The 82,676-nt window shown below is 42.9% G+C and carries 68 protein-coding genes (1 of these 68 running past the window's edge); 29 read left to right on the top strand and 39 right to left on the bottom strand.

Annotated features, from left to right (window positions below; translation table 11 throughout):
* The first annotated feature begins 354 nt into the window (after positions 1–354).
* The 3 genes from JMX82_RS02535 to JMX82_RS02525 all read left to right on the top strand — a co-directional run bounded on the left by JMX82_RS02535 (position 355) and on the right by JMX82_RS02525 (position 4,328).
* On the top strand, positions 355–1,824 hold the full coding sequence (locus JMX82_RS02535; protein ID WP_201539338.1) for a cytochrome c: 1,470 nt from the start codon (positions 355–357) through the stop codon (positions 1,822–1,824).
* Between the two features lie 165 nt (positions 1,825–1,989).
* Positions 1,990–3,591, top strand: coding sequence for a flavin monoamine oxidase family protein (locus JMX82_RS02530; protein WP_060490921.1), 1,602 nt, complete (start codon positions 1,990–1,992; stop codon positions 3,589–3,591).
* 104 nt (positions 3,592–3,695) lie between these two features.
* Positions 3,696–4,328, top strand: a complete 633-nt coding sequence (locus JMX82_RS02525) for a c-type cytochrome (protein ID WP_201539357.1) — start codon at positions 3,696–3,698, stop codon at positions 4,326–4,328.
* 143 nt (positions 4,329–4,471) lie between these two features.
* On the opposite strand, the gene JMX82_RS02520 is transcribed toward JMX82_RS02525, so the two are convergent.
* The 4 genes from JMX82_RS02520 to tolQ form a co-directional block, all read right to left on the bottom strand.
* Positions 4,472–5,779 carry a PD40 domain-containing protein gene (locus tag JMX82_RS02520; RefSeq protein ID WP_201539336.1) on the bottom strand — a complete coding sequence of 436 codons (1,308 nt, stop codon included), beginning with the start codon at positions 5,777–5,779 and terminating at the stop codon, positions 4,472–4,474.
* Between the two features lie 61 nt (positions 5,780–5,840).
* Positions 5,841–6,842 carry a TonB C-terminal domain-containing protein gene (locus JMX82_RS02515; RefSeq protein ID WP_201539335.1) on the bottom strand — a complete coding sequence of 334 codons (1,002 nt, stop codon included), beginning with the start codon at positions 6,840–6,842 and terminating at the stop codon, positions 5,841–5,843.
* 75 nt (positions 6,843–6,917) lie between these two features.
* A complete protein-coding gene (gene tolR, locus JMX82_RS02510; protein ID WP_201539334.1) occupies positions 6,918–7,376 on the bottom strand; it encodes a protein TolR in 459 nt (152 codons plus the stop codon).
* 4 nt (positions 7,377–7,380) lie between these two features.
* Entirely contained in the window at positions 7,381–8,121 is a 741-nt protein-coding gene (gene tolQ / locus JMX82_RS02505) for a protein TolQ (protein ID WP_201539333.1), read from the bottom strand.
* A gap of 445 nt (positions 8,122–8,566) precedes the next feature.
* Between tolQ and JMX82_RS02500 the strand changes: the two genes are divergently transcribed.
* The 3 genes from JMX82_RS02500 (at position 8,567) to JMX82_RS02490 (ending at position 14,543) form a co-directional block, all read left to right on the top strand.
* A complete protein-coding gene (locus tag JMX82_RS02500; RefSeq protein ID WP_201539332.1) occupies positions 8,567–9,862 on the top strand; it encodes an NCS2 family permease in 1,296 nt (431 codons plus the stop codon).
* A 722-nt stretch (positions 9,863–10,584) separates the two neighbouring features.
* Positions 10,585–13,839 (top strand): bifunctional proline dehydrogenase/L-glutamate gamma-semialdehyde dehydrogenase PutA, encoded by a 3,255-nt coding sequence (gene putA, locus JMX82_RS02495; protein ID WP_201539331.1) that lies wholly within the window; start codon positions 10,585–10,587, stop codon positions 13,837–13,839.
* Positions 13,840–13,850: 11 nt separating this feature from the next.
* Positions 13,851–14,543 (top strand): 1-pyrroline-5-carboxylate dehydrogenase, encoded by a 693-nt coding sequence (locus JMX82_RS02490; RefSeq protein WP_201539330.1) that lies wholly within the window; start codon positions 13,851–13,853, stop codon positions 14,541–14,543.
* A 175-nt stretch (positions 14,544–14,718) separates the two neighbouring features.
* On the opposite strand, the gene JMX82_RS02485 is transcribed toward JMX82_RS02490, so the two are convergent.
* Positions 14,719–15,891, bottom strand: a complete 1,173-nt coding sequence (locus JMX82_RS02485; RefSeq protein ID WP_201539329.1) for a cupin domain-containing protein — start codon at positions 15,889–15,891, stop codon at positions 14,719–14,721.
* A gap of 156 nt (positions 15,892–16,047) precedes the next feature.
* Here JMX82_RS02485 and JMX82_RS02480 point away from each other — a divergent pair, with 156 nt between their 5' ends.
* The gene (locus JMX82_RS02480; RefSeq protein ID WP_109591335.1) at positions 16,048–16,242 is read left to right on the top strand and encodes an NF038104 family lipoprotein; all 195 of its coding nucleotides are present in this window, start codon (positions 16,048–16,050) and stop codon (positions 16,240–16,242) included.
* 125 nt (positions 16,243–16,367) lie between these two features.
* On the opposite strand, the gene purB is transcribed toward JMX82_RS02480, so the two are convergent.
* The 3 genes from purB to mnmA form a co-directional block, all read right to left on the bottom strand.
* Positions 16,368–17,759: an adenylosuccinate lyase gene (gene purB, locus JMX82_RS02475; protein WP_201539328.1), complete on the bottom strand. Its 1,392-nt coding sequence runs from the start codon at positions 17,757–17,759 to the stop codon at positions 16,368–16,370.
* A 149-nt stretch (positions 17,760–17,908) separates the two neighbouring features.
* On the bottom strand, positions 17,909–19,780 hold the full coding sequence (locus tag JMX82_RS02470) for a hypothetical protein (RefSeq protein ID WP_201539326.1): 1,872 nt from the start codon (positions 19,778–19,780) through the stop codon (positions 17,909–17,911).
* A gap of 53 nt (positions 19,781–19,833) precedes the next feature.
* Entirely contained in the window at positions 19,834–21,060 is a 1,227-nt protein-coding gene (gene mnmA, locus JMX82_RS02465; protein ID WP_201539324.1) for a tRNA 2-thiouridine(34) synthase MnmA, read from the bottom strand.
* A gap of 260 nt (positions 21,061–21,320) precedes the next feature.
* On the opposite strand from mnmA, the gene ispF reads away from it, so the two are divergent.
* The 6 genes from ispF to JMX82_RS02435 all read left to right on the top strand — a co-directional run bounded on the left by ispF (position 21,321) and on the right by JMX82_RS02435 (position 27,574).
* Positions 21,321–21,824 (top strand): 2-C-methyl-D-erythritol 2,4-cyclodiphosphate synthase, encoded by a 504-nt coding sequence (gene ispF / locus JMX82_RS02460; RefSeq protein ID WP_201539322.1) that lies wholly within the window; start codon positions 21,321–21,323, stop codon positions 21,822–21,824.
* Positions 21,825–22,038: 214 nt separating this feature from the next.
* Positions 22,039–22,389, top strand: a complete 351-nt coding sequence (gene grxD / locus JMX82_RS02455) for a Grx4 family monothiol glutaredoxin (RefSeq protein ID WP_045446215.1) — start codon at positions 22,039–22,041, stop codon at positions 22,387–22,389.
* Positions 22,390–22,560: 171 nt separating this feature from the next.
* The gene (locus JMX82_RS02450) at positions 22,561–23,091 is read left to right on the top strand and encodes a hypothetical protein (RefSeq protein WP_201539321.1); all 531 of its coding nucleotides are present in this window, start codon (positions 22,561–22,563) and stop codon (positions 23,089–23,091) included.
* Positions 23,092–23,355: 264 nt separating this feature from the next.
* Positions 23,356–25,251: a tRNA uridine-5-carboxymethylaminomethyl(34) synthesis enzyme MnmG gene (mnmG, locus tag JMX82_RS02445; protein ID WP_201539320.1), complete on the top strand. Its 1,896-nt coding sequence runs from the start codon at positions 23,356–23,358 to the stop codon at positions 25,249–25,251.
* Positions 25,252–25,521: 270 nt separating this feature from the next.
* Complete coding sequence (locus JMX82_RS02440) at positions 25,522–26,481, top strand: AEC family transporter (protein ID WP_201539319.1); 960 nt, start codon at positions 25,522–25,524, stop codon at positions 26,479–26,481.
* 61 nt (positions 26,482–26,542) lie between these two features.
* On the top strand, positions 26,543–27,574 hold the full coding sequence (locus tag JMX82_RS02435) for an ornithine cyclodeaminase family protein (protein ID WP_201539317.1): 1,032 nt from the start codon (positions 26,543–26,545) through the stop codon (positions 27,572–27,574).
* A gap of 148 nt (positions 27,575–27,722) precedes the next feature.
* Here the strand turns inward: JMX82_RS02435 and JMX82_RS02430 are convergent, their stop codons facing one another.
* The 4 genes from JMX82_RS02430 to katG all read right to left on the bottom strand — a co-directional run bounded on the left by JMX82_RS02430 (position 27,723) and on the right by katG (position 32,646).
* Positions 27,723–27,893 carry a hypothetical protein gene (locus JMX82_RS02430; protein WP_157292364.1) on the bottom strand — a complete coding sequence of 57 codons (171 nt, stop codon included), beginning with the start codon at positions 27,891–27,893 and terminating at the stop codon, positions 27,723–27,725.
* Positions 27,894–27,941: 48 nt separating this feature from the next.
* A complete protein-coding gene (locus JMX82_RS02425; RefSeq protein ID WP_201539315.1) occupies positions 27,942–28,943 on the bottom strand; it encodes an LLM class flavin-dependent oxidoreductase in 1,002 nt (333 codons plus the stop codon).
* Between the two features lie 346 nt (positions 28,944–29,289).
* Positions 29,290–30,219, bottom strand: a complete 930-nt coding sequence (locus tag JMX82_RS02420) for a LysR substrate-binding domain-containing protein (RefSeq protein ID WP_045446223.1) — start codon at positions 30,217–30,219, stop codon at positions 29,290–29,292.
* Positions 30,220–30,468: 249 nt separating this feature from the next.
* Positions 30,469–32,646, bottom strand: coding sequence for a catalase/peroxidase HPI (gene katG, locus JMX82_RS02415; RefSeq protein WP_201539356.1), 2,178 nt, complete (start codon positions 32,644–32,646; stop codon positions 30,469–30,471).
* A 739-nt stretch (positions 32,647–33,385) separates the two neighbouring features.
* On the opposite strand from katG, the gene JMX82_RS02410 reads away from it, so the two are divergent.
* The 5 genes from JMX82_RS02410 to JMX82_RS02390 all read left to right on the top strand — a co-directional run bounded on the left by JMX82_RS02410 (position 33,386) and on the right by JMX82_RS02390 (position 39,870).
* Positions 33,386–35,287 carry an AmpG family muropeptide MFS transporter gene (locus JMX82_RS02410; RefSeq protein WP_201539313.1) on the top strand — a complete coding sequence of 634 codons (1,902 nt, stop codon included), beginning with the start codon at positions 33,386–33,388 and terminating at the stop codon, positions 35,285–35,287.
* 51 nt (positions 35,288–35,338) lie between these two features.
* Positions 35,339–36,250, top strand: coding sequence for a peptide chain release factor N(5)-glutamine methyltransferase (gene prmC, locus JMX82_RS02405; protein WP_201539311.1), 912 nt, complete (start codon positions 35,339–35,341; stop codon positions 36,248–36,250).
* A gap of 35 nt (positions 36,251–36,285) precedes the next feature.
* Positions 36,286–37,080: a HesA/MoeB/ThiF family protein gene (locus JMX82_RS02400; RefSeq protein ID WP_201539309.1), complete on the top strand. Its 795-nt coding sequence runs from the start codon at positions 36,286–36,288 to the stop codon at positions 37,078–37,080.
* A gap of 86 nt (positions 37,081–37,166) precedes the next feature.
* The gene (locus tag JMX82_RS02395; protein ID WP_109591308.1) at positions 37,167–38,519 is read left to right on the top strand and encodes an ABC1 kinase family protein; all 1,353 of its coding nucleotides are present in this window, start codon (positions 37,167–37,169) and stop codon (positions 38,517–38,519) included.
* 94 nt (positions 38,520–38,613) lie between these two features.
* A complete protein-coding gene (locus JMX82_RS02390; protein ID WP_201539307.1) occupies positions 38,614–39,870 on the top strand; it encodes a YbfB/YjiJ family MFS transporter in 1,257 nt (418 codons plus the stop codon).
* Here the strand turns inward: JMX82_RS02390 and JMX82_RS02385 are convergent.
* Positions 39,867–40,355 (bottom strand): Lrp/AsnC family transcriptional regulator, encoded by a 489-nt coding sequence (locus JMX82_RS02385; protein ID WP_045447764.1) that lies wholly within the window; start codon positions 40,353–40,355, stop codon positions 39,867–39,869. The genes JMX82_RS02390 and JMX82_RS02385 overlap by 4 nt on opposite strands.
* Positions 40,356–40,573: 218 nt before the next feature.
* Here JMX82_RS02385 and leuA point away from each other — a divergent pair, with 218 nt between their 5' ends.
* Positions 40,574–42,358, top strand: a complete 1,785-nt coding sequence (gene leuA, locus JMX82_RS02380; protein ID WP_201539305.1) for a 2-isopropylmalate synthase — start codon at positions 40,574–40,576, stop codon at positions 42,356–42,358.
* Positions 42,359–42,617: 259 nt separating this feature from the next.
* Positions 42,618–43,238 carry a hypothetical protein gene (locus JMX82_RS02375; protein WP_201539303.1) on the top strand — a complete coding sequence of 207 codons (621 nt, stop codon included), beginning with the start codon at positions 42,618–42,620 and terminating at the stop codon, positions 43,236–43,238.
* A gap of 109 nt (positions 43,239–43,347) precedes the next feature.
* Here JMX82_RS02375 and accC read toward each other — a convergent pair whose 3' ends face one another.
* The 5 genes from accC to JMX82_RS02350 all read right to left on the bottom strand — a co-directional run bounded on the left by accC (position 43,348) and on the right by JMX82_RS02350 (position 49,055).
* Positions 43,348–44,709: an acetyl-CoA carboxylase biotin carboxylase subunit gene (gene accC / locus JMX82_RS02370; protein ID WP_060490945.1), complete on the bottom strand. Its 1,362-nt coding sequence runs from the start codon at positions 44,707–44,709 to the stop codon at positions 43,348–43,350.
* Positions 44,710–44,863: 154 nt separating this feature from the next.
* Positions 44,864–45,292, bottom strand: coding sequence for an acetyl-CoA carboxylase biotin carboxyl carrier protein (gene accB, locus JMX82_RS02365; RefSeq protein ID WP_201539301.1), 429 nt, complete (start codon positions 45,290–45,292; stop codon positions 44,864–44,866).
* Positions 45,293–45,542: 250 nt separating this feature from the next.
* Positions 45,543–46,910 carry an MATE family efflux transporter gene (locus JMX82_RS02360; protein ID WP_201539299.1) on the bottom strand — a complete coding sequence of 456 codons (1,368 nt, stop codon included), beginning with the start codon at positions 46,908–46,910 and terminating at the stop codon, positions 45,543–45,545.
* A gap of 461 nt (positions 46,911–47,371) precedes the next feature.
* A complete protein-coding gene (locus tag JMX82_RS02355; protein ID WP_201539297.1) occupies positions 47,372–48,412 on the bottom strand; it encodes a hypothetical protein in 1,041 nt (346 codons plus the stop codon).
* Between the two features lie 148 nt (positions 48,413–48,560).
* On the bottom strand, positions 48,561–49,055 hold the full coding sequence (locus tag JMX82_RS02350; RefSeq protein ID WP_201539295.1) for an EVE domain-containing protein: 495 nt from the start codon (positions 49,053–49,055) through the stop codon (positions 48,561–48,563).
* Positions 49,056–49,316: 261 nt separating this feature from the next.
* Here JMX82_RS02350 and hemW point away from each other — a divergent pair, with 261 nt between their 5' ends.
* Positions 49,317–50,615 carry a radical SAM family heme chaperone HemW gene (hemW, locus tag JMX82_RS02345; protein WP_201539293.1) on the top strand — a complete coding sequence of 433 codons (1,299 nt, stop codon included), beginning with the start codon at positions 49,317–49,319 and terminating at the stop codon, positions 50,613–50,615.
* A 114-nt stretch (positions 50,616–50,729) separates the two neighbouring features.
* On the opposite strand, the gene JMX82_RS02340 is transcribed toward hemW, so the two are convergent.
* On the bottom strand, positions 50,730–50,870 hold the full coding sequence (locus tag JMX82_RS02340) for an entericidin A/B family lipoprotein (RefSeq protein WP_045447789.1): 141 nt from the start codon (positions 50,868–50,870) through the stop codon (positions 50,730–50,732).
* A gap of 302 nt (positions 50,871–51,172) precedes the next feature.
* On the opposite strand from JMX82_RS02340, the gene JMX82_RS02335 reads away from it, so the two are divergent.
* Positions 51,173–51,745: a tRNA (cytidine(34)-2'-O)-methyltransferase gene (locus tag JMX82_RS02335; RefSeq protein WP_045454970.1), complete on the top strand. Its 573-nt coding sequence runs from the start codon at positions 51,173–51,175 to the stop codon at positions 51,743–51,745.
* Positions 51,746–51,828: 83 nt separating this feature from the next.
* Here JMX82_RS02335 and JMX82_RS02330 read toward each other — a convergent pair whose 3' ends face one another.
* From JMX82_RS02330 to tusD, 4 genes are all read right to left on the bottom strand, one after another.
* Positions 51,829–52,185, bottom strand: a complete 357-nt coding sequence (locus JMX82_RS02330; RefSeq protein ID WP_413786751.1) for a TusE/DsrC/DsvC family sulfur relay protein — start codon at positions 52,183–52,185, stop codon at positions 51,829–51,831.
* A complete protein-coding gene (locus JMX82_RS02325) occupies positions 52,182–52,556 on the bottom strand; it encodes a hypothetical protein (protein ID WP_227676262.1) in 375 nt (124 codons plus the stop codon). Before JMX82_RS02325 ends, JMX82_RS02330 begins: the two co-directional genes overlap by 4 nt.
* 114 nt (positions 52,557–52,670) lie before the next feature.
* Positions 52,671–52,994: a hypothetical protein gene (locus tag JMX82_RS02320; RefSeq protein WP_201539281.1), complete on the bottom strand. Its 324-nt coding sequence runs from the start codon at positions 52,992–52,994 to the stop codon at positions 52,671–52,673.
* A 71-nt stretch (positions 52,995–53,065) separates the two neighbouring features.
* The gene (gene tusD / locus JMX82_RS02315; RefSeq protein ID WP_201539279.1) at positions 53,066–53,497 is read right to left on the bottom strand and encodes a sulfurtransferase complex subunit TusD; all 432 of its coding nucleotides are present in this window, start codon (positions 53,495–53,497) and stop codon (positions 53,066–53,068) included.
* Positions 53,498–53,713: 216 nt separating this feature from the next.
* On the opposite strand from tusD, the gene glnE reads away from it, so the two are divergent.
* Together glnE and JMX82_RS02305 are read left to right on the top strand one after the other, a co-directional pair.
* A complete protein-coding gene (gene glnE / locus JMX82_RS02310; RefSeq protein WP_201539271.1) occupies positions 53,714–56,593 on the top strand; it encodes a bifunctional [glutamate--ammonia ligase]-adenylyl-L-tyrosine phosphorylase/[glutamate--ammonia-ligase] adenylyltransferase in 2,880 nt (959 codons plus the stop codon).
* Between the two features lie 283 nt (positions 56,594–56,876).
* On the top strand, positions 56,877–57,806 hold the full coding sequence (locus JMX82_RS02305; RefSeq protein ID WP_055124135.1) for a branched-chain amino acid transaminase: 930 nt from the start codon (positions 56,877–56,879) through the stop codon (positions 57,804–57,806).
* A gap of 130 nt (positions 57,807–57,936) precedes the next feature.
* Here JMX82_RS02305 and JMX82_RS02300 read toward each other — a convergent pair whose 3' ends face one another.
* The 11 genes from JMX82_RS02300 to aspS form a co-directional block, all read right to left on the bottom strand.
* On the bottom strand, positions 57,937–58,569 hold the full coding sequence (locus JMX82_RS02300; protein WP_201539269.1) for a YrbL family protein: 633 nt from the start codon (positions 58,567–58,569) through the stop codon (positions 57,937–57,939).
* Positions 58,570–58,673: 104 nt separating this feature from the next.
* Positions 58,674–59,699 carry a capsular polysaccharide synthesis protein gene (locus JMX82_RS02295; protein WP_201539266.1) on the bottom strand — a complete coding sequence of 342 codons (1,026 nt, stop codon included), beginning with the start codon at positions 59,697–59,699 and terminating at the stop codon, positions 58,674–58,676.
* Positions 59,635–60,489 carry a glycosyltransferase gene (locus JMX82_RS02290; protein WP_201539263.1) on the bottom strand — a complete coding sequence of 285 codons (855 nt, stop codon included), beginning with the start codon at positions 60,487–60,489 and terminating at the stop codon, positions 59,635–59,637. Before JMX82_RS02290 ends, JMX82_RS02295 begins: the two co-directional genes overlap by 65 nt.
* 54 nt (positions 60,490–60,543) lie before the next feature.
* Positions 60,544–61,311 (bottom strand): glycosyltransferase family 25 protein, encoded by a 768-nt coding sequence (locus JMX82_RS02285; protein WP_201539260.1) that lies wholly within the window; start codon positions 61,309–61,311, stop codon positions 60,544–60,546.
* 10 nt (positions 61,312–61,321) lie between these two features.
* Positions 61,322–62,086 carry a glycosyltransferase family 25 protein gene (locus JMX82_RS02280; protein ID WP_201539257.1) on the bottom strand — a complete coding sequence of 255 codons (765 nt, stop codon included), beginning with the start codon at positions 62,084–62,086 and terminating at the stop codon, positions 61,322–61,324.
* 45 nt (positions 62,087–62,131) lie between these two features.
* Positions 62,132–63,154, bottom strand: a complete 1,023-nt coding sequence (locus JMX82_RS02275) for an NAD-dependent epimerase (protein ID WP_201539249.1) — start codon at positions 63,152–63,154, stop codon at positions 62,132–62,134.
* Positions 63,154–64,320, bottom strand: coding sequence for a nucleotide sugar dehydrogenase (locus JMX82_RS02270; protein WP_201539246.1), 1,167 nt, complete (start codon positions 64,318–64,320; stop codon positions 63,154–63,156). The genes JMX82_RS02275 and JMX82_RS02270 overlap by 1 nt, the downstream gene beginning before the upstream one ends.
* A gap of 41 nt (positions 64,321–64,361) precedes the next feature.
* Positions 64,362–65,363 (bottom strand): Stealth CR1 domain-containing protein, encoded by a 1,002-nt coding sequence (locus tag JMX82_RS02265; protein WP_201539243.1) that lies wholly within the window; start codon positions 65,361–65,363, stop codon positions 64,362–64,364.
* A gap of 16 nt (positions 65,364–65,379) precedes the next feature.
* Positions 65,380–66,096, bottom strand: a complete 717-nt coding sequence (locus tag JMX82_RS02260) for a glycosyltransferase (RefSeq protein ID WP_413786753.1) — start codon at positions 66,094–66,096, stop codon at positions 65,380–65,382.
* Between the two features lie 383 nt (positions 66,097–66,479).
* Positions 66,480–67,436: a lysophospholipid acyltransferase family protein gene (locus JMX82_RS02255; protein WP_201539240.1), complete on the bottom strand. Its 957-nt coding sequence runs from the start codon at positions 67,434–67,436 to the stop codon at positions 66,480–66,482.
* A 67-nt stretch (positions 67,437–67,503) separates the two neighbouring features.
* Positions 67,504–69,330, bottom strand: a complete 1,827-nt coding sequence (gene aspS, locus JMX82_RS02250; RefSeq protein ID WP_109591409.1) for an aspartate--tRNA ligase — start codon at positions 69,328–69,330, stop codon at positions 67,504–67,506.
* A 368-nt stretch (positions 69,331–69,698) separates the two neighbouring features.
* Between aspS and sohB the strand changes: the two genes are divergently transcribed.
* The 5 genes from sohB (at position 69,699) to JMX82_RS02225 (ending at position 75,711) form a co-directional block, all read left to right on the top strand.
* Positions 69,699–70,679 (top strand): protease SohB, encoded by a 981-nt coding sequence (sohB, locus tag JMX82_RS02245; RefSeq protein WP_201539238.1) that lies wholly within the window; start codon positions 69,699–69,701, stop codon positions 70,677–70,679.
* 245 nt (positions 70,680–70,924) lie between these two features.
* Positions 70,925–72,175 carry an acyl-CoA dehydrogenase family protein gene (locus tag JMX82_RS02240; RefSeq protein ID WP_201539354.1) on the top strand — a complete coding sequence of 417 codons (1,251 nt, stop codon included), beginning with the start codon at positions 70,925–70,927 and terminating at the stop codon, positions 72,173–72,175.
* A gap of 153 nt (positions 72,176–72,328) precedes the next feature.
* Entirely contained in the window at positions 72,329–73,606 is a 1,278-nt protein-coding gene (locus tag JMX82_RS02235) for a phosphotransferase family protein (protein ID WP_201539235.1), read from the top strand.
* A gap of 239 nt (positions 73,607–73,845) precedes the next feature.
* Entirely contained in the window at positions 73,846–74,604 is a 759-nt protein-coding gene (locus JMX82_RS02230) for a histidine phosphatase family protein (protein WP_201539226.1), read from the top strand.
* A 237-nt stretch (positions 74,605–74,841) separates the two neighbouring features.
* A complete protein-coding gene (locus tag JMX82_RS02225; protein WP_227676261.1) occupies positions 74,842–75,711 on the top strand; it encodes an SDR family oxidoreductase in 870 nt (289 codons plus the stop codon).
* A gap of 126 nt (positions 75,712–75,837) precedes the next feature.
* Here the strand turns inward: JMX82_RS02225 and JMX82_RS02220 are convergent, their stop codons facing one another.
* From JMX82_RS02220 to JMX82_RS02200, 5 genes are all read right to left on the bottom strand, one after another.
* Positions 75,838–77,538, bottom strand: a complete 1,701-nt coding sequence (locus JMX82_RS02220) for an AMP-binding protein (RefSeq protein ID WP_201539223.1) — start codon at positions 77,536–77,538, stop codon at positions 75,838–75,840.
* A 629-nt stretch (positions 77,539–78,167) separates the two neighbouring features.
* Positions 78,168–79,865 (bottom strand): AMP-binding protein, encoded by a 1,698-nt coding sequence (locus JMX82_RS02215; RefSeq protein WP_201539221.1) that lies wholly within the window; start codon positions 79,863–79,865, stop codon positions 78,168–78,170.
* Between the two features lie 550 nt (positions 79,866–80,415).
* Positions 80,416–81,210 (bottom strand): ABC transporter permease, encoded by a 795-nt coding sequence (locus JMX82_RS02210; RefSeq protein WP_201539219.1) that lies wholly within the window; start codon positions 81,208–81,210, stop codon positions 80,416–80,418.
* A 100-nt stretch (positions 81,211–81,310) separates the two neighbouring features.
* Complete coding sequence (locus JMX82_RS02205) at positions 81,311–82,189, bottom strand: ATP-binding cassette domain-containing protein (protein ID WP_201539217.1); 879 nt, start codon at positions 82,187–82,189, stop codon at positions 81,311–81,313.
* Between the two features lie 102 nt (positions 82,190–82,291).
* On the bottom strand, positions 82,292–82,676 hold the 3' portion of the coding sequence (locus JMX82_RS02200) for a thioesterase family protein (protein ID WP_201539207.1). Its footprint extends 206 nt past the window's final position; only the last 385 of its 591 coding nucleotides appear in the window; its start codon lies beyond the right edge, outside the window; its stop codon occupies positions 82,292–82,294.

Raw genomic sequence — 82,676 nt, 5'->3', positions numbered from 1 at the left:
TTATTATAATATAAAAAAATATATTACGTTATCAAAAACTGATAATGATAATGCAGTTCTTTACGTTTTGTAAAAATTTGAGACCAATACGTTACTCATTAAGTAATAGTAGCGAAATAGTCTTACATTAGTAGAGTGAGTAGACATCATTTAGTAACTATGTTTATGAAATTACTTTTATCACGCTATTTTATTAAGCATTTACTGGATGATTTGCTACCTCATTTAATGGACTGTCAATTGAGTATAACAAGTCGTCACTCATTAAGGCTTGCTCAATACTAAATGTTTCATCTAAATCGTTCATACTAATAATAATTACAACACCCTAGGTGCCAGCTATATGAGGATATTATGAAGCCACTTTCTGTGATGTTATCGATGCTCGTCATCGGTATGACCTCCAGCGCTGCGATGGCTGAAGGCGCAAGCGTCGTCAATACCAGCCTAGCCAATGCTAGCTTGCCTAATGCCAGTTTACCTAATATTAGTCCAGCCAATAGCGAGCTTGTCAATCGCGGTGCTTACATTGCCCGTGCGGCCGATTGCATGGCATGTCATGGCGAAGATTATACTGGCGGTACAGCGATCGAAACGCCGATGGGAGATATCTACTCAACCAATATTACCCCGTCTAAACGTTATGGTATCGGCGATTATACCGAAGCGGATTTAAAGACTGCGTTGCAAAAAGGTCGTACGCCAAGCCATATGCTTTACCCTGCCATGCCATATCCTTCTTATAGTGGCATGAAAGAAGAAGATATCAGTGCGTTGTTTGCTTATCTGCAAACCGTACCTGCTATCGATGAAGCACCGAAATATAAAACTGACCTGCCATTTCCCTTTAACATTCGCAGCTTAATGATTGGCTGGAATTTTCTCAATGTCCCGTCTACTGAAAACCGTGATGGTCTCACCGAGATGCAGCAACGTGGTGAATATATTGTCAATAACTTAGAGCACTGTGGTACTTGCCATACCCCGCGTAATAGCACCATGGGCTTCGATAAAAAAATGTATCTGTCAGGTGCTCAGCTTGGTCATTGGCATGCACCAAATATCACGCCTGACGAGTCGAGCGGTATCGGTAGTTGGAGTGAGCAAGATATTGTCACTTATCTACGTACTGGTGAGCTTGACCAGCGTGCCTATGCGGGTGGTCCTATGGGCGAGGCGGTTGCACATAGTACGCGCTACTTAAAAAATGAAGATTTGAATGCCATTGCTTCTTATCTAAAAGCGGTGCCTGCTATCCAAACAGATGATAAGGTCGCAGCCGTTGATGTCTCGCGTTTGCCCACACCCACTAGCGAATCTATCACTCATGATTTACTGGCGCAAAAAGATTATTTAGCCCAAGCCAAAGCGCAGGTGAGTAATGGCAGCAATTCACCAGAATCGCTATATTTGGCAGCCTGTGGTAGCTGTCACGGCGTTGACGGTTATGGTCAGCCTGATGCGCGTTACGCTCCTATCGTTGGACTCAGCAGTATTCGCCGTGAGAAACCTGATGCGCTGGTCAATATGATCCTTCATGGGGTAGAAGGCGCGACTAACACGTCACCTATCATGCCAGGGTTCTCAGATGAGCTAAATAGCGAGCAAATCGCTGGTATTACCAATTATGTGCGTGTGAATTTTGGTGGTCTCAACAGTAGTGAGGTGAGTGCTAATGATGTTGATCGTATCGCAACGACAGGTACTGATAAGCCTTTTTTAATAAAATATGCGGGCTTACTGGCAGTAATCGGCATCATCGTGGCTATTATTATCATTGTGTTTATTATGCGAGCAATCTTGCGGTCTAGGCGCCGTCGTTAATTCACTGATTCTATAAAGACGATTTACATATTTATTATAGGATAAGATTTACAGGCAACATGGTAAGGCACAACAGCTCGAAAAACAGACGTAGAACTAAGTCGAGTTGATTAATAATATATATGCCTACCGTCTTGCAGGAACGTCTACTTTAAGGACATTATTATGAAAGACATGCTTCAATCACCAACGCGGCGCCAACTGCTCTCGATGATTGGTAAAACAGCGGGCGCGACCGCGATGTATCAGGCGATGACGACATTAGGATTTGCGTCAGAGTCGAGTTTTAAAGAGACCATGGATCTTAAAGGTGCACCTCCTGGCGCTAGTATCGTCATTCTTGGTGCGGGTCTTGGCGGGCTGACCGCGGCTTATGAGTTACGTAAAGCAGGCTACGATGTCAAAGTGCTCGAATATCAAAATCGTGGCGGCGGTCGTAGCTGGACATTGAACAGTGGGGACAAATATACCGAGCTTGGCGGCGAAGAAGTTACCTGTGATTTTGAAGAGGGCAATTACTTTAATGGTGGACCGTGGCGTCTGCCAAGCCATCATTATGCCGTCTTCCATTATTGCAAACAGTTTGGCGTTGAAATGCAGCCCTTTATTCAAACCAATGATCGCGCTTATTTGCATCGAAGTACTCATTTCGACGGCGTACCTCAGCGCTTGGGTGATGTGAAAAACGATATCCAAGGTCATGTCGCCGAGCTGCTATCGAAATCAGTTAACGTTGGTGGTCTTGATCGCTCGGTCAATACTGAGGACAAAGAAAAGCTATTAGAAGGTTTAAAAGGCTGGGGGGTGTTGGATAAAGATTATCGTTACCGTGCCAGTAATGAGACCAGTAAACATCGCGGCTTTAGCGTGTTTCCGGGTGGTGGCTTGATGCCTGATGCGACGCCATCAAAACCGTTGCCGATTAGTGAGATACTAGATTCAGGTATGTGGGCAGATATTTATGGCAACCATATGACTTATGGTCATCAACCGACGATGTTTCAGCCAGTAGGTGGTATGGGGAAAATTGGTGATGCTTTCACCCGTGAATGCCGCGATATGATTGAGTTTAATGCAAAGGTCACTAAAATTCATCAAGATGACAGTGGCGTCACTGTCGATTATGTAGACAGCAACAGCCCAGATGGTGCCACCAAGACCATTCGTGCAGACTGGTGCGTGTGCAATATTCCATTAACTGTATTGACGCAGATGGATATCAATGTCTCAAAACCAATGAAGCAGGCGATGGCCGCCGTGCCTTATGAGACCTCTTATAAAGTTGGTCTAGAGTTCAACCGCCGCTTTTGGGAAGAAGATGAATGGATATTTGGTGGTCTGACTTATACCGATATGCCCATTGCGCAGATTGCTTATCCTTCACAAAATATGTTTAAAGATGGTACGGGCGTGCTACTCGGTGCGTATGGTTATGGTCCGACTTCTTATAAGTTTAATAGCTTAACGCCGCAAGAACGTATTAATGTTGCGCTTGCTTATGGTAAATACATCCATCCTCAATATCCAAAAGAATTCCGTGCAGGGACATCAGTTGTCTGGCACCGCATCCCATGGACGCTCGGCTGTTACGGTATTTGGAATGAGTCGACCCGTCGTCAGCATTACGACACCTTGTGCAGTATTGATAATCGTATTGTGCTGGCGGGCGAGCATTGCTCACATATTCCGGCATGGCAAGAAGGCGCTATTTTATCTGGTATGGATGCCGCAAAGCGCCTACATAAAAAAGCAAAAATGCTGGTTTAATAACGCTTGGGTTATATAAATAACTATAAGATTCAGAGGCTATCATGGACAATGCAATCGTGAAGAAGGCAATCGCGGAGAAAGTAATCTTGAAGAAAAAAGTCATGAAAAACATGACACTCAAACTGCTGACGCTGATACTGCTGAGTGGGGTAAGCAGTGCAGCACTGTTGGGCTGTAGTCAACAGCCAGATGATGAAGTGACGGTTTCCAGTGTACAAGATCAGGACTCCCTAACAACCAATGACTATCAAGCAAGCCGAAATACGGGTGCGTGGGGCGGCGTTTATATGAGCCGTGAGGAGCTTACTGCACCTGCTATCAATATTGTCGATGACAGCTCATTGCCCAACATGGAAGACGACCCAAGTATTACTGAATGGGACGCAAAGTTTGAAGGCACAAATGGCTTTGTGACGACAGATGGCAAAAAGCTGTATCACGACTCTTGTGCGGCTTGTCACATGCACAAAGGCGAGGGTGCTTACGGTGCAGGCTATTATCCGCCATTGGCGAATAACAGTAAGATGCAATCAAAGTATTACATCATCGATATCTTGATTAATGGCTTTCGTGGCATGCCCTCATTCCATGGAATGATGAACGATGCGCAGATGGCGGCGGTTACTCAATATGTGGTCAGTGACCTAAATGGTTTTACCGATACCGTGACTGCTGAAGATGTGGCAAAACTGCGGCATCCCAATCCATCAGCGGGTGATCCGAGTGATGATTAATTGTATTTACTATTTTAGACAACAATAGTCCAGCATATCCTAGGAGCAAAATGATTTGACCGTGCTTCGCAATATAAAAAAGCGCCTAATTATTTATCAGGCGCTTTTTTATGAGCAAGACTTTATGAATTAAGAAAGAGGATTTATTTAGGACTCGATGACCAGACTGGTGACCGAATCGTGCCTTGACCAGACTTACCAAACGACTCACCACCATTCAATGATTTGATGGTTAATACACCTTTGCCATCTTGCTTTGAGGCGTAAACGACACGCTTACCATTAGGCGAAAAGCTTGGCGCTTCATCGATACCCGTATTGCCCAAGTTAGCAGTAACAGCGCCGCCGCTATTCATGATCGCCGCTGAGCGACCACTTAAAAAGGCAATTTGTGAGCCATCGTTACTAAATTGCGGGCTAGTGGCATAACCGCTACTTGATACCTTAGTAGTACGTCCTGAACCAAACTCATAACGATAAATCTGTGGTTTATTAAATCCAGTTTTGTCTGATACAAAAACAAAGGATTTGCCATCAGGCGCATAACTTGGTTGCACTTCGCTGCTTGGCCAATTGATAAGCCTTCTAGGTTGACCACCACTGGCACTCATCTCATAAATATCTGCGCTACCTTCAAAGCTGCTAGAAAATAATATCTTGCTGCCATCAGGTGAAAATGATGGACTGAGGTTGCTGCCAGGGAAGGGCGTTAACGGGGTTGCACCGCCACCGCTCACACTTTGTACATAAATAACGGGATAAGATTTATCACGTTGTACAGAATAAGCAATACGATTGCCATCTGGCGACCATGTTGGTGAAAAGATAGAACCGGTTACTTCAGTAATGGTTTTGGCATTTTCGCCATCGGCATCCATCACTTTTAAACGTGAGACTTTTTCTTTACCAGTACCAGTCTCTTCAATATAAGCAATACGCCCTGAAAAGTCACCTGGCGTACCAGTAATTAGCTCATATACTTTATCAGCGATGACGTGACCAGCATAGCGCATGCTTTCTCTATTATTGTCAGCCGTTAAGCTTTGTTTGCCTTCGATTACTCTACCAGATTTAACGTCAATCACTTCGTAATCGGTTACTATTTTACCGCGATTGCTGCGGGTGCTGCCGACCACTAGATAAGGAATCCCCATGCTTTGCCATACTGGTAATGTGCCTGCCAGCTCGCTGCTACTGCGCGGCTGCTGTGGTAGATCTTTGCTAGTCACTTTTAGCTCTGTTTTGCTTAAATCATTTAGAATAATCGGCGATAATACAGAATCACCAGCAAATGGCACAAAGGCGACTTGGTTTTGTTGTCTTGGAGCCACAACTGTTACATCTATCTCCATTGGTTCAGCATTAGCAGTGTAAAAAGGTGACAAAAATAAAGGAGAAAGTAAGAGCGCAATTGGTGTCATACGTAAAACAGAAGCGGTCGATAATGTCATAAGTCAATACCCTAATTTAATGATGTATTAATAATGAATCAATTTTACTATTTTTTAAAAATTATTTAATGGTAACGTTAATCACTAAGTTTGCAAAGCTTGCGGGATTATTAAGATCAATTGGCAATGGGCTTGAATCATAAGCTGCTTTTTCCGCGGCTTCATTCACCTCTCTATTCAAATCTCCATTTGAGCCACTAGCTTTGGCAGATAGTACGTTACCTCTTGTATCTAATTTAAGAGATATTTTAGCGGTTTTACCCTGTGTCTCATTTGGTGCATTAAGGTTGCGTTCAATCTTATCAGCGATAGCATTTTTGAACTCACCGGTAGAGCGAGAAGAGCTATTTGAGCTACCTTTCGCGGTACTAGAGGTGGCAGAATCACCAGATATGGTTGACTCACCATCTTCTGACAAGCTAAAGCTTTTATCTGCGCTACCAGAATCACCTGTATTAATCTTTAAATTTTTATCAGTCGCCGTCGGGCGTGTAATCTTTGGCGGGTTATTTTGTTTATTACGGAAATCGCCCAGCTGTTTTTGTTCTTCTATTAGCTGTTCTTTTTTGTTTTGCTCCACCTGACCATGCTCTTCTGTCACCGACTCATCTAATTGTGCTGCCCACTCCGCCATTCGACGTTCGTAGTCTTGGTTTTGCTCAAGTAAGCGTTGATGCTGCTCTTCACTCATCAGCATTGGTTGACTGGCAGGATCGTTAGAGCGCGTAAAGACAGGCACACGCTGCGAGTTTGGCTGACTGGCGCTATCGCTAAAACTTTCTGATGATGAGGTGCTCGATGCACTGCTTGTGCTAGTTTCAGCTTGCATCGCGCTAGCTGCGGCTGCACGATTGGCAAGGATTTGACCTTGCATTTCAGCCAATTGCTCAGGGGAGACCATGACCGTCTCAATACTTTCCACAGTGTCGGTTTTAGTATGTTGATAAGTATAAACGAGTATCCCAATCACGAGACCATGTGCCAGCACGCTAAGTAGCGTAGGCAATGTTAGCCCATTGCCTTCAGGTTGGGTCGGTACATAAACGACAGGAGCATTATGCATGGTAAAGATACTCAAGGACGAGGTTCATCAAATTATCTACTTTATTATAGCAAGCTGAGCGAGGAATAGGATTTATTACAATGATGGTGTGGGCAAGGGTGCGCCTGTTAATAATCCCACCTTTTGAATGCCTGCTTGTTGTAAGGTGGCCATGAGTGTCATGATAGCGCCATATTGATTGTTTCGATCGGCATTAATCATCACTTGTACGGGCTGAGCGCCTACATTGCTGCTTTGGCTTTGCAGATTGGCGAGCGTATCAATCAATTCTGGCTCACTGATAGGCAAGTCAACATTATTCTCATAGCTGATAAAAATATCGCCACTATCGGTCAAGGACACAATGACGGGTAGTTGGCTTTGGCTCATGGTATTGGTTTGCTCTTTTGGCAAGTCAACATCGACGCCCGTAATCAGCATGGGCGCTGTGACCATAAATATGACGAGCAGCACCAACATCACATCGATATAAGGAACGACATTCATCTCCGCATTTAGCGCTTTTTTTTCACGGCGATAGGGACTCTGTTTCATGATTTCATAGTCCTTGTGCCTGATTGGCAGTAGATGTCGTTTCTCTCGTAGCGATATTTTCTCTACCAACAGTGCTTTCTGCACTGGTCTCGCGCTGGAGCATGCCCGTCATTTCATCACAAAATAAAGCACGTGAATCGTACAAGCGACTAGATTTGGCGGTAAAGTGGTTATACGCCAGTACGGCAGGAATCGCTGCAAACAAGCCCATAGCGGTTGCTATTAGTGCTTCGGCAATACCAGGTGCGACAGAGGCGAGGGTCGCTTGTTCCGTTTGTGACAACCCTAAAAAGGCGTTCATGATGCCCCAAACTGTACCGAACAATCCAACATAAGGCGCGACTGAGCCAATGCTCGCTAGCGTGGTTAGTCCGGATTCTAATAGTTGCTGCTGACGTCCTAAACCGACTCGTAGCTTGCGCTCAACACCATCGATGATGTCATCCTTGGGTTGGCGCTTTTTATGCATTCTTAAGTATTCAGAAAATCCCACATAAAATATTTGCTCAAGTCCTTGGCGTTCAGGCGAGCCTTGTACGCCTTGATAAAGCTTGGCTAAGTCTTCACCTGACCAAAACCAAGTTTCAAACTGTTGATCGAAATTTTTGGCCGTACCAAGCCGCGCGCTCATACGAAAGATAATTACCCAGCTAAGTAAAGACGCCAATAACAATAATGCCATCACAATCTGCACCAAGAGACTGGCTTGGGTAATAAGGTCGATAATATTTAATGATTCAGGCATGTATGGGACTCATGGGTAATTAATAATAGCTGGCATGGCGCGACACGCAGACCAGATAGGATCTTTAATAACGAAAATATAATATGACAGTCATGATGCATATTGCTATCAGCCGCCTAGTGTACTGCTAAATGTTGAAAAGGTCATTTGTTAAAGTGTTAAATACCAAATAATTAACAGCTGTTTGTACAATTCATAGTATAAGATTAATTTATATGCGGATGTCTGAAATATTGTCTGGCTGTTATGTCTCAATTGACTGAAAAGGTGGGTTTGTACCCATAAGGCACTGGTAATGATTGAATTTGTACCGCAACTTCTCTAAAATGTTGCACCTTGTTACCGCTGTCTTTTGATAATGACGTCGCCATCCATTGGCTGACGTCATATTTATTTTAGGCATCAATAAATTTGTTCTTTCACTAGCAAGCTGGGCGCGACACTTATGAATGCAATTGAACGCTATTTTGGTATTAATGGTGAAAACACCACAGTCAAAACGGAAATCCTTGCCGGTATAACTACCTTTTTAACCATGGCTTATATCATCTTTGTCAACCCCAACGTATTGGCGGAAGCTGGTATGGATAAAGGGGCGGTATTTGTTGCTACCTGTTTAGCAGCGGCAATAGGCTGCTTTATTATGGGTATCTATGCCAGACTCCCGGTGGCACTCGCACCAGGTATGGGTTTGAACGCCTTTTTTACTTACGGTGTTGTATTGGGTATGGGCTACGCTTGGCAAACTGCGCTAGGTGCTGTTTTCTTATCGGGTTGCTTGTTTATCATTTTGAGTTTGTTTAAGATTCGCGAATGGGTTATCAATGCCATTCCAAACAGCCTTAAGCAAGGTATTGTGGCAGGTATTGGTGCTTTCTTAGCATTTATTGCGCTACAGAGCTCAGGTATCATTGTCGGTCGTGATGCGACATTGGTAATGCTAGGTGACATGACCTCATTTGCGCCTATGATGGCTGCTTTGGGTTTCTTTATTATTATTGGTTTGGTCTATAAAAAAGTCCCAGGTGCCGTGACGATTGGTATCTTGGTTATCACCGTGATTAGCTTGTTGACAGGCCATACACAGTTTGCTGGCATCATGTCTGCGCCGCCATCTATCACACCAACATTGATGGAGCTTGATATTGCCGGTGCCTTTGACGTTGGTATGATCAGCGTTATTTTTGCCTTCTTATTCGTCGATTTATTTGATACGACAGGTAGTTTGGTTGGTATTGCCAATAAAGCAGGTTTAATTGATAAAGACGGCAATATTCCTAATATGGACAAAGCGTTACTGGCGGATTCTGCTGCTACGGTCGCTGGTGCAATGTTGGGTACGTCATCGACTACCAGTTATATTGAGAGTGCTTCTGGAGTAGCATCAGGTGGTCGTACAGGTCTGATGGCAGTGACGGTTGGCGTATTGTTTGTGCTGAGTATTTTCTTTGCACCATTGGCTGGTATGATTCCTGCTTACGCCACAGCTGGCGCGATTTTCTATGTGTCGGTACTGATGTTATTTACCCTAAAAGAAATCAACTGGGAAGATTTGACAGAAGCGGCTCCTGTAGCGGTTGTTCTGTTATTGACCCCGCTGACGTACTCTATCGCTGATGGTATTGCGCTTGGTTTTATCACTTTTACCGCGGTAAAACTGATGACCGGTAAATTCTCTGAAATTACGATCCCAGTTTGGGTATTGACGGTTATTTTGCTGACCAAGTTGGTGGTTTTATAAGTTTTACTAGGATGCGGTGAGCGTTCGATATTACTTTACTGCTTTTGAGTTTTGTTACGTTAAATTCCTCTTTATTCGGAAACGATAAAGGGGTTTTTTTTGATTTAAAATGGCTCAAATTTCCCTAAATATATTCAAGTGTTTGATTTAATAAAATAATTAATCGCCAATAGTAAATAGAAAAGTATAACCAGTGCGTCATAAGGGATAAAGTGCTGTTAACTGATTGTTTTTTAGAAATATATTAATTTGTGAAAATAAGCAATATCGTTAGTTTGAAAATTTTTTTCATGATATTATAGCCGAGTTAAGCGCATCACCTCAATCAACGCCGTAGAGGTTTTTCTTACAGTGAATTAGCAGCACCCAAGATGGCAGATTTTTTTGCTAAAGCGATTTTTTCGTTTTAATAGCGATATCTGATCATCACACTCCTTTCACTACAAACAAGAAGAAGGCACTAATGCCGCTTAGCTGTTCGTTGTTGCCTTTGTATTGTTAACGTAGCCCGTTTAACAGTCGAACGACCTACTTAACCGCTTCCAGCCTATGCTGGATTTTCTCGTTTTGTGATGGCGCCGTTTGGACTTTTGATTATTGTTATAAGTATCTATCGATAGCCGTCATCTAAATGAATGATGGTGATGGCTAGTTATACCAGACGATCAGACTTCCTAAAGCACTATTTATGATGGTTTTTAAACGATAGTTATGGAGTTGTTATGAACCCAGTAGACCAGTTTACCCCGCAAGAGCCGATTTTGTTTAATCCTGTCGATTTGCTATCGCCAGATTATATTGCCCAGTCGGCAGAAACTCTGCACGCCCGTATTTCGCCGTTGTATAGCGTTGATGAAGAGCGCTGGTTGTCCAAATTATTGCCACTTGCTGAACCCAGCACAGAAGAACGTGACGCCGCTGCTGAGCAAACGCGCCAGCTGGTTGAGCATGTACGTAATGATGGCAAAGCGGTCAAGATGGTCGACTCATTACTGCTTGAGTATAGTCTTGATACCCAAGAAGGTATCTTGCTGATGAGCTTGGCAGAAGCCTTGATTCGAGTGCCAGACAATTATACTGCTGATGCGTTGATTCATGACAAAATGAGTGTGGCTGATTGGAAAAAGCACATCAAAAATGACAACGGTTTTATGGTCAATGCCTCAACATGGGGCATGATGATGACTGGTCGTGTCGTCAGTATTGATAGTAGCACCACAGCATCAGGCTTTTTGGATCGCATGACTAAAAAGATGGGTGAACCTGTCATTCGTAGTGCCATGCAAAAAGCCATGCGTATCATGGGTCATCAGTTTGTATTGGGCGAGACCATCGAAGACGCCAATAAAAATAGCCAACCTTATCGTAATAAAGGCTATACCTATTCGTTTGATATGCTCGGTGAAGCGGCTATTGCGCATAAAGACGCTGAAAAATACTTCAATGACTACCTGCATGCGATCAGAGCCACTGCCAGTATCAAAGTCAAAGAAGGCATGCCTAAGCCATCAGTGTCTATCAAGCTGTCAGCATTGCACCCTCGCTATGAAGCCACGCAAGAAGCCCAAGTCATGGGTTTATTGCGTCAACGCTGCTTGCTGCTTATCGAAGCGGCACGTGAAGTCAACGTTGACCTTAGTATCGATGCCGAAGAAGCCGACCGCCTTGAAATTTCTTTAAAACTGTTTGAGTCTTTGTACCGTGACAATTTGACGGCTGACTGGGATGGTCTTGGCTTGGTCGTGCAAGGTTACTCTAAGCGCGCCATCGCTATTTTGGTGTGGCTGGCTCGTCTATCGACTGAGGTGGGAGATCGTATTCCAGTACGTCTGGTAAAGGGTGCCTATTGGGATACTGAGATCAAGCTTGCCCAGCAAAAAGGTCTGTCAGGCTATCCTGTCTGGACACGCAAAGAAGGCACGGATACTGCTTACCTTGCCTGTGCGCGTTTCTTATTGTCAGATCATCTGCGAGGCTTGATTTGGCCACAGTTTGCGACACACAATGCGCACACCCTAGCGTCAATTATGACCATGAGTAAGCATAGAGACTTTGAGTTTCAGCGTTTGCACGGTATGGGCGATGCTCTTTATGATCATATCTTACAAGCGTATAAAATTCCGGTACGTATTTATGCCCCAGTTGGCGCGCATAAAGACTTACTGCCGTACTTGGTACGTCGCTTGCTCGAAAACGGTGCCAACAGCTCGTTTGTCCATCAGCTGCTAGACAAGTCTTATCCGATTGAAAAGCTGACAGTACATCCTTATGACAAGCTACTGGCCAATGCGACATTGCACAATCCAGAGATTCCGTTGCCGTTAGAGATTTATGGTGCGCGCCGTGCCAGTTTTGGCCCTAATATATTCGTAGAGTCACAATGGCTGCCCTTTAAATCTGCTATCGATAGCCATTTGCATAAAACTTGGTCAGCGACGTCCGTCGTCAAGGGCAAAGCAGTTGATGAATATGAAGTAAATGGCGTAACACATAAGCTTGAGACTCAAACCGTACGTGCACCTTGGAACCACGAAGTAAGTGCTGGTGAAGTCACTTATGCCAATGCTGAAATAGCTGGTCAAGCAATCGATGCGGCAGTGGCAGGGCAAAGTGTCTGGCAAGCAGTATCAGCTGCTAAGCGTGCTGAAATATTGCGTAAGATAGCGGATCTCTATGAAGAAAACTACGCTGAGCTAATGGCGCTATGCCAAATCGAAGCGGGAAAAACCCTTCAAGACGGTATTGATGAAATCAAAGAAGCGGTTGATTTCTGCCGTTTTTATGCCGATGAAACAGAGCGTCTAGACGACGTCGTGCATGAATTCACCGATTTGGCTGGCAAGCAATCTCGTCAAGTTTATAAAGCACGTGGTACCTTTGTCTGTATTAGTCCATGGAACTTTCCATTGGCTATCTATACGGGTCAAATCGTAGCGGCGCTAGCAGCAGGTAATACGGTGGTGGCGAAACCTGCCGAACAAACCAGCTTGATTGCCCATTTTGGTGCTCAGCTAATGTACCAAGCAGGCGTACCAACACAAGCCTTACAGTTAGTGATCGGTGCTGGCGATGTTGGTGGTGCATTGACAGCGGCTGACAATATAGCAGGTGTGATATTTACGGGTTCAACCCAAACGGCTCAACGTATTAACCAAAGCCTAAATGATCATGCACAAGCCAGTGGTGAGTTACCTGTCTTTATCGCTGAAACTGGTGGTCAGAATGCTATGATCGTTGATTCAACGGCATTGCCAGAACAAGTGGTTAGAGACGCTGTTTTATCTGCATTTGGTTCAGCAGGTCAGCGTTGCTCAGCTTGTCGTATATTGTGCGTGCAAGAAGAAATGGCTGATAATTTAATTGAGCTATTACAAGGTAATATGGCTGAGCTATCGGTCGGCAATCCTTTATATGCTGCTACAGATGTGGGCCCAGTGATTGATGCGGATGCCAAACGTAGTCTTGAAGCGCATATCGAGCGTATGGACGCTGAGCCAACGGCGACTATCTTGGCACAGACGCCAATGAGCTCAAGCTCAGTTGTCAGTCAAGAACAGTCTACCTTTGTATTGCCAACAGCGATCGAAGTGAAAACCATAGATGTCATCGGTGGTGAGCACTTTGGTCCGATTCTACACGTACTGCGTTATCAAGCACGTGATCTGAATAAGTTGATTGATGCCATCAACGCGACAGGCTTTGGCTTGACCTTGGGTATTCATAGTCGTATCGAAAATACCGTTGAGCACATCGAGCGCCGTGCGTTTGTAGGTAATACTTACATCAACCGCAACCAAATCGGTGCCGTCGTAAACGTACAACCATTCGGTGGTTGTGGTCTGTCTGGCACGGGTCCTAAAGCTGGTGGCCCGCATTATGTCGCACGTTTGATGCAGCTTAGCTTAGAGTCAAATAGCGGCAACCAGACAACTGCTAATACTACTACCCAAACCACCACTCAAACAGAACTCGCATAAGGGGAAGCAACATGGCGACTGAATTCAAAAAAAATCATGCCCAGGTTTGTGAATCTTGGCGATTACTTGGCGCAGTGAATCGCGCAACATATCTGCAAGCGGCTATTCCAAAATTGGCGCTGCTGACTGGTGACGCCAATAAAGCAAAGCGTTTGTTCAATCATCTATTGAGCGCCGCGCCTAGCTTGGATGAGGTGCATCGCATGACTGGTGCAACTGGTGAGTCCAACGATCTATATGTCACTGGTCGTGGTAAGACCATGGTTATTGGTGGTGAATCTGCTAGAGCCATGGCAGTATTGGGACAGCTGGTAGCAGCACTATTGACAGGTAATGAAGTCATCCTGCATTGCCCAAGCCAAGATGAGATGTGCAATGAAGCTGCCAAGATACTATATGATACAGGTATCAGCGAAGATGTATTGAGTGTGGCGAATGACTCGCAAACCGTTACGCTTTTATATATCGATCGTCTGGCACAGGTTGCAGTCTCTGGTAATCGAAGCGAAGTGCAGGCTATCAGCCAAGAGCTTGCCAATACAGACGGTATCTTAACGCAAGTCATTAGTGTCACCGATATGGAAGGCTTGTTAGAGATGCTAACGCCTGATTATTTGCATCGTTTTGTCACTGAGCGTGTAAAAACAATCAATACCACAGCGATCGGTGGTAATGCTAGCTTGCTTGAACTTGGTACAGAATAACCGTATTAATTACAAACCCGCTTGGCTTTTATATCCGTTTTGATAAGTGCTAAGCAGTGATTGGTATAGCTATAAATACCAAATACGATTTATAAGAAAAAACCGCTATCTGAATAATTGTCAGATAGCGGTTTTTTTTATTTGCGTTATTTGATTAATGTCTGATTAATAGATATTATTCAGCAATATCAATCCACACCCAGCCGTTCTCTAGCCATTCGCTCAAATCATCTGCATCGACATCGGTGACATCTTGACTATTTAGGTGTTCGCCATTAGCCAAACGCACCAATACCGCTACTGTTGTATCATCAAGCCCGTCAATGCGCTGACCATTGGCATATAGCACAATGCCATCATTAGTCTGGCTATAGAGCAAACGATTGCTATAATCCGCTTGCAAGGTGGCACCTTCTGCTAGAGCTTGCATGAGCTCATCCGTATCTAGTGTATCCTCTGGCATCAGCGCATCATACTGGCGTTTGCTGACGACTTCAGAAACTGCTTGACGAATGATATCATCACCACGCTCAGACTGTAGCATTTGTAATAGCTGATCTTTGATCGCATTGATGCTGCTCGCTTGCAATTCACCTGACGCTTGCAGCGCTTGTGGCAACAGCATTGGGATAAATAAATCGCTATCGTTGGTGGCGATATCAGCTAAGTTGTCGATGATTTGCATCAAGTTAGGACGACGGCAGCCAAATGAAAAGGTTAAGCAATCGTCTTGTGCCACACCAAAATGCGACAGCTTCGGCGGTACGTAAAGTACGTCACCGGCTTCTAATATTTCATCAAAAATAATCTCACCCATGTCATCAAAGAGGCGAATCGGCTCATCGGCGACAAACTCGGTATTTTTATCACAGAATTTGCCCAGTTGCCAACGTCTAGACCCAAACCCTTGCGCTAAAAACACATCATAATCATCATAGTGTTTGCCGACTGAACCACCTTTTGGCGCATAAGAAACCATGATGTCATCACGTTGCCATTGTGGAATAAAGTCAAAGGCTTGCCACAATTGACCAAGCTCAGGCGACCACTGTTCCATATTCTGCACCAATACCGTCCATTGCTCAGGTAAGTTATCGAAATCAGTTTCAGTCAATGGGCTTTTTTTAAGTTGCCACTGCGCCTGACCTTCTTTTTTACTTGCTGCTTGAGTTAGTAAGCGCGCCGAGGCGTCTTCTTCTAGGGCTAGACCAAGCATGTCGTCAGGCTCAAACATGCCAATTAGCTGTGGTAAGCCTTGTTTAATTAAGAGTGGCTTTTTTTGCCAGTATTCGCTTAAAAATTGCTCAGGCGTGATAGAGTCGGGTAAACAAAGCGGTATAGAAGTCATGGGTAGATCCGTGTGTTTAAGTAGAAAGGATATCAAAGTAGACAGAATATAAAACTAGAACAGTGCTTTATAGCTGACATATATTGGTTTATGATTAACGTCTAGCTGATGGTCAAAATATAGCCATCAGTGCCTCTCATTATCCGTAGGAAATTTATGAAAAAATTACAGTTTATCGTTATTATCGCCAGTATGTTTATGCTGCAAGCTTGTGTGCATAAAATCGTCACCGTACCTGTAAAAGTCGCCTACAAAACCACTAAAGGTGTCGTTAAAGGCACTGTTGCTGTTACCAAAGCGATCATACCGGGTGATAGCAGTGATAAAAAAGATGAAGACGATAAAGAATAAAACCTCACCCATTAACTATGTATTTAAAAAAATCATAGTGTTTAGAGTAAGGTTTTTTTAAAAAGATATAAATGAATGCTCGTTTATATCTTTTTTACATTTCATAAAGATAAGCGCGTTGCCAGTTAAATCTTAGCAATCCACTCTTTAATCGTGCGCGCTTGCTCCGCCGCATTACCGATATAAGTGGCTGGTATCATCTCACGTAGGCGCGCTTTATCCGCATCGCTCACCGCAGATAGCTCATCACTTTCAACGAATGTTAGCATGGCTTCGCGAGTCATGGCGTTACCACGAGTCAGCGCTTTAAGCTTCTCATATGGGTTTTCAACACGATAGCGACGCATAACCGTTTGAATCGGCTCTGCCAATACTTCTTGTGCATTATCTAAGTCATCATTCAAACGCTGGGCATTCAATTCAAGTTTGCTGACACCTTTTAAACAAGCATCATAAGCAATCATACTTTGCGCCAGACCAACACCGATATTACGAAGTACGGTAGAGTCTGATAAATCACGCTGCATACGCGAAATAGGCAGTTTTTCACCCAAATGAGCCAGCATCGCGTTCGCAACGCCCAAGTTACCTTCAGAGTTTTCAAAATCAATCGGGTTGACTTTATGCGGCATGGTAGAAGAACCAACTTCACCATCTTTTAGGCGCTGTTTAAAATAGCCTAAGCTAATATATTGCCAAATATCACGGTTAAAATCGATTAGAATGGTATTAAAACGTTTGACAGCATCAAATAGCTCAGCGATATAATCATGTGGCTCAATTTGCGTGGTATAAGGGTTAAAAGTCAGCTCAAGGCTTTCATCAATGAAGCGTTCTGCATGTGCTTGCCAATCAACATCAGGATATGAGGCGTAATGAGCGTTATAGTTACCAACCGCGCCATTGATTTTACCCAATAGCTCTACTTGATTCACTTGCTTAATTTGACGGGCTAGGCGATAAGCGACGTTTGCCATTTCTTTACCAAGCGTCGTTGGGCTAGCGGTTTGACCATGGGTGCGTGATAGCATGGGTTGGTCGGCATGAGCAATCGCCAAATTCACGATGCTATCAGTCAATTGCTGCATTTTCGCAACCACAATCTCGCGGCTGTCTTTTAGCATTAACGCATAAGACAAGTTGTTGATATCTTCACTAGTACACGCAAAATGAATAAATTCTAATGAATCCTCAAGCGCTGCCTGACCACGGAACTTGTCTTTGATGAAGTACTCGACTGCTTTTACATCATGATTGGTCGTCGCTTCGATGTCTTTGATGGCTTGGGCATCTGCTTCACTAAAGTCATCAACGATACTGTTTAAAAAGGCATTGGTATCGGTATCAAATGCTGCCAATTCACCAATCGCATTGTTATCTGCCAATGACTGTAACCAGCGAATCTCGACAGTGACGCGGGCTTTAATGAGACCAAATTCTGATAAATAAGGACGCAAGCTGTCAGCTTTGGAGGCGTAACGACCATCGATTGGGGAGAGTGCGGTAAGTAAGTTCATAATAATGCCTTTAAATTAAAAAAGTAAAAGTGATGAAAACTGTGAAATCCCACAAATGAACACATCATATAAGACTGTGGTCAAAAAAATACGGGTAGTGTAGCAAATGTAGCCGTTGATAAAATCAAAATATGCATATAACGCGATTATTAAGGGGTATCGGGTGTATTAGAGTGTGTCGAGCCATACTTAGTATTAAAGTAAAAACTACGTTTTGTCCTTGGATCTAAAATTGAGGTTACCGTTTTGACAGTACCGTTATTGCCGATAGCGACACTGTCTGCGGCATATTCGCTTGCTTGGTGGATTGGATTCGCAAGTTTTGACGTCACTATCGCGCCATTTACATTTCTTTCTTGCAAGACGTCTTGTAGAACAAAGTGATTGATACTAAGGTTGGCTCGATTGGTCGCAGTAATTTTGTAGGCAATACATTGTCCTGGAGTTACTTCAGATAGGGCGGCTTTACTATAGGCAAGCTGGTTTTCTAGATTTGGTAACAATGAGGCGATTTTGCAATCGTTAAGTGCTTGTTCTTTTTCAAGGACTAAAGCTACGTTTTTATCAATCACTCTGCCAAAGTTATTATTTTCATAGTTATACTTGTTAGTAGTCAAGGAAATAACCGTTTTTTCATTAGTAGTACGAATGGGATAAGTGCTACCACTATTTTCTTCAATCAGGCAGACAGTACTTTTGCCAGTTAGAGAAGCGATAGGTATTTTAATCTCATATTTACCGACAATATTAGTAGGAGTATTGATAGTTTCAAGAGGAGCATTGGTTGTACAGTCAACCAGCTTGACTGTGCTACCTGCAATACCACTTTCAGCAGAGTCAAAAGTACCATTGAAGAAGTTGGTATTGTTATATATACCGCTGTCTATCGTAGCGTTATCTTTTTTGACATTGATGTCGCTATCATTTATACCGCCATTATCATTGAATACAGTGCCTGAAAAGACGTAATTCAACGGTTCACTTTCTACCCCAAAGCTGATCCATTCGTTATAGGTTTCTCCAACCACATCCGCTTCAATAGCACTATTACCTCTCATGATGCCTTCGTAAGTTAAGATGATAGTCTTGGCATTCTTAACCGCAAGAACATAGTTGCTGTCCGCATTAGCGATACCATAGCTGACGTAGCTGCTATTATTAGCTATGATGTCATTTACGTTCAATGCCCGATAAGTCGTCTGATTATTGGGACTGGTAGAGGTTTCTTTTAGAATATTGGTAAAAGTAGGCATAGGGGGCAAGGTGCCTCTTTTTTGACCAGAAGCAAAAGATACTTGTCCACTACTATTGGTAGTAGGCGTAAACGAGCTACTATTACCACTACCGTTAAGCGCAGTGATCCCGTAATAATATAAGCCGCTATCCCCACCATTTGAGCTATCGAAGCGTAGCTGTGGCAAGGTAACCGTATTGTTAGAGCTAAAGCTATTTCCAGCCAGTTTTTTACCCATAAAATAATCACCCATGGCATTATAAAAATAGGGGATGTTTGGATTATTTCTGATAGTAGCTTGCGCAGGTGTACTAATTTGACTATTTTGGGTAAAGCTTAATGTTTGACGTGCAATCTCTGAGTTGCCACCCACTGAATAACTGGCTTGCCCAATTTTTATGGTATGTATAGAGGCGTTATCATTAGGCGTAATAGTAAAAGTGTACTTAAATTTATCTCTATCAATACTAGTATTAGAATCATTCCTGATCTCAATACCATTGGTACGCGTACCACTAGATGGTGTTATCTCAGCATTACTGCTATAACCAATATTTTCATTGCGAACCAAAGTAAAACGACCAGTAGCACCAGAACCTGCTGCTACATATGTGCCAGAAGCACTACCAGCCGAAGCATCAGAGCTGGTAACCGTAATACTCCCCATCTCTGCTGGTGCTGACTGTGCACTAAATGACGCAGCAATGAAAGTAAGCGTAAGACCTCGCTTCAGCCATATCGAACAAGAAAATGAGATATTCAGCAAGGCGAAAAGGCGAGCGGTCATTCAGTATCCTAAAAAAAGACAAATCATTGTATTAATTAATGTTAAATGAGATGTCAAATCCCGCAAGGCGCGTCAATAGAGGCAATGACACCGCCGCCCAAACAAACCTCATCGATATAAAATACTGCTGATTGACCTGGCGTCACTGCCCGTTGCGGCGCATCAAATATCACTCGTACTTCTAAACCTTTATCATCAACAGCAAACACTCGGCACGCTTGGTCTGGCTGACGGTAGCGCGATTTTGCCATACAACGTAAGCCATCTTCGCTAAATATATCTGCAGGCGGTAAACCATCGACCCAATCGAGCTTATAAGCTTGCAGCTCATTACTCAGCATCATGGGATGCTCATGACCTTGTCCAACGATCAAACGGTTGTTATCCAAGTCTTTTGCCAATACAAACCAAGGCTCTTCTGGGCGATCTTTGACACCGCCAATACCAATACCACCACGCTGACCTAAGGTATAATACATTAGCCCGTCATGCGTACCAATAGTATGACCATCGTCAGTGACGATATCGCCTTTTTGGGCAGGCAAGTACTGTTGTAAAAAGTCTTTAAAACGGCGCTCACCAATAAAGCAAATACCCGTTGAATCTTTTTTATTGGCAGTAATAAGATCATGTTCTTCAGCGATTTGACGAACCACTGGTTTTTCAAGCTCACCGACTGGGAACAGTGTCTTAGCGATTTTATCGCCGCCAACCGCATGTAAAAAGTAACTTTGGTCTTTATTGTTATCAAGCCCGCGTAATAGCTGCGCAACCTCAGTGCCATTAGCATTCGTATAGTTCATACTACGGCGCGTGTAGTGACCGGTGGCGATATAATCTGCACCCAGCGTCAAAGCATAGTCTAAAAACGCTTTAAACTTGATTTCTTTGTTGCACAAAATATCTGGATTGGGCGTGCGTCCTGCTTTGTATTCCGCTAAAAAATGCTCAAAAACCCGATCCCAATATTCCATGGCGAAATTGGCCGTATGTAGCTTCATACCGATTTTGTCACATACCGCTTGTGCGTCCGCTAAATCATCCATTGCCGTACAGTATTCGGTGCCGTCATCTTCTTCCCAGTTCTTCATAAACAGACCTTCGACTTTAAAGCCTGCTTGCTGAAGTAAAACGGCTGATACAGAAGAATCGACGCCACCTGACATACCGACAATCACGTGCTTGGCGCTAGGATTCTCGATATCGGCAAGTGTTAATGGACGATGAGGCGTGAAAGACTCAGAAACGGCTATGCTTGAGGTATCTTGTATGGCTGACATAAAGTGGCTCAACTATTTGTACGTTCTCCAAAATAGATATTGACGCCAAAAATTATGCCATTGCTACAATAGGTAGTCTTAGCAGAACGACGTCAGCTTATCTTTTGGATCTGGTATTATGATAAAATAAATGTCATATTATACCAGTTAATTGAAACTGGTGGCGACCGATGGTGTCTAGGCATTAGTAAAATCGCTTTAGAAATTTAGATGGTGGTTTTGAATTATTTTAATCACGTTTCACTCATCTTGGAATAATAATGATAAAAATTGGTCAAGGTATCGACGTTCACGCTTTTCACAATAATGGTCAGCAGCAGCAATATGTGGTGCTAGCAGGTGTGCCTATTGAACACACGCACAGTTTGCTGGCACACTCTGATGGAGATGTGGTGCTGCATGCGCTTGCCGATGCACTGCTTGGCGCATTGGCGCTTGGCGATATCGGTCAGCATTTTCCTGATACAGATGCTGCCCATGCAGGTTTGGACTCGCGGGTGCTGCTACGTTATGTCTACAGTAAAGTGCAAGAGGCTGGTTATAGTCTAGGCAACGCTGATATCACTGTGATGTGTGAGCGTCCAAATCTGGCACCGCACAGTCAAGCCATGCGTGATAATATTGCCAGTGATTTGCAGACGGCGGTCAATAATATCAGCGTTAAAGCCACCACCACTGAAAAGTTAGGCTTTACCGGTCGGCAAGAGGGCATTATGGCCAATGCCGTGGTATTATTAGTCCCTAATGTTGTCGAATCTAGATAGCTTGGATCGGGTGTCATCGCTGCTTGAGCACTCCGAGTCATATTGACTTGGTCAGTTGCGCGTAGATTTTATATATGCAGATTTTATATATAGTCTATAGAGTTGTACTTGTAATACCGTGGCGCTTGCCCCATGTATCAGCCATCTCTTTTCTCAATCATTTTGTAATATCAATCACTGTTTTCAATGAACCGCTTTATCAATAGGAGCTTTTATGAGTGAGCAAACCCCAAATACTGCTGCAAACGACGTTGAACAATTGATCCGTGATCAAATCCGTGACAATAAAGTTATTATTTATATGAAAGGCACGCCGCAATTTCCGCAGTGTGGCTTTTCTGCTAAATCGATTGAAGTTCTTACTCAAATCGGTCGCCCATTTGCGTTTGTAAATATTTTAGAAAACCCAGAAATCCGTGCGACGTTACCTAAAGTGGCTAATTGGCCGACTTTTCCACAGTTGTGGATTGACGGCGAATTGATGGGCGGATCAGACATTATTTTGCAAATGTATCAATCAGGCGAGCTTAAGCCATTGGTTGAAGCAAACAGCCCTGCTGCATAATGCTGAAAACACTTATCTAAGCTTTTTTATTATCAAGCTGATAAGTTTTAACAATAAAAGCTCGAGCCAGTCCTTAGATGGGCGCTCGGGCTTTTATTGTTTTTGTCAGTATTGACCCCATATATGGCTCAACAGCAAGCATTATAAAAACATAAATAATGAGAGAGTATTATGAGCAATCAACCAATAGAACAACAAACACCTGAACCGGTAGCTGCTGAGCAAGCGGCAATCGAAAAACGCCGTGAGCATTTAAAAAATGAATCCACGCGCATCATTGAAATTGCTGGCAATGAGCCACATTCAGCCCTGAAATGTATTCATCAGCTTAGCGTGGCAGGCGGCGCAACAGAAGCCACTTATATTGCGATTGAGCAGCGTATCGTTGCGGATCAAGATTCTGCGGGCGCTTATCATTTGGCATTATTGGCACAGAATACGCCAGATTTACCCATCGATGCGCGTCAACTTATCGAGATGGTCGTTAATAAAGGCGATAACCAGCAGCGTTTGGCATTGCTAAAAAACTTGCTGCTACCGCCAGTAGACATGATTAAAGAGCAAATTTTGGCGAGTAATGATGGCAATGCTATTGGCTTGATGAATGCTTATTTGCAGATCAATCCAGAAGGTTATGGCAGTCAGCATATGCTGAGCAGTGGTCAATCAGATCAAATCGTACCGCTGAGCCCTGGTAACTAGGCGCTAGTTATTAAGTTACTAGTTATTAAGTTTAACAATGATGCTTAACACTTAATGTAAATAGTTTCTACTGCGGCGTTTTTTAAGCATCAAAAAATTGTTATAATGGTGGGTTAGCAATCCAATATCTAGCGGCTTTTCCAAGCCGTTAACTTTTTAAATCCGACTGACGTTTATTTGCTGATGACCATGCTATTTAGCCATAAAATTCTGGTAATAATAGTTTTTGGCTAAAAGCAGCGTTATGAGTCAAGTGAGGCGTATATGCAATACCCAAAAAATTACGACGTGGTAGTGATCGGTGGCGGTCATGCTGGCACAGAAGCTGCTTTGGCAGCCGCACGTATGGGCGCGCAGACCTTGCTGTTGACACATAATATTGAGACGCTCGGGCAGATGAGTTGTAATCCAGCAATTGGTGGTATCGGCAAATCCCATCTGGTGCGTGAGATTGATGCGCTTGGCGGTGCAATGGCATTGGCAACGGACAAATCAGGCATTCAGTTTCGTGTGCTTAACAGTCGTAAAGGTGCTGCCGTTCGTGCTACGCGTGCGCAAGCAGATCGTATTTTATATAAAGCCGCCATTCGCCATACGCTTGAGAATCAGCCAAATCTTGATATATTTCAACAAGCGGCTGATGATATCTTAGTTGAAAATGGTCGTGCGACGGCAGTGGTTACTGCAACGGGTATTATCTTTAATACGCAAACGGTGGTACTGACCTCAGGAACCTTCTTGGGCGGTGTGATTCATATTGGTCTCGAAAGCTCAAAAGGTGGTCGCGCAGGCGATCAACCTTCTATCAAGTTGGCAGATCGTTTGCGTGAGCTTAAGCTGCCAGTCGGTCGTCTAAAGACAGGTACGCCCGCGCGGATTGATGCGCGTAGCGTTGACTTTAGTGTGATGACCGTACAGCCGGGCGACACGCCGCTACCAGTGATGAGTTATATGGGTGATGTGTCTATGCATCCTGAGCAGGTCAATTGCTACATCACGCATACCAATGCGCGCACCCATGATATTATCCGTGAAAACTTAGACCGTTCGCCGATGTTCTCTGGCAAAATCGAAGGTGTGGGTCCACGTTATTGTCCGTCAATCGAAGACAAGATTCACCGTTTTGCGGATAAAGACAGCCATCAGATATTTATCGAGCCAGAAGGTTTGACCACCCATGAGCTATATCCAAATGGTATCTCAACGAGTTTGCCGTTTGATGTGCAGTTAGAGTTTATTCATAGTATGAAAGGCTTAGAGAATGCGCACATTACCCGTCCAGGCTACGCCATTGAGTATGATTACTTTGATCCGCAGAACCTAAAACCAACGCTAGAGACCAAATCTATCGATCGTCTTTACTTCGCTGGACAAATCAATGGTACAACTGGCTACGAAGAGGCTGGCGTGCAAGGTTTGCTAGCAGGTACTAATGCGGCATTGGTTACGACTAATAACAGCGATTTTGACGTGTGGACACCGCGCCGTGATGAAGCCTATCTTGGCGTGCTCGTTGATGATTTGATTACCCATGGTACGACTGAGCCATATCGTATGTTTACGAGCCGCGCAGAATATCGTCTATTATTACGTGAAGATAATGCCGATCAACGCCTAACTGAAACAGGTCGTAAGCTTGGTCTAGTTGACGATGTGCGCTGGCAGACTTACCAACAAAAAATGGAAGCAGTTGCCACAGAGACCTCACGTCTCAAAGATATGTGGGCAACCCCTGCTAACGCGCTAGGCAAAAAAGTCACAGAGCAAACGGGCGAGGTGCTGTCAAAAGAATCGACTGCTTTTGATTTGCTCAAGCGTCCGCAGATTCATTTTGCTGATATCGCTGCCATCACTGATTCGCAAGTCGATGCCCAAGTGGGTGAGCAGATAGAAATCTCTGTGAAGTACGCAGGCTATATTGATCGTCAGCAAGAAGACATTGATCAGATGAAGCGCCTAGAAAATACGGCGCTGCCACTGGACTTTGATTATAGCGTGGTATCGGGATTATCGAATGAAATTGTACAGAAATTGACACAAGTACGTCCTGCGACGCTTGCTCAAGCTGGACGCGTGAGCGGTGTGACGCCTGCCGCCATTCAGTTGCTAGCCATGACGGTGAAGAAACAGAAAAAAGCAAAGGCCGCGCTAGATTCGTAATAGTAGTATAACTAGTATAACTAGTATAACTAGTATAACTAGTATAACTAGTATAACTAGTATAACTAGTATAACAAAAGCCCATAACGATATACCGTTATGGGCTTTTGTTTGTTTATAATACATCCGCTGTTAAAAGAAAATAGAGCAGGCGCTTGTCTTACTTGCTATTTTGTCTCTATACTAGGTTAGAAAACTTAATGATTACTTGTCAATTTATCTCGCTGATGTCCATATTATGATGGGCTTGTCAACGAACTGAGCCTATTTATGATTGATGCTATTGTCTTTGCTATTACCATTGTCTTGCCCAACCTTGCCTTAATGTGGTTGGGTTTTTTTATGCAGAGACGCGGTGAGGCGAGCCAGACTTTTATTGATCAAGCATCGAGCTTTGTCTTTAATTACTGTTTACCCTGTTTGCTTTTTTTTAGCGTCGTTGATAGTGATGTCGATTACAGCAAACAAATCACGCTGATAATGGCTGGTATTCTGGTGACATTCATCTTGTTTATAGGTGCAGAGATTTACGCCAAATATTTTGTGAGCAAACCGGCTGATCAAGGGGTGTTTGTACAAGGGATATTTCGAAGTAATATGGCTATTATTGGACTGGCAACGGTTGCTAATGCCTACGGAGAACGTGGCTTAAGCATCGGTGCTGTCTATATGGGTGTGGTGACGATACTGTTTAATATCTTAGCGGTTATCACTCTCAGCCGTGTGTCCAAAAGTGTGGATGATACTTGGCTCAGTCGCAGTACCATGATTATCAAAAAACTATTTACCAACCCACTGATTATCGCATTGGTAGCAGCATTTGCTTATAAGGCGTCACCGCTGCCGCCTATTACAGGTGTGATTCATACGACTGGCGATCTACTGGCCGCAGTGGCATTACCCTTAGCATTGATTTGCGCCGGTGCCAGTATTGATTTGAAGTCGATGTTGCACCCTTCAGGGCTGTCCATGCAGGCGAGTATCGGACGTATTATTGTTGCGCCATTGATTGCCATCGCTATTGGATTAGGATTTGGTCTATCAGGTGTGCATATGGGTGTGTTGTTTTTGATGGCAGCCTCACCAACAGCCGCCGCCAGCTATGTAATGGCAAAAGCCATGGGTGGCAATGATGTGTTAGCTGCTAATATTTTGGCTTTTACCACCGTGGTAGGTATGTTTGGAATGGCGATTGGTGCGGCAATATTGCGCGGGTTGGGATTAATGTAGTAGCCGTTTTGGCGTGATAAAACATGTTCTAATAATAAATGTATAAATAGGAGTACTTAAATTGCAATTACTAAACAAAGCAATCGTGACCGAACACCTCAATATGCAATCTGCCATTGGGGCGATAGAAGCATTGTTACATCAACAGGCAGCGCATCCCAATTGGATCAAAGCGCCTGAACGTTTGGTCATTGAAACTTTTAGTGAAGATGATGCCCATCGTTCAGGTTCGCATTTATCAATGCCTGCGATGATTTATGATGGTAAGAACGAGTATACAGCCGTAAAATTGGTCACCATTTGTCCTGATAATCCGAGCCGAAATTTACCAACCACAACGGCGATTATTACCGTGTCAAACAATGATACTGGTGAGATATTGGCAATTATGGATGGGGTTTATATTACCCAAGTGCGTACGGCAGCATTGTCAGGCATTGCGACCAAATATATGGCAAGCGCTGACTGTCAAAGTGTGGCGGTGGTCGGTTGTGGTGGCATGGCTTATGAGCAATTACATGCGGTAATGACAGTACGTCCTGAGATTAAAACAGTATATTTATGGAATAGAAGCAGGGAAGGCGCTGAGATTTTTAAAGTGAAATTTACTCGTGATTATCCGCAATGGGACGTTACTATAACGGTTTGCGAAAATATCAATGATGCTATCCGTGATGCAGATGTTATCAATGTCGCAACCCGCGCAACAGAAGGTTTGTTTGATCTCAACCATATTAAATCTGATGTACACATCAACGCAGTCGGCGCCTATCAGCCTTCAATGAAAGAGATAAGCAATGATGTCATTGCAAACAGTCGCATGGTCGTTGTCGATGATTTGGTTGGCAGTCGTCATGAAGCGGGCGATTTAATCCAAGCTCACGATAGTATCGATTGTGCATGGACATGGGACGACCTCAGTGGTGACTTACAAGCGCTAGTCACAGGGGCGCTACAAGAAAAAACCGCTAAGTCTAATCATGGTGTTACGTTATTTAAATCGGTTGGTGCAGCCAGTTTTGATGCAGCAGTCGCTCTATATGTCGCACAACAAGCCGCACAAAAAAATCTTGGCTCGTCAATTGAATGGTAAGGCCGTCTGAATAACAGTACGTAAAGATTGCTGTATTTTTATTATGTAGCAAGCCAAAAAAAGCCCTCTTTCTAAATAAGAAAAGAGGGCTCTTTATATTGCTTTAGACGTTAAATTAATACGTCCCAGCATATTTTTAGAGCGGTTATTAATTTGAATTGTCTTTATTACGTTGGTCTTCGCGCCGCTGCTTACGCTTTGGGCTGGTGCGATAGGTCAAATAACCACCGACAGCCATCACCGCAAGAAAGGCAACAATGTACATAAATATTGATGAGCCGATAAGCAGTGAGGCACCGATAATAGGAGTTGCGTCCATGTCAAACATCCAGCTAAGGTTTATCAATAATTATGCAAGTGTCTGATTTCATTGTAAAGTAAATAAATTTAACTCAGGTGTAAGTTCCAGTGAACGCATGCGCGCTGCCTGATCGTAAACGTTAGCCGTCACAATCAGCTCGTCTGGCTCATACTGGGCAAGGAATGCCGCCAGTCTCGGCTTGACAGTTTCCACAGAACCGATGAATGACACTGACAATGCGCTATCCACCATCATTTTTTCAGCAGGGCTCCAGATACTGTCCATATCGTGAGTAGGTTTCGGCATTTGACCTGTTTCACCACGGCGCAAGCGTACGAAACTTTGCTGCGCAGAGGTAAAATGATACTGTGCAGTAGCATCGTCATCGGCGAGTAATAAATTGGCTGCCAGCATGACATAAGGCTTATCTAAATAGGCTGATGGTTTGAACTGTTCACGATAAGCTGTAATCGCTTGCCCAAGCATTTGCGGTGCAAAGTGTGAGGCAAACACATAAGGAAGTCCCAAATGCGCCGCTAACGTAGCCCCAAAAAGAGAAGAGCCTAATATCCAGATAGGAACGTTTGACTTTGCCCCAGGAAATGCCTGTACTGGGCTATTATCTGTACCGTTCCCTAAAAAGTACATCAATTCTTGGACGTCTTGCGGAAAGCGATCAGCATCTTGCATCTGACGGCGTAGTGCCTGAAAGGTTGCGCCATCAGTACCCGGCGCACGACCCAACCCTAAATCTACGCGATCACCATATAATGCCTGCAAAGTGCCAAATTGCTCAGCGATGACGAGAGGTGCATGGTTCGGAAGCATCACACCACCAGCACCAATACGTATATGCTTGGTTTGGCTACCGATATGCGCTAGTAGTACTGACGTCGCTGCACTAGCGATACCCGGCATATTATGGTGCTCTGCCATCCAATAACGGTTTAAGCCGAATTTTTCTGCTTGCTGTGCTGTCTCAATCGTTTGGGCAATGCCTTCAGCGATGGTTTTACCTTCAGGCACGGGTGCTAGATCTAAAAAGGATAAGGGAATAGCGTTACTCATAAATCACCTGTTTTTATGATGCCGCCTTTCAACGACATGGTTATATTGGTATTTGATTCTAGTTATAAAAGAGACTAGCGACAGCAATGATGAACTAGCACCTCAAGAATCTAGTGCTAATTCAATATTGCTGTAACTAGTCGCTCAATAGTTCATATAATGGGGGGATTCTATTGAATATAAAGGTCAGAAGTTAAGACGATAACAAATCTTAATAATGGGGTAGAGTTATAAGAGTCACATGCGCGGCAGTCGATTTTGAGTAGAAATGAGAATAGAAAATGGCATCATTATCTGTTGATAACGATGCCATTGACGTTTAGTGAAAATATGAATGAATGGTTCTTTACTGGCTAAATTGTTTTTGACACAGTTCCATAAATGCCCGACCATACTGACGAATTTCTGCATCATCACGTACCGCCATCCAACTGGTAAATCGTCCAAAATGATCGACTGGTATGGCAGTTAAGTTCTGATAATGGCTTGGCTCAAATGCCATTTCTGCGATAATTCCAATGCCTAGGCCAAGACCTACGTAAGTACTAATCACATCAGCATCGAGCGCCGCTAGGACGATATCTGGCTCTAGACCTGCCTCTTCGAAGGTTTTGTCAATCGCACCGCGCCCCGTAAAGCCACCGTGATAGGTCACAATCGGATAGCTAGCGAGGGTCGGCAAATCCACAGACTCGTGATTGGCGAGTTCGTGATCGCTTGGTACAATGACGCGATGCGTCCAGTCATAATAGCGATAGCAGCGTAAATAATTGTTATGAAGTAAAGACTCGGTTGCAATGCCAATGTCTGCCTGCCCGCGAATGACCATCTGCGCGATGGTCTCTGGATCCGCTTGTTGTAATATTAGGTTGACTTTGGGGAAACGCTCTTTAAACTCTTTGACGACTTGCGGCAATACATATCGCGCTTGCGTGTGAGTGGTGGCAATCGTCAGCGTGCCAATATTCGGATTATTAAAATCGAGACTTAGGTTTTCAATCGTACGGATCTCGGCGAAGATAGATTCGATATGCGGCATTAGTGCTGTGCCCATGGTCGTAAGACCCGTTAGGCGTTTGCCTTGACGGACGAATACTTCCGTTTTGAGCTGATTTTCAAGTGCCGCAATATGTTTTGATAGGCTAGATTGACTGGTGTGCAGTACGGTCGCCGCCTGACTTAAGTTATAGCCATTAATCACCGTATGCCATACTGTCTCCAACTGCTTGAGCTGAATCTGTAAATGCCGCTGATTGACCACTACGTCGATTGCCATAACTAAATCCTATTGTATAAATATACAAACCCTGTCTGTATACAAAAGTGAAAATGTACAAATATGCAGTAAGCAAGTAGTGTAAAACAAAGTGTTTATTCTTGTATATACTTAATGGTTATCTATTTATATTTATTTGGAATATAGGATAAGTCGTTTGTCCGTTGCTAGAAGTAAATCATTACAATAAAAAAGCCCTCGATTAAAGAGGGCTTTTTTAAGATAAAGGCGTATCTATTTCAGTGGGTTTTAGCGAAAACGATCCGCATTCATCACTTTATTCCAAGCCTTTACAAAGTCATGAACAAATTTTTCTAGGTTATCGTCTTGTGCGTAAAGCTCAGCGTAAGCGCGTAGTATGGAGTTTGAGCCAAACACTAGGTCTACGCGGCTGGCTTGCCATTTTACATTGCCAGTAGCACGCTCACGTACTTCATAGAGAGCAGGGGCGTCATTATTGTCTGTCTTAACGGGATGCCAAGAATAGCTCATGTCTGTCAAGTTCACAAAGAAGTCATTGCTAAGTGTCCCAGCACGCTCAGTAAATACCCCTTGTTGGCTCTGAGCGTAGTTGGTATCCAAGACACGCATACCACCGATTAAAACGACCATTTCGGGTGCAGTCAAGCCCATCAGTTGAGTACGATCTAATAGCATCTCTTCAGGTGATATGGCATAGCTGCCTTTGATCCAGTTACGGTAGCCATCATGTCGTGGCTCTAAATCAGAGAAGCTCTCTGTTTCAGTCATCTCATCGCTCGCATCGCCACGACCAGCATCGAATGGTAGTTCAATTTGAACACCTGCATTAGCTGCTGCTTTTTCAATGGCGGTGTTACCAGCGAGTACAATTAAATCGGCTATGCTGACGTCTTTATCAAAGTTCGTTTGGATGGCAGTGAGCGCCTCAAGTACGCGAGTCAATTGCTCAGGCTCATTACCTAGCCAGTCTTTTTGCGGGGCTAAACGAATGCGTGCACCATTGGCGCCGCCGCGATAGTCTGAGGCGCGGAATGTACGAGCGCTATTCCAAGCGGTAATAATAAATTCGCGATGGTCGATACCACTGCCTAGTATCTGTGCTTTTAAGATTGCAATATCATCAGCGCTCAGATTAACATTGCCTTGTGGAATTGGATCCTGCCAAGTGAAGTCCTCGCTTGGCACATCCGCCCCTAAATAGCGAGATTTTGGCCCCAAATCACGATGGGTAAGCTTAAACCAAGCTTTTGCAAATACTTCATCGAAATATTCTGGATTTTGATGAAAGTTCTCTGAAATTTTACGATAAGCAGGGTCTTTAATCATTGCCATATCAGCATCGGTCATGATTGGGTTGCGGCGTACACTTGGATCATGTGAATCTAAAGGACGATCCTCTTCCTTGATATCGATAGGTTCCCACTGCCAAGCACCAGCAGGGCTCTTAGTCAGTGCCCACTCATGATTTAGCAGTAACTCGAAATATTCATAATCCCATTGGGTTGGATGCGTGGTCCATGCGCCCTCGATACCACTTGAGACGGTGTCGCCAGCATTGCCTGTACCTTTAGGGTTGCGCCAACCTAGACCTTGCTCTTTGATATCAGCCGCTTCTGGCTCATCTTCTAATAAGGTAGCGTCACCATTACCATGACATTTACCAACCGTGTGACCACCAGCCGTCAAGGCAACCGTTTCTTCATCATTCATTGACATGCGAGCAAAAGTGGTGCGGATGTCTTGTGCTGTTTTGATTGGATCAGGGTTGCCATCGACACCTTCAGGGTTGACATAAATCAAGCCCATCTGTACCGCTGCTAAAGGGTTTTCTAGTGATTCACGCTGATTATCATCTTCATAACGATTTTTGGTAGCCGCAAGCCATTCACGCTCAGAACCCCAGTAGATATCCTTTTCTGGATGCCAAATATCGGTACGCCCACCAGCGAAACCTAACGTCTTAAAGCCCATAGATTCATAAGCCATATTACCCGCTAGTATCATCAAATCTGCCCAAGAAAGTTTGTTACCATATTTTTTCTTGATTGGCCATAATAGACGACGTGCTTTGTCCAAATTGACATTGTCCGGCCAACTGTTTAATGGCGCAAAGCGTTGATTACCAGTGTTAGAACCACCGCGGCCGTCAGAGCGCCGATAAGTACCGGCAGAATGCCAAGCCATACGAATCATCAACCCACCATAATGACCCCAATCTGCTGGCCACCATGCCTGTGACTCAGTCATTAGATCTTTTAAATCTTGCTTGACGGCTTCTAAATCTAATTGCTTAAAGGCTTCTGCATAATCAAAGTCAGGATACATTGGATTGGTTTTGTGATCCTGCTGATGCAAGATATCTAAATTTAAGCTATTCGGCCACCAGTCGGTTGCTGCCGAGGCGTTCGTAGTATGCGCTTGGTGCATGACAGGACAGCCACCCATGCTTGGACGTTGTGGCTCGTGCGAAGTATCTACATTTTCACTATGAATGGTTGGTCCATGACCATCTCCTTTATCATAAGTGGTGTTACTTGCAGCATCTGATGTTGAGTTTGAGTTAGTCATCATGTGGCTCCTAGGCAGTAATCAGATCAATGGCAATCGAGGGTGTTATTTACTATTGTTTGCAAAAATTATCTGTCATCTCTAGCATATAGAATAATGATTGATTTAGGGAAGCAATTTATACAAACGCGTTGTTTTATAGAATAAATCGTATGTTAAATAATGTTTTAATTTATGAATATATAAAAGTAAGAATGTAGCAAGAAGTTCTGGTTATTAAAGCATTAATTATTAATAACTTATCAGGATAATGATTGGCTAATCACAAGAGAAAGGGGTTTATATAAAAGGGTTATGATGCAAAATGCGATATTTTCCTTATTTTTATACCCATTCTTAATATGAAAGTAAGCCCTAGTCTATAAGCTAGGTTTTATTAACCAGTAGAAACAACGGTTAATGCAAAAATATCGTTAGAATGTCTAGTCAAGGTCAGCGTTCTCAAGTACCATAATTCAATTTTGTTGTAATGGCTGTATTTGTGCAACGTTAAGCAATTTTTATCGATCCCGTTTATCAGTGCTATTTATCAGTATCAGTTACCGATAGATGATACTAATGATTGATAAAAATTGTGCGCGGTTGTGTTCTTTTTCTTAAGTGCTAGTGAGCGATTATGTCTGCTGTCAAATCTGTGCCACCCAATCAACCAGCTGTCAAAAAATCATGGGGAGAGGCTGCAAAGGCTTATTTAGACCCTCGTGTCATTATCATGTTGTTTTTGGGCTTTTCAGCGGGTATTCCTATACTGCTTATTTTTTCAAGTTTATCACTTTGGCTTAGAGAGGCAGGCATTGATCGTAGTGTTGTGACCATGTTTAGCTGGGCGGCACTGGGTTATTCGTTTAAATTTATTTGGGCGCCATTAATAGATGCGCTTCCTGTGCCATTTTTGACCAAATGGTTGGGTCGTCGTCGCAGTTGGATGGTGGTATCACAGCTGCTTATCATATTTGCTATCTTTTTGATGGCAAATGTTAATCCAGTTAGTGAAGACGTTTTAGTCTACATGGCAGGCGCTGCGGTTTTGCTTGGCTTTTCTTCTGCCACCCAAGATATCGTGATTGATGCTTACCGCATCGAGCTTGCGCCGCCATCGATGCAGTCCATTCTATCCTCTATTTATGTGTCGGGTTATCGTATCGGCATGATCGTTGCGGGTGCAGGCGCGTTATATTTGGCAGATTTTTTTGGCTCGAATGAGACTTTTTATAGTTATGAGGCATGGCGAAATACTTACTACATTATGGCAGGTGTCATGACTTTAGGGGTATTAACCACGTTTGCCAGCTATGAGCCAACGGCTGAAACGTTGCAAAGTAAAAAGCAAAAGGGCAATTTAAAAGTATTTCTTATTTACTCTGCTTTATTACTTATCCCAGGTCTGATTTTTGGCATTATTTATCTGATCAATATTTTGATTAATACAGTGTTCGATAGCACATTGGCGATGATACCGTTAATGGTCATGCCAGCGATTAAGTTTTATTTTTTGGCATTGGTCGCTTGCGCACCGTTGCTGCTGTTGTATTTCATCATCAATCAACCAAAAATTATTAATAAAGCGCCATTGGTTGCCGAAACTCGCGAAGACTACGTGAGATTAGTAGCATTGTTTGTGTTTTCAGTGATCGCGTTTATCGCCGCTTATATATTAATGGGACAAGTATTGCCAGAGTTCGAAGGGGCGTTTTCTAGCTTCTTTGTTGAAACATTGCATCTGCTGATAAGCTTGGGTGTAGCGATAGTAGCAGGTTATGCATTGGTACAAGTGGGGTTGGTGAAAAAAGAAGTAGCCATGGCAACTTGGGTCGAGCCGATCCTGGACTTTTTTAGACGCTATGGCACAAAGGCGTTATTACTATTGGCGCTCATTGGGCTATATCGTATCTCAGACATCGTGGCAGGCGTTATTTCCAACGTTTTTTATCAAGACATGGGCTTTAGTAAAACAGATATTGCCAATGCAGTGAAACTCGTCGGCGTGATTATGGCGATTGCAGGTGGGTTCTTAGGTGGGCTATTGGCACAGCGTTTCCGTATGATGCATGCCATGATGATTGGGGCAATTCTTGCGTGTGCGACCAATTTGTTGTTTGTACTACTAACTTACAACCCAGGCAGTTTGCCATTTATGTATGTTGCGGTCATATTTGATAACTTGGCAGCAGGGCTGGCGAGTGCCGTGTTTATTGCTTTCTTATCTGCTCTAACGTCTATTCGTTTTACGGCAGTGCAGTATGCGATTTTCTCTTCATTAATGACGCTCATTCCCAAAGTGATGGGTGGTTATTCAGGTGCTATCGTCGATAATATGGGCTATCCATTTTTCTTTATCTTTACTTTCGCTATTGGGATTCCGATTTTGGCATTGATTTATTTCGTTGATAAACATATCGTCATTGGTGATAACGATGATATTTATGGCGATGACAATAACGATGGAAGCAGTGATAAGTTGGCCAAGGCGAATCCAAACCTGACTGATACCAAAGAGCCACCACGCGCGTCAGAGTAGGCTAAGCGGTATTTTATTCTCATTGATTCATCATGTTTTTAAGAGTTAATTATGACAGCATCGACTATTCGTCAGATAAAGCAGCACATTCAGCAATTGACGAATGAGGCTGCAAATAGCAAGCTACCGTCATTTTGGCTCACCGATTGGCTATTATATGTCATCGATAAGCCTGCGATATTTTTAATAATGGATGAAGGTTACCAGCTAACAGACAGCGAGCTTTCGGAGTTCAATGCAGGTGTGGTGAAAATGCAGCAAGGAATCCCACTTGCGTATTTGACTGGTCAGCAAGAATTTTGGTCGCTGATATTTACTGTCAATGAGCACACTTTAATTCCGCGACCTGATACTGAGATACTGATTGAGCAAGTATTAACTTGGATAAAATCTCAGCCAAACAGTGTCAGCAGCCCAAAACGGTTATTGGATTTAGGGACGGGTTCAGGTTGTATTGCGATTAGTCTCGCTCACGAGTTAAATACGCAGCGTTCAGACAGTAAGGCCGAAAGCTGGCAAGTCGTTGCGGTGGATATGTCGCCAGAAGCGCTCAAGGTTGCTCAGCACAATGCAGTTATCAATGATGTTGCTGATATTGAGTTTATACAAAGCAGTTGGTATGACGAGCTGCCCAGTCATGGCGAGCTATTATTTGATGTGATTGTGTCCAACCCTCCTTATATCGATGAGGAAGATGAGCATTTAGCACGCCTTGTAGCCGAACCTATTAGTGCCTTAAGTGCCCCCAATCATGGGCTTGCCGATATAGAGAATATCGTAGGACAGGCACCGAAATACTTGCGTGTCGGTGGGCTACTGGCTATCGAACATGGTTTTGACCAAGGTGATGCCGTTCGCAAGTTGTTTGTAGATAGTGACTTTGAATCTGTGCGTACAGTACAAGATTATGGTGGTAATGATCGTGTTACGCTGGGTCAAATTAAGTCATCAGATTTTTGTTAGTAGACTTCTTTAATAATAGGTTATTGGTAATAAATATGGCGCACACATCAGATAAAGGGCAGTTGTTGGATGAAGAGCTGCTGCGTTATGCAAGGCAAATATTATTAGATGGTTGGGATATTGACGCTCAATTACGCTTAAAATCAGCTCGTGTGGTCATGATAGGGGCAGGCGGGCTTGGTTGTCCTGCTTCTGAGACGCTGGTGCGTGCAGGACTTGGGCACATTCATCTTATAGATGATGACGTCATTGAAGCCAGCAACTTGCAGCGCCAAACGCTGTTTTTACCTGAGGATATTGGTAAAACTAAGGCGCTAACAGCGGCGCACATGTTAGAGCGTATTAACCCTTTAATTACCGCTCGCGGTACAGTTGCAAGATTAAGCGAAGACAATGCTTATGAATTGCTCGATATGGCGACAGGCAAGCCTGACTTGCTTTTAGATTGCACCGACAATTTTGCTACGCGTGATGTCATCAATCGTATTAGCGTGCGCTATAAAATCCCGCTATTATCTGCCTCAGCGATTGGGATGCAAGGTCAGTTGGCGCTATTTGAGCCGCAACTAAACACTGGTTGTTATCACTGCGTGTTTGGTTCGGTAGTACTTGATGCGGCGGCTGATGAGCGTACGTGTGCCAACTCAGGTGTGCTAGCGAGTACCACTGCTATCATGGGTAATTTGCAAGCGAATGCTGCCCTGCAGTATTTGGGATTAACCAAAAATCCACTGACAAATAAGCTATTAATATGGGATGGTAGCCAGATGCAGCAACGGCTGATGGGCTATCGCCAAGATGCCGCGTGTCCTGTTTGCAGCAGTCATTAGTCATTGTTCATTAGTGGCGGTGTGACTTGTCATTATTTATAATCGCTTATTCTCAAAAACCTTCCTTATGACCATAGTTGTTTTTTATGAAAATTCATCGTCCGCATTTATTAAAGCATACCTTCAATGTCATGAACCGTGTTCGCCAAACAGCCAGCGTGGCAGGTTTATCTGCGCTGAGAGTGGCAAAAGGTGAAAAGCCTGATGCCACATTATTAAAAGAAACGTTTGAGCAGTTGGGCACGACTTATATCAAGATTGGTCAGTTTATCGCCAGTACGCCGTCACTGTTTCCACGCGAATATGTAAAAGCTTTTCAGAGCTGTTTGGATCAGACCACGCCACTGTCTTATGCTTATATCGAGCAGGTATTGAAAGAAGAGTTGGCGGTTGATGGCATGACGCTCGCTGATAAGTTCGCCCATATCGACTCAAAGCCACTAGCTTCAGCCTCTATTGCTCAAGTTCATGCGGCACGGTTGCATAATGGCGATGAAGTCGTATTAAAGGTACAAAAGCCTGACGTCGAGACTATTATGCAAACGGATTTGGGCGTATTGCATGGGGTGACTAAGTTACTTGAGATTCTGATGCCGTCGATGAAGTTTGCCAGTATTGCGCCGATTATCGATGAGATTCGCCTGCGCATGCTTGCCGAGACTGACTTTATCGCTGAGGCACAAAACATCCGCGATTTTCAGCAGTTCTTAGCCGTATCAGGCAATACACGCGTGGTAGCACCCAAAGTATATGAAGAGCTGACGACCAAGCGTGTACTAACCATGAGCCGCTTGTACGGTGTATCTATGGTCGATGAGTCGCTCATGCGTCAGTATTGTGCTGATCCTGCGCAAGTCATGGCGGATACCTTGAATACGTGGTTTGCCAGTCTCATGCTGTGCAACAGTTTTCATGCTGACCTGCATGCGGGAAATTTGATGCTATTAACCGATGGTCGTATTGGCTTTTTGGATTTTGGTATTGTCGGTAAGCTAAAAGCTGAGAGTTGGCGTGCGTGCATGGGTATGATGCAAGCCATGCAGGACAGTGACTATCAAGCGATGGCGCGCCATATGATTGATATGGAAATGACCCATGGTGGCAATAAAGTCGATGTAGTGGCGTTGGGTAATGATTTGCAGCGTATGATGAAGACTATTATGGCGGAGGACAAGTCCTTTACCAGTGGTGTGCCTTTTAATAGTAAAGAGCAAGCCGATGAGCTAAATAAAATGATGCTTGAGATTGTAGAAGTCGGTAAGCGCCATGGCATACATTTCCCACGTGACTTTGCTTTATTGACCAAGCAGATGCTCTATTTTGATCGCTTTATGCGTACGCTGGCACCTGATATGGATATGTTTAGTGATCAACGCGTACAAATGCTAGGACACACAGAAACAGATGTGACCATGCCGCCAACAGTAAACGTATCGTAGTTTTCGCTTGTATGTTTGATTATTAATCCGCCGCTGCTCTTGAATGCTCTAACACAAAGGATTGTGTGCTAATGGCCGCAAAAATGGCTCTGTCATGATGACTGCTCTCAAAAGCCGTGCTTTTGCTCATATTACCAATGAAGCTGCCATTGCCTGTATCGGTATGTACTGCATGGCAGTCGTCATGGGCTATGGACGTTTTTTGTTTACTGCCACCTTACCCGATATTATGGTGCAAGTGTCGATTTCAACGACGATTGCAGGCTGGCTTGCCTCTATCAATTACATCGGTTATTTTATCGGTGCCCTCATTGCCATGTTTGTGCCTCAGCGCTCGACGTGGCAAGCGCTGACACTGTGGGCGATTATAAGTGTCGTCACAACGATGCTACTTGTCGTACCTGATATGTCATTAACTCTATGGTATCTCATTCGTCTAATCGCAGGTATTGCAAGCGGTGTAGCGATGATTTTAAGCTCATCGTTTGTGATTCAAAGCTTAAGTCCTGAACGCCGCTCTGTACTGTCGGCAGTACACTACGCAGGTATTGGTGTGGGCATCAGTGCCTCTGCCATACTGACGTGGTGGTTGTTGATATTGGGCTATCATTTTGATGTCATTTGGTTGGTAGCAGGCTTTACAAGTTTACCTCTGGTATGGCTACTCTATGCCGTAAAACCAAGACAAGCACAGGGTTCCGTCTCGCTGCGGACTGATCCTAAACAGCACGTGTCAGTGCATCAAACCTATTTGAGCTTTAAGCGCGCTTTGTATGAGGCCATTGCTGGTCATCGTAAGGCTATTGCTTTGCTGTCAGCGAGCTATGTACTGGCAGGCTTTGGTTATATTACCTCTGCGACTTTTTTGCCAGTCATGGCAGCACAGCGCCTCACGACGCAGACGTATGCTGGATTGCTCATTTGGCTAGTCGTTGGTGTGTTTGCGATGTTATCAAATCCACTGTGGGGCGCACTTGCCAAGCGAATTGGTGAAATTAAAACGTTAATAGGCTTAACGATATTACAAGCATTTGGGATGTGCTTGCCCATATGGTTCGGCGGCGCTATTGGTTTGTACGGCAATGCTGCTATTTTAGGTTTGACCTTTGTGGGTATGGTATCGATGACGCTCACTTTGATTAAAAATATCAATCCTGCTTACTCAAATTTGCTGATAGGATTGGCAACTTTGGCTTATGCATTGGGTCAATTCTTGGGACCATTGGTGACGGTAGCATTGGCAGGGCAGGACGACAATTTCAATGCAGGGTTACTCGTTGCCGCCGCTGGATTGATGGTTGGATTGGTGCTGTTGCTATTGTTTCGTCGACAGCCACCGACTACCATTTAAACCACACTACGATTAAATATTTCTCGCAGCTCAAAACTGGTATGCACTTGAGCGACACCTTCGATACGATTGAGCCTATGTAATAAAAACTCCTCATAATGTGCCATATCGCGTACTCTTACCTTGATAAGGTAGTCTTCCGTACGACCCGTGACAATGCTACAGCTAATGACTTCATCAAAGCTCTGAATCTTACGCTCAAATTGCTCAAAGCGTTCAGCCGTATGGCGATCCATACTAATCGCGATAAAGACGGCGAGCGGGTAGCCAAGTTTTTGCGCATCCGTTTTGGTGTGATAACCCGTGATAATACCAGCATCTTCTAAGCGTTTAATACGGCGTGCACAAGGCGTGGCTGACAGGTTGACGCGTTCGGCAAGCTCGGTGATACTCATACGTGCCTGAGTTTGCAATACGCGCAAGAGCTGTCGATCGATCTCATCAATATCGGCTAAATGTGGACTATCCAGATGACTGTTTGGCATGATCTGTTGCTTTATTAGTGAATTCATCTAATTATACTGAGTAAATTGTACTTTTTCACTAAAATAGTGTCATATATTATAAAAGAAAGCTGATTTCTATTGCATAAACTCTGATATTATTATGGTATAAACATTGGTTATCTCGTATGATAAACATTGATCTAATCACCAGCCGTCCAGCTAAAAACATAAATTCCCATATCATCTAAGGATTGATTATGTCTGACCAAGCCAAACGCACTGTAGCCTCAACGACTGCAAAGATTACACCCAAAAATGCCGCTTTTGATTATAAAAAGTATCGTCCATTTGCTTTTGCGCCCTCGCTGTCAGATCGTACTTGGCCGAGCAAAACGATTGAAAAGTCACCAATTTGGGCAAGTGTGGATCTGCGTGATGGCAATCAAGCACTGATTGACCCGATGACGATCGAACAAAAAATGCGTTTTTTTAAAACGTTGGTTGAGGTTGGTTTTAAAGAAATTGAAATTGGCTTTCCATCAGCGGCGCAGGTTGAGTTTGATTTTGCTCGTAAACTTATCGAAGAAAATCACGTCCCAGACGATGTGACTTTGCAGGTATTGGTGCAGGCTCGTGAGCATTTGATTGCCCGTACGTTTGAGTCATTGAAAGGCGCGAAGCGTGCGATTGTCCATGTTTATAATTCAACGTGCCGTGTACAACGTGAAAAGGTCTACGGTAAAGACAAAGCTGAGATTAAAGAAATTGCCATCACTGGTGCCAAGCTATTACAGAAGTATGCGGCACAGTATCCTGAGACGGAATGGGTGTTCCAATATTCACCTGAGAGCTTTAGTCAAACAGAAACTGAATATGCCGTAGAAGTCTGTGATGCGGTTTGTGAAGTATGGCAACCACAACAAGGGCAGGAAGTTATTTTAAACTTGCCAGCGACGGTTGAAGCGTCTATGCCCAATGTTTTTGCCGACCAAGTCGAATATTTCTGCCGTCATCTTGCCCAGCGTGAGCATGTCGTTATTAGCTTGCATACGCATAATGACCGTGGCTGTGCGGTTGCAGCAGCAGAGCTTGGGGTATTAGCGGGCGCCGATCGTATCGAAGGTACGCTATTGGGTAACGGTGAGCGTACGGGTAATATGGATATCATGGTCATGGCGATGAACTTGTTTAGTCAAGGTATCGATCCAGAGCTTGATTTTAGTAACATGAGCGAAATTGTACAAGTGGTCAGCGAATGTAACAATTTGCCCTTACATCCGCGTCATCCATACGTCGGCGAATTGGTCTTTACGGCCTTTAGTGGCTCGCATCAAGATGCCATCAAAAAATCTCTCGATTATAACGAAAAGCATCAAAACGAGACGGATAACGTTTGGGATGTGGCTTACTTGCCAATTGATCCGGCGCATATCGGTCGTAGTTATCAGGATGTGGTACGTATCAATAGCCAGTCTGGTAAAGGCGGTGTGGCTTATATCTTGCAGCGCAACTATGGCTTTAATTTGCCGCGCTGGATGCAAATTGACTTCAGCGGCGTGGTACAGAAGCAAGCTGAATCAGCTGCTCGCGAATTGCAGAATGATGAAATCTTACAAACCTTTGAAGACACGTATCTACAGCAAGGCAGTTTTGAGCTATTAGATTATACGGTCAATAATAAAGGCGGTGAAGTCTACTTTACTGGTCAAGTACAAATGAATGGGGACATCATTAATATTGATGGCACTGGTAATGGTCCATTATCATCTTTTATAGACGGCCTTGCCCAGCACACTGGTAAATCGATACATGTCATCAACTACGCTGAGCATGCGATTAATCCGCAGCACAATAGCGGTGATGGCATCGATGATGATACCAATAATGACAACAAAACTAATGCAAATGCGGCGGCTTATATCCAACTAAATGTAGATGGTGAAGTTTATTCTGGCATTGGCACTTGTAGCAGTACTGTATCAGCGATGCTTAAAGGCGCATTATCAGCGTTTGCTCAAGCAGTTAGTACTGCCACTGCTTAATGTTTTTATGATCGTCTTAATAACTTGTAGCTATAACGCTGTCGCTTCTTGTCTTTGGCAAGTAAAGCGATGGCGTTATTTTTTGCATGAAAAACGACAGTCTATATGCAGAAAGTAGACATTTATGACTATCGCCTATCTTGCAGTTGGCTAAAGCATCACGACTAATAGCATAATGTTACTTGTGTTTTTGATGTCTAAGACTTACGCTAATGTACATAACTCATACTATTATATTATTATAAACAAAAGGTTAATTATGGAACCTATCTCACTTGCTTCATTTTCATTGGCTGCTATTTTGGCGTCATTGCCAGTAAATGGCGAAGTGGTCACTAAACCAACTATTACCACTCATATCAGCCCAGCTATCGCGGGACAATGGGAAATCGACTTGGACAGTAGTATCACGATGACCAAAGAAGCCAAAGCCAGACAAGCTGTAGCAAAAGAGCTGAACCAGACAAAAATTGATGAGCCAGAAGTGACTGCTGGCACAGAAGGCGGTGTCCTTGTGCAAAGTGAAAAGCGCGTCCTTAATATTAAGCCAAATACCAACAACCAGTTAAAGGTCTCTGCCAAAAAAGCAAATCAGTGTCGCGAGCTATATAATTTTGCGGCCGATAATGAGATGTGGGCAGTGAGTGGCAAAGAGTGGACATATGGTCGTTACCTAATCACGCACCGCGAAGAAGGGCTGCCCATTATTGCCCTAAAAACAGTCTATGACAACAATGAGGTAGATTGTTCAGGTAACCAAATCGACCAAACTGACGAAGCGTTGATTGCGTTTTTAAACCACGATGGCAACCAAATGCAGTGGTGTGCGGATCCTGATGGTAATGAATGCTTTATGAATTTTAATAGAGTGTTGCCGTAGTATTTTCTTTATTTATAAAACTTAAAACCATTTTTTCTAAAATAGAAACATAAAAAACCGCTATCTAAATAGGTAGCGATTTTTTATGTTTAACAAAAATCAAAGTAGGTTATACATCTGCCTTCTTTTTATTACCAGTTAAAAGCTCTCTTTCAAGGTAATGAATATTTTGTGCTTCGTGAATAAAATTGTCATCTGCTAAAATGACATCACGATGCAGTGGGATATTGGTCTTAATACCCTCAATCACCAATTCATCGAGTGCATGCAGCGTCTTAGAGACGGCTTGCTGGCGCGTTTGACCATGGCAAATAAGCTTGCCAATCAATGAGTCATAATAGCTTGGAATCTCGTAGCCCGGGTAGAGGTGCGAGTCAAAGCGTACACCAGCACCACTGGGGGCAAATAACTGGGTGACTGTACCAGGACAAGGCATAAAGGTCGCTGGATCTTCAGCATTGATGCGACATTCAATGGCATGGCCTTGAATTTCAATCTCGCTTTGACGATAAGACAAACCGTAGCCGGCTGCGATTTTTAGCTGCTCGACGACCACGTCGATGCCAGTAATCATCTCAGTTACCGGATGCTCAACTTGCACACGAGTATTCATCTCAATAAAAAAGTATTCATTATTTTCAAATAAAAACTCAAAAGTACCCGCACCGCGATATTTCACCAACTCACATGCTTTGACGCAAGCGTCTAAGATAGGCTGACGTACATCGTCAGGGATATCAGGCGCAGGGGCTTCCTCTAATACTTTTTGGTGGCGACGTTGCAATGAACAATCTCGATCGTATAAGTGAATGGCATTACCATTACCATCGCCAAGCACTTGTATCTCTACGTGGCGCGGATTTTGTAGGTAGCGTTCCATATACACGGTATCATCGCCAAACCACAGCTCAGCTTCTTGCTTAGCAGCTTGTACTTGACCAATGACTTCTTCGAAGCGCTCAACCACCCGCATACCGCGACCGCCGCCGCCAGAAGCGGCTTTAATCAATAACGGAAAGCCGATATGGCGTGCTTGCTCTTCAGCATTATGCAACGTTACCGCGCCCACTGAACCAGGGACGGTCGGTACGCCAGCTTTTTTCATCGCATTAATGGCAGAGACTTTATTGCCCATTAATCGAATATGATCAGCATTAGGACCAACGAAAGTGAGACCTGCTTCTTCGACGCGTTCAGCGAATTCAGCATTTTCAGCCAAAAAACCATAACCCGGATGGATAGCGTCGGCACCAGTGATTTCAGCTGCGGTTAAAATAGTATTGATATCAAGATAGCTTTGATTGGCATTGGGTTTGCCAATACAGATTGCCTCATCAACAAAGCGCAGGTGCATCAAGTTTGCATCAGCTGTGGAGTAGACACCGACGGTCTCTATGCCAAGGGCTTTGCAGGCTCGAACGATACGTAGGGCAATCTCACCTCTATTGGCGATGAGCAGTTTTTTTATCATGGGGTCATCCTTGTCGAAGCGGCGGTCATTGATAGAGTCGTTATTTTAGGCACCATTAAATCGAGCTACGATAAAGATAAAATAACTCAAGCTAAAATGCCAAATGATAACGAAATCTCTATCATAATGAGGTAAAGGTTGGTAAACAGTGTCGTTAAGCTCTATAGCGTATGACGGGTTGACCAAACTGTACCACTTCGGAATTATTGACTAAGATTTCGTCAACGACACCACTTTGCGTTGCCTCAAGAGGATTCATAATTTTCATGGCTTCGATGATGCCCAATGTGTCACCAGCTTGCACCTTTTGTCCGACCTTTACGAATGGCGGATCATTAGGGCTAGGGGCTGAGTAATAAACACCAACCATCGGTGATGTCTCAACGCTACCTGCTTTTACCGCTGGCTTTGCTTCAGCAGTGATAGGGGCAATGCCAGCAGCAGGTGCGGCCATCATGGTCGGTGCAGGCGCATCATAGTGACGAGTTAAGCTGATGTGTTCATCATCTGAGCTGATTTCTAAATTAACCAGTTCACTTTCTTCCATGAGGGCGATTAGGGTGCGTATTTTTTCAATATCCATAGTTTTAATTTTGCCTTCTACTAATTTCAAGAAATAGTGTAACTAAATATTGTGTAGGTAATTGCTAATGATACCTATATTCATGGCAATGAGCAATCGATGTACAGTTGTTAACTGAGTTTTTTTACATATTATGACGTAAGCATTTCTTACGAGTAAGAAATGCTTAATGATTTATCATAGTCTATGTGACCATGTAGCGCTAGTCATGGTTAGTAGATACTGCATTTACATCAGTATAGCTGATGCATTAACCCCACATCGTCGTCAGACGCTTTTGTTGATAGCGCAGGCGTAGGGTGAGTAGAATAGACGATAAGAATAAACCTGTGATTAATGCCATCCAAAACCCTTGTGCGCCTATATCGGTGAAGCGCACCAAATAAACACCGAGTGGCAATGCCACCAGCCAGTAACAGAACAACGTGACCCACATTGGTATCGTGGTGTCTTGCATGCCGCGCAATATACCAGCGACGTTGACTTGCCAACCATCGAACAGCTGATAACCAAGAGCAAAAATAAGTAAATGCATAGATTGCGTGATAACGGCTGGGTTATCAGAGAATGCGGCTGCCAATTGCGGCCTAAATAGCCAAATACCAATCATACACGTGAGTGCAATCAATACTGTCCAAATAAGACCAGTAGCTTGCACTTGACGTAACGCCATGAGGTTTTTTTCGCCAAAACGATTGGATACCATGATTGTCAGTGCCATAGCGACCGATATCGGAATCATAAACAGCTGGGAAGTCACCGCTAATGCCACCTGATGCGATGCGGTTGCTAGCTCACCTAATGGACTGATAACAAGAGCGCCCAAGCTGAACAAACTGGCTTCAAAAAAGATAGAGATACCAATCGGAATACCAAGTTTAAGGAGCTTTTTAATCTGTGCACGATTAGGACTGGCAAAGGCATAAAAGAAGCGCGTGCTGGCAAACTGCTGTCGCTTAGTAAAGCTGGTATAAGCCGCCAGTAATAAAACATTTATCCATAACACTATTGCCGTTGCGACCCCGCAGCCTGCGCCGCCCATTTCGGGCATACCAAACAGACCGTGGATAAAAATATAGTTAAGGGGAATATCGGCAAGTAGTCCGATAATACTAATTACTGTCACCGGCTCAGGTCGCCCAAGTGCTTCGCAATAACTGCGTAGTACCGCATAGACTGCCAGTGCGGGAAAACCAAACGACACGCCATGCAAATACTGCGTTGCTATCGGTTGGATGTTTTCAGGCACACCCATGATCCCAAGTACATTGGGTGCTAAATTAACGATGATAAAGCCCATAATACCAATGACACTAGCGGTCCATAAAGACTGCTGCGTGATATGCGGCACTTGATGGTGCTTATTTTGACCAATCGCCTCACCAATAAGAGGGGTGGTGGCGATTAAAATACCAGTGGCTAATAAAAACAGCGGCAGCCAAATACCAGAGCCAACGGCGACGGCCGCCAAATCAAGCGCGGAGACTTGACCTGCCATGATAGCATCGACCACACCAAGTGCTGCTTGGCAAAACTGAGTAATTAGAATAGGAAGCGCGAGCACGCCTAAGCGTAAGCTGTAGCTTTTAAAATCTCTAAAAGATAATGGGAAAACCATAGTGAGCAACTTTTTATTCTTTGCGGTAATTATGATAGATGAGCAAATATTGCCATCAACAAAACAATAGCGAGACGGTCATACCATGACCAAAAATTTGAGCAGAAAAGCAAATGAGAATGAGGACACGCCCTAAGCAAGTTTAACCAAGCCAATCCAGTTTTTTGGCTGGATGTAAAAGGGGGAGTCGTGCCGACGATAATACTCCGATAAATAATATGAGCAAGCCCATATAGACAGAGTATGCAAAAAAAGTCAGGCACAAAAATAAAAATAACCCGTCAATCCAAGCAGTGGATTGACAGGTCATAAATAAATAGAATGGTAAAGAAGCCACGCTATGATGTCAACGCTTTAAAAGCGTTGTATTGATCTTAAAAACTGACTATGAAAGGTAATCGATTCCATAAAATGTGCACTTGACGATAACCGTTCTAACTTATAGGCACATCAGCACATATTTATAGCGACTCAGGTAAATCTTGCACCACCGCTTGATAGCCAATCAAGGTATTATTGGCATCAAATGCTTGCACGACAATCACGTAATTGGTGGACATGGCTGGAATGACAGGGGCAAACTGTGTTTCAAGATTACTTAATATCACGTTCTGCACATAGCCGTTGGCACCAGACTCGGCTTTATTGACATCAATTTGGCTGACCAGTAAATACTTGGTATTGGCAGGATTTTGCCAAGTGACGGTCTTTTGACTGCCATTACCGATGATATCAAGAGTCATTTTGCCCAGACTATAATCAAGTTGGTACGTCTTAAAGTTAGAGCGATCGCTGATGGTGTAGGTGACGTTGCAATTTTTTTCGCTACTGGTTAGTTTTTTACCGCCAAGGCCATCCTGATACTCAAAGCTACCTCTCCAAGGTGATCCTGCTTCTTTTTCCTCAAAGCTCCCCGCAAAGGTGGTTAATAAGTTTGGTGTTTCTACGCCCAAATCATTGACATATTTAATGTCTAAAAACGCTAACGTATCGAGACTGCCTGTTATTTTACCCGCGATATAGTTGTCAACCTTGATGGCTGAGTTGATACCCAAAGTATTGTTTTCTTGGCAGGCTTGCTGCTGATAACTAACGCTACCATCGACGCTGCCAGCGCCATCTTTACTGATATCAAAGTAAACGGCACCGATATCGATATCGTCGCTGTCACCATCGTCAATCTCAATGAAGTGTCCGACATATAAACCGCCGCGACCGCCTTCTGGGGTTATTTTATCCAAGAAATTATCGAGTGATTCTTCTGGTAAAAATACCGACTCCAAAATCTCAGCCATGGACTTTTCATCATCGCTAAGCTTATCTTCGACTTCTTTATACTTCTCTTTGACCTTGTCTTCCACACGATCATATTCATCTTTCACCTGATCTTCTATTCGGTCATATTCCTCTTTGACCTTGTCCCCGTCACTGCCACAGGCGCTAAGGGTCAGACTGAACATGCTGACGATTAATACAGATAATAGTAGTTTGGGTGCGCTCATAAGCGGGTCCTGATAATGGGGATAAAGGTGTGATAAAGAAGGTCGAGAAATGAATTGTTGAGCATAAATCGCAAATATAGCAAATTTTTTGCAGGCAGCGTATCAATAAGTGTTCGTTGATAACACTAAAAACCTTACTCAATCGTTGCTATCTCACCACTGGTTGCTCAGATAGTAGGTTAAGTGTTTCTGCCATATACATAATGGTGTACCAGTGTTTGGGATCTAGTGGAATCACGGTAAGTTGCTCACAGCCTTTTCTCATTAATAATGAATCCTCAAGTGCGGGTAAAAATTTAAGGGCTGATAGTGGTAGAATATCAATAAATGCTTGCTTAAAAGTGACGTCTACCATATACCATCGTGGCTCATCTTCGGTGGCAATAGGATCGTAATGACGGTGCTCAGGATGGAACTGGCAAGGGTCAGGGTAGCCTGCTTTGCTTACCGTCATGATGCCAGCGACGCCAGACGGCTTAGCGCTAGAGTGATAAAAGAACACCTTGTCGCCGACCTGCATCTCGTCACGCATGAAGTTACGAGCGCGGTAATTGCGCACACCATCCCAACTGTCGGTCTCTAGGCGTTGCAAATCATCAATACCAAAAAACTTGGGGTTGGACTTCATTAACCAATAAGCCATATCTTTATCCTATTTATCATTATCAGCCATTCATTATTTGCAATATCACTGTATGCAATGTCATTTTATGCCATCATTCTTCACTATTTTGCCTATAAAAGTACAGGGTTAACATGCATGTTTGTGATTGGTTTTGTTATTGATCGGCTTTTCTTTAAGATAGCCTTTTTTTTAATCACATTAGCCGTTATCCTAGCGCTACTTTCTGCTAGTGACAGCAGTCATCCATTTATGTAACCTTTTTTATAGATACCTTCGTTTATGTCAAATATTAAATCTGACCATTTTTCTGATAATCTCAGCATCTCTAATAAGACTGCGAGTGGGATACAGGTAAGCGCCATTCCACTGGCGCTTTATATTCATATCCCGTGGTGTGTCAAAAAATGCCCTTATTGTGATTTTAATTCGCATGAGCTGCCGATGGATATGCAGCTATCTATGTATGACGAATATGTGGATGCGCTGCTGTCAGATGCCGCCATGCAGCAGTCGTTAACCCAAGCGCGTGAAATCAGTTCGATTTTTATCGGTGGTGGTACGCCTTCACTGCTACCCATTGTGCAATACCAGCGATTGTTTACTGGCTTACGCAACATTTTTAAGTTTGCTGATGGCATTGAAGTGACGATGGAAGCCAATCCGGGCACGCTTGAGCATGCGCCTTTTGCCCAATATTTAGAGGTGGGTATCAATCGTTTGTCGATAGGTGTACAAAGCTTTGCTGCTGATAAGCTCAAGACCCTTGGTCGCATACATGACCCTGCACAAGCATTGTCAGCGATTCGTGCGGCTCGCGAGGCTGGGTTTGAGCGAGTCAATGTCGATTTGATGCATGGGTTACCGCAGCAAACGATGAATGAGGCGCTGAACGATATCCAGATGGCGCATGATGCTGGGGCGACGCATATTTCTTGGTATCAATTAACGATTGAGCCCAATACTGTATTTTACCGTAGCCAGCCGATTTTGCCAGATGAGGATAACTTGGCAGATATTGAGCAGGCAGGTCAAGCGTTGTTGCAGCAGTTGGGCTACCGCAATTACGAAGTATCCGCGTGGGCAAGCGCGCCAGATAAAGCATGCCGTCACAATGTTAATTACTGGCAATTTGGTGACTACCTAGCGATTGGTGCGGGTGCACATGGTAAAGTAACGATTGCTCATGAAGCATCAGCATTAACAGAGAATGGCTTAAAGAATGACTTGCTAGCATATTCTGGTATTTATCGTTTTAGTAAATCACGATTGCCTAAAGATTATGTGGATTATCAAGATAACACTGACTCTTCTGTTAAACGAAACGCACCAAAAATGGTGGGTTGGCAGGAAATTGACAGTGAGGAGTTGGTGAGTGAGTTTATGCTGAACGCGCTACGTCTACATGATGGCGTCGCTTGGTCGATGTTTACCGCAAGGACAGGGCTGAGTTACGATGATATTGCTGTACAAGTGGCGCAATTGAGTACTCAGGGATTGCTGGTAGACAATACTGAGCGGCTACAGCCAACGCTATTGGGTCAACGTTATCTCAATCAGATATTGCGAGCCTTTTTATAATTAGAGATATTCATGGTGTCTTTAATGTCAGTCTTTACGATCGAAAAATAAAGTTATAAAAAAAGGCTTATCACATAAATGATAAGCCTTTCAAATACGCAAAAAAATCAATACTTAGATTTTATTTTGTACGTCTTGTGCGCCGCCAGTAACAGCTTCGCCAGCGCTTGATACGTCTTGGCCCAAACCTTTAAAAGTGTTGCAACCAGTTAGAACAAACATAGCAGTTAAAGATGCGATGATTAATTTTTTCATAATAGAATCCTCAAAAATGGGTCGTTATAAATAATAACAGTGATGCTAAGCATTAGGCTTGAGCCTCACTGAGGGGTTATTGGATAAGATAATAATTGATAAATACTATCTCGATATCCGTTAGAGACATCATAGTGAAAGTTAAAAACTGTGCAAAGTATCAAAATGTAATTATTGGCAGTAAACTGTAACTTTTAATTACCTTTTGCTCAGAAATTCAAATAATCATCATTTTAGTAGAGTCTGTCCACGTTATCTCGGATCGACGATAATACGCAGATTTGACGACTTAAGGAGTCGATATGACCACCCATATTGTGTTGGTAGCGCCAAAAATGCCTAGTAACACGGGCAATATTATTCGCTTATGTGCCAACACGGGCGCGCAGCTACACTTGGTCAGGCCATTAGGGTTTGAGCTTGATGATAAAAAGCTACGGCGTGCAGGTTTGGATTATCATGAATACGCGCACCTACAAGTACATGATGATTGGGCGGCAGCAAAACTGGCGCTACAGGCAGCGGATTGTCATATTGTTACAGCATTGACCACCAAACTGAGCAAGCCTTTTTATGACTATGACTTTGGTGGGCAACAGATGGCTGCCGAATCTGATCGTGCTTTGATGCCTGAGCAGATACCTAATGTCGCCTTAGTATTTGGCTCTGAAACAGCAGGTTTGGCAGATGATATTCGTGAAGATATCGGCGCTGATCACTGGCTGAGATTGCCTATGCTGGCTGATTCACGCAGTTTAAACTTATCGAATAGTGTGGCGATATGTCTGTATGAGGTATGGCGTCAGCAAGGCTTCACTGGTGATGAAGGTCGTAGTATCGGGTATGAGACGTTGACAGTGTACGACCCAAAATAGCCGTGCATTTTTTACTGATTGCAGGCGATGATCCAACATTCAGGTATTCATCGCCATTCATGATCCTTTATCAATCATATATCTTACAAACAGTTGGGTGGTTTGGGCAGACCGGCAAGGCGATTGACATGGCGGGCAACCAAGCCAGTGTTGAATAACTGCTGTAGTTTCTGATTGCTGATATCATGCTCTGGCAAGGTTTTCTGTAACCATTTAATCAGTGGGCGCGTGGCTGGTGCGTGATTAAACTGAGTAAAAAATGCCCGTACCTGTTGTAAAATTTGTAAATGCTCAGTTTCTAGATGCACCTCTAGAGTGTCGGCCAATTGCTGAGCGATATCAGGGGTCCAGATATTATGGTCACATAAATGACCGTCTTGATCCAATTTAACGTTGATTGCCGCTGTTATATCGTGATTGATCGTATTATCGTTATTCATAGGGCAATGGTCACTACTTTATCAAACCCCGCATTATTAGCATCGGTATTACTAGTACTGGTATTACTAACACTGGTACTCTGAGTTAGATTGACCCATTCTTCATCGGTTAACAGCCCACTCAACTTGGTCTCTAAATTGAGCTTCGCGCTGGTATTGGTACTTAGCTGCGCCACATCATCGGCTAAGGCATAAATATTTGCGATGCCTTGTATTTCACTGTCACTCAAATAGGCATCAAGCCAACTGATAAAAGCCACGGTGCTACCAAGCAAGAGAATACTGTCACCGGTGCGCCATGTCCGTGACATCTCATCGACACTGCGCCTGAGCATATCCATTGTGCTGTGTATTTGATATAAAGTTGCCATAACAGTGTCCGATTCGTTGCTAGATTTAGGATAAGGCGTGTCCTCATTTTCATCTCTATTTTTAAAATGAGGACACGTCCTAGTATTTAAAGTATTACAAATAAAATTGCGAGGCTAAAAGCGTAGTATTTGCTCAAAGTCTGATGAATTTACCACTTCAGGTATCAATGTCAATTGTGAAGCCAAATCAATAGGCAGCATACCCGTGACCCACCCGCTAAAGACATCGTCAGGTAGCCAAGCGGCTGGCATGTCATATAGCTCAAGCGACTGAATCATGCCATGCAAACGCGACGCAGGCTGCATCAACAAGCCAAAAACAGGCGCATCCAAATACAGCTGTACTTCATGACCAAAGGTCGCTAGCGTTAATGCAAGCGCACAGCCTTCATAACTCGCCATTTCAGTCGGCGTGAGCAGCTGAATTAATAATTTCATGGTTAATTCCTAATCTAATTGGTCGCTGACAATTATTATCATAAAATGTAATCTGTCTGCACGGCAAGTCATCAAAATTGCATCAAGCGGCAATCGCCTTGCATCATCATCGCCAGCTCACTCAGTCCGACCAGTGAAAAGCCAGTGGCAAGGTTGTCACCATTAAGTTGATGGCGTTTACTGTTATCCATGTCGCTAATGCCGCGACTGAGTGCAGTACTGACACAGACAGGCAGCGCTAACTGGAACTGCTCAGCGAGCGTTTGCCAATCTTTGGTCAAATTAATTTGATCCGCTGACTGCCAGCGTAAACCATTGGCCGTATGCGCCGCATCGCCATAAAAAAATACGTTTAAGGTGATATTATCTAAGGTGATATTATCATTGGTATCTTTACTATTGGCGGCATTTTTGAGATAAGCGCGTGCATAACGTAGCGCTAAATGGGCAAGTGGGTGGCTAGGATCAGCAGTAATCAGAAGCAATGGGGTCATGGTGGTCATAAGAGCTCTTTTCAATCATCTGCGCTAAAGTTGTTTATGCTACCATAAAGCGCTCAAAAGCAAATAGGGTCACTGTCATTAAACGTAGTTTTCTATTAAATACTGACATATTGCGTATCGTTAGTTGATGCTGTGACTGCTTCGTAAGAAAAAACGATAAACTTATGCGCTAAGTTCACGTAGTCTTATTACTCTATGCAAGGAGTTATGTTCCCTATGTCACCCGCTATGCCTTCATGTGCGACCCATGGTACAGATTGTCAGTATACAACCGAACAGCTGCAAATATTGCAGACGGCAAGCGAATTCGCTTATCAGATTTGGGAAAGTCGAACGGTTTCATGCCAAACGTTTTTACGTAGCTACCCGTTAGATCGAACCTTAACTCGGCAGCAAATCGATGATTTGATTCAAGATTATACGTTAGATGATAATTACCAACTTGCTGATGAAGTGAAGGTGATGAGTGGCCTGCGTCATCTACGTACACTGCTGATGATGCGCTGGATTTGGCAAGATGCCTTACAACTGATAGCACTTGAGCAATTGACCGACGAGCTGTCTGAGTTTGCAGATGGCTGTATCTCATTTGCCAAAGATTATACCTACCAGCATTTGATTAAACAGTACGGCGAACCAACGTTTGTCAATGCCAAAGGTAACGTGCAAATTGATGACATGGCGATTATGGCGATGGGCAAGCTTGGCGCTCATGAGCTGAACCTATCGAGTGATATAGACCTTATCTTTGTTCATCAGGCTCGCGGTGTAACCAGTGGTGATAAATCAAAAGGTACGCGCAGCATAGATAATAAGCGGTTTATGACAAGGGTTGGTCAAGGTATTATTAAATTATTGGATCAAAAGACGGCTGATGGCTTTGTCTTTCGGGTCGATATGCGTTTGCGCCCTTGGGGTGACGGTAGTGATTTGGCCATTCATCTATCCGCATTACAGAAGTACTTCTCTCAGCATGGACGTGCATGGGAGCGTTTTGCATGGCTGAAAGCACGAGTAGTCGGGCAGATAGAACAGCCGTTTTATGATGAGATACAAGCGCTCATTAAGCCTTTTGTTTTCCGTTATTACGTGGATTATAGTGCTTTTTCAGCGCTCAGGGAGATGAAATCGCTTATTCAAAACCAAGTCGCTCAGCGGGAGGATTTGGATAACATCAAGCTGGGTGCTGGTGGTATCAGAGACATTGAATTTATTGTGCAGGCCTTTCAGTTGATTTATGGTGGCAGGCATCCTCAATTACAGGTGAAATCTTGTTTACAAGCAATGCAGGTATTACATAAGCTTGAGTATCTAGAGAGGACTACTTATCAAGAGCTCCAAGCCGCGTATCGTTTTTTACGTCGGCTTGAACACGCCATTCAAGCGATTAATGATCAACAGACTCAGCGCCTGCCACATGATCCGCATTGGCAGTATAACTTGGCAGTTACCCTTGGGTTTGACGATTGGAACGCACTGTTAGATACCCTTAACCACCATCGAGACAATGTCAATGTTCCCTTTGAGCGTATGGTGACCGAACGTCAGGTACCGGATCATGAAGACACAGATATTGAGCCCGAACATCTTGATGAACAGATTGCACGATTGAATGATGTGTTAACGGCAGAAAACCGAGTGCTATTACAAGATTTTTGGCAGTCAAAGATGGTCGCTAACTTAAGCGATGAGGCTCGCGAGCGGTTGGATGACGCTTATCCTGTGATTATCCATGCGTTACTCGCTCATCAAGAGCAGCAGCAATTGGCCAATACCGCTTTGCCGCGTCTCATTACATTGCTCGAAGCGATTTGTCGTCGTTCTATCTATTTGGTGATGATTGCAGAAAATCCCAATGCGACGATTGAGCTGATACCCATGCTATCGGCCAGTCCTTGGATTGCCAAAGAGTTGGCACATTATCCTGTGCTTTTAGATACTTTTTTACAGCAGCGCTATCGCCACTTGCCGGACAAGCCAGAGTTGCGCGATATTTTGCGTCAACAGCTATTGCGCGTAGAGCCTAATGACGAAGAAGAGCTGCTCAGCGTATTAAGACTATTTAAGAAGAACCAAGTGTTGGCGGTTGCCGCTAGTGATGTATTGGCTGAGCGTCCGATTATGAAGGTGTCGGATTCTCTTACGTATATCGCAGCGGTGGTACTAGAAGCCGCATTAGAACGGGCTTTTGCAGAAATTGTCAAACGCTACGGCTATCCTATTGGTCAAGATGGCGATCCAGTGACCGAGGCAGACTGCGGTTTTGCCATCATTGGTTATGGCAAGCTTGGCGGGCTAGAGCTGTCGTATTCTTCAGATTTGGATTTGGTGTTTTTGCATAAGATAAAAGAGCAGAGTATGACTACGGGTGAAAAATCAGTCAGCGGTATGAAGTTTGCTGCCCGTTTGGTACAAAAGCTGATGAACTATCTCAATACCCAAACTCGAGATGGCCGCGCTTATGAGATTGATATGCGTCTGCGCCCCTCAGGTAATGCTGGTATGATGGTGGTGTCTTGTCACGCTTTTGAGACTTACCAGCTCGAAAAAGCTTGGGCATGGGAGCATCAAGCCTTGGTACGGGCACGAGCGATTTGCGGTGACAAGCGAGTGACGGCACGTTTTTGTGATATTCGCCGAGACGTATTGTCATTACCGCGCACGATAGAGCAGGTGCGTACAGAAGTTACTAGTATGCGTATTAAGATGCAAAAACATCTTGGCACCAATCAATGGCAACAACAAGCAGGTAAGTTTCATCTTAAACAAGATGCAGGCGGGATCATCGACATTGAGTTCTTAGCGCAATTTGCAGTATTGGCTTATTCGCATGAGCATCCAAGCCTGACCAAATGGAGCGACAACGTTCGTATTTTTGAAGAAGTGGCATCACTGGGTATTTGGGAGGAGCAAGTCTGCCAAGATTTGACGGATGCCTACCTCAGAATTCGTGCTGCTACTCATCAATTGGCACTATCAGAGCAATCGCTATTGGTGGATGAGTCACTGTGGAAAGAAACACGAGCATTAGTACAAGCGCAATGGCAACATTTGATGGGTGTTAATTTGGCAGATGACGATTCGCCCAATTCTTAAGAAGGTTTTTGCTTATAAATAATAGCCTGTGATACTCAAACTAAAAGATTTCATTTGCTAGCACCGCCAGTGATATAATCGGCGACACATTACGATAAAGCTGTCAGTTGTTGGTTATTTCTGAGTAAGGATAACACTATATTTTAGCAATAAAATTTGACGCTGCGGTGTTATCATATGATGTTGATAAATAAGATTAAACAAAACCTCTAGTCGAAGCATTTATACGTGCGTCGACTATACCTAAAAAAATAGCCGTTAGTGCTAACATAAGGATTATAAAATGAATATGGCAACACAAGATGGTAAGCTTTGGATGAATGGCACAATGATTGAGCAGCCAGATGCCAAAGTCCATGTGCTGACGCATAGCTTGCATTATGGCATGGCGGTGTTTGAAGGTGTGCGCGCGTACCAAACTGCGGATAATCGTACGGCTATTTTTCGCCTAAAAGAGCATACCGAGCGTCTGTTAGGCTCTGCAAAAATCTTTCAAATGAATGTACCGTTTGATGCAGCGACTCTGGAGCAAGCGCACAAAGATGTGGTCAAACAAAACAACTTGGCAGAAGCCTATATTCGTCCGCTCATTTGGGTCGGTGCTGAAAAGCTTGGTTTATCGTCACGTGATAACAGCATCAATGCAATGGTTGCTGCTTGGCATTGGGGCGCTTATCTGGGTGAAGAGGGTATCAAAAACGGTATCCGTGTAAAAACCTCGTCATTTACTCATCATATGACCAATGTGACCATGTGTAAGGCAAAAGCCTCGAGCAACTATCCAGTGTCCATCATGGCAAACCAAGAAGTCACTCGTAATGGCTATGACGAAGCTATCTTGATGGATCCGCAGGGTTACGTCTGCCAAGGTGCTGGCGAAAACTTATTCTTAGTCAAAGACGGTGTGCTGCATACGCCAGATTTAGCGGGCGGTGCACTTGACGGAATCACGCGTCGTACTATTATTCAATTTGCCGATGATCTAGGTATCAAAGTCGTTGAGCGCCGTATCACTCGTGATGAGTTTTATTTGGCAGATGAGATATTCATGACGGGTACGGCGGCTGAAGTGACGCCTATCCGTGAATATGATGATCGTACTATCGGTAATGGTGGACGTGGACCTTTGACTGAGCAGCTACAAACCTTATACTTTGATGTGGTGCATGGTCGCAATGAGCAGTATATGGATTGGTTAAGTTTTATTGATTAAGACTAATTCATGAGATAGTAGACTTTAATAGAAGACCCAAAACAACGTAGTTGTCTTGGGTCTTCTGCTGTATTTATAAATTGGTTGCGAATAAATAAAGATCACATTGATAACTATCATGGTCATAATTCTAATGCTTAGTAGAATAATAGCTAATTTTGGATTTTATTTTTTTTTCAATCTTTCGAACATTATGGCTATTAATCGTTTTGCTCATTGCCCTAAAAGGAATGAATAATTTTTCACCAATGCCATCAACCAATACAAACTCAGGAATACCTTGTCTGTGCTCGGTATACATAATGCCAGCAATATTAACTTCACCCAATACCACATGCAATTCACAACACTCATCAAAAAACTTATTTAACGCCTGTGCATGTGTGTCATTAAAAAGATTGGTATTAGAAAGCTCGTAAAGTGTCATGGTTGAGCCGCTAGGGTCTATGACCTTTTCCGTCACTAGGCCCAACCCTTTATCCGTTGCGATAAAGCCATATACGGTTTCCATTGGAAACGTAAATCGTTGCTGACCATAGTTGTTCTTACAAAGCTGTAAATATTGCAATATCTCTCTGCGAAACTGTTTGTATATGCCCTGAGAATGATGACCGCGCAAGTAATGCTGACCCTTTCTACCACCATTATATGTCGCATGCTCAGGCTTCATTATTTTGATAATCTTATCAGTATCAGATGGGTGCTCATATATATACTTCTGAGTGCCTGCATCTATTCTTTTTAGATTTTGAATTAAAATCATAATACATCTCAGTTAGTCATATAAAAAATTCAATGAATAGTCTAAGCAAAAGAAAAAGGTAATTTATATTATAGTGACAGTCCGCATTAGTAATAAAGCTGTATTTAAGTGTTTTTTAATAAGTATTCATAGTACGAATCAGGTCTGACTTGTTTAACATAAGACATTTTATGGATACCAGCTTGTGAGACTATGTTTTGATAATCGGCTTCAGCATAAGGGTTATGCAAAGTAGCAACTAGTAAATGAGGTTTAGTATCATCGATGATAGGGCATTGATACTGTGCAAGTTTGCCCTTAATGAGCGTGTCAAATAAGATTTGGAAGAAAAAATAATGAGGAATATATTCTTGCGTTTTCCAAAAGTTTAACATTAAATCCAAACACGTATGAATGACCGGATTTTTTTTGTGAGAAAAGATAACGCTATTCAGCAAGTTTACCTTGTGCTTACTATCCCAGTTAAAATAGTAGCTATTAAATTTATGCCATTGTTGTTTATTATGTGCGTCTGTGGTGCGCTGGTACATAAAAAAACCATTATCCTTTAACATATTAGGCAAAGGTTCGGTGAGATAGATAGTTGCATCTAACCAAACGCCGCCATAAACATCAAGTAATGCTAAGCGTAATAAATCTGCAAAAAATGCTGGTTTAAATCCTGAGAATGTTTTTTTATCCCAAACAAATTTAGGTATATCTAGATATTCATGAATATTACTGTCATCTAGCCGGATTATTTTATAGTCTGGACAGTGTTTGTCTATCGATTTGAAATATAATTTAACTGCTGCAGGCAACTGATTTTCATTAATGCCTTGACCCCAATACTGCCAAATTATTTTTTCATCATAAAATTCTTTTTTTGGCTGTAATGAAAAATATTCTAGCTTGTCACTGTAATATAGCTCAATAAAAGATGTCCAACACGTGGCTACTTGGTTTTGTTGCTCAAGATTGGCCTCTTTTTCGAACGCTTTGCGTTTGCTGTGTGGGGTGATTAAGTTATATAGATAACGATAAGGCTTTTTCTTTTTCTTTTTAAGCTGTTTATGGCTCTCACTATCAGAAAAAAAGTGAGGCGATATATTGCTTGAATCGAGTGTTGAGCTTTCTTCGACGTTTGCCATTTTTCTGTTCCCAGTCAGATTTTGTAATTTTGTCATTTGTTTCAGCTCTTAAATAAGCATGTCCGCCAAATCGATAATGTGTTTTATCCGAAAACATTATTTTTGAGCTTTTTTTCCAGTATTCGTGCTCTCCACGTGTGAAATAGGGTGGTAGAACTTTAATGTCTGTACGATCTAATGCAAATTTGTTCAATTGACTTTCATCATGCCATAGTGCAATAACGTTATTTTTTAAATTTAATTCTGTGTTTTGGTTGAGATTTTCGCACATCTGTAAATATGCATGAGATTTCCCACCATTCAACGCACCTGTGAAATAATATTTTCCTTTATGATAGGGAATATATGCTTGTGATTGAGGGTTACGATCATAAGTGTAGGCACGTTTATTGAGATGAAACATATGAGGCTGAACGCCAAGACTCAGCTCCTCATGGTGATCGAGAGGCAACAACTCATCTTCAGTGATATCAGAAAGAAACTCTGTATTGGCATTAAAGTAGAATATGAAGTCATATTTTTCAATAATAGACTTTGCCCCTAAAAAGAATTTAAAGCGCATCAATGTGCTATAAGGCCATCCTAAAGCCTCCTGTTTGATCATTGTGACATTCGGATAGTCAGTCTGCCTGCTGATTAATGCTAGGTTATCAGTAAATAAAACATAGTGTTTGTTACTATTGGGAAGTAAGTGTTTTTCAGCAGAGCAATAGAAGTAATCCCAAAAAACGGTATATCGACCAGTGGCAATATATAATATGGCTACAGATGGTTTGTTATCTTCCGTCATTACTTTCCCATTCCAAAATTATTATCATAATAAAATATTTAACGATAAAAAATACTATTTAAAAACTACTTCTGTCGCAAATATGGATTTCTTAAGTTTGATCGCAACCCTGTTAATTTCGCGCTTCGCTTTAAACATAGCAGGTTTTTTCTCTGACTTCATACGACCTTGACGATCTGTAATTAGGGCGCTTGGAAGCGAGGGATTGCCTTTATTTAACAGCATTTCTTGAATGCATAGAGCAGGGGTCATTTGATAGACGGGTTCAGCGTCATGTTTGATAAAATCGTCAAACATTAACTCATCAAGCGGTCGCAGTTTGTTTTTTGAGATATAGTCCAAATATACTTGCGCACCGCGTAACGACAAAATATAACCGGCGGTACCTAAATTTTTCCCCTTTAATTGGGCAATGCGCCGCCTACTTGAGACAATCTCAGAGGAGTTGGAGGACAAAAAAACTTTTTCGGAAAAGGCTTCTGTTTTAATAATATGCCAGTCAGGTTTTATCCAACTCGTGGTGGTTAATAGCGTTTCTGCATCTTCACCTAAATATATATCGTCTTCAAAAATGGCTAAATACGGTATATTTTGATCAATCATTTGTTGCCAAACGGAAGCATGACTCATAAAACATGCCAATTCGCCACCAGTCAAAGCGATGTTTTCTAAATTAATGGGCAAATTTTGAGCATAAGCATGAGCCAAATCTGGAGTTAACGCATCAAAGAACTCAAAATCTACTTTATGTTTGCCAAACTCTTCGTGTATATGCTTTCTGCGCTCTGCCGCAGATTCTAAACTTATTACGATATTCTTCATAAAATATAAACTACTTATTTAGGTATAAGTTGGCAACAGCTGTGGTTTTATTTTGCCACATTCTTTTCTGTTTTTTTATATTATAGGACAAGTCTCGATTTTCTTTGTCTTTGCGTTTTATGTTTTGCGAAGCCTCGGTTCCTAAGATATCGCTGTCAAGTCCCAAGGGCTTTACCAATGCAGGCCAAACCCCCAAACCTTTCCCATTGTCACTCAGCCATTGTTGGAAGAATATATCAACGGGCATAGAGATGGGTTTGGCGGCTGCTATAAATGCTTCAGCACCCTTACGTGACCAAATGAGGCCAAGACCACGAATAGGGAAATAATAGGCGTGCCATAATGTATGTTTATCGAAGCTAACGATATCCCGAGCAAGCTTTTTCTTTTTTGCTGCAAGATTTATCAAGTACCAGTCCAACGTTGGATGAGCATATAAAAACGCTAGGGTTTCATTGACGATTGTCTTGAAGCTGGTAGACAAGGTCATATCATCTTCTAGTACAACCAAAAAGTCAGCATCCGTCTGCAAAAATTGTTCAGCGCAGTTGTAATGACTTAGATAGCAGCCGATTTCGGAGCTTAATAAGCCACGTCCTAGATTTTTTCTGGCTTGAAAATCATCATAATCTACAAAATCAGACAGCTCTTTGCCGCGACCATCATAGGCAGGTATCCTTTCAAATGGCCAGTCTATCTGCTCTAACTGCTGAGTTGCGCTCTCTAGACGCGTATCGCTTCCATCTAAATTAATCAAATATGTCAATGTCTTCATAGGTTGACTCTTCCTTGCTATATCTATTCTACGACTTATCGAGTTTTATGCTTGCTGTGATTCTGTTGGTTCTTCTAGATAATAGGCTCTGTACCAATTTACAAATTTCAAGATGCCATCTTCGATACTGGTTTCGGGTCTAAAGCCAATGTCGGCTGTTAGCTCGTCTATGTCGGCATAAGTCGCTGGGACGTCACCTGGCTGCATGGGCAACAAGTTTTCTTTTGCTTTTTTACCGCATGCACTTTCAATTGCGGTAATAAAGCGGCGCAGCGTTACGGGTTGGTTATTACCGATATTATAGATTTGGTAAGGCGCTATCGCTGTGGTCGCAAAAGATTGTTGTGGTTCTGGAATTTTATCAATAATACGAGTGATGCCTTCGACAATATCATCAATGTAGGTGAAATCACGTTGCATCTCACCATTGTTATAGACATCTATCTGCTCGCCTACCAGTATTTTTTTGGTGAATGAAAAGTAGGCCATATCAGGGCGACCATAAGGGCCATAGACCGTAAAAAAGCGTAACCCTGTCGTGGGGATATTGTATAAATGACTATAAGTATGTGCCATTAATTCGTTAGATTTTTTGGTCGCAGCATATAAGCTAATGGGATAATCTACACGATCTCCAGTGCTAAAAGGCTGCTTGATATTCATACCGTATACAGAGCTAGAGCTGGCGTATACCAAATGTTTTACCTGAGTCTGTCGACAGCCTTCAAGCACGTTCAGAAATCCTACTACATTGGAGTCAATGTATTCATGTGGCTTTTCGATAGAATAGCGCACGCCCGCTTGTGCGCCGAGATTAATCACGATATCAAAGCCATGTTCAGTAAACAAACTGGCCATGGCTTCGCGATCAGCTAGATCTAAGGTGATAAAACTAAAAGTATCTTCGTTTGATTGTTCGTTTAGGATTTTGAGACGGTCTTTTTTTAATGCGACCTCATAATACGAGTTTAGGTTGTCAATACCGACAATAAAGCAATCTTTGCCCAGCAATGCTTTAATTAAATGAAAGCCAATAAAACCTGCAGCACCAGTCACTAAAATTTTCATTAATCGCTCCCAAATAAATCTCTAGTAAACACTTTATGCGACACATCTTGGATGTCTGCAGATAAGCGGTTCGCCACGATAATATCGCTCATGGCTTTGAATGCGTCCAAATCCTTAATGACTTTTGAGTTAAAAAATTCCTCTTCTTTTAACACGGGTTCATAGACAACCACTTCGATACCTTTTGCTTTGATACGCTTCATAATGCCTTGAATAGCAGACGCTCTGAAATTGTCCGAACCGCTTTTCATGACTAGTCGATGGATACCGACGACCTTTGGTTGTTTTTCAATGATTTTATCAGCAATAAAATCTTTACGAGTGCTATTAGAATCAACGATGGCTCTGATAAGGTTGCTCGGGACGTCATCATAATTTGCCAATAGCTGTTTGGTGTCTTTAGGCAAGCAATAGCCACCATAGCCAAACGATGGATTGTTGTAATGATTGCCGATACGCGGGTCTAATCCTACGCCTTCAATAATTTGCTTGGTATCTAACCCAAAAGTCTGGGCATACGTATCCAGCTCATTAAAATAGGCAACACGCATTGCTAGATAGGTATTGGAAAATAATTTAATAGCTTCCGCTTCAGTAGATTCAGTAAATAGCTGAGGAACGTCTTTCTTTATTGCACCTTCCAAGAGCAAATCTGCAAATTGTCTCGCACGTTCCGACTGCTCACCGACGATAATTCTCGAAGGGTAAAGATTGTCATATAGCGCTTTGCCTTCACGTAAAAATTCAGGTGAAAAAATGATGTTATCTGTCAAAAATCGTTTTCTAATGTCATTGGTATAGCCGACGGGCACTGTTGATTTTATAACGATTAGCGCATTTTTATTAACACTCAGCACCTCTTCAATGACGCTTTCAACACTTTGGGTATTAAAATAGTTGGTCTTTGAGTCGTAATCCGTAGGGGTAGCAACAATAACAAAGTCTGCGTCTTTGTAAGCTGCTTTGGCATCTAAAGTGGCTGTGAAATCGACGGGTTTGTTGAGTAAAAAATCTTCAATATCTGGATCTTCAATAGGAGATTGTTTGGCATTCAACATCTCGACTCTTTCTGCTATGACATCGACAGCGATTACTTTATTGTGCTGGGCAAGTAACATAGCATTGGATAAGCCGACATAGCCTGTACCTACTACTGTTATTTTCATAAAAATTCCAAGGTTATATTTTTATTATTATAAGATTGATTCTATTTAGTGAGATTTAGCAATAACGATGATGGCAGATGCTGTGAAAACTTCTGAATCATCGCCTCGGTAATATTGCTATGGGAGTCAGAGTCCAGCAAGTCTAAGCTTTGTATGCAGCCATATTTGATAGATTGTTTTTGCAAACCTGCTAAAAAATCCTCAACACCATTTTCATTTTTTAGATAGTTGATCGCTAAGGGCGGCTTTAGACAAGCTTTTCCTTGTTGAATCTTTAAGTGATTCATTAAGGTAATGGGATTTACCTGAGCCACATCTCTAAATTTATATTGAATTTGCTCAATCAATAGCTGAGGGTTATGCAAAAGATAGTTTTTTAAAATATTCTTATCGACAATATGGGGGTAGTGGTGCACTTCAAAAAACTGATTCATCCCCAAGATTTTAGCGCTGAGCATTTGGGCAATTGTATGTTTGGGTTGAACTTTTTTGCCTGATAATTTTTGTAGAGATTTTCGATATTGGAGTTTGGCTTGTAGAAGGGTGTTTTTTCGCCAATGACCATGAATGATAATAGTGTCGTCATCTAAAAAATCTGTAATAACAGCAGGTTGGTTGAAGAAAAAATCATCATTCATGTATATGAAATAATCAGACAGGCCTGAGATATTCCATAGCATGCTTTCAATAGATCGTGTGTTAAAAGTAGGCAAAAACTGCTCATAGCCCGCAAAGAGGTCTTTATGATCGATGATACGTATTTTGTCTTTTGCACAAATATTTTGTTCAGAAAATGCTTCAATCAGTGCTGGTTGCTGCTGGTCGGTGACGATATAGATATGTCGACAGAAAGGTACGTATTTTATGATGGAAGCAATATTGTAATATATTTCATCGTTACTGGCGAAACGTGTTGAGCTGATAGCATCAGATGCCGCGCTGGTTGTTTTCTGATAACGCGCTCTTTTTTGCTTAAGCAGTGGCTCATCACCATCTACCCAAGCAATCACAATATCTATTTGCTTTTCATCATCTGCTTTCATGGTATTTCCTATGGGTTTATCGCCAATAATCTTTTAGCCAAGGGCTTGGCTTAACATGACGATACCACTTGCCGCCGCTACCATTGATGGCATCTGGCGGATTAATCTCACCGTGAAAGATGACAATCTTTGCGCCATCCGGCAGAGTAGGCGCACGCACAAAGTTAAAGGGAATAGGGGCGATGCATTGGTACTTGAAGCTTACACACCACGTTTTATTCCAATACTCTAAATGATGATGCTCACGTAAATAGTTAGACAGATAAGCCTGCTCATGGCGCACTTGGGTACGAATGGTGGCAAAGTTACGCTCAAAGTTTGCGAGTAAATCAGGGTAGGTGTTCATGCCAATATTGAAACGATAAACAGAGCTATTACCAATCATTCGCCACGGTTTTTTCCAATCACGGATAATCACCACGCTGTCTTTGTGCTGAGCTTGATAGGTAAAAAAGGCATCTATGTTATCAACAATAACAATATCGATATCTAAAAATAAAGCCACACCTTTAAGACCATATAGTTCAGGTTTGAAAGTCGTGAGTTTTTTCCAACCACGCTCAGGTCCAGCAGGCAAATCCATCTCTGGAATAGGATGGCAAGTCACAGCAGGGTCGATACCGCTGCTATCATCAGTGAGGCAGATCATTTGGAAGTCTAAGGTCAAATGGCGACTGACCATATTATAAAGACGGTTGACGTACTCAGCGCCGTATTTGTCACCCCATTTCATACAGATAACATAACGCTGCTCAGCAGTGCTGCTGCGTGCATGCGTGTGGTCTGTCGATGAGGTATTGGTTACGTCAGTTGCCATAATGCACTCATATTAATATAAATAAAAAATATTTAAGGCGTGTTCTCATTTTTAACATGGTGATAAAAATGAGATAAATTGCCGTCAAATGAAAAAATAGCGCAGACAATATTGAGCTATTGACTGACTATTTGACGCTGTTTGGCAAAATTTAGCCATCTTTAATCCATTTATAGGACGATCGATTGAAATGAGAACACGCCTTAGTAACGTTTAAAGGTACAAAAGTCAGCCAATACTATCACAGCTAGGATTCACGATATCTCTAAACGTTTGGCTAATTGTAAGGTCATTGTTCATTATTCATTGCCGGCGCGTGTGGTTGTATCATGAACGTTTTGATCAGCCCGCTTGTTGTCAAGAATGAATTTGGCTAAAGTTTCTTCATCAACGTTGTAAGGATTCCCTAATGTGGGAATGTGTTTGAAACGTCGATAGCCCCACATATAGTGACTGCATTTTTCTTCAATCATCTGTTGCATGGCTTGGTTAAGTGCATAAGCGGCGGTCTCGGCATGACGATCATAAAGTGCTGGATCATCTAGCTTATAACAATAGATGTCAAATCCACGACCATCGTCACGGCGAATACAAGATAAGCCGACCAACGCACATCTGGTTTTACTAGCAAGTTTAGAAGCAAGCGTACTGGTTAGCGTTTTAATACCAAAAAAGGGCACAACCACGCCGCCCGAAGGGTCGGGAACATGATCGGGTAAGACGATACTAAAGCCACCTTGTTTGAGTGTTTTAAATATGGCCTTGACACCGCTACCATCGGTTGGCACTAAGGTTGCATTAAGCCTTGAACGCCCTTGTAGCACAAAGTTGTTGGTGATGTCACCTTTAACAGGTTTGTACATAATGGTTGGGGAACCAAATTGATTGAGCCAAGCGTTCATCATCTCCCATGTACCGAGATGCGGCACGATAGCGAGCATGCCGTTGGCACTCGCAAGTCCTTCTAATAAAATGTCTTTATCATGAACGTCGCGAATCTGAGCGATACTCCACTCAGGTGGCATGGCCCAGCTTTTGATCGATTCAATACTGGTCAAACACTGGTGATAAATAATCTCTTTGGTTAATACTTGTTTTTGCACATCAGTCAGCTTAGGCGCAATTAACGCCATATTGATACTGACTGTACGCATGATACTTACACTGGGTATCTTGATAATTACCCACGCAACAAAACGTGCCAGTATCTGCAAGACAGACAATGGCACGATTTTAAAAATATGATACGGATTCATAACCATTCACACAGTGATGAATCACGTAATAAGTACTGAAAAAAATATCCGAACATCGTTAGACCATTTATTGCGCAGGTTTGTTGGTATCAGCCTGTGCTTTTTCGCGCACACGGATACCAAGATCACGTAGCTGCTTGCTATCGACTTCAGCAGGTGCTTGGGTTAATGGGCACTCAGCAGTTTTGGTTTTTGGGAAAGCGATAACATCACGGATAGAGTCTGCGCCTACCATGAGCATAATCAGACGATCCAAACCAAAGGCCAAGCCACCATGTGGAGGCGCACCGAATTTTAGGGCGTCAAGTAAGAAGCCAAACTTGTCTTGAGCTTCTTGCTCGCCGATACCTAAAGCATCAAGTACCGCTTGCTGCATATCAAAGGTATTGATACGTAAGCTACCACCGCCAACTTCTGTACCGTTCAATACCATATCATAAGCGATAGAAAGGGCAGATTCTGGGTTGTTTTTCAATTCATCAACAGAACCTTTAGGTTTAGTAAACGGGTGATGCATTGACGTCCAACGACCATCGTCCGTTTGCTCAAACATTGGGAAATCAGTGACCCAAAGTGGCGCCCACTGACAAGTAGTCATCTCAAGGTCTAGACCAATTTTTTGACGTAGTGCGCCGATTGCGTCATTGACGACACTGGCTTTATCCGCACCAAAGAAAATAATATCGTTGCTTTCTGCACCAGTACGCTCAATCAAGCTGACCAATACGTCATCGGTCATATTTTTGATGATAGGAGACTGAAGACCAGATTCTTGGTCAACGCCATTGTTGATATTGCTCGCATCGTTGACTTTGATATACGCCAAACCACGTGCACCATAAATGCTAACGAATTTGGTATAAGCATCGATTTGCTTACGGCTTAATGACGCGCCACCAGGGATGCGTAGCGCAGCAACACGACCTTTAGGATCGTTAGCAGGACCGGCAAATACTTTAAAATCAACGTCTTTCATTAAATCAGCAACGTCGATGAGTTTTAATGGAATACGTAAGTCAGGCTTGTCTGAGGCATAGTCACGCATTGCTTCAGCGTAAGTCATGCGTGGGAATTGCTCAAACTCAACATCCATCATGGTTTTGAATAAATGCTTAATCAAACCTTCGTTGATGTTCATGATTTCTTCTTCATTTAAGAAAGAAGTCTCAATATCCACTTGGGTAAATTCAGGCTGACGGTCAGCACGTAAGTCTTCGTCACGGAAACATTTAGCGATTTGATAATAACGATCAAAACCTGACACCATCAGCAACTGTTTGAATAACTGTGGTGATTGTGGCAAGGCGAAAAAGTTACCTGGGCGTGTGCGTGATGGCACAAGATAATCACGCGCGCCTTCTGGCGTTGCACGAGTCAAGATAGGGGTCTCAACGTCTAAGAAACCATGGTCATCTAAGTAACGACGAATGGCTGACGTGGCTTTAGCACGGAAAACCATACGCTCTTGCATTTGCGGACGGCGCATATCAAGATAGCGATATTTTAAACGCAAGTCTTCTGATACCGTGGTTTTTTCATCATTTAGTGGGAAAGGCGGTGTTTCAGATTTTGCCAATACTTCAATTTCTTTGCCCAACAGCTCAATCTGACCACTGGTCATATTATTATTTTCAGTACCCGCGTAGCGTTGACGTACGCGACCAGTGATTTTTAGCACATATTCAGGACGTACCGCATCAGCAGTTGCAAAGGCTTCTGGCGTATCAGGGTCAACGACGACCTGCAAGATACCAGCGCGGTCACGCATGTCTAAAAAAATCACCCCACCGTGATCGCGACGACGATGTACCCAGCCTACGATACTGATGGTTTGATCGATGAAGCTTTCGGTTACGGCTCCGCAATATTCGTCTCGATATTCGCTATGCGTCATAGTGCTTTGCGTCATAATATAATTATCCAGTTGTCAGCCCAATTCGAAATACAATAATGCAGCCATTGCTGTACGATTCAAGCTATCCGCTAAAAACGCACAAACACCGCGATTAAGACAAATGGTCATCACGTTGGCTACAGAAAATTTGGTGTAAACGCATATTATGCCTAATCTGCCCTTGTTATACAACCAGTGGCGTCCAATCAAAGCGTAGGAAAGTATCAGTAATGGGCGTATTTATTCAGTAACATTTGCATTGGGTTAAATATTGTCATATTGCTTGAAAATATGAGCCACTGTGCACATATCAGGCTCACTTATAAAATCTTATTAAAATTATTCTAATCATGTAAGGAATGCTACTTATGCTTTTTCACCCTGCTAAGAACCCTGTTGAGCTACAAGTTGTTCATCTAAATAAAAGCCAAGAACAACGCCGTGAAGACTTAATGGAGGCAACTCAAGGTAAAGCCGCGCTTAAGCAATTCAAAAAAGTAATGGCTAAAAAAGCCAAGCAAGCATTGAAGGCAAAAAGCAAAAATAAGAAAAAAAACAGTGATAATAAATCACAAGTTTTCGTTCTCGACTTTGATGGTGATATCAAAGCCACGGCAGTCAAGCATTTACGCGAAGAAATCAGCACATTAATCAGCAGCGCAAATAAAGGCGATGAAGTCGTGGTACGTCTTGAATCAGGCGGCGGGTTGGTTCATGGTTATGGTTTGGCAGCAGCGCAATTGGCACGTCTAAAAGAGGCTGGTTTAAAACTAACAGTCTGTGTCGATAAAGTCGCGGCCAGTGGTGGTTATATGATGGCTTGTGTGGCGGATAATGTAGTGGCTGCGCCATTTGCTATTATTGGCTCAATCGGTGTGGTATCACAGTTGCCAAACTTTCATAAATGGCTAAAAAATCATGACGTCGATTATGAGATGTTTACCGCTGGTGACTATAAACGTACTGTCACTATGTTTGGTGAAAATGACGCTGACGACCGTGCCAAATACCAAGAAGAGCTGGAGCAAACGCACGAATTGTTCAAACATTTCGTGAACACCTATCGTCCAGCATTAGATGTTGCGAAAGTCGCAACAGGCGAGCATTGGTATGGTGAAGATGCGCTAAAACTGAATTTAATTGACAGTCTGCAAACCTCAGACAGCTATATTTTAGAGCGTATGGAAGACAATGAAGTCTATGCGCTGCATTCACGTCAAAAGCCAACGCTGGCCGAAAAGTTGGGATTGTCACAAGCGGCAGAAGCCACCGTGAATATGGCGATTGACAAGCTGCCAGATGTATTGGCACGTTTTGATTTTAATAGCCGTTTAAATATCCTAAAGTAGTTTTCAATTTTTCACTTTAAATAAATGCATTGTTTGTATTTTGTAAAAGGCGTGTCCTAGCGGGTCGCGCCTTTTTGCTGTTTATTCATAAATGCTGTGTTATAAATGTGGCATACAGAACAGAGTATACGCACGTACACTATAAAATTAGCATTGGGCTTTTTATAAAAGCTTTATGTGAACGTGATGAAAATCATTAACCATCAGCAAGGAAAAGGATGCCAGCTATGTCTGAAAACACATTGATGTTTACCGCCACCGAACATGGTCAAGCCATGCATGCCAAAGTCAAAGCATTTATCGAAACCCATATTGAGCCGATAGAAGCACAGTTTTGGGCGGATTGTCATGCGCAAAACCCAGACGGCAATTGGAAAAATTGGCAATGGCCAGAAAAATACGAGAGTTTGCGTAAACAAGCACGCGAAGCCGGTCTATGGAATTTATTTTTGCCAGATGACACGCTAGGGGCAGGGCTGTCGGTGACCGATTATGCACCGATTGCCGAGCTCACTGGTCGCAGTTTATTAGCGCCTTATGTATTTAACTGTAATGCCCCTGATAGCGGCAATATGGAGCTTTTATGGCGCTATGGTTCTGAGGAGCAGCAAGACAAATGGCTAACGCCAATCTTAGAAGGTAGAACGCGTTCGGTATTTTGTATGACTGAGCCTGATGTCGCCTCCAGTGATGCGACCAATATGCAAGCGACAGCTGTGGTTGATGGCGATGAGATTATTATCAATGGCAGTAAATGGTGGTCATCGGGTCTTGGCGACCCTGCGGTCGATATTTTGATTGTGATGGCGTACACGCCTGATGAGAATAAAGACCGTCATCATCAACATTCGATGGTATTGGTCCCAGCAAAGACAGCGGGTGTCAACATCGAGCGTATGCTCAAAGTCTTTGGCGATTATGATGCGCCGCACGGCCATGGTGAAGTCAGCTTTGATAATGTACGTGTGCCCGTCAGTCACTTTATCGGTGGTGCAGGTATGGGCTTTGAGATTGCGCAAGGTCGCCTAGGACCAGGTCGTATTCACCATTGCATGCGCTGTATTGGCGCTGCCGAAAAGTCGCTAGAGCTGGCTGTTAAGCGCGGTATGGAACGTACCGCTTTTGGTAAGCCATTATTACAACTGGGTGGTAATTTTGAGCGTATCGCTGAGGCGCGTATTAAGATTGACCAAGCGCGTTTATTGACACTATATGCAGCGCAAAAAATGGATGCGCAAGGCACAAAAGCAGCATTGACTGAAATCTCTGCTATTAAAGTGGTTGCACCAACCGTGCTACAAGAAGTGGTCGATATGGCGATTCAGATTCATGGTGGCATGGGCGTTTGCCAAGATACGATGTTGCCTGCTTTCTTTGCGCAAGCACGAGCGCTGCGCTTAGCTGATGGTCCTGATGAAGTGCATAAAACGATGATTGCTAAATTAGAATTAAAGCGTCAGGGTTTTAGCCGTTCCTCAAAGCCTGTGAAAGCCTAATTTTCATTTGCAATAATCGTATAGAAACTGGTTTAAATGAGCATTTGCTTGAATTGATTTCTCATTGAAATTCACTATTACACCGTTAATAGTGAATTTTCAGCCCTATACTCACTGATAAAACATAATTGAGCACACGATAAGGAATGTCATATGGCAACTGCTAATCAAAGCAAAACTACCATTAAAGAAGTAGCTAATAAAATCTTAGATAAAGGCGGCGAGGTTCGTGAGGGCGAAGAGCTTGATGCCAAAGCGGTCAGCTCATGGCTACGTGATCAGGGTGTGGATATAAAAGGCGAACCTACCGTTACTCAATTTTCAGGTGGCGCATCAAACTGGACCTATCGTTTGCAATATGAAGGCGAAGGTAAAAGCCAAGACTTAATTTTACGCCGTCCACCAAAAGGCACCAAAGCAAAATCAGCACACGACATGGTGCGCGAATATACGGTTCAAAAATCCTTAAAAGATGCTTATCCTTATGTACCTAAAATGGTCGCGCTATGTACGGATGAGTCCGTCATCGGTGCTGACTTTTATGTCATGGAGCGTATGGAAGGTATCATTCCTCGTGCCAATTTGCCAAAAGGTATCGATTTAAATGAAGAGCAAACGCGTGCATTATGTACCAATGTTATTGATGCTTTGATTGAATTGCATCAAGTCGATTATAAAGCGCATCCTGATTTGGTCAATCTTGGACGCGGTGAAGGTTATTGCGAGCGTCAAGTAACTGGCTGGGACAAGCGTTATGTCAAAGCCAAAACGCCCAACGTCCCAAGTTTTGCCTTAGTACGTCAATGGCTCGGTAAGCATACGCCTGCTGACAGTAAGACTTGTCTCATTCATAACGATTGGCGCTTTGATAATGTGATTTTGGATGCAGCAGGTCCGACCAAGGTGATCGGCGTACTCGACTGGGAAATGGCGACCTTGGGCGATCCTTTGATGGATTTGGGCAGCGCATTGGCGTATTGGATTGAAGAAGATGACAACATCATTATGCAGCAGTCACGCCGTCAGCCCACCCATTTAAAAGGCATGATGACTCGCGATGAGGTGGTTGCTTATTATCTTGAGCAGACAGGTCTAGAGATAGACAACTGGACGTTTTATGAAGTGTTTGGGTTATTCCGTCTAGCGGGTATCGTTCAGCAGATTTATTATCGCTACTATCATAAACAAACGACCAATCCAGCCTTTAAAAATTTCTGGATTATTGTACACGTATTACATGCCAAATGTCTGAAGTTGATTGCTCAATATGAAGGTGAGATTTTATTTACTAGCCGAGTACAGCCGCATCTACAGGATATGGGTGTTGATGCTGCGATGATTGAGCAGTTGCCAAGTCCTATGCAGGCTGTTATCAAAGGTATCTTACCAAAAAGCTATTTTGGACAAAGCGCACCTAAAGCTGAAGAGTAAGTAGGTTAAAAATTGAAAATCTAGGGCATGTCCTCAATTCAATAGAGCATTCTCTAAATGGGCTAAAAATGGCTGGATTTTGCCAAACTGCGTCAAATAGCTTATGAATATCTCGATATTATTTGCGCTATTTTCCTTGTTTGGCGGCAATTTATCTCATTTTTTTCATCATTTTAAAATGAGGACACGCCCTAATACGTTTAAAAATTATAAGAGTGCGATTAATAAGGCAATATTTTATGACAACCATACTTTTGGCCCGTCATGGTCAAGCGTCATTTGGACAAGAGAATTACGATCAACTGTCAGAGCTGGGTGGCAAGCAAGCGCAGATGCTAGGTCAGCATTACGCGACGACTCAGCGTCGAATTGATGCGATTTTTACTGGTAGTTTGGTTAGGCAGCAAGACTCTGCACATCATTTTTGGCAGCGTTATCAGTCATTTGTTGATAGCGATAGCAATATCTCTAGTAAGCCTGCGATCGATATAAGTGCGCCGGATAGCTATGTACTGCCACAATTTGATGAATTTAATCATAAAGACGTGTTTATAAAGTCTAATTCTGCTTTCATGAGTAAAGGTGCTATTGCGGCTGAAATTGCGCAAGCAGAAGCGCCATCTATGCGTTTAGCGGAGTTGTTTGATTCTGCGATGCAGCGCTGGCATGCAGGTGACAATGACAGTGATTATATTGAGAGCTGGTCACAATTTAATGAGCGGGCAAAACAAGCGCTTGAGCAAGTGCGTTTGCAAGTGGCTAATCTGAATTTAGAGTGTGATAGTACGGTGCTGGTATTTACTTCGGGCGGCATTATTGCGGCTATTACCGCGCAGTTATTACAACAAGGCAGTCAAACTGCGTATCAAATTAATAAAAGCTTGGTTAATACGGGCGTGACGTCTATTACTTTAAAAGCGCAGAGTACACGGCTATTGTCTTTAAATGAATACAGTCACTTATTTGCTGATGGTAAACGCTTCGTGACGTGGCGATAACATAGCATGTGATGGTGGTAAGACATCAAGGTCATAATTAAGCAATGACTAAGTCGTGATTAACATCAGGATAAAATGATCACTCTAAACACGTAGCCGATTTTTATGTTATTAAAATCGGCTATGATAATTGTTGAGTACTTTTTGTGTATTTTTATGACAGACAAGCCGCACTTATCAATTTGCGATATTATAGACTGTCAACTTCATATAATATGGATGTAAACAGGACGTTCTATGCAAAATAAATTGATCAATTTAGTCACCAAAAGCGCCAAACAAAGTAAAAATCAGCTATTTAGCGCAATTCAGCCCGCACGATACCTAAAAGGTTTAAATAAGCAGCAGATTGGTCGTGGTAAAACAGTATTAATCACGGGTGCCAGCTCAGGACTGGGCGAAGGCATGGCAAGATTGTTTGCTAAGCTTGGCTATAATTTGGCGATTTGCGCGCGTCGTACCGACCGTCTAGAAAGTCTACAATCAGAGTTAGTGGCAGCGTATCCTGATATTCGTGTTGAATATCGAGCATTAGATGTCAGCGACTATGATGCCATATTCGATGTATTTGATGCGTTCGCAACTGACTTTGGTCATATCGATCGTGTGGTGGTCAATGCGGGCGTCGGGGATAGTCGCCGTATTGGTAAAGGGCGATTCGATACCAACCGCCGCACCGTTGAGATTAACTTTGTCTCTGCGCTCGCGCAATGTGAAGCGGCGATGAATATTTTCCGCACACAAAACAGCGGTCATCTGGTGGTGATATCAAGCATGTCAGCAATGCGTGGACTGCCTAAGCATTTGACCGCTTATGGCGCAAGTAAGGCGGGTCTGGCTCATCTGGCAGAAGGCATTCGTGCTGATATGTTATTAACCAAATTGCCCATTAAAGTCTCGACCATTTATCCGGGTTATATCCGTACTGAAATTAATGAAAATGCCAAACCACTACCGTTTGAAGTGGATGCAGATACGGGCACCAAATCCATCGTTGCAGCGATTGAAGCTGGAGTCGATGAAGCTTGTGTACCAAGTCTACCGTGGTCTATTGTCGGTCAAGCAATGAAGCATTTACCATTGCAAGTGGTCAATAAAGTCAATTAATAACTATTTGACTTCATTGCTTTGGTATCAACAGCAATGAAGTCAAAAAGAAGACAATAAAAAACCCTCAACCTTAATGCTGAGGGTTTTTTATTGTCTTCTTTTTAAAAATCTAAAATCTATGCACTACAGGGTTTGGGGATTATCCGACATATGCTTTTCACGTAGCTTTTGACGCAATATTTTACCCACATTACTCTTTGGCAACTCACTGACAAATTCGATATGACGCGGGCATTTATAGCCAGTCATATTGTCCAATGCAAATTCTTTAATGACGTCCTTGGTGACATTGTTATCGGCAGGAACGATATAAATTTTGACTGCTTCGCCTTGGTGCTCATCAGGAATACCGATCACTGCGCAATCAATGATGCCTTTATAATCTAGCATGACTGACTCGATTTCATTTGGGAAGACGTTAAAGCCTGAAACCAAAATCATATCTTTTTTGCGATCAAGTAAAGTGATATAGCCCTGTTCATCCATACTGATGATATCGCCAGTACGGAAGTAACCATCGCTAGTAAAGTCATTGCTATTGTCTTTATTAAAATAGCCTGAGGTAATGTTTGGGCCTTTAATACACATCTCGCCAGCTTGATGTAAGCCGACACGATTACCTTCATCATCAACGACAATAATATCTACGCTAGGGACTGGTATACCAATCGTACCGTTAAACTTGCGATCAGTGATGACGTTAGCGGTACCAGCTGCAACCCCTTCAGTCATCCCCCAACCTTCGACCATCGGGCAACCAGTGACTTCTAACCAGCGAGCCGCTGTTTGTTCAGTTGCTGCCATACCACCTGCTTGTGAGATGCGTAGCGAGCTAAAGTCCAAGTCTTTAAAGGTTGGTTGGTCAAGTAAGCCTTTAAACAAAGTATTCACTGCTGGCAATATATGGAACGGCTGTTTTGATAGCGTTTTAACAAAGCCCGGCATATCGCGTGGGTTAGGAATCAAGATAAAGGTGTAACCTGAGCGCATGCCTAACAGGGTCAGCATAAAGGCAAAAATATGATAAAGCGGTAACGCCATCACCATATTGATATAGACCTCATTAATATCTGAGGTGATAGGGCGGTACCAAGCTTCTGACTGCATCGCAGCGGCGACAACGTTACGCTGAGTCAAAACAGCGCCTTTCGACAAACCAGTCGTTCCACCGGTATATTGCAAAATTGCTTTTTGTTGCAGTGTGGTTTTTGGTGCTTGGATAGGCAAGTTTTTGCCTTTCTTCAGCACATCAGGAAACTTGGTCACATCGTATTTAGGGTCATTCAGGTTATATTTAGGCACTAAGCGTTTGACCTGACGGATAACCGTATTGACCAAAATACCCTTTAGCCCCATCATATCGCCCATTTTCGAGAGGACAATACGCTTGATGTCGGTTTCTTCAATGACTTGTTCAAGTGCTTGAGCAAAGTTATCAACCACAAAAATAACCTGAGCGCCAGAATCATTTAATTGATGGCGTAATTCACGACCGGTATATAGTGGGTTAACTGGGGTACACACATAACCCGCTCGCAAAATACCAATCATCGTTGGCAGATATTGCGGCACGTTTGGCATCATGAGTGCGACCACACTGCCTTTAGGAATGCCTTGCGCTTGTAACCATGCGGCAACGGCAAGTGAGGCTTTATCCACATCACCATAAGTATGAGTGACCCCCATACAAATAGTCATAGGATGCATACGAAAACGATTGAAACATTCCTCATACAGCTCTATGAGGCTCTCATATTGATCAGGATTAATGGTCTTGGGTACGTTTTCTGGATATTGCGCCAGCCAAGGCTTATCTACTGTCATACTTAGCGTCCTTAAATGTTGTGATACGTTAAGGTTATATAAAAGAGTAGTCACATCCTTGTCAACAATATAAATCATCGCCTTGAGAGCAATGGATTGTCGCGTGCTATCGATCCACAGACTGCTAAAATACGGTGACCTCTATATAAATTATTTAACTACAAGCTCATTTCGCTATAAAAAGCAGTGCTCTAAATACAGTAAACAGCTGGTTACTATTATCCTTACTAAGAAAGCACCACTTGCTCATAAACTGATCTGAATTGAACGACTATCGACTCACACTAATAAAAAATAGCGTGACTTATTTTGGCAACACATTAACATAACTACAATTGATATTGTTATTTTTATACAAGAACTTGATAGTTTATAATTAAGTTTGATAAAGCAAAAAATATATGTTGTAACAGCATAGAGGATAAGCGGTTAGCAACAAGGTGCGAACGGTATTTTCCTTGGAAATTTGTGAATCAATATACCAATCATCTGTTTTGTAAAAAAATTATTACGTGAAAGCGTTAACATTGTAGTTACAAAGCAATTATTTTCTGTATAAGAATTATAGATTCACATAAAAAAAGCGCTCTACATATGATGTAAAACGCTTTTGATAATGATTTCTTTATTTACAATTGTGGGTTGTCCGACATATGCTTTTCACGCAGTTTTTGACGTAATACTTTACCCACATTACTCTTTGGCAACTCACTGACAAATTCGATATGACGCGGGCATTTATAGCCAGTCATATTGTCCAATGCAAATTCTTTAATGACGTCCTTGGTGACATTGTTATCGGCAGGAACGATATAAATTTTGACTGCTTCACCTTGATGCTCATCGGGAATGCCGATCACCGCACAATCAATAATACCATCACAATCTAGCATCACTGATTCAACCTCATTTGGGAAGACATTAAAGCCTGAAACCAAAATCATGTCTTTTTTACGGTCTAATAATCTAAAGTATCCTTTTTCATCCATGCTGACGATATCGCCAGTGCGAAAGTAGCCATCTGCCGTAAAGTCATCACTACTGTCTCTGTTAAGATAACCTGAGGTTACGTTAGGACCTTTTACACACATCTCACCAGCTTCGTTGACACCAACGCGCTTGCCTTCATCATCGATGACAATGACATCGACACTAGGAACAGGGACACCAATCGTACCGTTGAACTTGCGATCAGTGATGACGTTAGCGGTACCTACAGCGACCCCTTCTGTCATACCCCAACCTTCAATCATGGCGCAACCAGTGACTTCTAACCAGCGAGCAGCTGTCTGCTCAGTTGCTGCCATACCACCTGCTTGTGAGATACGTAATGAGCTAAAGTCTAACTCTTTAAAGTTTGGATGATCAAGTAAGCCTTTAAACAAGGTATTCACCGCTGGCAATATATGGAAAGGCTGTTTTGACAGCGTTTTAATAAATCCTGGTATATCACGTGGATTAGGTATCAAGATAAAAGTGTAGCCTGAGCGCATGCCGAGTAGACTGAGCATAAAGGCAAAAATATGATAGAGCGGTAGCGCCATCACCATATTGATATAGACCTCATTAATCTCTGACGTAATCGGTTTGGTCCATGCTTCTGATTGCATCGCCGCGGCGACGATATTACGCTGCGTTAAGATGGCCCCTTTAGATAGTCCTGTTGTGCCACCTGTATACTGTAAAAATGCTTTTTGATCTAATTGCATTTTTGGTTTGTGGAACGGCAGGCTTTTGCCTTTCTTCAGCACATCAGGAAACTTGGTCACTTCGTGTTTAGGGTCATTTAACTTGTACTTAGGCACTAAGCGTTTGACCTGACGAATGATGGTATTCACTAAGATACCTTTTAAGCCCATCATATCGCCCATTTTTGATAGGACAATACGCTTAATATTGGTCTCATCAATGACTTGTTCGAGCGCTTGAGCAAAGTTATCAACCACAAAAATAACCTGAGCGCCAGAATCATTTAATTGATGGCGTAATTCACGACCAGTGTAAAGTGGGTTAACTGGGGTACACACATAACCCGCTCGCAAAATACCAATCATCGTTGGCAGATATTGCGGCACGTTTGGCATCATGAGTGCAACCACACTGCCTTGAGGCAGCCCCTGCGCCTGCAACCATGCAGCAACGGCAATCGAAGCTTTATCAACATCATCGTAGGTATGGGTCACGCCCATACAGATACTCATAGGGTGCAGACGAAAGCGCTCAAAGCATTCTTCGTACAGCTCCATGATGCTGCTATATCTATCGGGGTTGATAGTTTTTGGTACACCATTAGGATAATGGGCAAGCCAAGGTTTATTCGGCGTCATAGTCAGCGTCCTTGAAGTTTAAAATAGGGTGAATTCTCTCGTAAAGCAGTCATATCCGTGTCAATAAAACACATCAGCGCTGACGTAAACCGTTTGCCGCTGAGCGTGATAATATCCTTATCTATTGACTGGCTGCTAGGTTTTATTATTATAGTACAAAACGACTTAATCATTATTAAAGGATAATGACGTCAATTGAACGAACAGATCGCTTAATTGTAAAAGCATTTTTGCTCTTAAATAAGCTCTACCTGTTATCTAACACTAAGGTATCAGAAAATAACGATACATTTAAGCAATACAGTAGCATGAATGTCATCAAATACTATACTAGTATGAAATACTGAGCAGTGCATAAATAAAGCTGAAAAATATGATTTTTATGGAATTTCACGTGATTAGATAGATGCGCTGTTTGTCACTTAAGATACGCTATTCGTCACTTAATAAGTATAGAAATTAATGAGTTAAGCAAGAAAATTATCATAGCCAACATCAATATATCAACTAGAGATTTGTCAGCACTCCAACTGAATGCAGTTATGCTCAATTATTGAGGTAATATCAGCTGCTTGTTTTTATTAAAAAAGCGTCGATAAATGAGTAAAGCGCTGATTGTACAGCCGAGCGTACTGCTCACACATATCAAAAACATAGTGACTATCTGATAGCGAATCGCTTGAGTGGGGTCAGCGCCAGCCAATATTTGACCCGTCATCATTCCGGGCAAGCTAACGATACCGACGACTAGCATAGAGTTCAGCGTTGGAGTCATGCCATTGACAATGGCGGCGCGTATTGGTTCATGCACTGCTTCAAATGGGCGAGCAGATAGGCTGAGCATCATCTCTATACGTCCTTGCTGCTCATGAAAGGATTCAATCAACTGGTTGCTGGTCAATGAGATAGCGGTGAGCGAATTGCCCAATATTAGCCCCAATATAGGAATAACGAATTGCGGTGTGTACCAAGGCTGTACCTTTAAAATAATCATGATGGCTATCGCAGTGACTAATATAGCCGAAGCGCTTACTGCCAGCAAAGTGTCATTTAACAAACCTTTATAGCTACGTTTGACGCGATTTTTGGCAGCAGCGCCTGCAATCAAGGTCATGATGGTCAAAATTAACAGGACTTCATACCATTGTTCACGAGCGAAAATCCATGCCAATATTAAACCGATAAAACTAAGCTGGAGCACCGTGCGGATAGCCGCGATTAACAGCGTTTTGGTCAGCTGTAAGCGTAGCCGCCAAGAGATAATAAGAACGATGATAATTAAGCTGCTGGCAAGGGCAATATCACTGTAAGTTAAAAATACTTGTATATCATCTGTACCGCTCATAGTGGCTCATTATATAAACTGACGAATATAAGATAGACGTTAATGCGAATTTGTTAAGAAAAGTCATCTTAAAGAGTGACATGACAGTCTTAACTCAACGTTAGAATATCTCAGTTAATACCCCTGCTTGCATCTGCCAATGCTGATCGGCTAATGGCATGATGTCTTGTGTATCGTGAGTTACCCACAGTAATGTACGCTGCTTATCTGCCTGTAACCAGTTCATGAGTAGATTGACGAGCTGGGCTGATGTGTCACTGTCTAGGGCCGCGGTAGGCTCATCTAGTAACAACACCCGTGGGTTCAATTGTAAGAGACGTAACGTGTTGACCAGTTGCCGCTCGCCGCCCGATAGATGATAGATTTCTTGCTGTAAAAAGTCAGCGCTGCGTTGCAATTGCTCAAGCTGTGCGATATGCCAGTCGATATCAAAGTCAAGGTGCTGATGCGCTTGTAGCTGATAAGGCATTTGCAAGTTCTCAAGTACACTGCCTTCTAATAATTGTGGGTGCTGTGCGAGTAGGGCAACATTCATGCGCCACTGTATCGGTGCAGTATCATGGATACTATAGTAAGCACTGCTGGTTGATCCGTCATCACGGCGCAAATACACATTGCCGCTACTCATGGGCAATAGCCCAGCCAATACCCGTAATAATACCGATTTACCACTACCAGAAGCGCCTGTTAACACAGTTACTTGACCTGCTAACAGCTTGCCTGTGGCGCCATCGATTAATAATCTTTGACGAGCCGGTATGATTGGCTGAGAGACAGGGTTTGGTCTTAGTTTGCCGATCCATCTTTGACAAATGGTAGATAGCGCAGATGTTGTGGCTTCTGTGGCCTCCATATTTTTGTCATTAATATTTTTATCGCCAACCTTATTCTCATTATAGGCAGGTATGCTGGCTGTACGTTTACTGTGTACCTGAATATTCTCTAATATCAGTATCGGTTTGTTATTATGGAGATGCATAAGTCATTATCGCTAATTATTCAGCCACTAAGTATCCAATCATTAAGTATCTAACCATTAAGTATCTAACCATTAAGTATCTAACTACTAATTATCCAACCACTAAGCATTCAACTGCTCGTGGATCGCTTGCTCAATGGCATCGCGTAAATGCTTTGGAACACGAATAGGGCGCATGGGCGTGGCACTAGCAACCGCAGTATCTGCCTTACTATTGGATAGCGGTTTGGTTTTGACTTGGTTTTGCACACAAGCAATGACAATTTTGCCACTACTTAATAAGCTGCTAGCATTAGCATTGCTATTAGCATAATCAGAAGAAAGGCTGTCTGGGCTGTTACGATAAATACTCTGGTAAAAGATAATGCTGGCAGGTTTTAACTCGACTTTATCGATGCGCACACTGATGACTTCATCTAACAAAATAGCTCTTTTGTATTGCAAGTCTGCTTGACTGACAACAAAATGCTGGATTTCTCCATCGTCA

Source organism: Psychrobacter sp. 1044 (assembly GCF_904846525.1).
In the GTDB taxonomy this organism is placed as follows: domain Bacteria; phylum Pseudomonadota; class Gammaproteobacteria; order Pseudomonadales; family Moraxellaceae; genus Psychrobacter.
This window is presented reverse-complemented; position numbering and strand designations above follow the sequence as displayed.

Coding starts and splice junctions, on each gene's coding strand:
- JMX82_RS02480 (WP_109591335.1), top strand. CDS start 16,048: ATGAAAAAATTACAGTTTATCGTTATTATCGCCAGTATGTTTATGCTG.
- leuA (WP_201539305.1), top strand. CDS start 40,574: ATGTCTGACCAAGCCAAACGCACTGTAGCCTCAACGACTGCAAAGATT.
- ispF (WP_201539322.1), top strand. CDS start 21,321: ATGATAAAAATTGGTCAAGGTATCGACGTTCACGCTTTTCACAATAAT.
- JMX82_RS02490 (WP_201539330.1), top strand. CDS start 13,851: ATGGCGACTGAATTCAAAAAAAATCATGCCCAGGTTTGTGAATCTTGG.
- JMX82_RS02260 (WP_413786753.1), bottom strand. CDS start 66,096: ATGAAATGGGGTGACAAATACGGCGCTGAGTACGTCAACCGTCTTTAT.
- JMX82_RS02400 (WP_201539309.1), top strand. CDS start 36,286: ATGGCGCACACATCAGATAAAGGGCAGTTGTTGGATGAAGAGCTGCTG.
- mnmG (WP_201539320.1), top strand. CDS start 23,356: ATGCAATACCCAAAAAATTACGACGTGGTAGTGATCGGTGGCGGTCAT.
- JMX82_RS02360 (WP_201539299.1), bottom strand. CDS start 46,910: ATGGTTTTCCCATTATCTTTTAGAGATTTTAAAAGCTACAGCTTACGC.
- JMX82_RS02425 (WP_201539315.1), bottom strand. CDS start 28,943: ATGAGTAACGCTATTCCCTTATCCTTTTTAGATCTAGCACCCGTGCCT.
- putA (WP_201539331.1), top strand. CDS start 10,585: ATGAACCCAGTAGACCAGTTTACCCCGCAAGAGCCGATTTTGTTTAAT.
- JMX82_RS02255 (WP_201539240.1), bottom strand. CDS start 67,436: ATGAATCCGTATCATATTTTTAAAATCGTGCCATTGTCTGTCTTGCAG.
- JMX82_RS02330 (WP_413786751.1), bottom strand. CDS start 52,185: ATGAATAACGATAATACGATCAATCACGATATAACAGCGGCAATCAAC.
- JMX82_RS02280 (WP_201539257.1), bottom strand. CDS start 62,086: ATGAAGACATTGACATATTTGATTAATTTAGATGGAAGCGATACGCGT.
- grxD (WP_045446215.1), top strand. CDS start 22,039: ATGAGTGAGCAAACCCCAAATACTGCTGCAAACGACGTTGAACAATTG.
- JMX82_RS02335 (WP_045454970.1), top strand. CDS start 51,173: ATGACCACCCATATTGTGTTGGTAGCGCCAAAAATGCCTAGTAACACG.
- glnE (WP_201539271.1), top strand. CDS start 53,714: ATGTCACCCGCTATGCCTTCATGTGCGACCCATGGTACAGATTGTCAG.
- JMX82_RS02235 (WP_201539235.1), top strand. CDS start 72,329: ATGGCAACTGCTAATCAAAGCAAAACTACCATTAAAGAAGTAGCTAAT.
- JMX82_RS02515 (WP_201539335.1), bottom strand. CDS start 6,842: ATGCATAATGCTCCTGTCGTTTATGTACCGACCCAACCTGAAGGCAAT.
- JMX82_RS02530 (WP_060490921.1), top strand. CDS start 1,990: ATGAAAGACATGCTTCAATCACCAACGCGGCGCCAACTGCTCTCGATG.
- JMX82_RS02340 (WP_045447789.1), bottom strand. CDS start 50,870: ATGAAAAAATTAATCATCGCATCTTTAACTGCTATGTTTGTTCTAACT.
- accB (WP_201539301.1), bottom strand. CDS start 45,292: ATGGATATTGAAAAAATACGCACCCTAATCGCCCTCATGGAAGAAAGT.
- purB (WP_201539328.1), bottom strand. CDS start 17,759: ATGAACTTACTTACCGCACTCTCCCCAATCGATGGTCGTTACGCCTCC.
- mnmA (WP_201539324.1), bottom strand. CDS start 21,060: ATGTCAGCCATACAAGATACCTCAAGCATAGCCGTTTCTGAGTCTTTC.
- JMX82_RS02535 (WP_201539338.1), top strand. CDS start 355: ATGAAGCCACTTTCTGTGATGTTATCGATGCTCGTCATCGGTATGACC.
- JMX82_RS02205 (WP_201539217.1), bottom strand. CDS start 82,189: ATGCATCTCCATAATAACAAACCGATACTGATATTAGAGAATATTCAG.
- JMX82_RS02485 (WP_201539329.1), bottom strand. CDS start 15,891: ATGACTTCTATACCGCTTTGTTTACCCGACTCTATCACGCCTGAGCAA.
- JMX82_RS02275 (WP_201539249.1), bottom strand. CDS start 63,154: ATGAAAATTTTAGTGACTGGTGCTGCAGGTTTTATTGGCTTTCATTTA.
- JMX82_RS02240 (WP_201539354.1), top strand. CDS start 70,925: ATGTTTACCGCCACCGAACATGGTCAAGCCATGCATGCCAAAGTCAAA.
- JMX82_RS02450 (WP_201539321.1), top strand. CDS start 22,561: ATGAGCAATCAACCAATAGAACAACAAACACCTGAACCGGTAGCTGCT.
- JMX82_RS02440 (WP_201539319.1), top strand. CDS start 25,522: ATGATTGATGCTATTGTCTTTGCTATTACCATTGTCTTGCCCAACCTT.
- JMX82_RS02210 (WP_201539219.1), bottom strand. CDS start 81,210: ATGAGCGGTACAGATGATATACAAGTATTTTTAACTTACAGTGATATT.
- tusD (WP_201539279.1), bottom strand. CDS start 53,497: ATGACCACCATGACCCCATTGCTTCTGATTACTGCTGATCCTAGCCAC.
- JMX82_RS02350 (WP_201539295.1), bottom strand. CDS start 49,055: ATGGCTTATTGGTTAATGAAGTCCAACCCCAAGTTTTTTGGTATTGAT.
- JMX82_RS02500 (WP_201539332.1), top strand. CDS start 8,567: ATGAATGCAATTGAACGCTATTTTGGTATTAATGGTGAAAACACCACA.
- JMX82_RS02305 (WP_055124135.1), top strand. CDS start 56,877: ATGAATATGGCAACACAAGATGGTAAGCTTTGGATGAATGGCACAATG.
- JMX82_RS02375 (WP_201539303.1), top strand. CDS start 42,618: ATGGAACCTATCTCACTTGCTTCATTTTCATTGGCTGCTATTTTGGCG.
- JMX82_RS02430 (WP_157292364.1), bottom strand. CDS start 27,893: ATGGACGCAACTCCTATTATCGGTGCCTCACTGCTTATCGGCTCATCA.
- JMX82_RS02525 (WP_201539357.1), top strand. CDS start 3,696: ATGAAAAACATGACACTCAAACTGCTGACGCTGATACTGCTGAGTGGG.
- JMX82_RS02385 (WP_045447764.1), bottom strand. CDS start 40,355: ATGCCAAACAGTCATCTGGATAGTCCACATTTAGCCGATATTGATGAG.
- JMX82_RS02355 (WP_201539297.1), bottom strand. CDS start 48,412: ATGAGCGCACCCAAACTACTATTATCTGTATTAATCGTCAGCATGTTC.
- hemW (WP_201539293.1), top strand. CDS start 49,317: ATGTCAAATATTAAATCTGACCATTTTTCTGATAATCTCAGCATCTCT.
- JMX82_RS02390 (WP_201539307.1), top strand. CDS start 38,614: ATGATGACTGCTCTCAAAAGCCGTGCTTTTGCTCATATTACCAATGAA.
- JMX82_RS02410 (WP_201539313.1), top strand. CDS start 33,386: ATGTCTGCTGTCAAATCTGTGCCACCCAATCAACCAGCTGTCAAAAAA.
- JMX82_RS02215 (WP_201539221.1), bottom strand. CDS start 79,865: ATGACGCCGAATAAACCTTGGCTTGCCCATTATCCTAATGGTGTACCA.
- sohB (WP_201539238.1), top strand. CDS start 69,699: ATGCTTTTTCACCCTGCTAAGAACCCTGTTGAGCTACAAGTTGTTCAT.
- prmC (WP_201539311.1), top strand. CDS start 35,339: ATGACAGCATCGACTATTCGTCAGATAAAGCAGCACATTCAGCAATTG.
- accC (WP_060490945.1), bottom strand. CDS start 44,709: ATGATAAAAAAACTGCTCATCGCCAATAGAGGTGAGATTGCCCTACGT.
- tolQ (WP_201539333.1), bottom strand. CDS start 8,121: ATGCCTGAATCATTAAATATTATCGACCTTATTACCCAAGCCAGTCTC.
- JMX82_RS02285 (WP_201539260.1), bottom strand. CDS start 61,311: ATGAAGAATATCGTAATAAGTTTAGAATCTGCGGCAGAGCGCAGAAAG.
- JMX82_RS02270 (WP_201539246.1), bottom strand. CDS start 64,320: ATGAAAATAACAGTAGTAGGTACAGGCTATGTCGGCTTATCCAATGCT.
- JMX82_RS02470 (WP_201539326.1), bottom strand. CDS start 19,780: ATGACCGCTCGCCTTTTCGCCTTGCTGAATATCTCATTTTCTTGTTCG.
- aspS (WP_109591409.1), bottom strand. CDS start 69,330: ATGACGCATAGCGAATATCGAGACGAATATTGCGGAGCCGTAACCGAA.
- JMX82_RS02395 (WP_109591308.1), top strand. CDS start 37,167: ATGAAAATTCATCGTCCGCATTTATTAAAGCATACCTTCAATGTCATG.
- katG (WP_201539356.1), bottom strand. CDS start 32,646: ATGGGTGGCTGTCCTGTCATGCACCAAGCGCATACTACGAACGCCTCG.
- JMX82_RS02295 (WP_201539266.1), bottom strand. CDS start 59,699: ATGGCAAACGTCGAAGAAAGCTCAACACTCGATTCAAGCAATATATCG.
- JMX82_RS02320 (WP_201539281.1), bottom strand. CDS start 52,994: ATGAAATTATTAATTCAGCTGCTCACGCCGACTGAAATGGCGAGTTAT.
- JMX82_RS02300 (WP_201539269.1), bottom strand. CDS start 58,569: ATGATTTTAATTCAAAATCTAAAAAGAATAGATGCAGGCACTCAGAAG.
- tolR (WP_201539334.1), bottom strand. CDS start 7,376: ATGAAACAGAGTCCCTATCGCCGTGAAAAAAAAGCGCTAAATGCGGAG.
- JMX82_RS02225 (WP_227676261.1), top strand. CDS start 74,842: ATGCAAAATAAATTGATCAATTTAGTCACCAAAAGCGCCAAACAAAGT.
- JMX82_RS02265 (WP_201539243.1), bottom strand. CDS start 65,363: ATGAAAGCAGATGATGAAAAGCAAATAGATATTGTGATTGCTTGGGTA.
- JMX82_RS02290 (WP_201539263.1), bottom strand. CDS start 60,489: ATGACGGAAGATAACAAACCATCTGTAGCCATATTATATATTGCCACT.
- JMX82_RS02325 (WP_227676262.1), bottom strand. CDS start 52,556: ATGGCAACTTTATATCAAATACACAGCACAATGGATATGCTCAGGCGC.
- JMX82_RS02520 (WP_201539336.1), bottom strand. CDS start 5,779: ATGACATTATCGACCGCTTCTGTTTTACGTATGACACCAATTGCGCTC.
- JMX82_RS02420 (WP_045446223.1), bottom strand. CDS start 30,219: ATGGCAATCGACGTAGTGGTCAATCAGCGGCATTTACAGATTCAGCTC.
- JMX82_RS02230 (WP_201539226.1), top strand. CDS start 73,846: ATGACAACCATACTTTTGGCCCGTCATGGTCAAGCGTCATTTGGACAA.
- JMX82_RS02220 (WP_201539223.1), bottom strand. CDS start 77,538: ATGACAGTAGATAAGCCTTGGCTGGCGCAATATCCAGAAAACGTACCC.